General features: G+C 45.8%; 108 protein-coding genes, 3 tRNA genes, 3 rRNA genes and 2 pseudogenes (1 of these 116 only partly in view). 44 read left to right on the top strand and 72 right to left on the bottom strand.

From position 1 onward, the window contains the following. Window positions 1-1,613, bottom strand: partial view of a YgiQ family radical SAM protein gene (locus ACT6PV_RS00820; protein WP_445114641.1) — the 5' portion only. 799 nt of this gene lie to the left of the window's left edge; the window shows 1,613 of its 2,412 coding nt (coding positions 1-1,613); its start codon is at window positions 1,611-1,613; its stop codon lies beyond the left edge, outside the window. Window positions 1,614-1,946: 333 nt separating this feature from the next. Between ACT6PV_RS00820 and ACT6PV_RS00815 the strand changes: the two genes are divergently transcribed. Together ACT6PV_RS00815 and ACT6PV_RS00810 are read left to right on the top strand one after the other, a co-directional pair. Then, entirely contained in the window at window positions 1,947-3,116 is a 1,170-nt protein-coding gene (locus tag ACT6PV_RS00815; RefSeq protein WP_445114640.1) for a nucleotide sugar dehydrogenase, read from the top strand. A gap of 63 nt (window positions 3,117-3,179) precedes the next feature. Continuing rightward, on the top strand, window positions 3,180-4,187 hold the full coding sequence (locus tag ACT6PV_RS00810) for an NAD-dependent epimerase (protein WP_445114639.1): 1,008 nt from the start codon (window positions 3,180-3,182) through the stop codon (window positions 4,185-4,187). Window positions 4,188-4,212: 25 nt separating this feature from the next. Here ACT6PV_RS00810 and ACT6PV_RS00805 read toward each other — a convergent pair whose 3' ends face one another. After that, entirely contained in the window at window positions 4,213-5,172 is a 960-nt protein-coding gene (locus tag ACT6PV_RS00805; protein WP_445114638.1) for a lysylphosphatidylglycerol synthase domain-containing protein, read from the bottom strand. Between the two features lie 111 nt (window positions 5,173-5,283). Between ACT6PV_RS00805 and ACT6PV_RS00800 the strand changes: the two genes are divergently transcribed. From ACT6PV_RS00800 to ACT6PV_RS00790, 3 genes are read left to right on the top strand one after another with little or no spacing between them, the layout of a single operon-like run. Then, window positions 5,284-6,315, top strand: a complete 1,032-nt coding sequence (locus ACT6PV_RS00800) for a glycosyltransferase family 2 protein (RefSeq protein ID WP_445114637.1) — start codon at window positions 5,284-5,286, stop codon at window positions 6,313-6,315. Then, entirely contained in the window at window positions 6,312-7,937 is a 1,626-nt protein-coding gene (locus ACT6PV_RS00795) for an ArnT family glycosyltransferase (protein ID WP_445114636.1), read from the top strand. The genes ACT6PV_RS00800 and ACT6PV_RS00795 overlap by 4 nt, the downstream gene beginning before the upstream one ends. After that, on the top strand, window positions 7,937-8,791 hold the full coding sequence (locus ACT6PV_RS00790) for a phosphatase PAP2 family protein (RefSeq protein ID WP_445114635.1): 855 nt from the start codon (window positions 7,937-7,939) through the stop codon (window positions 8,789-8,791). Before ACT6PV_RS00795 ends, ACT6PV_RS00790 begins: the two co-directional genes overlap by 1 nt. Before the next feature lie 49 nt (window positions 8,792-8,840). Here ACT6PV_RS00790 and ACT6PV_RS00785 read toward each other — a convergent pair whose 3' ends face one another. The 14 genes from ACT6PV_RS00785 to def form a co-directional block, all read right to left on the bottom strand. Next, the gene (locus ACT6PV_RS00785; protein WP_445114634.1) at window positions 8,841-10,058 is read right to left on the bottom strand and encodes an MFS transporter; all 1,218 of its coding nucleotides are present in this window, start codon (window positions 10,056-10,058) and stop codon (window positions 8,841-8,843) included. A 100-nt stretch (window positions 10,059-10,158) separates the two neighbouring features. Beyond that, on the bottom strand, window positions 10,159-11,403 hold the full coding sequence (locus ACT6PV_RS00780) for an esterase-like activity of phytase family protein (protein WP_445114633.1): 1,245 nt from the start codon (window positions 11,401-11,403) through the stop codon (window positions 10,159-10,161). A gap of 195 nt (window positions 11,404-11,598) precedes the next feature. Further along, window positions 11,599-12,762 carry a PQQ-dependent sugar dehydrogenase gene (locus tag ACT6PV_RS00775; protein WP_445114632.1) on the bottom strand — a complete coding sequence of 388 codons (1,164 nt, stop codon included), beginning with the start codon at window positions 12,760-12,762 and terminating at the stop codon, window positions 11,599-11,601. Window positions 12,763-13,286: 524 nt separating this feature from the next. Next, a complete protein-coding gene (locus tag ACT6PV_RS00770) occupies window positions 13,287-13,793 on the bottom strand; it encodes an IS630 family transposase (protein WP_445116978.1) in 507 nt (168 codons plus the stop codon). 20 nt (window positions 13,794-13,813) lie between these two features. Continuing rightward, window positions 13,814-14,191 carry a helix-turn-helix domain-containing protein gene (locus ACT6PV_RS00765; RefSeq protein ID WP_445114631.1) on the bottom strand — a complete coding sequence of 126 codons (378 nt, stop codon included), beginning with the start codon at window positions 14,189-14,191 and terminating at the stop codon, window positions 13,814-13,816. 54 nt (window positions 14,192-14,245) lie between these two features. Beyond that, entirely contained in the window at window positions 14,246-15,499 is a 1,254-nt protein-coding gene (locus ACT6PV_RS00760; RefSeq protein ID WP_445114630.1) for a hypothetical protein, read from the bottom strand. Window positions 15,500-15,594: 95 nt separating this feature from the next. After that, window positions 15,595-15,709 (bottom strand): 5S ribosomal RNA (rrf, locus tag ACT6PV_RS00755). A gap of 176 nt (window positions 15,710-15,885) precedes the next feature. Beyond that, window positions 15,886-18,777, bottom strand: a 23S ribosomal RNA gene (locus tag ACT6PV_RS00750). A gap of 466 nt (window positions 18,778-19,243) precedes the next feature. Beyond that, window positions 19,244-19,319: transfer RNA gene (locus ACT6PV_RS00745), tRNA-Ala, on the bottom strand. A 48-nt stretch (window positions 19,320-19,367) separates the two neighbouring features. Next, window positions 19,368-19,444, bottom strand: a tRNA-Ile gene (locus ACT6PV_RS00740). Between the two features lie 61 nt (window positions 19,445-19,505). Then, window positions 19,506-21,044, bottom strand: a 16S ribosomal RNA gene (locus ACT6PV_RS00735). Together the 16S, 23S and 5S rRNA genes with 2 tRNA genes alongside form the textbook arrangement of a ribosomal RNA operon. A 655-nt stretch (window positions 21,045-21,699) precedes the next feature. Further along, window positions 21,700-23,766 carry a TonB-dependent copper receptor gene (locus tag ACT6PV_RS00730; protein ID WP_445114629.1) on the bottom strand — a complete coding sequence of 689 codons (2,067 nt, stop codon included), beginning with the start codon at window positions 23,764-23,766 and terminating at the stop codon, window positions 21,700-21,702. Window positions 23,767-23,837: 71 nt separating this feature from the next. Next, window positions 23,838-24,329 (bottom strand): DUF2946 domain-containing protein, encoded by a 492-nt coding sequence (locus ACT6PV_RS00725; protein ID WP_445114628.1) that lies wholly within the window; start codon window positions 24,327-24,329, stop codon window positions 23,838-23,840. A gap of 139 nt (window positions 24,330-24,468) precedes the next feature. Beyond that, window positions 24,469-24,999, bottom strand: coding sequence for a peptide deformylase (def, locus tag ACT6PV_RS00720; protein ID WP_445114627.1), 531 nt, complete (start codon window positions 24,997-24,999; stop codon window positions 24,469-24,471). A gap of 123 nt (window positions 25,000-25,122) precedes the next feature. Between def and ACT6PV_RS00715 the strand changes: the two genes are divergently transcribed. From ACT6PV_RS00715 to ACT6PV_RS00705, 3 genes are read left to right on the top strand one after another with little or no spacing between them, the layout of a single operon-like run. Beyond that, a complete protein-coding gene (locus ACT6PV_RS00715; RefSeq protein WP_445114626.1) occupies window positions 25,123-26,277 on the top strand; it encodes a LysM peptidoglycan-binding domain-containing protein in 1,155 nt (384 codons plus the stop codon). A 14-nt stretch (window positions 26,278-26,291) separates the two neighbouring features. Continuing rightward, window positions 26,292-27,431, top strand: coding sequence for a DNA-processing protein DprA (gene dprA / locus ACT6PV_RS00710; protein WP_445114625.1), 1,140 nt, complete (start codon window positions 26,292-26,294; stop codon window positions 27,429-27,431). A gap of 46 nt (window positions 27,432-27,477) precedes the next feature. Next, window positions 27,478-28,047 (top strand): L-threonylcarbamoyladenylate synthase, encoded by a 570-nt coding sequence (locus tag ACT6PV_RS00705; protein WP_445114624.1) that lies wholly within the window; start codon window positions 27,478-27,480, stop codon window positions 28,045-28,047. Window positions 28,048-28,458: 411 nt separating this feature from the next. Here ACT6PV_RS00705 and ACT6PV_RS00700 read toward each other — a convergent pair whose 3' ends face one another. Together ACT6PV_RS00700 and ACT6PV_RS00695 are read right to left on the bottom strand one after the other, a co-directional pair. Next, window positions 28,459-29,352: a DMT family transporter gene (locus tag ACT6PV_RS00700; RefSeq protein ID WP_445114623.1), complete on the bottom strand. Its 894-nt coding sequence runs from the start codon at window positions 29,350-29,352 to the stop codon at window positions 28,459-28,461. 131 nt (window positions 29,353-29,483) lie between these two features. Next, the gene (locus ACT6PV_RS00695) at window positions 29,484-30,137 is read right to left on the bottom strand and encodes a TetR/AcrR family transcriptional regulator (protein ID WP_445114622.1); all 654 of its coding nucleotides are present in this window, start codon (window positions 30,135-30,137) and stop codon (window positions 29,484-29,486) included. A 133-nt stretch (window positions 30,138-30,270) separates the two neighbouring features. Here ACT6PV_RS00695 and ACT6PV_RS00690 point away from each other — a divergent pair, with 133 nt between their 5' ends. From ACT6PV_RS00690 to ACT6PV_RS00665, 6 genes are all read left to right on the top strand, one after another. Next, window positions 30,271-31,509, top strand: coding sequence for an MFS transporter (locus tag ACT6PV_RS00690; RefSeq protein ID WP_445114621.1), 1,239 nt, complete (start codon window positions 30,271-30,273; stop codon window positions 31,507-31,509). 11 nt (window positions 31,510-31,520) lie between these two features. Next, window positions 31,521-32,282, top strand: coding sequence for an AraC family transcriptional regulator (locus ACT6PV_RS00685; protein ID WP_445114620.1), 762 nt, complete (start codon window positions 31,521-31,523; stop codon window positions 32,280-32,282). A 195-nt stretch (window positions 32,283-32,477) separates the two neighbouring features. After that, window positions 32,478-33,026, top strand: coding sequence for a hypothetical protein (locus tag ACT6PV_RS00680; RefSeq protein WP_445114619.1), 549 nt, complete (start codon window positions 32,478-32,480; stop codon window positions 33,024-33,026). 173 nt (window positions 33,027-33,199) lie between these two features. Continuing rightward, a complete protein-coding gene (locus ACT6PV_RS00675; RefSeq protein WP_445114618.1) occupies window positions 33,200-33,748 on the top strand; it encodes a glutathione peroxidase in 549 nt (182 codons plus the stop codon). A gap of 158 nt (window positions 33,749-33,906) precedes the next feature. Further along, window positions 33,907-34,518 (top strand): hypothetical protein, encoded by a 612-nt coding sequence (locus tag ACT6PV_RS00670; protein WP_445114617.1) that lies wholly within the window; start codon window positions 33,907-33,909, stop codon window positions 34,516-34,518. Between the two features lie 132 nt (window positions 34,519-34,650). After that, window positions 34,651-34,971 (top strand): hypothetical protein, encoded by a 321-nt coding sequence (locus ACT6PV_RS00665; RefSeq protein WP_445114616.1) that lies wholly within the window; start codon window positions 34,651-34,653, stop codon window positions 34,969-34,971. 106 nt (window positions 34,972-35,077) lie between these two features. Here the strand turns inward: ACT6PV_RS00665 and ACT6PV_RS00660 are convergent, their stop codons facing one another. The 10 genes from ACT6PV_RS00660 to ACT6PV_RS00615 all read right to left on the bottom strand — a co-directional run bounded on the left by ACT6PV_RS00660 (window position 35,078) and on the right by ACT6PV_RS00615 (window position 43,262). Beyond that, window positions 35,078-35,494 (bottom strand): F0F1 ATP synthase subunit epsilon, encoded by a 417-nt coding sequence (locus ACT6PV_RS00660; RefSeq protein ID WP_445114615.1) that lies wholly within the window; start codon window positions 35,492-35,494, stop codon window positions 35,078-35,080. Window positions 35,495-35,521: 27 nt separating this feature from the next. Continuing rightward, window positions 35,522-36,916, bottom strand: a complete 1,395-nt coding sequence (gene atpD / locus ACT6PV_RS00655; RefSeq protein WP_445114614.1) for a F0F1 ATP synthase subunit beta — start codon at window positions 36,914-36,916, stop codon at window positions 35,522-35,524. A 29-nt stretch (window positions 36,917-36,945) separates the two neighbouring features. Further along, the gene (gene atpG / locus ACT6PV_RS00650) at window positions 36,946-37,815 is read right to left on the bottom strand and encodes a F0F1 ATP synthase subunit gamma (RefSeq protein WP_445114613.1); all 870 of its coding nucleotides are present in this window, start codon (window positions 37,813-37,815) and stop codon (window positions 36,946-36,948) included. Between the two features lie 77 nt (window positions 37,816-37,892). Continuing rightward, window positions 37,893-39,437, bottom strand: a complete 1,545-nt coding sequence (gene atpA, locus ACT6PV_RS00645) for a F0F1 ATP synthase subunit alpha (RefSeq protein ID WP_445114612.1) — start codon at window positions 39,435-39,437, stop codon at window positions 37,893-37,895. A gap of 46 nt (window positions 39,438-39,483) precedes the next feature. Next, window positions 39,484-40,020, bottom strand: coding sequence for a F0F1 ATP synthase subunit delta (locus ACT6PV_RS00640; protein WP_445114611.1), 537 nt, complete (start codon window positions 40,018-40,020; stop codon window positions 39,484-39,486). Between the two features lie 12 nt (window positions 40,021-40,032). After that, window positions 40,033-40,503 carry a F0F1 ATP synthase subunit B gene (locus tag ACT6PV_RS00635; protein WP_445114610.1) on the bottom strand — a complete coding sequence of 157 codons (471 nt, stop codon included), beginning with the start codon at window positions 40,501-40,503 and terminating at the stop codon, window positions 40,033-40,035. A gap of 39 nt (window positions 40,504-40,542) precedes the next feature. Next, window positions 40,543-40,788 (bottom strand): F0F1 ATP synthase subunit C, encoded by a 246-nt coding sequence (gene atpE / locus ACT6PV_RS00630; protein WP_016654735.1) that lies wholly within the window; start codon window positions 40,786-40,788, stop codon window positions 40,543-40,545. 84 nt (window positions 40,789-40,872) lie between these two features. Continuing rightward, window positions 40,873-41,748 (bottom strand): F0F1 ATP synthase subunit A, encoded by an 876-nt coding sequence (gene atpB / locus ACT6PV_RS00625; protein WP_445114609.1) that lies wholly within the window; start codon window positions 41,746-41,748, stop codon window positions 40,873-40,875. A gap of 101 nt (window positions 41,749-41,849) precedes the next feature. Then, window positions 41,850-42,248 carry an ATP synthase subunit I gene (locus ACT6PV_RS00620; protein WP_445114608.1) on the bottom strand — a complete coding sequence of 133 codons (399 nt, stop codon included), beginning with the start codon at window positions 42,246-42,248 and terminating at the stop codon, window positions 41,850-41,852. Between the two features lie 171 nt (window positions 42,249-42,419). After that, window positions 42,420-43,262 (bottom strand): metal ABC transporter solute-binding protein, Zn/Mn family, encoded by an 843-nt coding sequence (locus ACT6PV_RS00615; RefSeq protein WP_445114607.1) that lies wholly within the window; start codon window positions 43,260-43,262, stop codon window positions 42,420-42,422. 131 nt (window positions 43,263-43,393) lie between these two features. Here ACT6PV_RS00615 and ACT6PV_RS00610 point away from each other — a divergent pair, with 131 nt between their 5' ends. The 3 genes from ACT6PV_RS00610 to znuB are packed head-to-tail and all read left to right on the top strand — an operon-like array spanning window position 43,394 to window position 45,462. Continuing rightward, a complete protein-coding gene (locus ACT6PV_RS00610; RefSeq protein ID WP_445114606.1) occupies window positions 43,394-43,891 on the top strand; it encodes a transcriptional repressor in 498 nt (165 codons plus the stop codon). Continuing rightward, complete coding sequence (znuC, locus tag ACT6PV_RS00605; protein ID WP_445114605.1) at window positions 43,864-44,652, top strand: zinc ABC transporter ATP-binding protein ZnuC; 789 nt, start codon at window positions 43,864-43,866, stop codon at window positions 44,650-44,652. Before ACT6PV_RS00610 ends, znuC begins: the two co-directional genes overlap by 28 nt. Before the next feature lie 3 nt (window positions 44,653-44,655). After that, window positions 44,656-45,462 (top strand): zinc ABC transporter permease subunit ZnuB, encoded by an 807-nt coding sequence (gene znuB, locus ACT6PV_RS00600; RefSeq protein WP_445114604.1) that lies wholly within the window; start codon window positions 44,656-44,658, stop codon window positions 45,460-45,462. A 186-nt stretch (window positions 45,463-45,648) separates the two neighbouring features. On the opposite strand, the gene ACT6PV_RS00595 is transcribed toward znuB, so the two are convergent. Then, window positions 45,649-47,346, bottom strand: coding sequence for an NAD-dependent malic enzyme (locus ACT6PV_RS00595; protein WP_445114603.1), 1,698 nt, complete (start codon window positions 47,344-47,346; stop codon window positions 45,649-45,651). Window positions 47,347-47,682: 336 nt separating this feature from the next. On the opposite strand from ACT6PV_RS00595, the gene ACT6PV_RS00590 reads away from it, so the two are divergent. The 3 genes from ACT6PV_RS00590 (at window position 47,683) to ACT6PV_RS00580 (ending at window position 50,867) form a co-directional block, all read left to right on the top strand. Further along, window positions 47,683-48,276, top strand: a complete 594-nt coding sequence (locus ACT6PV_RS00590) for a hypothetical protein (protein ID WP_445114602.1) — start codon at window positions 47,683-47,685, stop codon at window positions 48,274-48,276. A gap of 150 nt (window positions 48,277-48,426) precedes the next feature. Next, entirely contained in the window at window positions 48,427-50,229 is a 1,803-nt protein-coding gene (gene argS / locus ACT6PV_RS00585; RefSeq protein WP_445114601.1) for an arginine--tRNA ligase, read from the top strand. Between the two features lie 26 nt (window positions 50,230-50,255). Further along, window positions 50,256-50,867 (top strand): SPOR domain-containing protein, encoded by a 612-nt coding sequence (locus tag ACT6PV_RS00580; RefSeq protein ID WP_445114600.1) that lies wholly within the window; start codon window positions 50,256-50,258, stop codon window positions 50,865-50,867. A gap of 61 nt (window positions 50,868-50,928) precedes the next feature. On the opposite strand, the gene ACT6PV_RS00575 is transcribed toward ACT6PV_RS00580, so the two are convergent. Then, window positions 50,929-51,846 (bottom strand): DMT family transporter, encoded by a 918-nt coding sequence (locus tag ACT6PV_RS00575; RefSeq protein ID WP_445114599.1) that lies wholly within the window; start codon window positions 51,844-51,846, stop codon window positions 50,929-50,931. 173 nt (window positions 51,847-52,019) lie between these two features. Between ACT6PV_RS00575 and ACT6PV_RS00570 the strand changes: the two are divergent. Beyond that, window positions 52,020-52,888 (top strand): annotated as a pseudogene (locus ACT6PV_RS00570) (helix-turn-helix domain-containing protein). 104 nt (window positions 52,889-52,992) lie between these two features. Here the strand turns inward: ACT6PV_RS00570 and ACT6PV_RS00565 are convergent. The 5 genes from ACT6PV_RS00565 to ACT6PV_RS00545 form a co-directional block, all read right to left on the bottom strand. Then, the gene (locus ACT6PV_RS00565) at window positions 52,993-53,610 is read right to left on the bottom strand and encodes an alpha/beta fold hydrolase (protein ID WP_445114598.1); all 618 of its coding nucleotides are present in this window, start codon (window positions 53,608-53,610) and stop codon (window positions 52,993-52,995) included. 15 nt (window positions 53,611-53,625) lie between these two features. Continuing rightward, complete coding sequence (locus ACT6PV_RS00560; protein ID WP_445114597.1) at window positions 53,626-54,267, bottom strand: glutathione S-transferase family protein; 642 nt, start codon at window positions 54,265-54,267, stop codon at window positions 53,626-53,628. A gap of 114 nt (window positions 54,268-54,381) precedes the next feature. After that, the gene (locus ACT6PV_RS00555; protein ID WP_445114596.1) at window positions 54,382-54,780 is read right to left on the bottom strand and encodes an OsmC family protein; all 399 of its coding nucleotides are present in this window, start codon (window positions 54,778-54,780) and stop codon (window positions 54,382-54,384) included. Between the two features lie 33 nt (window positions 54,781-54,813). After that, window positions 54,814-55,761, bottom strand: coding sequence for a pirin family protein (locus tag ACT6PV_RS00550; protein ID WP_445114595.1), 948 nt, complete (start codon window positions 55,759-55,761; stop codon window positions 54,814-54,816). Window positions 55,762-55,842: 81 nt separating this feature from the next. Further along, the gene (locus tag ACT6PV_RS00545) at window positions 55,843-56,103 is read right to left on the bottom strand and encodes a hypothetical protein (RefSeq protein ID WP_445114594.1); all 261 of its coding nucleotides are present in this window, start codon (window positions 56,101-56,103) and stop codon (window positions 55,843-55,845) included. A 104-nt stretch (window positions 56,104-56,207) separates the two neighbouring features. Between ACT6PV_RS00545 and biuH the strand changes: the two genes are divergently transcribed. After that, window positions 56,208-56,918 (top strand): biuret amidohydrolase, encoded by a 711-nt coding sequence (gene biuH / locus ACT6PV_RS00540; RefSeq protein WP_445114593.1) that lies wholly within the window; start codon window positions 56,208-56,210, stop codon window positions 56,916-56,918. A 38-nt stretch (window positions 56,919-56,956) separates the two neighbouring features. Continuing rightward, window positions 56,957-58,252, top strand: coding sequence for a purine-cytosine permease family protein (locus ACT6PV_RS00535; protein ID WP_445114592.1), 1,296 nt, complete (start codon window positions 56,957-56,959; stop codon window positions 58,250-58,252). A 3-nt stretch (window positions 58,253-58,255) separates the two neighbouring features. Here ACT6PV_RS00535 and ACT6PV_RS00530 read toward each other — a convergent pair whose 3' ends face one another. Further along, the gene (locus tag ACT6PV_RS00530; protein ID WP_445114591.1) at window positions 58,256-58,726 is read right to left on the bottom strand and encodes a hemin receptor; all 471 of its coding nucleotides are present in this window, start codon (window positions 58,724-58,726) and stop codon (window positions 58,256-58,258) included. Between the two features lie 332 nt (window positions 58,727-59,058). On the opposite strand from ACT6PV_RS00530, the pseudogene ACT6PV_RS00525 reads away from it, so the two are divergent. Further along, window positions 59,059-59,303, top strand: a pseudogene (locus ACT6PV_RS00525) (transposase); the annotation flags it as partial. 48 nt (window positions 59,304-59,351) lie between these two features. Here the strand turns inward: ACT6PV_RS00525 and guaA are convergent. Together guaA and ACT6PV_RS00515 are read right to left on the bottom strand one after the other, a co-directional pair. Further along, entirely contained in the window at window positions 59,352-60,920 is a 1,569-nt protein-coding gene (gene guaA, locus ACT6PV_RS00520) for a glutamine-hydrolyzing GMP synthase (RefSeq protein WP_445114590.1), read from the bottom strand. Between the two features lie 151 nt (window positions 60,921-61,071). After that, window positions 61,072-61,488, bottom strand: a complete 417-nt coding sequence (locus ACT6PV_RS00515) for a DoxX family protein (RefSeq protein WP_445114589.1) — start codon at window positions 61,486-61,488, stop codon at window positions 61,072-61,074. A gap of 230 nt (window positions 61,489-61,718) precedes the next feature. Between ACT6PV_RS00515 and ACT6PV_RS00510 the strand changes: the two genes are divergently transcribed. After that, entirely contained in the window at window positions 61,719-62,372 is a 654-nt protein-coding gene (locus ACT6PV_RS00510) for a DedA family protein (protein ID WP_445114588.1), read from the top strand. 18 nt (window positions 62,373-62,390) lie between these two features. On the opposite strand, the gene ACT6PV_RS00505 is transcribed toward ACT6PV_RS00510, so the two are convergent. The 5 genes from ACT6PV_RS00505 to ACT6PV_RS00485 form a co-directional block, all read right to left on the bottom strand. Then, window positions 62,391-62,984 carry a LysE family translocator gene (locus tag ACT6PV_RS00505; protein ID WP_445114587.1) on the bottom strand — a complete coding sequence of 198 codons (594 nt, stop codon included), beginning with the start codon at window positions 62,982-62,984 and terminating at the stop codon, window positions 62,391-62,393. Between the two features lie 209 nt (window positions 62,985-63,193). Continuing rightward, a complete protein-coding gene (locus ACT6PV_RS00500) occupies window positions 63,194-63,592 on the bottom strand; it encodes a hypothetical protein (protein WP_445114586.1) in 399 nt (132 codons plus the stop codon). Between the two features lie 16 nt (window positions 63,593-63,608). Continuing rightward, complete coding sequence (locus ACT6PV_RS00495; RefSeq protein WP_445114585.1) at window positions 63,609-64,445, bottom strand: ParA family protein; 837 nt, start codon at window positions 64,443-64,445, stop codon at window positions 63,609-63,611. 81 nt (window positions 64,446-64,526) lie between these two features. Further along, window positions 64,527-64,919 (bottom strand): SirB2 family protein, encoded by a 393-nt coding sequence (locus tag ACT6PV_RS00490; RefSeq protein WP_445114584.1) that lies wholly within the window; start codon window positions 64,917-64,919, stop codon window positions 64,527-64,529. Window positions 64,920-64,952: 33 nt separating this feature from the next. After that, window positions 64,953-65,261, bottom strand: coding sequence for a BolA family protein (locus tag ACT6PV_RS00485; RefSeq protein ID WP_445114583.1), 309 nt, complete (start codon window positions 65,259-65,261; stop codon window positions 64,953-64,955). Between the two features lie 397 nt (window positions 65,262-65,658). Between ACT6PV_RS00485 and ACT6PV_RS00480 the strand changes: the two genes are divergently transcribed. Next, window positions 65,659-65,734: transfer RNA gene (locus ACT6PV_RS00480), tRNA-Gly, on the top strand. A gap of 458 nt (window positions 65,735-66,192) precedes the next feature. Here the strand turns inward: ACT6PV_RS00480 and ACT6PV_RS00475 are convergent. Genes ACT6PV_RS00475 through ACT6PV_RS00455 form a run of 5 tightly spaced genes read right to left on the bottom strand, consistent with a single transcriptional unit; the run spans window position 66,193 to window position 68,848 of the window. Continuing rightward, window positions 66,193-66,678 (bottom strand): MFS transporter, encoded by a 486-nt coding sequence (locus tag ACT6PV_RS00475; protein ID WP_445114582.1) that lies wholly within the window; start codon window positions 66,676-66,678, stop codon window positions 66,193-66,195. Further along, on the bottom strand, window positions 66,659-66,937 hold the full coding sequence (locus ACT6PV_RS00470; protein WP_445114581.1) for a hypothetical protein: 279 nt from the start codon (window positions 66,935-66,937) through the stop codon (window positions 66,659-66,661). Before ACT6PV_RS00470 ends, ACT6PV_RS00475 begins: the two co-directional genes overlap by 20 nt. Further along, window positions 66,937-67,374, bottom strand: coding sequence for an MFS transporter (locus ACT6PV_RS00465; protein ID WP_445114580.1), 438 nt, complete (start codon window positions 67,372-67,374; stop codon window positions 66,937-66,939). Before ACT6PV_RS00465 ends, ACT6PV_RS00470 begins: the two co-directional genes overlap by 1 nt. Next, on the bottom strand, window positions 67,371-68,249 hold the full coding sequence (locus ACT6PV_RS00460) for an NAD(P)-dependent oxidoreductase (protein WP_445114579.1): 879 nt from the start codon (window positions 68,247-68,249) through the stop codon (window positions 67,371-67,373). Before ACT6PV_RS00460 ends, ACT6PV_RS00465 begins: the two co-directional genes overlap by 4 nt. A gap of 53 nt (window positions 68,250-68,302) precedes the next feature. Continuing rightward, complete coding sequence (locus ACT6PV_RS00455; protein ID WP_445114578.1) at window positions 68,303-68,848, bottom strand: TetR/AcrR family transcriptional regulator; 546 nt, start codon at window positions 68,846-68,848, stop codon at window positions 68,303-68,305. 1,176 nt (window positions 68,849-70,024) lie between these two features. On the opposite strand from ACT6PV_RS00455, the gene ACT6PV_RS00450 reads away from it, so the two are divergent. Continuing rightward, window positions 70,025-71,395 carry a phosphomannomutase CpsG gene (locus ACT6PV_RS00450; protein ID WP_445114577.1) on the top strand — a complete coding sequence of 457 codons (1,371 nt, stop codon included), beginning with the start codon at window positions 70,025-70,027 and terminating at the stop codon, window positions 71,393-71,395. 140 nt (window positions 71,396-71,535) lie between these two features. Here ACT6PV_RS00450 and ACT6PV_RS00445 read toward each other — a convergent pair whose 3' ends face one another. The 18 genes from ACT6PV_RS00445 to tviB form a co-directional block, all read right to left on the bottom strand. After that, a complete protein-coding gene (locus tag ACT6PV_RS00445; RefSeq protein ID WP_445114576.1) occupies window positions 71,536-72,285 on the bottom strand; it encodes a tetratricopeptide repeat protein in 750 nt (249 codons plus the stop codon). An 8-nt stretch (window positions 72,286-72,293) separates the two neighbouring features. Next, on the bottom strand, window positions 72,294-74,339 hold the full coding sequence (locus ACT6PV_RS00440) for a bifunctional 2',3'-cyclic-nucleotide 2'-phosphodiesterase/3'-nucleotidase (RefSeq protein WP_445114575.1): 2,046 nt from the start codon (window positions 74,337-74,339) through the stop codon (window positions 72,294-72,296). A 174-nt stretch (window positions 74,340-74,513) separates the two neighbouring features. After that, window positions 74,514-75,533, bottom strand: a complete 1,020-nt coding sequence (gene galE, locus ACT6PV_RS00435; protein ID WP_445114574.1) for a UDP-glucose 4-epimerase GalE — start codon at window positions 75,531-75,533, stop codon at window positions 74,514-74,516. 4 nt (window positions 75,534-75,537) lie between these two features. Then, on the bottom strand, window positions 75,538-77,214 hold the full coding sequence (gene pgi / locus ACT6PV_RS00430; RefSeq protein WP_445114573.1) for a glucose-6-phosphate isomerase: 1,677 nt from the start codon (window positions 77,212-77,214) through the stop codon (window positions 75,538-75,540). Next, a complete protein-coding gene (locus tag ACT6PV_RS00425) occupies window positions 77,214-78,476 on the bottom strand; it encodes a UDP binding domain-containing protein (RefSeq protein WP_445114572.1) in 1,263 nt (420 codons plus the stop codon). The genes pgi and ACT6PV_RS00425 overlap by 1 nt, the downstream gene beginning before the upstream one ends. Window positions 78,477-78,495: 19 nt before the next feature. Then, on the bottom strand, window positions 78,496-79,371 hold the full coding sequence (galU, locus tag ACT6PV_RS00420) for a UTP--glucose-1-phosphate uridylyltransferase GalU (RefSeq protein ID WP_445114571.1): 876 nt from the start codon (window positions 79,369-79,371) through the stop codon (window positions 78,496-78,498). A gap of 27 nt (window positions 79,372-79,398) precedes the next feature. Then, on the bottom strand, window positions 79,399-80,022 hold the full coding sequence (locus tag ACT6PV_RS00415; RefSeq protein ID WP_445114570.1) for a sugar transferase: 624 nt from the start codon (window positions 80,020-80,022) through the stop codon (window positions 79,399-79,401). Window positions 80,023-80,055: 33 nt separating this feature from the next. Further along, window positions 80,056-80,859, bottom strand: a complete 804-nt coding sequence (locus ACT6PV_RS00410) for a glycosyltransferase (protein ID WP_445114569.1) — start codon at window positions 80,857-80,859, stop codon at window positions 80,056-80,058. Continuing rightward, window positions 80,859-81,764 (bottom strand): glycosyltransferase family 2 protein, encoded by a 906-nt coding sequence (locus tag ACT6PV_RS00405; protein ID WP_445114568.1) that lies wholly within the window; start codon window positions 81,762-81,764, stop codon window positions 80,859-80,861. Before ACT6PV_RS00405 ends, ACT6PV_RS00410 begins: the two co-directional genes overlap by 1 nt. Window positions 81,765-81,766: 2 nt before the next feature. Next, entirely contained in the window at window positions 81,767-82,831 is a 1,065-nt protein-coding gene (locus tag ACT6PV_RS00400; protein ID WP_445114567.1) for an EpsG family protein, read from the bottom strand. A 38-nt stretch (window positions 82,832-82,869) separates the two neighbouring features. Beyond that, the gene (locus tag ACT6PV_RS00395) at window positions 82,870-83,916 is read right to left on the bottom strand and encodes a glycosyl transferase family 1 (protein ID WP_445114566.1); all 1,047 of its coding nucleotides are present in this window, start codon (window positions 83,914-83,916) and stop codon (window positions 82,870-82,872) included. Between the two features lie 18 nt (window positions 83,917-83,934). Next, complete coding sequence (wecB, locus tag ACT6PV_RS00390) at window positions 83,935-85,071, bottom strand: non-hydrolyzing UDP-N-acetylglucosamine 2-epimerase (protein ID WP_445114565.1); 1,137 nt, start codon at window positions 85,069-85,071, stop codon at window positions 83,935-83,937. Then, a complete protein-coding gene (locus tag ACT6PV_RS00385; protein ID WP_445114564.1) occupies window positions 85,068-86,330 on the bottom strand; it encodes a flippase in 1,263 nt (420 codons plus the stop codon). Before ACT6PV_RS00385 ends, wecB begins: the two co-directional genes overlap by 4 nt. Window positions 86,331-86,406: 76 nt before the next feature. After that, complete coding sequence (rfbC, locus tag ACT6PV_RS00380; RefSeq protein WP_445114563.1) at window positions 86,407-86,973, bottom strand: dTDP-4-dehydrorhamnose 3,5-epimerase; 567 nt, start codon at window positions 86,971-86,973, stop codon at window positions 86,407-86,409. Between the two features lie 57 nt (window positions 86,974-87,030). After that, on the bottom strand, window positions 87,031-87,915 hold the full coding sequence (gene rfbA / locus ACT6PV_RS00375; protein ID WP_445114562.1) for a glucose-1-phosphate thymidylyltransferase RfbA: 885 nt from the start codon (window positions 87,913-87,915) through the stop codon (window positions 87,031-87,033). Further along, entirely contained in the window at window positions 87,912-88,817 is a 906-nt protein-coding gene (rfbD, locus tag ACT6PV_RS00370) for a dTDP-4-dehydrorhamnose reductase (protein ID WP_445114561.1), read from the bottom strand. Before rfbD ends, rfbA begins: the two co-directional genes overlap by 4 nt. A 14-nt stretch (window positions 88,818-88,831) precedes the next feature. Beyond that, window positions 88,832-89,902 (bottom strand): dTDP-glucose 4,6-dehydratase, encoded by a 1,071-nt coding sequence (gene rfbB, locus ACT6PV_RS00365; RefSeq protein WP_445114560.1) that lies wholly within the window; start codon window positions 89,900-89,902, stop codon window positions 88,832-88,834. A 27-nt stretch (window positions 89,903-89,929) separates the two neighbouring features. Continuing rightward, window positions 89,930-91,207 (bottom strand): Vi polysaccharide biosynthesis UDP-N-acetylglucosamine C-6 dehydrogenase TviB, encoded by a 1,278-nt coding sequence (gene tviB / locus ACT6PV_RS00360; RefSeq protein WP_445114559.1) that lies wholly within the window; start codon window positions 91,205-91,207, stop codon window positions 89,930-89,932. A 203-nt stretch (window positions 91,208-91,410) separates the two neighbouring features. Between tviB and ACT6PV_RS00355 the strand changes: the two genes are divergently transcribed. The 5 genes from ACT6PV_RS00355 (at window position 91,411) to ACT6PV_RS00335 (ending at window position 96,779) form a co-directional block, all read left to right on the top strand. After that, window positions 91,411-92,508: a polysaccharide biosynthesis/export family protein gene (locus ACT6PV_RS00355; RefSeq protein WP_445114558.1), complete on the top strand. Its 1,098-nt coding sequence runs from the start codon at window positions 91,411-91,413 to the stop codon at window positions 92,506-92,508. A 1-nt stretch (window position 92,509) separates the two neighbouring features. Continuing rightward, complete coding sequence (locus ACT6PV_RS00350) at window positions 92,510-92,938, top strand: low molecular weight protein-tyrosine-phosphatase (RefSeq protein WP_445114557.1); 429 nt, start codon at window positions 92,510-92,512, stop codon at window positions 92,936-92,938. A gap of 21 nt (window positions 92,939-92,959) precedes the next feature. Continuing rightward, window positions 92,960-95,161 carry a polysaccharide biosynthesis tyrosine autokinase gene (locus tag ACT6PV_RS00345; RefSeq protein ID WP_445114556.1) on the top strand — a complete coding sequence of 734 codons (2,202 nt, stop codon included), beginning with the start codon at window positions 92,960-92,962 and terminating at the stop codon, window positions 95,159-95,161. A gap of 182 nt (window positions 95,162-95,343) precedes the next feature. After that, window positions 95,344-96,045 (top strand): FKBP-type peptidyl-prolyl cis-trans isomerase, encoded by a 702-nt coding sequence (locus ACT6PV_RS00340; protein ID WP_445114555.1) that lies wholly within the window; start codon window positions 95,344-95,346, stop codon window positions 96,043-96,045. 44 nt (window positions 96,046-96,089) lie between these two features. After that, window positions 96,090-96,779 (top strand): FKBP-type peptidyl-prolyl cis-trans isomerase, encoded by a 690-nt coding sequence (locus tag ACT6PV_RS00335; protein WP_445114554.1) that lies wholly within the window; start codon window positions 96,090-96,092, stop codon window positions 96,777-96,779. 388 nt (window positions 96,780-97,167) lie between these two features. Here the strand turns inward: ACT6PV_RS00335 and murJ are convergent, their stop codons facing one another. Both murJ and ampD read right to left on the bottom strand, forming a co-directional pair. Further along, window positions 97,168-98,709, bottom strand: a complete 1,542-nt coding sequence (gene murJ / locus ACT6PV_RS00330) for a murein biosynthesis integral membrane protein MurJ (protein WP_445114553.1) — start codon at window positions 98,707-98,709, stop codon at window positions 97,168-97,170. Window positions 98,710-98,774: 65 nt separating this feature from the next. Then, window positions 98,775-99,356 carry a 1,6-anhydro-N-acetylmuramyl-L-alanine amidase AmpD gene (gene ampD / locus ACT6PV_RS00325; RefSeq protein ID WP_445114552.1) on the bottom strand — a complete coding sequence of 194 codons (582 nt, stop codon included), beginning with the start codon at window positions 99,354-99,356 and terminating at the stop codon, window positions 98,775-98,777. 155 nt (window positions 99,357-99,511) lie between these two features. On the opposite strand from ampD, the gene nadC reads away from it, so the two are divergent. Beyond that, window positions 99,512-100,360, top strand: a complete 849-nt coding sequence (gene nadC, locus ACT6PV_RS00320; protein ID WP_445114551.1) for a carboxylating nicotinate-nucleotide diphosphorylase — start codon at window positions 99,512-99,514, stop codon at window positions 100,358-100,360. Between the two features lie 28 nt (window positions 100,361-100,388). Here nadC and ACT6PV_RS00315 read toward each other — a convergent pair whose 3' ends face one another. The 3 genes from ACT6PV_RS00315 to rph form a co-directional block, all read right to left on the bottom strand. After that, window positions 100,389-100,550 (bottom strand): ABZJ_00068 family colistin stress protein, encoded by a 162-nt coding sequence (locus tag ACT6PV_RS00315; RefSeq protein ID WP_445114550.1) that lies wholly within the window; start codon window positions 100,548-100,550, stop codon window positions 100,389-100,391. A 189-nt stretch (window positions 100,551-100,739) separates the two neighbouring features. Next, the gene (locus tag ACT6PV_RS00310) at window positions 100,740-102,926 is read right to left on the bottom strand and encodes a phosphocholine-specific phospholipase C (protein WP_445114549.1); all 2,187 of its coding nucleotides are present in this window, start codon (window positions 102,924-102,926) and stop codon (window positions 100,740-100,742) included. Between the two features lie 310 nt (window positions 102,927-103,236). After that, window positions 103,237-103,953, bottom strand: coding sequence for a ribonuclease PH (gene rph, locus ACT6PV_RS00305; RefSeq protein WP_445114548.1), 717 nt, complete (start codon window positions 103,951-103,953; stop codon window positions 103,237-103,239). A gap of 228 nt (window positions 103,954-104,181) precedes the next feature. Between rph and ACT6PV_RS00300 the strand changes: the two genes are divergently transcribed. Next, the gene (locus ACT6PV_RS00300; RefSeq protein WP_445114547.1) at window positions 104,182-104,841 is read left to right on the top strand and encodes a TetR family transcriptional regulator; all 660 of its coding nucleotides are present in this window, start codon (window positions 104,182-104,184) and stop codon (window positions 104,839-104,841) included. Window positions 104,842-104,911: 70 nt separating this feature from the next. Here the strand turns inward: ACT6PV_RS00300 and ACT6PV_RS00295 are convergent, their stop codons facing one another. Beyond that, on the bottom strand, window positions 104,912-105,529 hold the full coding sequence (locus ACT6PV_RS00295) for a thiol:disulfide interchange protein DsbA/DsbL (protein ID WP_445114546.1): 618 nt from the start codon (window positions 105,527-105,529) through the stop codon (window positions 104,912-104,914). Window positions 105,530-105,713: 184 nt separating this feature from the next. Between ACT6PV_RS00295 and ubiG the strand changes: the two genes are divergently transcribed. The 10 genes from ubiG (at window position 105,714) to ACT6PV_RS00245 (ending at window position 114,804) form a co-directional block, all read left to right on the top strand. Continuing rightward, complete coding sequence (ubiG, locus tag ACT6PV_RS00290; protein ID WP_445114545.1) at window positions 105,714-106,430, top strand: bifunctional 2-polyprenyl-6-hydroxyphenol methylase/3-demethylubiquinol 3-O-methyltransferase UbiG; 717 nt, start codon at window positions 105,714-105,716, stop codon at window positions 106,428-106,430. Then, complete coding sequence (locus ACT6PV_RS00285; protein WP_445114544.1) at window positions 106,427-107,116, top strand: HAD family hydrolase; 690 nt, start codon at window positions 106,427-106,429, stop codon at window positions 107,114-107,116. The genes ubiG and ACT6PV_RS00285 overlap by 4 nt, the downstream gene beginning before the upstream one ends. Window positions 107,117-107,163: 47 nt before the next feature. After that, window positions 107,164-107,910 (top strand): YciK family oxidoreductase, encoded by a 747-nt coding sequence (locus ACT6PV_RS00280; protein WP_445114543.1) that lies wholly within the window; start codon window positions 107,164-107,166, stop codon window positions 107,908-107,910. A 365-nt stretch (window positions 107,911-108,275) separates the two neighbouring features. Beyond that, window positions 108,276-108,659, top strand: a complete 384-nt coding sequence (locus ACT6PV_RS00275) for an RcnB family protein (protein WP_445114542.1) — start codon at window positions 108,276-108,278, stop codon at window positions 108,657-108,659. Between the two features lie 199 nt (window positions 108,660-108,858). Then, window positions 108,859-109,224 carry an RcnB family protein gene (locus ACT6PV_RS00270; protein ID WP_445114541.1) on the top strand — a complete coding sequence of 122 codons (366 nt, stop codon included), beginning with the start codon at window positions 108,859-108,861 and terminating at the stop codon, window positions 109,222-109,224. A gap of 124 nt (window positions 109,225-109,348) precedes the next feature. Further along, the gene (gene argA, locus ACT6PV_RS00265) at window positions 109,349-110,701 is read left to right on the top strand and encodes an amino-acid N-acetyltransferase (protein ID WP_445114540.1); all 1,353 of its coding nucleotides are present in this window, start codon (window positions 109,349-109,351) and stop codon (window positions 110,699-110,701) included. Window positions 110,702-111,010: 309 nt separating this feature from the next. Further along, window positions 111,011-111,976, top strand: a complete 966-nt coding sequence (locus ACT6PV_RS00260) for a sulfonate ABC transporter substrate-binding protein (RefSeq protein WP_445114539.1) — start codon at window positions 111,011-111,013, stop codon at window positions 111,974-111,976. Window positions 111,977-112,015: 39 nt separating this feature from the next. Next, window positions 112,016-113,191: an FMNH2-dependent alkanesulfonate monooxygenase gene (ssuD, locus tag ACT6PV_RS00255; RefSeq protein WP_445114538.1), complete on the top strand. Its 1,176-nt coding sequence runs from the start codon at window positions 112,016-112,018 to the stop codon at window positions 113,189-113,191. Continuing rightward, the gene (gene ssuC, locus ACT6PV_RS00250; RefSeq protein ID WP_445114537.1) at window positions 113,188-114,006 is read left to right on the top strand and encodes an aliphatic sulfonate ABC transporter permease SsuC; all 819 of its coding nucleotides are present in this window, start codon (window positions 113,188-113,190) and stop codon (window positions 114,004-114,006) included. Before ssuD ends, ssuC begins: the two co-directional genes overlap by 4 nt. Window positions 114,007-114,009: 3 nt before the next feature. After that, a complete protein-coding gene (locus tag ACT6PV_RS00245) occupies window positions 114,010-114,804 on the top strand; it encodes an ATP-binding cassette domain-containing protein (RefSeq protein ID WP_445114536.1) in 795 nt (264 codons plus the stop codon). The last annotated feature ends 539 nt before the right edge of the window (window positions 114,805-115,343 follow it).

The raw sequence follows: 115,343 nt of genomic DNA, 5'->3' as shown, positions 1-115,343 counted from the left end.
GCCAGGTCATAGCGCAGACCGGAACCGATCAGAATTTTTTTAATGCCTTTCAGCGAACGTGCCTTACGATACAGCTGAGTCAGTGGTGCATGATCGGTATGCAGATTCTGGCAGACGCCCGGATAAACACAGGAGGGTTTACGACAGTTCTTTTCAATTTCCGGGTCCTTACACTGCAGACGGTACATATTGGCCGTCGGGCCACCCAAATCAGAAATAATGCCGGTAAAACCCGGTGCAGTATCGCGAATTTTTTCAACTTCACGCAGAATGGAATCTTCTGAACGGTTCTGAATAATCCGCCCTTCATGTTCGGTAATGGAACAGAAGGTACAGCCACCAAAACAGCCCCGCATGATATTGACAGAAAATTTAATCATATCAAAAGCCGGGAAACGTGCTGCGCCATAAGCAGGATGCGGTAAACGTGCATAAGGCAGATCAAACACATAGTCCATTTCTTCCGTGGTCAGTGGAATCGGTGGTGCATTCAACCATACATCCCGCTCACCATGTTTCTGTACCAGTGCACGGGCATTTCCCGGATTGGTTTCCAGATGCAGAATCCGATTGGCATGTGCATATAACACAGGATCTTCAGCCACTTCTTCAAAAGCAGGTAAACGAATTACAGCCAACTCACGGGGTGGTAATTTATGTTTAATCGCCTTTGAGGCTGGTTTTAAACGTACAATCTGGGTATTTTCATCCAGATGATCGCCTTCCCGGACAATCGGCCTAGCCACAGGTTCTTTCTGAAAATTCTGATATTTAGCGAGTGAATTGCCCTTATCCTGTTCAATTTCACAGCCATCCAGGTCTTCCGTCATGACATAAGGGTTAATGATTGGATCAACCCGACCAATGGCATCCACATCATTGGATGCAATTTCCACAAACCTGGCTTTAGATGGACGGTTTAATTTATTGACGATGAATGCCGTACCACGGACATCGGTAATTTCATGAATTTTCTCGCCTTTTGCCAGCCGATGCATGACTTCAACAACAGAACGCTCACCATTGCCATACATGAGCAGATCAGCTTTTGAATCCATCAGGACCGAACGGCGAACCTTGTCTGACCAGTAATCATAATGCGCAATACGACGTAGAGATGCTTCAATACCGCCCAGTAAAACCGGCACATCCGGAAAAGCTTCCCGACAGCGCTGGCAATAGACCGTCGCAGCACGATCAGGGCGCTTATTCGGTAGATTGTCTGGTGAATAGGCATCATCCGAGCGGATCTTACGATCTGCAGTATAACGGTTGATCATGGAATCCATATTGCCTGCCGTGACGCCCCAGGCAATGGCCGGTTTTCCCAGTACCCGGAATGCCTCAGGATCGGTCCAGTCCGGCTGTGCAATGATCCCGACACGAAAACCCTGAGCTTCCAGGGTCCGACCAATAATGCCCGAACAAAACGACGGATGGTCAATATAGGCATCACCACAGACTAAAATAAAGTCACAGGCATCCCAGCCGAGCAGATCCATCTCTTCGCGCGACATTGGCAAAAACGGTGCAGGTTCAAAGCACGATGCCCAGTATTTGTCATAATCAAACAGCGCTTTAGGCGCCGTCTGGGCAGTATAGGCGGTAGACATGGCTTGCGGATTCCCGGCTGGCAGAATAAAAAAGACATCTCTTTAAAGCTGGGGCGCTTCACAATAACCGAAGGACCGCCAGCTTATACATAGATGAAAGGCGCTCATTTTATCATGAATTTCATTCATTTTATTGATTATAAAACATGCAAAAACAATGATATATAAATTTAAGTGTTTAACTTTTAAACAGCTGCATCCCTGGTCTGAACTCTCCTGCAAATCAGTACTGCAATATGTCAGCCGCTGCAGCGGGATAATTAAAAATTGATTGTCATGAATTGGCAACACCAAAGCATTACCCTGGTTCTCAAAACTTCAGAATAGAAAATTGTGAAAATAGCGATTGCAGGTACCGGATATGTCGGGCTATCAAATGCCCTGTTGCTCGCCATGCATCATGACGTCATCGCACTGGATATTGATGCCGGACGAGTACAACAGCTGAATCAGCGGATTTCCCCGCTGGATGATGCAGAAATTAGAAGCTGGCTGACCGATAAAACACCCCGGTTCCGGGCCAGTCTGGATCAGCATGAGGCATATTCAGACGCTGACTTCGTGATTATTGCCACACCGACTGATTATGATCCACACAGTAATTTTTTTGACACCCGTTCCGTTGAAGCGGTGATCCAGGACGTCATACAGATCAATCCCCATGCGGTCATGGTGATTAAATCCACCGTTCCTGTCGGTTTTACTGAACGCATGAAAAACCAGTTCAATACGCAGAACCTGCTGTTCTCTCCTGAGTTTTTACGTGAGGGCAAAGCGCTTTATGACAATCTTTACCCGTCCCGTATTATTGTCGGTGAAAAATCAGAACGGGGACAGATATTTGCAGACTTATTGCAACAGGGCGCACTACAACACAATACGCCCACCCTGCTGACCGACAGTACCGAAGCCGAAGCCATTAAACTGTTCGCCAACACCTACCTGGCCATGCGTGTTGCCTATTTCAATGAACTGGATACCTACGCCTCCATCCATCAGCTGGACAGCCGGCAGATTATTGACGGGGTTTCACTGGATCCACGTATTGGTCCCCATTATAACAATCCATCCTTTGGCTATGGTGGCTATTGTCTGCCCAAGGACACCAGGCAACTGCTGGCAAATTATCATAATGTTCCACAGAATCTGATTCAGGCCATTGTCACGGCCAATCAGACCCGTAAGGATTTCATTGCGGATGACATTATTAGAAGAAAGCCACATACGGTCGGAATTTACCGGCTCATCATGAAAGCCGGTTCTGATAACTTCCGGGCATCCTCGGTCCAGGGTGTCATGAAAAGAATTAAAGCCAAAGGGATTCAGGTGGTCGTCTATGAACCGATTCTGGACGAAGAGCATTTTTTCCATTCTCCAGTCATCCGGGACCTGACCGCATTTAAACAACAGGCGGATGTGATTGTCGCAAACCGCCTGAGTGATGATCTGTCCGATGTGCTGCACAAAGTATATACACGGGATTTATTCGGTGGTGATATTTAGTTCTGCCATAAAACCCGGACATATGAACCCTCCAGATATTCCACACCTGATGGATCAGCGCTTATGAAAATATTGGTTACCGGTGTTGCAGGCTTTATCGGTTATCACGTTGCCCGGCAACTGCTTGCGCGGGGAGATGAAGTCATCGGCCTGGACCATTTGAATGATTATTATGATGTCACGCTCAAACAGGCCCGGCTGCACAACTTACAGCCCTATACCGCATTTACCTTCCTGCCGCTTGATCTGACGGACCGGGTCGGTCTGGCAGCACTGTTTCAGACGCATGACATACAACGCGTCGTTCATCTTGCAGCCCAGGCCGGAGTCCGTTATTCCCTGCAAAATCCTTATGCCTATGCAGACAGCAACCTGTCCGGTTTTTTAAATCTGCTGGAATGCTGCCGCCATCATCATGTTGAACACCTGGTCTATGCATCCAGCAGTTCTGTGTACGGGGCCAATCGTAAAATGCCCTATGCCGTCAGCGATCATACCGATCATCCCCTGTCATTATATGCTGCCAGTAAAAAAGCCAACGAACTGATGGCACATGCCTATAGTTATAATTTTAATCTGGCCACAACAGGACTACGCTTTTTTACCGTATATGGCCCCTGGGGTCGACCGGATATGTCGCCTTTTATTTTTACCCGTAAAATCCTGATGGGTGAAGCAATTGATGTTTTCAACTACGGTCATCACCGCCGTGATTTTACCTATATCGATGATATTGCAGATGGTGTCGTGCGCTGTCTGGACCAGATTGCCACGGTAAATTCCGAATGGCAGGCTGAACACCCTGACCCGGATACATCACTGGCGCCCTGGCGCATCTATAATATCGGCAACCACCAGCCAGTTGAACTTTTATATTACATTCAGCTGATTGAGCAATATACCGGTTGCCAGGCCAGGCTCAACCTCTTGCCCCGCCAGCCTGGCGATGTGCTGGATACCTATGCCGATATCGACAGTCTGAACCAGGCGACAGGTTTCAGACCGGTTACCACCATTGAACAGGGCATGCAGAAATTTGTGGCCTGGTATCGTGATTACTATCAGTTATGACGGTGATCAGCTGCCATAAGCCTGATCATCTTTCCACCTGCCGGGCCGGAATCAATAGAGCCACCACGCCTCCGAACAGCGTACTGACCAGCATCAGCAGATGTAACTGAATTCCGGCAAACAACAGTCCCTTCACCTGCATACCCAGCAATTTACCAGCCGCCAGCATACTCGCTTCATAGGTCCCCAGACCGGCCGGGGCATGAACAGGCAATACCGAACTCAACTCCCCACCTATGCTGACTCCCACCGCATTCCACCAGGCCAGTGGCATAAACCAACCCAGTACCACAGCAAAGACCATGATCTTGCTCACCCAGCAAATCCAGGTCAGTAACCAGCTGCGCGCCAGGCTGCCTGCATGGGCCGGCATGGCCATGACAAGCTGCTCCAGCAGCCATCTGATCCGGCCATGTTTCAGGCTTTTTGCATAGCTTTCAAGCCAGGGAGCCAGCCAGAGCAGCAATAACGGTGCAATGAACCATAAAATCAGTAAGCCCCACAACCACAGACTTGTACTATGCCAGACCAGTAATAACGCCAGATAGCCCAGTCCCAGCAGAACCTGTAAATCCAGTATTCTCAGCAGTAACAATCCGGCTGTGGCATAGCCTAAGCCTGTACCGAAATAACGTCGCATCAGCAGGGGAAAACTGATTTCCCCGGTCCGCATGGGCAATAAATTATTTAATAAATTATGACTGAGCATGATTTTGCAACAGGTCACCAGGCCGCCCCGTGTCACCGGCAGAAAGAAGTCATAAATTCGCCAGCCCCGGATCACATAAGTCAGAAACATCAGCATGAGCGCAACAACCGGATACCATAGCGGAATATTCTGCCAGGTGCTGAGCACATGTTTCCAGCCAAATAACCATTCAATTACAATACCATACAGAATAATGGCAAAAAGCAGCAACCACTGCGCCAGGTGGCCGGATCGCTGATTCAGCCGGCCTGTTGCATGAGGGGGATGATTTGACACATGACTTACCTTTTAAATTGTCATAAAAAATTCACAATACTGTCACTTTTGTATTTGCTTTCAACTCGCATGATTGGCTTCAGTAATTGACCATTGAACCATACATAACCTATGCACAAGGCATTTTTATTACAACCTGAAGAGCAGATTTATCAACTTCAATCTCCCTATTCAAGTCTTTTTTTCTCATTGGTCATCCCACTTTATAATGAAGAAGAAACGGTCATTGCCCTGATTGACACCATTCATGACGCGCTGGGTGCACAGACCCAGACATGGGAGTTGATTCTGGTGGATGATGGCAGCTCAGATACCACCGTTCAGACCATTCAGCAAAAACTGCTGCACAGCTCACTGAATGCCAAGTTGATCCAGCTGAGCCGTAACTACGGCCAGACCGCTGCCATGCAGGCGGGAATTGATGAAGCAAAGGGACAATATATTGTGACGATGGATGGCGATTTACAAAACGATCCCCATGACATTCCGACCATGCTGCAGCAACTGATTGATCAGGACCTCGACCTGCTGGTCGGCTGGCGAAAGAACCGCAAGGATGCCTTTTTACTGCGAAAAGTACCATCTCTACTGGCCAATCGGTTAATTGGCCGAATCTCAGGACTGCGCCTGCATGACTATGGTTGCAGCCTGAAAGTCTATCGCACCGAAATTATCAAACAAATCCGCCTGGTCGGTGAAATGCACCGCTTTATTCCACTGTGGGTGGTCAGTGTGGTACCGGCCTCCCGTATTGGAGAAGTTCCGGTACGTCATCATGCAAGACAATTCGGCCAGTCAAAATACGGTATTTCACGGACCATTCGTGTGCTGATTGACCTGCTGTCCGTGATGTTTTTTAAACGCTACCTGATGCGTCCCGGGCATCTTTTTGGCTCCATTGGCCTGTTTTTTGGCTTTATTGGCAGCCTGATGCTGGCTTATCTGGCAGTGGATAAATATATTTTTGACAATTCCATTGGCACACGGCCCATGTTGCTGATCGGCGTCATGTGTGTGCTCATGTCCTTACAATTTTTAATGACCGGTATCGTCGCTGAACTGATTTCCAGAACCTATCTGAACTCAGGCGACAATAAAAGCTATCTGATCCGTCGTATTTATCAGCATCAGGGTAAACAATGACGCAATATGTATCACCCCGTCCAGCCACCGGAATACTTCATCCTGTCCTGGAAACATTACAATCCCGCTGGTTAATCTTATTACTTGCCGCCAATTTTCTGATCGGCCTGAGCAATCTGCCCTTATTCGACCTGGATGAAGGTGCATTCAGCTCTGCCACCATGGAAATGCTGATCCGTGGAGATTATGTCACCACCTATATGGGCGGTGAATTACGCTTTGATAAACCGATTCTGATTTACTGGTTACAGGCAGCTTCAGTCTCACTATTCGGGCTCAATGAGTTTGCCCTGCGGCTCCCTTCAGCATTATGCGCCACACTGTGGTGCTGGACTGTCTATGAGTTTTGCAGGCAGTTTCTGGATATTTCCAGGGCAGCCACCGCCTGTATCCTGATGGCCAGCTCACTGATTATTTCCATTATTTCCAGGGCAGCCACGGCCGATGCACTGCTCAACCTGTGGATCTGCCTGGCATTATGTGATGCATACCGCCATTTTAACCAGCAGAATGTCCCGTCAGACCATTGGTCAAAATATGCCTTACGTGCCTACCTGTGGGTTGGTCTGGGGGTACTGACCAAAGGACCGATTGCCATTCTGATCCCGCTGGCGGTCATCAGCATTTATGCCTTATGGTCCAGGCAATTCAGGGCATGGTGGCATATCGCCCTGAATCTGCCCGGCTGGCTGATCTGTCTGGCCGTGTTTTTACCGTGGTATTTTGCCGAATACCTGGTACAGGGCCAGGCGTTCATTGATGGCTTTTTCCTCAAACACAATCTGTCCCGCTTTTCCAGCACCATGGAAGGTCATGGCGGCAGTCTGCTGTACTACCTGCCGGTCAGTCTGCTGGTCTTTATGCCGGTCACCGGGTTTTTCCTGCAATTACTGGCCCGTATCCGGCTGTTTTTACCCCGCTCCGCACAGCGCCCGGATGCACTGGACGCCTTCTGCTGGAGCTGGTTTATCTTTGTACTGGTTTTTTTCAGTTTTTCCAGCACCCAATTGCCGCATTACCTGCTTTATGGTGTCACGCCGGTTTTCATCCTGATGGCCAGATACCGTGACCAGCTGACTTCCCGCTGGCTGGTGATGGTTCCGGTCAGCCTCTTTATGTTATTGCTGATTTTCCTGCCGGAAATTGGCCGTTACATTATTGCAACCCAGCAAAAGGTTGAAGTGGTCGCCATGGTCAAAGATGGCCTGGTCCAGCTGGATCTGCACTATCGTCTTATGGTGATTTTCTCTTTTGCACTGATCCTAATCACCCTGTTTTTAGCCAGATGGCCACTATGGATTCGCCAGCTGGTGATCAGCATTATTTTTACCCTGACGGTTGTGCATGTAATTGTGCCGACCTATGCCGCCATCCAGCAGCAACCGGTCAGGCAAGCTGGCATCTTTGCCCGTAGTCTTTCAGAACCCATTGTCATGTGGAACCATGACATGCCGAGTTTCAGCATTTATTTACAAAAAGTTGTGCCCATACGTGAACCTAAAGCAGGTGAAATTGTATTTACCGGTCTGGATAAACTAAAAAACTTTCCTGATGCAGAGGTTCTGTTCAACAAAGGCGGAGTGGTACTGGTCCGACTCCCTGTTACGGAGAGAAACCACTGATGATTCTCCTGTTCCTTCTTGTACCCGTACTCTGCATCCTGGGCTGGGAATTGATCCATCATTACTATGAGATCAATACCCCGCTTTTTCTGCTGATCAACGGTATGCCACCACATAATGACTGGTTATGGCAGAACATCAGCTTTTTAGGTGATGGCCTGCCCGCCTATGTGCTACTCATTTTCTTCTGCCGTAAAAATGCCCATCTGCTCTGGCTGGGCATACTTGCTTTTCTGGTGACCGGACTGGCCGTACAGGGAATCAAGTATCTGATTGATGTTGTGCGTCCGATCAGCTATCTGGGGATTGAAAATGTTCATGTGATTGGCAAGGCCTTAAAGTTTAACAGCTTTCCATCAGGCCATGCGGCAACCGCATTTGTACTTGCCGGGGTTTTAAGCCGCTCCATGCGGCAGAATGCCTTTGCACATACCCGATTGATTTCCACAGGCCTGATTCTGTTTGCCACATTAATTGCATTGAGTCGCGTGGTTGTTGGTGTACACTGGCCACTCGATGTCATCATCGGCGCCATCTGGGGCTGGTATAGCGCTGCCATCCTTATGAGGCTCTCTGCCCGAACAGTCTCCATTGGGCGGACCCGCCGCAGTGCCAATATTCTATATATACTTGCAGCCATCAGCGCCGGATGCCTGTGGAATTTTGATGGCGGTTATCCTCTCGCTGCCGGATTGGCTAAATTGCTGTCTGCCTGCGCCATGACTTATGTGGCATTGTCGCTGGTGGAACTCAATCTCAGAGTCAGGTTAATCCTTGAAAAAGGCCTGCGGCTTCGCTTACGCCCCATCACAGCACAGCAACTGGATCATACCTTTTTTGAAAAAAGTAAATAAACGTGAGCAACAATACACTTGATCAGTCTGCTGTAGCACATCTGCCGGCCTATACATCAGCCACTGTATGCAGTTGTTTCAGACGCAGCGCCAGTAATAAACCGAGCAGCAGTGTCAGCGTGATTGCCAGAATCAGACCTGACCAGCCGTATTTTTCCCAGACCATCCCACTGCCACTGCCCAATACACTGGACCCCAGATAATAAGAGAACAAATACAGGGATGAGCCTGTGGCCCGATATTGCAGTGACTGCACCGAGACCCAGCTGCTGGCAGTGGAATGTGCCGCAAAAAATGAAAAGGTAAAAATCAGTAAGCCCAACAGGACCACCCACATGGAGGACGACAACATCAGCCATAAACCTGCCAGCATAACCACAAACATTGCCATCAGGACTTTGCCACGTCCAAAACGCTGGCTCCAGCCGGCAGCCCGTGGTGAGCTGTAAATCCCGGATAAATACACCACCGAGATTACACCAATCCAGGTCTGTGAAAGCTGAAATGGCCTATCCAGTAAATGGTAACTCATATAATTAAAGATGGTCACAAAACATCCCATCAGAATAAATCCTTCCAGGAAAAGTAACCGCAGCTTCGGATCTACAAAATTCTTTTTGAAAGATGTCTTAAAACGGGACCACTGGATGGGATAAGGTCTGAAATGTCTGGAAGCAGGCAGACTGATATAAAAAACAATGGCAATCACCAGATTTAACAGGCCAATGAGCAACGTTGCAGTCTGCCACGGAATATAATCCACCAGTACGCCTGCCATCAGGCGCCCACTCATGCCGCCGGCAGCTGTTCCTGAAATATAAAGCCCCATGGCCAGCCCGATATCCTGCGGCGCAATTTCTTCACCAATATAAGCCATCGTGACTGAGGCGACACCACTGATCGCCAGACCAATCATCATACGAGTGACTAAAAATATTTCCCAATACGGCAAAAAAGCACTGAGTGTCAATAAACCTGCTGTTAAAAACAATGAAATCGCCATGATCTTTTTACGACCAAAACGATCAGAAATCAGACCTGCAAAAAGTAGACCCAACGCCAGTGCAATGGTTGAAAAAGATAAGGGAAAACTACTGTGCGTTGCGGTAACCTGAAAAAACTTTGCCATAATCGGCATCATCGGTTGTACACAATACAGCGATGAAAATAAGGCGAAACCGGCCAGGAATAATGCCAGCAGAACAGCAGTAAACTGTTTACTCCCATAGGTGATATAGGGGGGTATGGGCACTGTTGATTCAGACATAATTACTCCTCATGCCTGATCAGTATACGCCTGTTTTGACCCGCAGATAAAAAAAGCCCCATCATGATGAGGCTTCTGGCAGAAATTTACGAGTCTGTATTCAGTACAATGCTTCAGGCAATTGAATCTGAATAATTTCATTGTCATCAGCAAGTTTTGCATTACGCCCGCTTGAACCCGGAAAATTATTATCATTCAACACCGTTAAGGTAGTGCCATTTTCAATAATGACATCCTCAATGGTTTCAAATGGAAAGCTGAAACTGGACCCTGTGCCCAGATCATCATTACGGGCAGTACCATACAATAGATTCGGATTATCAATTTTCATCAAATCCACCAGCGTTCTGCGCTCAATGGTTTTACCCGAATCTCCAAGTTTCACGTGGATCAGTTTCTTATAGCCATCCGGGTTATTCTGAGAAGCATCCCGTTCAATAATAATACCGGACTGATTGTCATATAGCTGAAAATCGCCGATATTGGTGGCTCCGGCCCCCAGCTCAAACAGATAATACTGTCCTGTATATGCTTTTTTCTTCACATCGAACTGTGAAATCAGCAACTGCCCTGAACTGTCGCCTTTCAGTGGCTTTTCCAGTAATGGATATAAATACTGACCATCCTGAGACAGGGCCATCCCTTCAAAACCACCACTCTGCTGAACCCGTGGCTCAACATAATTAATATTGGCTTTATTCAGCTGATTCTGAGGCGAACGTAACTGCAGGTCTGGCTGCAATGGATCCGGCAATGGAATCGGCGCATCCAGCAGCACACCATTCTGATCAAAATGTAATAAATACGGACCAAACTCATCACCAATCCAGTAGGTACCATCTTCTGTACGCTGCATGGATTCAGGGTCAAAATCTGCTCCAGTCAGTAAACGATCTGAAGTATCCTGATTGACGATATCAAAAGGAATTAATTTATTCGGATCACTGAGCTGAATAAAACGCGTCACCTGGACATCGCCGGTTCCACCTGATTTTGTGCGAAAATCCGCTTTAATCTGATAAATGCGTAACAGAAAATCAGACGAGTTATCCTGAGTCCCAAAGCCATTATCTGCCATCGCCATGTAAGTGCCATCAGAATTTTTCAGTGCAGCAGAAAAGCCCTGTACCGGCTGCCCTTTAAAAGGTGGGAATATGCCATTGGCACCTGTGACAAATGCTCCTGAATCCGGCCCTGTCGAATAGGTGGCAACATCCAGTTTTGCAAATGAAATCAGCGTCGGTACCTTCACCGAAGCCGGCGGATTAAAATCATTGCCATCATCATTACATGCAGTTAAACCCAATAAGCCTAACGCTAAAAGGGAGTAAGCAATTTTTTTCATAAAGGTCTTTTTATTGATTTAAATGAGCCTTATTTAAACCAGTCAGGATGACGCTTTTAAGTCACTTCAATGACAATACTGCGTCATTTACAATGTCTTTGATATAGTCTAATTGCTTCCGCATCTTTTCATCAGATAAGGTCGGTTTATCACCTATTTTCAGGATATAACAATATACTGAATTAACCAGGTTTTCTATTCAGGTAACAGTCTTAATAGCCCAGCATTTTTTCCATCTTCCAATACCCAGATCGACCCATCATGAGCTGAATCAATAGCTCGAATCCGTTGTTGCATGTTCAAACGCTGTACTTCGCGAACAGGCCTTGACTCAGTATCGACCACAATAATCGCTTCTGAAGATAATCCACCTATGAGCGCTTTATTCGTCCATTGAGGAAACAATTGTTTTTGATAAAACACCAGGCTCGATGGAGAAATTACGGGCGTCCAACTGATCTCAGGTGCTTTAAATTCAGGGCGAGTCACATGATCTGGAATCACTTCTCCTGAATAATGATCACCATTGGAAACAATGGGATAACCATAATTTTCACCTTTCTGAATCAGATTTAATTCATCACCGCCCTTGGGGCCCATTTCTACGACCCATAATTGATCTTTATGATCAAAAGCGATGCCTAAGGGATTACGATGTCCTAAAGACCAGACTTGTTTTGCGATCTCACCTTGTTGAGTGAATGGATTATCAGCAACAACAGTGCCATCATCATTCAGTCTGATGATTTTACCCAAATTCGAATTCATATCCTGTGCAGGATCAAATTTCTGACGCTCTCCTGAGCTGATCCAAAGTTTTCCATCTTTGCCAAACAACATTCGATGTGCATAATGCCCCTGCCCTGAGACCTTCGGAACTTGTTCCCATATTCTTTTTATATTACGAATTTGAGGATTTTTTTCTTGCAGGTTTAGTTCACCACGAACAACCACTGCCCCATAACCACCATTGCCTTTTTCAGCATAACTTAAATAAATTTGATGATTATTTTTATAGTCAGGATGCAAGGCAATATCACCTAATCCACCCTGTCCACCATAAGCCACTGGTGGAACACCTAAAATATCAATACTTTGCGATGTAGATGGATCAAAAAGTTTTAATTTCCCTCTTTTCTCTGTAATCAATAGTCGCCCATCCGCTAACTCTGCAATTGCCCAGGGTTCATCAAAATTAGCGACTTTTTGAACACGATAGTTCTGATGAATCATTGCAGTTGCACTTTCTGTAGACTGTTTTGCTTCAGATGATGAGTCGCTTTGAGCATTACAAGCGCTTAACAATGTACAGCTCATGAGTAGAGGTAAATAAAAGAATTTCTGTCGTAAAGCTTCCATTTTTCTGTTCCTCAATACTTTGATGATTTATTTATTCTAAAGAAAAGACTGTGTTGAACTATTTTATATTGTTAACAGCACTTTTTCTGATTGGATCAATGTAAGCATTTACCTACAAAGCCTGTCGAAATTAGCGAATATACGGCTTACCAAGATTCACCTATTCTATACTTATAGGGAACAGGAAGTTCCCCAGACAAAAAACAACAATAATTGGTCTGAGCATCAGGAACGTGAGATTCGACAGGAGTCAGATCTAACTTACCAATACGAAGAAAACCCCATCAGGATGATGGGGTTTTCTTTTTATATTTACATCGTTTTTTGAATTTATATGCGTTTTAGATAATTAATAATCGCTTTATTTTCAGCCATTTTTACAAATTCTAAAGCGCTAAATTAGCTTAAATAGTCTTACCTTATAAAGAAATATCTTAACTATTTATCGGAGAACTATATTATAAAAAACGACTCTTAGCTTAGTTTTTTATGAATTTCATCTATAGCCACATGCAAATTAAGGGCTACATTTCTTTAAATCCGATATCCAGAGCCTCACAGATGGAAATATTCTGTTGACTTACAATATTCCTGACTTTCCTTTTCAGTACAGACCATGCCTGTTCAATCGGATTCAAATCAGGGCTATATGCCGGAAGGTAGGCGATCCGTACATTATACGTTTCAGCAAGCTGTTCTATTTCCCGGCCTTTATGAATGGATGCATTGTCCAGGATCAAAAGATACCCTGACCCGGGTAAATTCCGAAATAAATAATCAAGCCACCCTGTAAATAAATGTCTGTCACATGAACCCTGAAAAACCAGCGGTGATAGAAAACTGCAGGGAGCACTCGACCTTACCGCACTGATCATACTCATTCTTTTTCCATGACCGCCTGACTTTAAATCCTGACAGCATTTCCCCTTAAATGACCAGCCATATTCTGCCGTGTCAGTTGTATTGATTCCTGATTCATCGATATACAGAATATTTTCCCTGCCATATTCCTGTTCCCACTGAGGAAGAATCCACTGAAATACGGTTCTGCTTATTTTGCAGGCCTGTCTGTAGAGGAAACTCTTTTTTTATGCGTCCATCCCAGTTTATGAAGCGTTGCCAATATGACATCATAGGAAACTGCATATCCGAACTGGTTTTTAAAGAGTGGAACCAGGTCTTTTGCCTGTGAGAACTTTGTATTTTCAACAAATACTTTGAAAGCAGGCAGATCCTTAATGGTTGAAGGTCTGCCCACATTGACAAGTTTAGGCTGAGCCAGCTGTCCTGTCTGCTGTTCAAGCAGAATCCAGTCATCCAATGTTGTGCGGGCGATATTGAACGTCGTGCAGGTATTCGATTTATGACCACTCTTTCGGTAGAATTCCATGACTTTCCGGCGTAAATCTTCTGAATATATCTTTGGCATATGGATAAGCAATTTAAAGGGGTTTGTCTATTGTAGCTCAAAAAGTGCATCTTGCTATAACCTCTTCGCCTGTTCAATTATTTCTTTGAGCTTTGTATAATTTAACAATACTTTCAATGCCAATACATTAATAATCAGCCAAGCAGACCAATTCGCCAAATTAACTACATCCACTTCATCTATCTCAGCCCAGTAAGCTCTATGTAAAGCTTTTGATCTTTTAGTATATAAATTTTTGATATGTTTTTTTAAAATTTTATATTCTTCAACACTATATATTTGAAAACCACCATATACCAATATTGATGCTAAACCTTTAGCATTTGATTCTGAAATAGACTCTTTACCAATAGAAAAAAAACATTCCACACATGACCAAAGTTTTATAAATTTCATTGTATTGTTATTATCTTTAGTTGCTTCAGAAAACCAATACACTGCTTTAATAACCGCTTCTTCTATTTCATTTTGTGAATCTTTCTGTAAAGCTTGAAAAAAGTTATTAAAAAATAAGTTATTATTAAAATAATTTATAATTTCTGATGTTAATTTAATTTCTCTAAAATTTATTGAATCATATAAGAAGGTACCCCCTTCTTTCTCATCTAGCCAACTTAAGCTTGGGCTAGATATTTTTTGACCAGAAAATGAATTTAAAACTTGGATTCTATAATCCAAAATTAATCGCTCATTAATTGTTTGTGTACAAACTCCTATAAATCCAGTAAGTATATTCGAAATATAATGAAACTTTTCGGCTGATTTCTTTTGACTTCCTATTTCTTTCCCTTGTATCCACAAATATTTATTCATTCTATTAAAAAAATTTACATCATCTTTCCCATAAGCTCTTCTAAAAATATCTTCATCACTTTGAATTACTCGATAGTTCCCACAGTCTAAGAAACCAACTTCTTCAAAGCTAATGCCTTCACAACATGCTATATAATTAAAATTTTTGATTTCTTTCTTTGCTTTACTGTGAATCTCTTCAATCATGTTTTTGTTATCTTCACTCAAGCTTAAGCGATTTTCATAGTGTCTTTTTACGACTGAATAAAGTTCTGAAAATGTAATAGCATCTTGTAATTCATAGTATATAAGTAACTTTTCTGTAACTTCTACCATTATTTTCCTTGTTGCCAATGTCATATACATACTCTTATTACTTGATAATTTTAATTCTTGTGAAATAATACATTCAAGATTTTTTATATCATCAAAAGTATTAATCTTAACAAAAGCCTTTGCTTGAAATATAGAATCCAACATTCGATTTATTATTCGATGTTCTTTAAGTTTATTCATAAGCTAACATCTCTATTTTTAATTTAATTTACCATATCAAAAATTCATGCAATAAAAAACACCCCGACCTTTTTGGCCGGGGTGTGGAAATAATGAGCTGGCGATGACTTACTCTCACATGGGTAACCCCACACTACCATCAGCGCTAAGAGGTTTCACTTCTGAGTTCGGGATGGGATCAGGTGGTTCACTCTCGCTATGGTCGCCAGCACAACTGTTGATGGATACTCACTGCGGTCTTATTTAAATGCCACAGCTTTCAGCCAAAAGAGTATTAACAGAATATCTGAGTTGAATATTGTATCCGGCTTTTTAACTGAATCAATTAACTTTGATCCTTTTCATGAAATCAATCAATGCCTCATAAACAACCGCTTGGGTGTTGTATGGTCAAGCCTCACGATCAATTAGTACTGGTCAGCTTCACACGTCACCGTGCTTCCACATCCAGCCTATCAACGTCCTGGTCTCGAACGGATCTTTAGTGAACATAAAGTTCAAGGGAAATCTTATCTTGAGGTGGGCTTCCCGCTTAGATGCTTTCAGCGGTTATCCCTTCCGAACATAGCTACCCGGCGATGCGACGGGCGTCACAACCGGTACACCAGGGGTTCGTCCACTCCGGTCCTCTCGTACTGAGAGCAGATCCTCTCAAATTTCCAGCGCCCACGGTAGATAGGGACCGAACTGTCTCACGACGTTCTAAACCCAGCTCGCGTACCTCTTTAAATGGCGAACAGCCATACCCTTGGGACCTGCTTCAGCCCCAGGATGAGATGAGCCGACATCGAGGTGCCAAACACCGCCGTCGATATGAACTCTTGGGCGGTATCAGCCTGTTATCCCCAGAGTACCTTTTATCCGTTGAGCGATGGCCCTTCCATTCAGAACCACCGGATCACTAAGACCTACTTTCGTACCTGCTCGACTTGTGGGTCTCGCAGTCAAGCGCGCTTTTGCCTTTATACTCTACGCGTGATTTCCGACCACGCTGAGCGCACCTTCGTACTCCTCCGTTACTCTTTAGGAGGAGACCGCCCCAGTCAAACTACCCACCAGACACGGTCCTCGTCCCGGATAACGGGACAGAGTTAGAACCTCAACATTACCAGGGTGGTATTTCAAGGATGGCTCCAGTCAGACTGGCGTCCAATCTTCATAGCCTCCCACCTATCCTGCACAGGTAAGGTCAAAGTTCAGTGTCAAGCTGCAGTAAAGGTTCACGGGGTCTTTCCGTCTAGCCGCGGGTACACTGCATCTTCACAGCGATTTCGATTTCACTGAGCCTCTGCTGGAGACAGCGCCGCCATCATTATGCCATTCGTGCAGGTCGGAACTTACCCGACAAGGAATTTCGCTACCTTAGGACCGTTATAGTTACGGCCGCCGTTTACTGGGGCTTCGATCAGGAGCTTCGCTTGCGCTGACCCCATCAATTAACCTTCCAGCACCGGGCAGGCATCACACCCTATACGTCCACTTTCGTGTTTGCAGAGTGCTATGTTTTTAATAAACAGTTGCAGCGGCCTGGTTTCTGTGGCTGCCAACAGCTCAGGGAGCAAGTCCCGTCACCGTCAGCAGCGTACCTTCTCCCGAAGTTACGGTACCATTTTGCCTAGTTCCTTCAGCAGAGTTCTCTCAAGCGCTTTGGTCTACTCGACCTGACCACCTGTGTCGGTTTCGGGTACGATTCCTGTGTAACTGAAGCTTAGAGACTTTTCCTGGAAGCAGGGTATCAGCCACTTCGTAAGTAAAACTTACTTGATGTCAGCTCTCAGCATAAAGCACCCCGGATTTGCCTGGGATACATGCCTACAACCTTTCACCTGGACTACCATCGCCAGGCTGACCTAACCTTCTCCGTCCTCTCATCGCATTACACAGAAGTACTGGAATATTCACCAGTTTCCCATCGACTACGCCTCTCGGCCTCGCCTTAGGGGTCGACTCACCCAGCCCCGATTAACGTTGGACTGGAACCCTTGGTCTTTCAGCGAACGGGTTTTTCACCCGTTTTATCGTTACTCACGTCAGCATTCGCACTTCTGATACCTCCAGCATGCTTCTCAACACACCTTCATCAGCTTACAGAACGCTCCCCTACCACTTGACCATAAGTCAAATCCGCAGCTTCGGCACATGGTTTTAGCCCCGTTACATCTTCCGCGCAGGCCGACTCGACCAGTGAGCTATTACGCTTTCTTTAAAGGATGGCTGCTTCTAAGCCAACCTCCTGGCTGTCTGTGCCTTCCCACATCGTTTCCCACTTAACCATGATTTTGGGGCCTTAGCTGGCGGTCTGGATTGTTGTCCTCTTGACTGCGGACGTTAGCACCCGCAGTCTGTCTCCCGGATAGTACTCACAGGTATTCGGAGTTTGCATCGGTTTGGTAAGTCGGGATGACCCCCTAGCCGAAACAGTGCTCTACCCCCTGTGGTATTCGTCCGAGGCGCTACCTAAATAGCTTTCGGGGAGAACCAGCTATCACCAGGCTTGATTAGCCTTTCACCCCTATCCACAAGTCATCCCCTGGCTTTTCAACGACAGTGGGTTCGGCCCTCCAGTCAGTGTTACCTGACCTTCAGCCTGCTCATGGATAGATCGCCTGGTTTCGGGTCTATACCCAGCAACTATGCGCCCTATTAAGACTCGGTTTCCCTACGGCTCCCCTAGACGGTTAACCTTGCTACTGAATATAAGTCGCTGACCCATTATACAAAAGGTACGCAGTCACCGAACAAGTCGGCTCCCACTGCTTGTATGCATGCGGTTTCAGGATCTGTTTCACTCCCCTCACAGGGGTTCTTTTCGCCTTTCCCTCACGGTACTGGTTCACTATCGGTCAGTCAGGAGTATTTAGCCTTGGAGGATGGTCCCCCCATGTTCAGACAGGGTTTCTCGTGCCCCGCCCTACTCGTCTTCATCATGCATGCCCTTTCGTGTACGGGACTATCACCCTCTGTGGTTGCTCTTCCCAGAGCATTCCGCTAGAACATGCATCACTTTATGGGCTGTTCCCCGTTCGCTCGCCGCTACTCAGGGAATCTCAATTGATTTCTTTTCCTGGGGGTACTGAGATGTTTCACTTCCCCCCGTTCGCCTCGCATGACTATGTATTCATCATGCGATACCTACCTTATGGTAAGTGGGTTTCCCCATTCAGATATCTCCGGATCAAAGGATATTTGCCGCCTCCCCGGAGCTTTTCGCAGGCTGTCACGTCTTTCTTCGCCTCTGACTGCCAAGGCATCCACCACATGCACTTAATTACTTGACCATACAACCCCAAACAGTCGTCAACACCTACAAGTGAGTGTTGTCCGTGCGATTATTCATCGCTACTATTTGTGGCCTGTGAATTCAATCACTGTACAGCTTCAATCAATTTCATATACCAAAACGCTTGATTCAGTTTGTTCGCTAGTGCTCATTCCATTCAGCATCAACAGTTCTCTGTTAAAACTTCATAAAATAAGCCAAACAATTATTTCAACTCAAATATATGCTGTTAATGATTCACTACCGCCTCGTCAGCAGGTAGGTATCCGTGATGAATCACAGAAGTTAATAAACTGAATGTTCATTAAATTCCATAATCAATCCTGTCTTTCAAATGGGTGCCTGCGCGAAGCACAGCTTCCTGCAATATTTTTCTTTCACTGTCATGTAAAATCAAATACTACGCGCAGCATAGCTGCTTGTCTTGCGTTTCGGCAAAGCGTTGCTTTGCTGATCCGAAACTCTGGTGGAGACTAGGAGAGTCGAACTCCTGACCTCCTGCGTGCAAAGCAGGCGCTCTACCAACTAAGCTAAGTCCCCGACTTATCAATAAGTCAATGTGTCTGATTTTCCGTACTGCGTCAGTAGTGGTGGGTCTGACAAGACTTGAACTTGTGACCCCACGCTTATCAAGCGTGTGCTCTAACCAACTGAGCTACAGACCCTCAGATACATCGTCATGAAGAACAACCTGTTGTGAATTCTCACCAATCGTCAATCTTTCGTTAAGGAGGTGATCCAGCCGCAGGTTCCCCTACGGCTACCTTGTTACGACTTCACCCCAGTCATCGGCCACACCGTGGTAACCGCCCTCTTTGCAGTTAGGCTAGCTACTTCTGGTGCAACAAACTCCCATGGTGTGACGGGCGGTGTGTACAAGGCCCGGGAACGTATTCACCGCGGCATTCTGATCCGCGATTACTAGCGATTCCGACTTCATGGAGTCGAGTTGCAGACTCCAATCCGGACTACGATCGGCTTTTTGAGATTGGCATCACATCGCTGTGTAGCAACCCTTTGTACCGACCATTGTAGCACGTGTGTAGCCCTGGCCGTAAGGGCCATGATGACTTGACGTCGTCCCCGCCTTCCTCCAGTTTGTCACTGGCAGTATCCTTAAAGTTCCCATCCGAAATGCTGGCAAGTAAGGAAAAGGGTTGCGCTCGTTGCGGGACTTAACCCAACATCTCACGACACGAGCTGACGACAGCCATGCAGCACCTGTATCTAAATTCCCGAAGGCACTCCCGTATCTCTACGGGATTCTTAGTATGTCAAGGCCAGGTAAGGTTCTTCGCGTTGCATCGAATTAAACCACATGCTCCACCGCTTGTGCGGGCCCCCGTCAATTCATTTGAGTTTTAGTCTTGCGACCGTACTCCCCAGGCGGTCTACTTATCGCGTTAGCTGCGCCACCAAAGCCTCAAAGGCCCCAACGGCTAGTAGACATCGTTTACGGCATGGACTACCAGGGTATCTAATCCTGTTTGCTCCCCATGCTTTCGTACCTCAGCGTCAGTATCAGGCCAGATGGCTGCCTTCGCCATCGGTATTCCTCCAGATCTCTACGCATTTCACCGCTACACCTGGAATTCTACCATCCTCTCCCATACTCAAGCCGACCAGTATCGTATGCAATTCCCAGGTTGAGCCCGGGGATTTCACATCCGACTTAATCAGCCGCCTACGTACGCTTTACGCCCAGTAAATCCGATTAACGCTCGCACCCTCTGTATTACCGCGGCTGCTGGCACAGAGTTAGCCGGTGCTTATTCTGCGGGTAACGTCCACTCTCATCAGCTATTAACCAATGCAGTCTCCTCCCCGCTTAAAGTGCTTTACAACCATAAGGCCTTCTTCACACACGCGGCATGGCTGGATCAGGGTTCCCCCCATTGTCCAATATTCCCCACTGCTGCCTCCCGTAGGAGTCTGGGCCGTGTCTCAGTCCCAGTGTGGCGGATCATCCTCTCAGACCCGCTACGGATCGTCGCCTTGGTAGGCCTTTACCCCACCAACCAGCTAATCCGGCTTAGGCTCATCTGTTAGCGAATGGTCACAAGTGATCCCATCCTTTCCCCCTTGGGGCGTATGCGGTATTAGCGTCCCTTTCGAAACGTTGTCCCCCACTAACAGGCAGATTCCTAAGTTGTACTCACCCGTCCGCCGCTGGGTCAGTTGCCGAAGCAACATCCCCCGCTCGACTTGCATGTGTTAAGCCTGCCGCCAGCGTTCAATCTGAGCCATGATCAAACTCTTCAGTTAAAATCATTTTGCACCTTAATTTAAAGACAAGGTGCCAATTCCGGCTCATCAATTACTGACAAATTCTCTCAAATAAACTTCGAGTAATTTAAACCAATCAATCAATGATAATATTTCGATCAATCAATCAGTGAAAATCCACACAAGTTGTTCTTCATAAGCTCTTAATGATCAACCCAATGCCTCAGCAGCATCAGGACAGGTCGGCTATATTACTCGCTATCTCTTAAATGTCAACAGGTATCTGTCAGGTTTTTAAGAAATACCCGCTCCGGATAAAAACTCAGCACTTAAGCCATATATCTGTTATTCAACAGATTTTTTATCAGGTCGCCGCCAATGGATGTGCATTATAGAGCATTTCAAATGCCTTGCAAGCGTTGTTTGATGCAAAATGGAATGTCTGTTCGGTTTTTAAACCAGAAAAATTTCAACATATTGTTTTTTATTTAAAATTTATTTTATATTTTCAATTTCTTCTTCAATTACCCATAAATCTATTCGCCCTGCCCGCATGGTATATGGTGGATTTATGCTGAAAGTGCCAGACAAAAATCGGGACTTCTGTTTTTTGGCCATATCCTATAAAAAACGGAAACCACTGTAGTCACAATGACTTCCGCATTGTTTTTGATATTTACCCCTTTAAGTCCGTTTAGAACTTCATACTGATCCGTGCCCAGTAATTCCGCCCGGCATTATTAAATTGTTCACGACTGGCAAAGCCAAAACCTGAACTGCCTGCCCGGTTCAAATGTTCGGTATAGGTTTTATCCAGCACATTATCGACACCCACGGCCAGATCAACATCCTTCATCAGATGATAGGAAGCATTCAGGGCAAGCGTGGTAAAACCTGCACTTTCTCCCATATCATAACCGACAATATTGCCCTGGTTCAGGCTGATCCGATCCTGTCTGGCAACGGCTCTCCACAACAGACCAAGGGTAAATTGATCCCGAACATAACGCAGATTAAAGCGTCCTTCCAAAGGTGCAATTTGCGGTAGTGCCTGATGATCCGTGGTATTTTCACCCCATGCATACATCGCACTGAGCTCTGCCTGCAATGCATCAGTCAGCTGGTAACCCACACCGGCTTCAGCACCTGCAATGGTTGCATCAACATTTTTTGCTCCGGCACTGAAACGGGAACCATGACTGTGCCCTCCCATACCGGCAACCGGGTGATCATGATAACTCATAAGAATATAGTCATTAATCAACCCGGCATAAGCAGAAACCCAGGAACTGAATGCACCATGCTGATGCTGATAACCCATATCCAGTTGCAGGGTTTTTTCTGTATCCAGGTCATTGAATGCCGGTTTTGACATGCCGCTGTTGCCATGTGCGGTACTGAAAAGTTCCCAGTAATCCGGCACACGCTCTACATAGCCCAGGCCAATATAGCTTTTGGCATCATGCCCGGGATGCTGGCCTTCCAGGCGGATAAACGCACTCGGCAAGGTTTCCGAACGATCATCATTCAGTTTAAGTGCGTCAATTTTGACCTGATCAATACGGGTCCCGGTAACAATTTTATGTTGTTCATTCAAAGGATAGCTCAGCTCACCAAAAGCACCATAGGACTGAAACTTCATGTCAGACTGAAATGGTATATTCATGGATGGCGAGGTCATGTCGCCACCATGCTTATTCTGCTGAGCATCAACGCCAGTCACCAGCTCAACACCACTCCAGTTCATGGTCATCGCCAGACGGCTGTTCAGAGTACGGCGAGTGACCCGCATTTCCGAAGGATTGGGCACCATCTGATCCGTGGCCATGTCATGCACCATCGGCGCTGTACGCAGCCTGAAATTATCCATGACATGATCGTTATAACTGTAATTGATCTGTCCTTCGACCTTTTTGATTACATCCGTCAGATTTTTCTTTTCAAAACGCAGTCCCAGACTTTCCCGGGCAAATTGTGAGCCATCCATCTCCCGGCCGGCATACAACGCCTCACCATCGGATTTTCCTCCACTCAGCTCCACCAGCGTGTTTTCATCCGGTGTCCAGCCCAGTGCAACATCAGCATTCCAGCGTTTCCATGCAGATGGAACTTTATTGCCGTCCCCATCTTCATAACTGTTTGATTCTGATCGTCCGGCATTGAATCGAAGGTATTTTGTTTCATCGCCCACAGCAGCTTCCACATTATGATCAATGCGGCCATAGGAACCCACTGTCACACTGGCCTGACCACGATAGGGCTGTTCAGCAGACAGCCGTTCCGGTTGCCGTTCAAAGATCACTGTTGCCGCCGAACCGGTATGTGGATATTGAACAGTTTGTGGACCTTTAATCACCGTAATCCGGTCATAACTTTCAGGCTGAATATAGGACGTCGGCGCATCCATACGATTCGGACATGCGCCCAGATTTTCAGTGCCATCCGTTAAAATTTTAATCCGTGAACCAAACATGCCCCGGAAGGTGACATCCCCATTGGTTCCACCGTTTTTAATGGCACTGAACCCCATAATACTTTGCAGATAATCTGCCCCATCTGTCGCCGGAATTGGTTGAATCGGCTGTTTTGGATCAGCATGGACAATTAAACCACCCGCATCACCGGCGCGCTGTGCAGTCACCACAATTGGCGCAAGATAACCGGTCGGACTGGGTTGTTCCTGTGCAGCAACACTGGCTGAATAGCATGCAATACAAATCGCAGCCGTCAAAGGCTGTAACAAAAATTCTGGCTGAGCCATTTTCATCTCACTATAAATCATCAATAAAGCAGGGACTGAGTCAATGCAGACCCTGATGTTAAACCACTGATTTATATTAAGACTGGTGGAGCCCGCCCCTGGGGAAGCAGAAAAAGACGCTGCAGAACAAAATAAACATGCAGGCATGCCTTCTGAAAGGCAATCAGACGCACCTGAATGCGATCCAGCACCGGCTTGATGCTCAATTCAGGTGGCAACACCAGATTGCCATATACGGTACAGTACTGACACTGATGGTCCACGTCATGGTGATGCGCGGAACCCAGGGCAGAATCATGTGCCCGATCAGATGCAGAGTCTGCTTGTGCAGTATGCCCCTGGAACAGCGCTGAATGCTGCATATGCTGAGTATGGGAATGATCATGGGAAGATGCATGCTGATGTACTGTCGGTTGAAGCTGTGTCAGTGCCTGAGAAATGGTTTCACAGACCGGTGCAATCTGGTATCGCTCCGGCAGCAAAGGCTGTAAAAATACAGCAATCTGTAAAAAAACTGCGCTAAACCCCAGCAGTAACCCAGTTCGAAACAACAAAACATTCATCTCAACATTTTTTTGAGCGCCGAGTATAACAAAGCCCGGTCGAAACCGGGCTGAATTAAAGACTGAATCTGCCAGACCAGGGCGTCATTCATGGTCGATTCACACACGTCGCGCTTTATACCGTCATGCCATTGCTTTATCAGCGTTTAGCAGTCACGTTTTCCTTCTGACGCTGACGTACCTCCTTTTCCACCTTTTCACGGGCACGCTGCCGTTTCAGTGGAGAAAGATAATCCAAAAATAATTTGCCATTTAAGTGATCCATTTCATGCTGAATACATACGGCAAGCAAACCTTCTGCTTCCATCTCGAAAGTCTGGCCTTCAAGATCCATTGCATCGATTTTTACACGTGACGGACGCTCAACTTTATCGTATATTTGAGGCACTGACAGACAGCCCTCTTCATAAGGCTGCGTTTCTTCAGTCAGCGGGGTAACTTTGGGGTTAATGAATACCATCGGCTGATCCTTATTTTCAGACAGATCCATAACAATCAACTGAATATGACGGTCAACCTGTGTTGCTGCCAGGCCAATGCCCGGTGCTGCATACATGGTTTCAAACATATCTGCTGTAAGTTGACGGATTTCATCCGTCACTTCTTCAAGAGGTTTGGCAATGGTACGTAAACGGGGATCAGGAAAACTTAAAACAGGTAATAAGGCCATATCTGTATCCTCACTGCTATGCCATTGATCTTAAAACCAAATGAAGAATATACTTCATTAAAAAACTATGTGTAATATGCACATTATAACGCATTTAGATACATAATTTCAGGGATTATGATAATGAAAAAGGTTTTCAATGGCATCGTCAATTTGCATGCCATGGGGTTTAAAAAACAGGTTGTTGCTCTGGCGCTCTGTCTGAGCAGCAGCATGATCTGTCTTGATCATGCCATTGCCGCCAGCCCCAACCAGACACCTCCTGCACTGAAAGCCAATGCACCTCATGTCTATGTGGTCAAACGTGGAGATACCCTGTGGGACATCTCGGGGAAGTTCTTAAGTAAACCCTGGCGCTGGCCGGAAATCTGGGCAAGTAACCGCCATATCAAAAATCCGCACTGGATTTATCCCGGAGACAAACTGCTGCTCTGTACCCTGGACGGGCGTCCACTGATTGGTGTTGACGAAGGTGACGGCTGTGAAGGGATTATCCGCCGCCATCAGGGCGGTGTGTCATTAAAACCGCAAATCCGTGTTGAGTCCCTGAATAATTCAATTCCAGTGATTCCACTGGCACATATCCAGCAATGGCTGGAACACACTATTATCGTTTCACCCGAATTTCTGACCAATATTCCCTATATCCTGGGTGCAGCAGATAACCGGGTGATCACCGCTGCCGGTCAGACCGTTTATGCACGTGGCAATGGCCTGGTCACCGGTCAGCGCTATGGCGTTTACCGCGAAACTGAACCCTATATGTTCGTGGATGCCAAAGGCAAAAAATACAATGCAGGTATGGAACTGATCGAAGTGGCATCTGCACTTGCGGTTGCAGCCAGCCATGATATTGCTACGCTTGAACTGACCAGAAGCTATAATGCAGAAGTCAGAAAAGGGGATTATGTCCTGCCCCAGTATGACAACAACCTCCCGAGCCTGTTTTATCCTGTGACCAGTCGGGAGGTCACCACAGGCGGTAAAATCATTCGTGTTCAGGGTTCAATTGCCACCGCGGCACAGCACAGCGTGGTAACCCTGGACCGGGGCAATCTGCATGGTGCCAGAGCGGGTCAGGTATTCAGCATTTATCAGCAGGGGGAAATAGTGCGGGACCCTAAAACCCGGGAAAGCATTCAATTGCCGAACCAATTGATCGGCACACTGATGATCTTTAAAACTTTCGATCAGCTGAGTTATGCCTATATCCTGGACAGCACCCTGCCCGTTAAGGTGGGTGCAGTAATTCAGCCCCCTGCCATCTCTGATCAATAATTCATGGAGGCGTGATGTTGAACGAAATATCTGAGCTGCAGCTTTACACCATCAGATTATGGTATCTGGTTCAACACTCCCTTTCGGTATTCCGCCAGCTGGAACAGTTTTTTGGCTCAGCTGAGCAGGCCACCCATCCACAGAACTTATCCCGCTGGGCTGAACTGAAAATTCATCAGAATCATATTCAGCGGGCACAGGACTTTCTGAGCGATAAAGGCCAGCAGGAATTTGAACAATGCCTGCACGATATCCGGACACATACTGACTTCATCATCACGGAAAGTGAAAGTTATTATCCACAGCAGTTGCTTCCCTACACGGACCGGCCTCCCATTCTGTTCGGCCGGGGTTCGCTGCAAAATTTAAGTCAGCCGCAGATTGCCATTGTCGGCAGTCGGAAACCAAGCCCTCATGGCAAACAGATGACCTATGATTTTGCCTGGTATTTAAGTGAAAAAGGCTTTTTCATTACCAGTGGACTGGCACAGGGTATTGATGAAGCTGCGCATACCGGTGCATTGAAAAATCACCGAACCATTGCGGTGGTCGGTACAGGACTGGATCGGGTCTATCCCTCCCAGAACCTGCAATTGCAGAATCAGATTCTTGAACAGGGCGGTACGGTGCTGAGTGAATTTCTGCCTGGCACCAAACCCCTGCAATATCATTTTCCACGGCGTAACCGCATTGTCAGTGGTTTAAGTCTCGGCGTACTGGTTGCCGAGGCTCAGATCGGCAGCGGCTCACTGATTACGGCAAAACTGGCAGCCGAACAGGGCAAAATCACCTTTGCCATTCCCGGGCATATCTACAGTGAGTTCCATCAGGGCTGCCACCAGCTGATCCGTGAAGGCGCCATCCTGGTGGATCATCCCGAGCAGATCATTGAAGACCTGGCCTTACCCACACAGTGGCACTGCAATCAGCAACAGACAGACACATCTCGTCCGGTCAGTCTGCAACCTGAAATCCCTGGCCATTTATTTTTGCTGTACCAGCAACTCGACTGGATTGGGCAGGACCTTGATACACTGGCTGCAAAACTGCAGCTGGATACTGCTGAACTGACCGGCGCTTTAATGGAACTGGAGCTTTCAGGCCTGTGCATTCAGCAATCCGGTCTGTACCTGCGTTGCCGTAACAGCCATTAACGGTCACAATAAGCTGTTTAACACACAGACCAAGGGAACCCCTTCAATGATTACAACCTCAGTCACAGAAGCTGCTGAGTTTCTGACTCAGGGCAAAGTGCTGGCCTACCCGACGGAAACCGTCTGGGGCCTGGGTTGCGACCCTTATAATGAACAGGCTTTTCAGGCCATTTTACAACTGAAGCAGCGGCCTGCTGAAAAAGGTGTGATTTTACTGGCCGGACAGATCAGTCAGATTGAGCACCTGCTGACACAAGTGGATGATGAAATCCGCTTGCAAATCATCAACAGCTGGACACAACGCACACCAGCTGAGCGTGCAACCACATGGTTGCTTCCTGCTGATGACAGTATTCCACAATGGATTAAAGGCCAGCATGCCGGCGTTGCAGTCCGGGTCAGTACACATCCCCTGTGTACAGCACTGTGTAATGCCTTTAATGGCTTTATTGTCTCCACCAGCGCCAACCCCAGTGGCATGCCGCCTGCACAGTCATTACAGCAGGCCCGTCAGTACTTTGGATCCAGATTGAACTATCTGAATGGTGACCCCGGCATGAACCATCAGTCCAGTAAAATTATTGATGCCATGACCGGAAAAGTCATTCGGGCTTAGGCCGGCAGCAGAAATAACAGACAAAAAAAACTCAGCAATATATAGAGTTTGCTGAGCATAGAAAAGGATGTAACTTAACCATACATCCAAAGGGTTATCCATTTGAAGCAGTAATGTACTGAAAACAGACTGCTGCTTACAGGCGCCATCATATGCCACAAATGATTTTTATACAAATCATTTTTTATTTATCCGATAAGACTTAAACGCTCAGTCAATCTTTATTTTATTCAAATTAAGATAATATTATTTTTAAAAATATTTTTAATTCATACAAAAACAATGGAAATCCAGAAGAATTTTACTGGATCCAGATGAGCCCATAAGACACAATACCGGTGATCACTTGTTCACTTTTTAACCCGATCTTCCGGTTTTTAGAAAGATCATCACAAATTACTGTCCTTCCTCTCAGCCTGTTCGCCGTTTTTGCTGGGCGAGTATAATTCCCACCAGAATCACCAGTCCACCCACGCTATGGTATATGGTCCAGCCCTCACCCAGCCAGAAACAGGCGATCACCGCGGTGATAATCGGCATTAAATTCATAAAAATACTGGTCCGATTCGGGCCGATAGACTGAACCGCCATCATCCACAGCAAAGGTGCAAGCAATGACGGGAAAATACCGGCATAAAATACACTGGCAGCATTCTGAGCATTAATGCTGTCCAGTCCGGCCCAGATGACAAAAGGCAAATGATAGATCAGGGTAAAACCAATCTGTATATATAAGCTGATCAGTAATGGCACCTGTAATTGCCACTTTTTAAGGAAAACCCCATAAAAGGCATAAAAGAACACTGCAATCAACATCAGAAAATCGCCCTGATGCCGTCCAAGCTCCAGTAAACTGCCAAAATTGCCCTGAGCCATGACATACAATAGACCGGCAAGAGACAGAATACTGCCTGTAACAGCAAAGCGGTTCGGTATGTCCTGCAGAACAGCCATAGAAACAAAAATAGTGAAGACCGGAATCAGTGCATTGACAATGCCCATATTGGTCGCTGTGGTATGGTGTGATGCCGTATAGGCCAGCCCCTGATACAGCACCATGCCGAATGCGCTCAGCACCGCAAACTGAAAAAAATGCCGTCTGATCAGGTGTCGCTGTTGCCACACTTTCACCAGCATGAATGGAGTCAGTACCATGAAGGCCAATAGCCAGCGGTAGAAACTGATGCTGACCGGAGAAATATAGTCCGCAACATAACGAGTCACTGCAATATTCATTGACCAGATCAGAACAGCCATGAGCGGCAGGACAAATGCCCACCCGTGATGTCGTGATTTCAGATTCATACCGCTTCAGCTTTCAGTGACAGATACAGGTTATTTTCAGCCAGGTCTGAAATAATAGATATATGGAATATCCGACATTAATAGGGAAATTACGACATTCCGACCAAAATTTCACCACGACCTATACCGCTCTATTTAATAAATACATCCCATGATTTCATGGCATGGCTGACCACCTGATCCAGCTGTGCCTTCGCCAGACCATCACGGGCCTGCATGGTCAGCCCCTGGATGACCGTACTGTAAAAATCAGTCATTTCCGCTATACGGCAATCTGGTGCCAGGTCACCATCTGCTACCCCCTTGGCCAGCCGCGCCAGGATTTTTTGCTTGGCACCCTGCCTTTTTTGCAATAATTCATGCTGAATCTGCTGATTTTGTTCCGAGCAGTTCATGGTCGCCACCACCAGCATACATCCGGTCGGCTTATGGTCCTGCACCAGTTTTTTTACGTTTTCATACAGATACAGTTCGATTGCGACCCTGGCGGTGCGTGCCTGCACAAAAATCCGGTCTGCCGAACAGGCCTCATGCTCCAGATAATAAGCCAGACAACGCTGAAACAGCTGTGCCTTGTCACCAAAACTGCTGTAAAGGCTGGGTGCTGTTATATTCAGCGCCTGCGTCAGGTCACTGATGGAAGTCGCCTCATAGCCATACTCCCAGAACAGCAGCATCGCCTTTTGCAGGGCATCCTGTTCATCAAAACATTTCGGACGTCCGCGCTTGCGCCGGGTTTCAGCTGCCGAAAGCGGTAATGCCACAGTATTTTTACGCTCTGTCATAAACTTCACATATTTTTTTATAACAATCACTATTAAATTAATTGACATTCGGTTTTCAATCAAATATTTTATTTTCATAACGATCATTATTTAATTATTCCATCCCCCAGATTCAGACCAGGGAATCATTACCATGGCTCAAACATCCACATCCTCCATTTCTGAAAAGATGGCGGAACCAGCCCCCCCGTTGTCTCAGGGAAACTGGTATGCTCTATTGACTGTTGCGGTAACCGCATTTGCACTGGTCACCAGTGAGTTTTTACCCATTGGCCTGTTAAACAGTATTGCAGCAGACCTGCATATCTCCAGTGGAACGGCCGGATTGGTAATTACCCTGCCCGGCATCATGGCAGCCCTGGCAGCCCCACTGCTGCCGGTATGGGTCAGACAACTTGATCGTCGCTATCTGCTGATTGGGCTGACTGCAATCATGGTTATTGCCAATCTGATCACCGCCATTTCCACCACCTTTGGCCTGTTATTATTCAGCCGTTTTATGCTGGGTATAGCCATTGGCGGTTTCTGGGCCACAGCCATTGCCCTGAGTGGCAGGCTTGCACCGAAACATTTACCCATTGCCAAAGCGACAGCTATTGTCATGGCAGGTGTTACCCTGGCGACGGTGCTGGGGGTTCCAATCGGGACATGGATCAGTGAATTTCTGGGATGGCGCAGTGCCTTTATGATTACCGCCGCGATCGGCGCCATCGTCCTGTTGCTGGAACTGTTATTTCTGCCGCAACTGAAACCGGGTTCAGCCATTCATCTGCGTGACCTACCGGCACTGCTGCGTGACCCCAAAGCCAGAAAAGGCCTGATCATTATCCTGCTGATTGGCCTGGCGCATTTTTCGTCCTTCAGCTACCTGGCGCCTTTCTTTAAAAATGTGGCTGGCTTTGACGGTGCAACCATCAGTTCACTGCTGTTGCTGTATGGCATTTCCGGAATTTTTGGCAATGCATTTGCAGGCTATAGCAGCAATTTAAATGTGCGTTACACCTTTGCGTTCATTGGTATCTGCTTTGCCGTTGTATTTTTCAGCTTCCCGGTATTTGCAGTGCACGAAGTGGGCGCATATGCCCTGACTGCATTGTGGGGTTTTGCATTCGGTGCCTTTCCAACCACAGCCAATATCTGGATGTTTGTACACGCACCGGATGCAGTTGAGAAAGGCATGCCCTTATTTGTTGGCTTCTTTCAGGTCATGATCGCGACCGGTTCATTGTTCGGCGGTTATATTGTCGATCACTTCAATGCAAATACTTTGCTGTATAGTGTACTCAGCTTCATTATCCTGGCCATTGTTTCAATTTTCACATGGTCACGCGGGTTAAATAACCCCAGACTTGAGTGTGAAACACCCACCTGAATACCGGACCCATGCAGATTTCAACAGCGCTGAAAGACCTGATCGAAATTGAAGAATTTCATTATCAAAAACATGATACTGTCACTCCCCATAGCAGTTTATGGGGAGATTTCAATTTCAGCCTGAATGGCCTGCTGGAATTCTGGATTCATCAGCAATTATTTTTATCTCCCCCAAGTTACGGTTTCTGGATTCCGCCACGGACTGAACACTGCTCTGTTGCCCTGGATGAGCATGTGACTCATTATATCTGTATCCGTATTCATCCCTCGTTATGTCACTATTTTGCATCTCGCTGCAAAACCCTGAGTATCACTCCTTTTCTGCGACATACGGTGGCAGAGTTGCTCCATCAGAAACAGGCAGGTTTTCCAGTGCCGGTCTATCAGCAGCATCTGCTGCAGATTTTGCTGGACCAGATACAGCTGGCGCCAGCCTATGATCAGTATTTACCTCAGAGTAATCACCCGGTACTACAGCCGATTCTGAAACAACTGGCAGATCCACAGCAATTTACCAGTAGTCTGCAGCAAATTATCGCTCCCTTTCATTTAAGTGAGCGGCATGTTTTACGGCTGAGCCAGCAACAATTACAGATTCCAATTTCAGAATGGCGCAATCGTGCAAAAATTATTTACGCTATCAGCCAGTTACGTCAGGGTTCCAGTATCAAGCACATCAGCTATGAACTGGGGTATCAGCACAGTTCCAGTTTCATTGAGTTCTTTAAGCGCCAGACCGGACAGACCCCGGCGCAGATGCGGGATGCCTGACAACACAATAATAATGATGGAGTCGCGCTGTAGTTTTTTCACAACTTATAAGCCCATCTACAAAACAATCATGGAATTCAGGCTGTTAACTGTGAGATTCTGCATATACACTTAACCCGGGACTGTGCTTTGTATCAGGTTTGAATGCATGGCATCAGATCACGGTCAATCACCTGAATCAACCAGGATGCAATAATGAAAAAATTATTCCCTGCTTCTCTCTGCAATATGACCTCTGTGGGTCTGCTGGCTTTTGCATTAACCGCCTGTGGCCAGCAACCTGACCATACTGCATCAGCCAGTTCTATATCATCGTCACAGACTGCTCAGCTCTCATTAAGCAGGGACAACGCAGCCGATATTAAAAGCGATTTAACTCAGCTCGAGACCCTGTCCAGTATCAAGGCACGGGAAGAATCCGTCTTCCGGGATGAAGTGACCCAGGCCGTACAGAAAAAAGATGATCCACACGCACTGAATACCATCGTGGCTAAAATGAAAAGCTACGTGGAAGGCTTTAATCAGGATCTGGATGCACTGACACTGAAAAGTACCGAAGCAAATGCTCTCAGGGACAAAATGAAACAATCCAACCACCTGGGACTTGAACTGTCAGAAGCTGGCATCGCCCGACCACTGGATATCAATAAAATTAATGCATTGCAACAGCAGGCAACTGAACTGGAACTGGACTTAATGGCAGACAAACAGACCCTGCAAATCAAAGCCGGTACGGCCAGATAATTCAGGGCATCATGGCATCTGCAAGATGACGGGCAGTTGAACGGCACAAACCGGTAATCTGCTTTTTTGTGACTTTTCAGCTGTGCCATGCAATAAATACTTGTCGCCCTGGCAAATAACCGCTACAACAACAGTACAGTCATTTCAAGCATACTGCATAAGGACAATCAGACATGGCATCTGTTTACGATATCCCTGTACACACCATCAAGGGCGATGAAATCACCCTGAACCACTATCAGGGCAAGGTTTTATTATTGGTCAATGTCGCATCAAAATGTGGTTTGACCCCACAATACGAAGGTCTGGAAAAACTTTATCAGGCAAAAAAAGAAGATGGTCTGGAAATTCTCGGTTTTCCGGCAAATAACTTCCTGGCTCAGGAACCGGGAAGCAATGAAGAAATCCAGCAGTTCTGTAGCTTAAACTACGATGTTCATTTTCCACTGTTTGCAAAAATATCTGTCGCAGGCGAAGACAAACATCCACTTTATCAGGCGCTCATTCATGCCATTCCTGAACGTATCGGTGAAGGACCATGGTGGAAAGACCTTGAGGATTATGGTTTGATTCCCAATCCAAAGCCGGAAGTGCTCTGGAATTTTGAGAAGTTCCTGGTCAATCGTCAGGGTGACGTGGTCGCCCGTTTTGCACCGGATATTACCGCAGATGATCCACGCATCGTCGATGCAATCAATGCCGAACTGGCGAGCAATCAATAGTCTGTAACACCAGGCACCGTGTTGGTACGAAAAGGCATATATCCTGTATGCCTTTTTATGGATTCGGCAATCCTCTGTTATTGCTTTGCAACAATTCGATATTTCTCCACATTTCAGCACTACATTGGCAGATATCACTACTTTTAATCTGTCCTGTCATGAAAATACCTCAACAGAACCTGCTGTTCCCATTGGTCCTGCTCAGTTCCGCGCTGTTACTGTCTGCCTGTGACCAACCGGCTCAATCCGGCCATCAGACTGAATCTGCCGAAAATATGGCTTTGGCAGAGGCTGCATCAGAAACGGAAAAACCGGCGCAAACCACGGCTGATCGACCCCCTGAACATCAGGCAGAATTAAAGCGTGGCAATATGTTCTCCATTGCACGGGATGTCGCCAGCATACAACTCAAAGCAGGTGATTTTCCAGACAAACTGCAGCAGGTCCAGACCGATTTACAGCAGGCGGTGACTACACAGAATCAGCAACAGCTGCAACAGAGCGCCCGGGAGCTGAACCAGCAATTACATGCCCTGAACAGCACACTGAATTCACTCAATCTAAAAAGCCAGGAAATCGATACCATCCGCCAGCATATGCTGCAAGCCAGTCAGCAAGTGCTGAATTCTCCATTTTTAAATGGTGATGTCGATTTAAGCAAAATTGATTTTAAGAAGATTGAGCAGCAGATGGGAACCATTCAGATGGAAATGATCAATCTCACAGCCATGCTGTTACCCACAGACAAAATGGCAGCGGCTGATCAATAAGGTCCGGAATGTGTTTTTCTTACAGTTCCCGGATAGACAGAAGTGCTTTTACTCCATAAATTAGGGGACATCTGCATTGTTTTGAAGTATGGCGATATAACCGCATATAGACTTCAATCAGAAGTCCCCAATATGTCTAATGCAATCATTTACTCCATCGCCCCCGTTGATACCCACCTTAATCTGAAGGATCCACTCCTGTTTACAGTCCACCACCATGACCGTTTCCTGAAAGGGAGTGCTGCACTTGCTTCTCAGACTACCCCGATCAATGTCGAATATGAAATGTATTTTGGTGAAATCGTACCTGGTTTCCCAGAACATCCACATACCGGTCTAAAGCGGGCTCACAGCAAACACAGATTCTGTGACTGGAAGGTGAACCCATTAAGGAATTCCCAGAATCCCCAGCCGAAAGCTGAGTCCAGGCAGGGACTGAGCCTGGTCAGCTGAGTCAACCGATTTTCAGCTGGCCATTGAATAATCTCTTTCCTGTTACATCCTGAACCTATAAAAAAGCCACCTGACGGTGGCTTTTTTATCTCAAATCATTGCCGATTTAAGCACGATTTTTGATTTTACGGATCGTTTCCAGCTGACCTGCAAGCTCTGAAAGTGAGGCAAGTGCAGCAGCAGAATCCAGATCGCTTTTCTGGTTTGCCAGCAAGGCTTCAGCATTTTTACGTGCTTCCAGAATTGCAGCTTCGTCCAGATTGTCGGCACGAATTGCAGTATCTGCAAGAATCGTCACCACATGTGGCTGAACTTCCAGTACGCCGCCGGATACATAGACAATTTCTTCTGTACCGTTTTCCAGCTGGACACGGATCGGGCCCGGTTGCAGCAAAGTTACAAGCGGTGCATGACCCGGCATAATACCCAGTTCACCACCTGCACCTTTGGCAATCAGCATGGTCACTGTGCCGGAGTAAATAGACTCTTTTACACTGACGACATCACATTGCATTGTTGCCATGAGAACCTCCTGAATCAGGGTTGCTAATTAAAGTTTCTCAGCTTTCGCAATAACTTCGTCAATACCACCCACCATATAGAACGCCTGTTCCGGGATGTGATCGTATTCACCTGCCAAAAGACCTTTAAAGCCACGAATGGTTTCCTTCAGCGGTACCAGTTTACCCGGTGCGCCAGTAAACACTTCGGCAACATGGAACGGTTGAGAGAAGAAACGCTGGATTTTACGTGCACGGTAAACCACCAGTTTATCTTCTTCGGCCAGTTCGTCCATCCCCAGAATCGCGATGATGTCCTTAAGCTCTTTATAACGCTGCAATACATTCTGTACAGAACGTGCAATTTCATAATGCTCAGCACCAACCACCAATGGATCCAGCTGACGTGAAGTTGAATCCAGTGGATCGATCGCCGGGTAAATACCGGAAGATGCGATGTCACGGCTCAGTACAACTGTTGCATCCAGATGAGCAAACGTTGTTGCAGGTGATGGATCCGTTAAGTCATCGGCAGGTACGTATACGGCCTGAATCGAGGTGATCGAACCGGATTTCGTTGAGGTAATACGCTCCTGAAGAACACCCATTTCCTCTGCAAGTGTCGGCTGATAACCCACCGCAGATGGCATACGGCCCAGCAATGCTGATACTTCAGTACCTGCAAGTGTATAACGGTAAATGTTGTCGACGAATAATAATACGTCACGACCTTTGCCATTTTCGTCTTTTTCATCACGGAAATATTCCGCCATGGTCAGACCTGTTAGCGCGACGCGTAAACGGTTACCCGGTGGCTCATTCATCTGACCGTAGACCATGGCTACTTTGTCAAGAACGTTGGAATCCTTCATTTCGTGATAGAAGTCGTTCCCTTCACGGGTACGCTCACCCACACCGGCAAACACAGATAAACCTGAGTGTGCTTTGGCGATGTTGTTGATCAGCTCCATCATGTTGACGGTTTTACCAACACCGGCACCACCGAACAGACCAACCTTACCACCTTTGGCAAACGGGCAAAGCAAGTCAATGACTTTAATCCCGGTTTCCAGCAGGTCGGTGGACGCAGCCTGATCTGCATAGGAAGGTGCCTGACGGTGAATCGGTAAACGTTCTTCCGTTGCAACCGGACCCGCTTCATCAATCGGACGACCCAGTACATCCATAATACGGCCCAGTGTCGCTGTACCGACAGGTACAGAAATCGGCGCGCCGGTATTGGATACATTAAGACCACGCTTAAGACCTTCGGTAGAACCCATTGCGATAGTACGAACCACACCGTCGCCCAGCTGCTGCTGAACTTCAAGCGTTGTTTCAGTTCCATCAACCTGGAGTGCGTCATAGATCTTAGGAACGCTGTTGCGCTCAAACTCGACGTCGATAACCGCGCCGATGATCTGAATGATATGACCGCTACTCATTGCTGTCTCCTCAATTCAAACAAATAATGTTAAACGGCAGCGGCACCACCAACGATCTCAGAAATTTCCTGAGTAATCGCGGCTTGACGCAGCTTGTTATAAATAAGTTGCAGGCTTTTGATCAGCTCACCTGCATTGTCGGTTGCAGCTTTCATTGCCACCATTCGTGCAGATTGCTCACATGCGATATTTTCAATCACACCCTGATATACCATGGACTCGATATAGCGAACCAGTAAACCATTTAAAAGCTCTTCAGCTTCAGGTTCATACAGATAGTCCCAGCCATAAGTCCGGTTGAGATTCTCTTCTTCAGCAGCCGCTGCCAACGGAACCAGTTGTTCTACTTTCTGGTTCTGAGTCATGGCATTGACAAAGCCGTTGGAGACCAGGTAAATACGATCCAGTTCGCCTTTATCAAAAGCGTCCAGCATCACCTGTACCGATCCGGACAACTGTTGCAGATCCGGTGTATCGCCCACATTTGTTGTCGCACCCAACACCTTACCGCCGTAGTTTTTAAAAAACGAAACCGCTTTCTGACCAATCAAAGCAAACTGAACTTCAATTGACTGCTCCTGTTGTTGCTGCACATGCTTAACAACTTTTTTGAACAGGTTAATGTTCAAACCGCCTGCCAGACCACGATCTGAGGAAACAATGATATAGCCAACCCGTTTTACCGGACGTTCAACCATATAACGATGTTTATATTCAGGATTCGCCTGGACCAGGTGAGCAATGACACGGTGCATATTTTCGGCATACGGACGGCCCTGAGCCATGCGCTCCTGCGCACGACGCATCTTGGAAGCAGCCACCATCTGCATTGCACGGGTAATCTTTTGCGTGCTTTTGATGCTGGCGACCTTGGCGCGAATTTCTTTTAAATTTGCCATACGCTTAACCCAATTTTCGAGAGTCCGACTGAACCCTCGAAGGTTGATCCGTGAATCAGACTTAACTAAGGCTTAACTTAGTAAGTCTGAGTCGCTTTAAAGCTTTCAATACCTGCTTTGATTACAGCTTCGATGTCTTTGTCGTAGTTACCGGTTTCATCGATATTCTGCATTAACGCAGCATGCTCTGAACGGAAGTAGGAAATCAATGCAGCATCGAAATCCACAATCTTCTTCACGTCAACATCAGCCATGTAACCTTCATTGGATGCATAAACCGAAACCGCCTGATCAGCAATTGAATAAGGCGCATATTGTTTCTGTTTCATCAACTCAGTCACACGCTGACCATGCTCAAGCTGCTTACGGGTTGCTTCATCAAGATCAGAAGCAAACTGAGCAAACGCTGCCAGTTCACGGTATTGTGCCAATGCGGTACGGATACCACCGGATAGCTTTTTAATAATCTTGGTCTGAGCAGAACCACCTACACGCGATACAGAGATACCGGCGTTCACAGCAGGACGGATCCCTGCGTTGAATAATGATGTTTCCAGGAAGATCTGACCATCAGTAATGGAAATCACGTTGGTCGGTACAAATGCAGATACGTCACCAGCCTGAGTTTCAATAATCGGCAGCGCCGTTAAGGAACCTGTCTGGCCTTTCACTTCACCATTGGTGAATTTTTCAACGTAGTCAGCAGATACACGGGACGCTCGTTCAAGTAAACGGCTGTGCAGATAGAATACGTCACCCGGATACGCTTCACGACCTGGCGGACGACGTAACAGCAGTGAAATCTGACGATACGCAACCGCTTGCTTGGACAGATCATCATAAATGATCAATGCGTCTTCACCACGGTCACGGAAATATTCACCCATTGTACAACCGGCGTACGGCGCCAGATACTGCATTGCTGCAGGATCAGCTGCCGCAGCTGCGACAACGGTGGTATACGCCATGGCACCGGTTTCTTCCAGCTTGCGCACCACGTTGGCAATGGTCGATTGTTTCTGACCAATGGCAACATATACACATTTAATGCCGGAATTTTTCTGTGCAATGATCGCATCAATCGCCATTGCTGTTTTACCCGTCTGACGGTCACCGATGATCAGCTCACGCTGGCCACGGCCGACAGGAATCATGGTATCCACTGATTTATAACCAGTCTGTACCGGCTGATCCACAGACTGACGCCAGATCACGCCTGGTGCTACTTTTTCAACAGCATCCGTCAGTTTTGCATCAATCGGGCCTTTGCCATCAATTGGATTCCCCAGGGCATCCACGACACGGCCAAGCAGTTCAGGGCCGACCGGAACTTCCAGTACACGACCTGTACAACGGGCTTTCTGGCCTTCCTGAAGGCTTAAGTAGTTACCTAAAACGACAGCACCCACTGAATCCTGTTCCAGGTTCAGTGCCATACCAAATAAGCCGCCGTCGAATTCGATCATTTCACCGTACATTGCATCAGCAAGGCCGTGAATGCGCACAATACCGTCGGATACCATAACAATGGTACCTTCGTTTTTAGCGGTTGCGCTGGTGTCCAGATCGCCGATACGCTGTTTAATGAGCGCACTGATCTCGGATGGATTCAGTTGTTGCATTGCGCTATACCTCAATCTTTTATTAGTTCAGTCTTCCCTTATGCCTTCAGGCAAGAAGACGGGTCCGCATTTTTTCAAGCTTGTTCAACGCAGAATCGTCAATGACCTGATCGCCTGCACGAATAACCACACCGGCAATGAGCGCCGGATTCACTTCCACAGTTATTTTCACAGAACTGTTCAAGCGCTTTTCCAGTGCATGAGCAAGTTTCTGTTCCTGCACTGAATCAAGTGGAAATGCAGATTCAATCACGACATCCACACTATTGTTATTCTGCGATTTAAGCTGTTCGTATTCTGCTTCAATTTCAGGCAATAACGTCAGACGGCCATTCTCTGCAAGAAGTGTCAGAAAGTTTGACACCGCGGCAGTCTGTTCATCACCCAGGACTTTCGCAAAAAGACCGACCTGCTCAACAGGTGTCAACTCAGGACGATTCAAATAAGCGGAAAATGCTTCGTCCTGCACCGCAGCACTGAGCACCTGCAATGCATTTGACCAGTTGTCAGCTGCATTCTGCTCAGATGCATAGGCAAATGCTGCTTTAGCGTACGGGCGTGCCAACGTCAGGAGTTCAGCCATATTTCGCCTCTCTTAAAGTTTAGCAGCCAGCTGATTCAGCATGGCATTATGAGCATCTGCATCAACCTGCTGGTTCAGAATTTTCTCTGCACCGGCAACTGCAAGTGCAGCAACCTGTTGACGTAATTCTTCACGGGCAGTATGGATATCCTGATCAACAGCTTCCTTAGCCTGCTGACGGATACGCTCACCTTCCGCAGCCGCCTGGACACGTGCTTCTTCGACCAGTTGTGCTGCACGACGGTTTGCCTGTTCAATCAACTGAGCCGCCTGTGCTTTGGCCGCATCAATTTCCTGCTTTACCTGCGCCTGCGCATCTGCAAGATCCGCTTTCGCCTTTTCAGCAGCATTCAAGCCATCAGCTATGCGACGCTGACGCTCACTAATCGCATTGATTAGTGGTGGCCATACAAACTTCATGCAGAATGCGACAAATATCGCAAATGCAATCGCCTGGCCAATCAATGTGAGGTTGATATTCATTGCAAATTCCTCAATGGTTTAATTTAGGAATTAAGCTGATTAACCTACAAATGGATTAGCGAAGATGAAGAACAAGCCAATACCAACACCGATCATAGGCACAGCATCAAGAAGACCTGCGATTAAGAACATACGGGTTTGAAGTTGTGGCGCCAGTTCAGGCTGACGGGCAACAGCTTCAAGAAAACGACCACCCAAAAGACCAAAACCGATCGCTGTACCCAAAGCACCAAAAGCGATCAAAATAGCAGCTGCAATCGCAACAAGACCAAGACCTAGTTCCATGATAATTCCTCAGAGGTTAGGTTTATACCAGATTAAGTTAAAAAAAATTCCTGACTATCATCCAGCGACAGTCAGGTAATACCATTAATGTTTTTCGCTTGCCATGCTCAGGTATACGATGGTCAGCATCATGAAAATAAATGCCTGCAACGTAATCACAAGAATATGGAAAATAGCCCACGGCACCGACAGCGCCCACTGAATCCAGAACGGTAGCAATGCTATCAGAATGAAGATTAACTCACCTGCATACATATTACCAAACAGTCGCAGCGCCAGTGAAACCGGCCGGGCAAGAAAGGTTACCAGTTCCAGCACGAGGTTGACGGGAATCAAGATCGCTTTCGCAATCGGATTAGCCGGATTAAACGGGTTCAGTGCCAATTCGCCGACAAAACCACCAATTCCCTTTTCACGGATACTGTAGAACAAAATCAGTGCAAATACAGACAGTGACATACCCAGGGTAATGTTTGGATCTGTAGATGGAACAATTTTGAAGTAAACATGGTGAGGGTCCATGCCAAATACGTTAGCACCAATAATTCCTGCAAGATGCGGAATCCAGTCCACCGGGATTAAATCCATCGCATTCATCAGGAAAATCCACACAAAAATGGTGAGGGCCAGCGGTGCAATCAAACGTGATTTGCCATGAAAGGTGTCGCGGACACTGGAGTCAACAAACTCAATAATCATTTCGATTGCGGACTGGAATTTTGTTGGCACACCTGCTTTTGCAGCTCTTGCAACACTCCAGAATAACAAACAGAAAAGAATACCAAGCCCAATTGACCAACCCATTGAATCCAGGTGAATTGCAGTGAACCCCATTTGCTGAGCTTCTTCACCACTTTCTGCCAATTTCCATGTTCCGTCCGGCATTTTGCCATAGGTCATATTGGTCAAGTGATGCTTGATATACTCTGTCGAAGTAAGGGCATGTTCTTCAGCAGCCATAAATCACACCTGGTCAAAGTCAAATACTAAAAAAGAAATGAAACGAATATCGCTCGCTGCTGATATTCCGTCCCACTCCAAAAATTATCCATTCTTGTTGTTTATACCCGTTTCTGCAGACGTGACACCCAGAACGGAGCAACCCACGACATAGTCTGAACGAGAATAAAACCACAAAACAATGCAACCGGGGATAACGGTCTGACATTGCTTAAAATTAAAATAAAACCAACGATCACAATCGCAAATTTGCCTGTCATACCCCGATACATGTTCGAAAGAACCTGCCTGGAGGCCCGCGCACCTGCGGTCCTGAATGATTGCCAGCAAAAATAGCAGCTGGCGAGCCAGCAGATCAATGCGCCCAATGCCGCACTTACCGCTGCAGTCAGGTCCTTCAGGACCCATGCAATCAGCGCTGCAACGGGAATCATGCATGCCTGTAACAGGACCAGAGCTTTCGCTAATCGTCGGTCAACCAGGCGACCAGTTCGGCTCATTTTTTATCCACTCACAGCACAAATGCCTGACAGGTTCAGCTGATGATCGTTTTTAATCGCAGGCATTATAGGGTTACACCCCTGAACATGCAATCTTTTCCCGACTTTTCATCGTGGATTTGCCAGTCATTATATTACTTTTTTTATTCTATTGGGCTGTTTATTTTTGCATCATTTCCGTGCAGATGACACACAGGCCTGTATTTCACCGGCCACCGTCTGCCATGCCACCACAAAATCCTGGTACTGAGACAGGGTTTCTCCGACAGGCTGAAAAACGATATCCCCCAGCTTGCGATACTGGGATGGACTTGCGCTGGACTCTGCCAGTAGACACATTTTTGCCGATGGACGTGAATCATGCAGATACTTAATCTGCGCCACAGTCGGTGCCACATGCGGGTCATCAGTCAATGCGCCACTGAATTTCAGATTCAGCGGTCTTTCCAGGTACTGGTAGGCATCATGGAATGCCCAGTAAGGCCGTGCACCACCTTTTCCAGCCACCTGCCGGGAAGCCTGGAGCATATCCTGTGCAAATCTGTGGGCATTTTCCCAGTACATGGCTTTATTTTCAGGATATTGCTGGGAACGCAGTGCAGCAATGAAAAAACCGATTCTGACGGCATTGTTGGGATCCAGCCAGATATGGGTATCGACCGTGTCCTTAATGGCCATGCCACGGGTCGTTCTCAGTGGCAAAGGCTGAATAATGCCTGAACCGAGGATTGAAACAGCCCGTGTATTGCCACCCAGGGCCTTTTCAAGCGGTGCTTCATGTTCTTTTCCCACCCAGATCACCAGTGAGGCATCCTGAATCATTTTCCGGTCAGCCGGCGTCAGCTGTACATCATGTCCACTCTGGTTTTTCAGAAGCAGCTCCGGTGTTTCCACACCCCGGGTGATTTCCGTGGCAATCAGATAAATCGGATGAATGGACACAGCCATAGGCGGCCTGGCCCAGGCCATACCTGCAGAAATGAAACATAAACAGAACGCAAGAAGACGACTCATGGAACAATGATACCAATGTATTTTATGTGTTATAATATAACATAATTTGGAAAAAACCTACGCTATTTCGTAAGATGACATGGCTTCATGTTAATATTTAAGGCTGTTTTCCCAGCTTCTGAGGATTGGCTATGACTGTATGTTCACACGGACATCATAATACCCTGCATGGGGTCCATGACCACCATGATGTAGAGCTGCGCCTCTCAGAAGCGGAACGTCTCTGTGCAGTCTCCGGTGCCCGCCTGACGCCGCTGCGCAAGGAAGTGTTGAAACTGATCCTGGATGCAAGCGGACCCATTGGTGCCTATGACCTGCTGGCAAAGCTCAAAGGTTCTTCCGAGCGGCTGGCCGCACCACCTACCGTCTATCGCTCACTGGATTTTTTGCTGAAAAAGGGACTGATTCACCGTCTCAGTTCAATCAATGCCTATATTCCCTGCTGTCATCCGCGTGAAGGGCACCAGGCTGCTTTTTTAATCTGTACGGAATGTCATGCAGTCAAGGAAGCTTCTGCACCGAAGCTGATTCAGCAACTCGATCAACTCGCAGCTTCTGATCAATTTAATGCGCATCAAAGTATTATTGAAATATCAGGAGTTTGTCAGCAGTGTATGAATCAGGTCTGAACTCAAGGCTGATCACCTTAAAAGACATTAATGTACACATTAATGGCCGGGACATTTTAAAACATGTTGACTTTTCATTACATGAAAAGGAAATCGTCACCCTGATCGGTCCAAACGGGGCAGGAAAATCCACCCTGATCAAAGTACTGTTGGGCATTACCGAGCCCAGTTCAGGTAAAGTCATTGCCAATAAAAAGCTGAAACTTGCCTACGTTCCACAAAAATTCAATCCCTCCCACAGTTTACCGCTGCGCGTCGGGGACCTGCTCAGTCTTGAAAAATGCAGTGCAGACATCAAAGAACAGATTATCCATGACACCGGCATTGCAAAACTGCATGACGCAACCGTGCAACAGCTTTCCGGAGGAGAGCGCCAGCGGGTCCTGCTTGCCAGGGCATTGTTACGGCAACCGGATATTCTGGTGCTGGATGAGCCGATGCAGGGACTGGACATTCAGTCCGAAGCTGAGCTGTACGACTATGTGCGCAGTCTGCCTGAACGCTATCATTGTGCCGTACTGATTGTTTCACATGATCTGCAATGGGTCATGCAGGGTACCCAGCGGGTGGTCTGTCTGAATAAGCACATCTGTTGCAGCGGTTTGCCCGAAAACATTCAGCAACACCCGGAATACATTGCATTATTCGGCACCCAGCGGGTATTTTATCAGCATCATCATGAACATTGTGCGCATGGCGACACTGCAACCACAGGCGAGCAGGATCCCCGCCCACACATTCACCCCGAACCGGAAGCTTAAACCATGATGGAATGGTTACAACTGCTGTTGCCAGCATGGATTATGGGCACATTACTGGTGTTTCTGACTGCCCCGCTGGGTTGTCTGATGCTGTGGCGGCGCATGTCTTTTTTTGCAGACACCATGGCGCATGGTACTTTGTTCGGGGTTGCCATTGCCGGTGCCTTAAGTCTGCCCTTATGGGCGGGTGTTGTCTTTGTTGCCATACTGCTGGTGGGCGTTCTCTGGGTTCTGCATGATCCGCGCCTTCCCAATGATGCCCTGCTGGCGCTGTGTTCAGCAACACTGCTTTGTGCTGGACTGATTCTGATTCAGCATCTGCCCAGCCTGCGCCCGGAACTGCTCAGCTATCTGTTTGGTGACTTACTGACCATTTCCTGGTCAGATTTACCCGTATTTGCCACTGTGATTGTGTTCGCTCTAATTATTTTATATCAGCACTGGCGAGCACAGATTCAGATCGCCATTGACCCGGACATTGCCGTCAGCGAAGGTATAAACGCCAGATGGCAGCGCCTGATTTTTATGTCACTGCTTGCACTGTTTACAGTATTGGCCTTACGTGCAGTGGGTTCATTGCTGATGGGGGCCTTACTGGTCATTCCTGCGCTGACGGCACGCCTGTTGGCACATTCTCCACGGCAGATGGTGATCTGGGCATTTGTTATTGCGCAAACCGGAATTTCTGTCGGACTATGGTCCAGTGCCGGCTTAAACACCGCCACCGGTCTGAGTATTGTACTCTGCATGTCTCTGTTGTTTATTGTAGTTTTCTGCTTCACCAGAATCAGAAAAATGGTCTGCAATTGAGCCCTGTTTTATTCAGCAATAGGTGGGCAAAGTATTACAGTACCCTATGTATGTGGGATATTTTAATGGCTTTATGCCGGAACTGATGTATTGGCAACAGGTCACTTTATTTACAGGCCATTCCCTGCAGAACAGCAGATCAGTACATTACTGATCTGCTACAGCCTTTTAAGACATTAGAAAACATCAGAAAGAAACCCGCTTATAGCTGCGGTATTCCGGTTGCCAGAGATTGGCTTCAATACTGTCCTGCAGCAATTCATCACTAATTGCAGGTGCAACACCATCTGCAATGGCCGCTTTTGCCACCTTAAAGGCAATAATTTTTGAGACCTGCTGTAATTCATTTAAATCCGGCAACAGATCAGCATCAATATCCTGCAGTTTCGGAGAGCAATCCGCCAGTGCTGCACTGGACGCCATCAGCATATTGTCCGTGACACGGGTGGCTTTAACCGCCACCACACCCAACCCGATGCCAGGAAAAATATAGGAATTGTTGCACTGGCAGATAGGATAGGTTTTGCCCTGATAGTTCACCGGTGGAAATGGACTGCCGGTTGCAATCAGCGCCTTGCCATCAGTCCACTGAATAATATCCGCTGGAACGGCTTCAACCCGCGAGGTTGGATTGGACAGCGGCAATACAATGGGGCGTTCACAGTTTTCATTCAGGGTTTTAATGATTTCTTCGGTAAACAGGCCAGGCTGACCTGAAACGCCAATCAACACCGTTGGTCTGGCATTCTTAACCACATCCAGCAGTGAAATGACATCCTCAGCATTGCCCCAGCTGGCGATTGCTTCGGGGTGTTGCGCCAGTTTCCGCTGGAAGTCGAGCAAGTTCGGCTGGTTCTCGGTAATCAGACCAAAACGGTCCACCATGAACACCCGTTGCCGTGCTTCTGCATCGGTCAGGCCTTCTGCAATCATCTGCGCAATAATCTGCTCGGCAATACCGCAGCCTGCTGAACCTGCGCCCAGGAAGGCGACTTTCTGGTCTTTCAGCTGTTTTCCGGCAGCACGACTTGCAGCCAGTAAACTGCCCACCGACACAGCTGCAGTTCCCTGAATATCATCATTGAAACAGCAAATCTGATCCCGGTATTTCTCCAGCAACGGCATGGCATTTTTCTGAGCAAAGTCTTCAAACTGGATCAGTGCTTCAGGCCAGCGGTGCCGAATGGCCTGAATGACATCATCCACAAATTCATAGTATTCGTCCCCACTGATCCGCGGCTGATTCCAGCCCAGATAAATCGGGTCATTCAGCAATTGCTGATTATTGGTGCCTGCATCAATGGTAATGGGTAAGGTATAGGCCGGACTGATCCCACCGCATGCGGTATACAGCGACAGTTTGCCAATGGGAATCCCCATGCCGCCAATGCCCTGATCCCCAAGCCCCAGAATGCGTTCACCATCGGTAATCACAATCACTTTGACATTTCTGCGGTTTACATTGTGCAGAATGTCATCAATATGCTTACGATCCGGGTAAGACACGAACACCCCGCGGTGACGACGGTAAATGTCGGAGAAACGCTGGCATGCCTCGCCCACCGTCGGCGTATAAATAATGGGCATCATTTCACTGAGATGGTTTTGCAGCAAATGATAAAACAGGGTTTCATTGGTGTCCTGAATATTGCGTAAATAAATATGCTTGTTAATTGCTTCCTTGAATGAACAGAATTGCTGATACGAACGCTGGCTCTGTTCCTCAATATTTTCAATCACATGTGGAATTAAACCGTGCAGATTAAATCTGGTGCGCTCTTCTTCTGTAAATGCAGAACCCTTGTTCAACAGGGGCAATTCCAGCAGCGTATTGCCGGCATATGCAATATATAACGGATATTTTTTCGGATTTTCGCTTGTCATTTCCTGTCTCATGTATATGGACCATGCTGCTATGACTCAGTTTATCCATTCATATGCAATGGTCATCTGATATAAGCTTAAGCCTGTTTTTCAGCAAATGGTTATTTAGATATTTGATAATAATACCGTAACTATTTTATCGGATTATACTTTTGTGGTTTTATATTGTATGGATCCAGCCTGTTTGATATTTACCTGTTGAACAGTTTTCAGATGAATCTGATCTTCGATGTGAATCATTTTCAGTATGACGCCCCACATTTGTTCCCTTATGCTGAGCGCTGCTGATTATTTTTAATCCTTTATATTTAACCATTGAATAAGAAAATCGCCATCATGAAAAGTACATTAAAAACCATCGTCATCTGTTGCCTGCCGGTCCTGATGGCCGGGTGTCAGAGCAGTTCAAAAGCATCCTCCGGCATAACGTCAAAAGTGGCCGGTTTGTTTGGTCTCTCCGGCAAGGATAAAGTCCCGGAGGTTGATACAAAAAGCATTGTGGACATCAGCAAAACCACACTGGAACAGCTGGAGAAAATGACCCTGAACATGCCCACCGGACAATGGGTCTATATTGAAAATAATCTGCAGGGCGTATATAGCCTGCAGAATAAATCTGCAGATGGCCATATGCTGTTTTTCCGGCTGAATTGTAAAATTCCTTCACAAAAACCGGGTTTCAGCATTCAGAATAAAGATGGTCAGGATATTTTAAAGGCTTATGATGAACAGGCCGGCCCAGTCCAGTTTCTGCTGGATAACAAAAACTATGGCAACCCTTTTGACGCTGTTAACCCGAAAAAACTGCAACCGTTTACAACAGCCTTAAAAACCGCCAGCACCCTGAAAATCTTTAATGCTTCCAGACTGTATACCTTCCAGAATGGCCATCCTGAACTACTGGACAAACCTGTCAGTTGCCGGGAATAAACCGTGAATCTGCTGTGCCTGACGCAATAAAAATCAGTAGGTGCCGACTATTTCAGTGAAATTGTCCGATTCGATGGAAAGCCTTCAGCAAAACCTGCCGAAATTTGCTATATTGAGCGTTTTTCTGCGACATTTATTTTCCGATAAATTATGAATACGGCCATACAAGCAGCTCTTGATCATGCAGTTCAATCCCTTCAATCTCAGGGGATTCTTCCATCCGACTGGAACAACAGCAGTACACTGACACGGACCAAAGACCGAAGTCACGGCGATTTCGCCTCAAATATTGCCATGACTGCATCCAGGGCTGCTGCGATGAAACCGCGTGATCTTGCAGAAAAAATTCTCGCCAGTCTGCCTGAAGTGGCTGAGATTTCAAAAGCCGAAATTGCCGGACCCGGTTTTATCAACTTTTTTCTGAATGCCGACCAGCGCTTTGCTGTACTGGATCAGATTCAGGCACAGAAAGACCAGTTTGGTCGCAGTCAGCTCAATGCTGCCAGGAAGATTCAGGTCGAATTTGTGTCTGCAAACCCGACCTCCAGTCTGCATGTCGGTCATGGCCGTGGTGCTGCCTATGGCATGACCGTCGCCAATTTACTTGAAGCCACTGGTGCCGCCGTTGACCGTGAATATTATGTCAATGATGCCGGCCGCCAGATGGACATTCTTGCGACATCGACTTATCTGCGTTATCTGGAGTTGACCGGCCAGCAACTGATATTCCCGAAAAATGCCTACCAGGGCGATTATGTCCGTGAGATTGCACAGGAAGTTATGGACAGGGATGGCCAGGCCCATGTGCAGCCTGTTGCAGCTGTTTACCGGGATGTGCCTGAAGATGTGCAATATGCCGATGAAATGGATGCAGATGGCAATAAGATTGTACTGTCCGGCGATAAGGAAAAACATATTGATGGCTTAATTCACAATGCCCAGCAATTGCTGGGTAACGGTTATGGTGTTTTTCATCAGGCAGCCCTGCACGCCATTCTGGATGACATCAGGGATGATCTGGGTGAGTTTGGCGTTACCTTTAACCAGTGGTTCAGTGAAGCAACATTGACCGAAAAAATTGATGAAGCCCTGCAAACGCTTGACCAGCGTGGTTATCTGTACGAAAAAGACGGAAATATCTGGTTCAGATCCACCGAATTCGGCGATGAAAAAGACCGTGTAGTAAAGCGTCGCAATGGCCAGACCACCTATTTTGCCTCGGATATTGCCTATCACCTGAATAAATTGCAGCGTGGCTATACCGACCTGATTGATATCTGGGGTTCAGACCATCATGGCTATATTGCCCGGGTCAAAGCTGCCATTGATGCCATGGGCTATGATTCATCAAAGCTGACCGTGATACTGGTGCAGTTTGTCAGCCTGTGGCGTGGCGGTGAAATGGTGCAGATGTCGTCCCGTTCCGGTCAGTTTGTCACGCTGCGTGACCTGCGCAAGGAAGTGGGGAATGACGCTGCGCGTTTTTATTACGTCATGCGTAAGTCTGAACAGCACATTGACTTTGACCTGGACCTTGCCGTGTCACAGAGCAAGGACAATGCGGTGTATTACATTCAATATGCCCATGCCCGTGTGAACCGTATGGTGAACCGTGCCGCAGAGAAAAATGTGCCCTTTGACCGCAACAATCTGAGTGACTGTGATGCATCATTGCTCAGTCTGGAAACAGAATCTGAAATTCTGGCCAAACTGGCCGCCTATCCAGAGATTGTGCTTCGTGCTGCAAACAGCCATGAACCACACCAGCTGGGCAATTACCTGAAGGAGCTGGCCGCACTGTTCCATGGCTGGTATAACCTGGACAATTTAAAAGTGCTGGATGATCAGCATATTGCATTATCCCAGGCGCGTTTGCTGCTATCAATAAACGTACAACAAGTCCTGAAAAATGGTTTAACATTGCTGGGTGTTTCTGCACCATCTGAAATGTAACAGAAAAAATAAAAGAGGAATTCCACGTGTTTGGAAAAACGCAACGCGGTGTATCTGAACGGCCCAATAAGCCGAAAAAGCCATTGATTCCCAAATGGCTGGGGACGCTTGTGGCCATTTTAATCGTGTTAAGCTGTGCCGTGGCCCTGATGCTGTGGAAACCGTGGGCACCCGTCCAGCCAAGAAATGAAATTCCCTCTGAGCATTATCAGGAAGACACCAATAAGGACTATCGGTTCTATGATCTGCTGCCACAACAACAGGTTACTCCCATCCCGCAGCAGGCAGTTCCTGAAACACCGGTACAGAGTCAGCCGGTGATTGTGGAAGCACCGGATACCAGCCAGCAAAATTCAACAGACGATGTCGATACCGGCGTGGACAGTTCTGAGCCTCCGGTACCGGCTCAGCCCTCCTACATTTTACAGATCAGAAGCTATGCAGATCCGGACAGTGCAGATGCACGCCGTGCCGAAATTATTCTGAATGGTCTGTCTGCCGATGTAATCAAAACCACGGAAAATGGCCAGACCTGGTATCGGGTTATTTCAGGTCCTTATGAATCCCAGAATGCCGCAGTCATTGCTCAGCAGACACTGCAACACAGTGGTATTGACTCCATTGTGGTCAAACGTTAATTGGCTTTTAGCTCCAGGCGGCCTGAAAGGTCGCTTTTTTTATGCCACTTAACGCCTGCATTCAGGGCAATAGCCGGCTCGGTCTGAACTTTAACAATATGCGATATAACCACTTTGGTCGGGTAAACAGTATAAAGTTCCCCAGTAAAATACTCAGCACACCCACCACAGCACTCAGGCTCCATTGATAATTTTCCCAGATGGTCGAAATGGTCAGCGCCACCAATGGAAATAGCAGGGTACTGTAGGCCGCCTGACCCGCACCAATTCGCCCCACCAGAATAAAATAAGCAGTAAAACCAATCACCGATCCAACAATGGATAAATACAGCAAAGCGATACCGGCCGTCAGAGAAAATGCCGGAAAAAAGTTTTCACCACGTATCCCGGCAAGCAGCGCCATGATCAGAGCCCCATACAGCATGGCCCAGGCATTGGTACTGAATACATCCAGTCCCCGCTGCTGATGCCGCAGACTGATCATATTCCCCAGCGAAAAACCATAACTGCCCAGCATGCATAGTGCAATTGCCATCAGGGTCTGCCAGTGCAGTTCGGTGCCGGCAAGGTCATGCCAGAATAACGCCAGCATCCCGCCAAAGCCCAATAGTGCCGCAGGGAAAAAATATGCAGACACAGGCTGTTTAAAAAACAGACGGCTGTTGAGCGTATTGAATAGTACCGCCATCGAAAAAATGACCGCTTCCAGTCCACTGTTGATATAGGCAATTGCAGAATAAAAGCAGATAAAATTAAAACCGAAAATACAGAATCCCTGTAAAACACAAAACCCGTGGTCCGCCAGGCTGAGTCGTTTTAAACGTCCGGACAGCAGCAGAATGGCAAACAGCAGTCCGGCAGCAAGGATAAACCGCCAGAAGACCGCAACAGCCGGGGTGAATTCACCATGCTGAGCGGCAATGGCAATCCATGTGGTTCCCCAGATCAGTACAACAGCAAAATACAGCCCGGCATTCATGTTAAGTCCACACCTGTTATTTCAGTCCTGTGCAGTGTGAATAGCTTTTAAGGGATCTGCTTATACAATACTGTGCTGACTTGCACAAACTTGCTTATTTTTAACCGAGGCTGATATTTTAAACCTGAAAAGTGGTTAAACTGATGATCTGACAGGAGCCTTTATTCGACGCGATGAAGTATCAGACCATAGATCAGTTACAACAGCACAATGCCCGCCTGCTGGACACAACTCAGCTGGGTTCAGGCATGCAGCTTGCCGCATGGACAAACAATCTTGACCGCGTCAATGTCTGCAGTAACCATCATACGCTGAGCCTGTATATCCGGGGTGGCTACGAGAGTTACCGTAAAACCTCATCCGGCTGGCGAAATGGTGGCGCACCGGACCGTTTTTGCCTGATGCCGGAAGGGCAGGAATCCACATGGGATATCCGCGGGGATCTGGCTTTTGTACATCTATACTATACCGATCAGCATCTGCGTGACATTGCCACCCGGATCTGGGACAAAGACCCGGCACGGATCTGCCTGGATGAACAGAATTTTGCAACAGATGAACAGGTCAGTCTGATATACCGGCACTTCCTGTTGAATTGTGACTGGCACGATACGGCAAACCGGCTGCAAATCAGCAGTGCAGCCACCTTATTACTCAATCATCTCCTGCACCACTACAGTAATGTCCAGTGGCAACTTCCCACAGTAAAGGGCGGACTGGCCCCGCATAGCCTGAAACGCGTGCTGGAATGGATTGAACAGCATCTGCATTTGCCACTGAGCATTGCAGAACTGGCACAACAGGTGGATCTGAGCGAATATCATTTTGCCCATATGTTTAGACAGTCCACCGGACTGCCACCACATCAGTATGTATTACAGCAGCGTTTACAGCGGGTACATGATCTGGTGCTGCATAGCCGGATCGAACTGACTGAAATTGCACTGTGCTGCGGTTTCAGCTCAGCCAGTCATTTCAGTACCGTTTTAAACAGCGTTATCAGCAGAGTCCTTCACAGCTGCGTAGAGGTCAGGGACGTTAACAAATCTGTCGGTTTTGTATTTGTATATATAACAGTCAAATACACATATACGCTGACAGCATCGCCATCTGCCCGGCAGATTGCCCCCGGGATGAAAACTCAGTTTATTGCAAAATATTGTCTTCAATAAATGCAGTGATGAATGCACTGACCTGATCGGTATGCACCTTTGCCAGATCATGCGCTCCATCTGCAATGATTTCCAGCCGGGAATGACTGATTTTTGATTCCAGATACTGACCCACAGCCACAGGGCTGATCGGGTCCCGATCACCCCATAATAACAGCACCGGACAATGAATACGATGCAACTGATCATCCAGGTATTCATGATGCTGCACAAACCAGTCCGGCACCTGCAGGGCCTGTTGATATTCATGACGCCAGTCTTTCAGCTCAAAAGCACTTAAATCGATACCACCTGAGGTGGCCACCAGGACCAGTCCCCTGATCAGCTGTGGTTTCTGTAATGCAGACTGCACCGCCAGAATTCCGCCCATGGACTGGGCAATGACAATGGCCGGCTCCTGAATCTGTGCAATAACCTTATGCTGTAAATCTGAAAAACCGCCCAGTTGCGGATCTGCCGTATGTCCACCAAATCCGGGATAGGCAATCACTGTCTTAAGAAATCGGGCCGGTAATGCCTGCATGACCGGTTGCCAGAACCGGGTACTGCCCGATGCACCCGGTAAAAAAATTAACTGTGGCAGTGCTTCCATCCCGCTTTCAATCCATCAGTCTGCACTTTTCGCCCTGGCCCGCTGAAACGCCGGGCGCTGCTGTATCCTGTCGGCGTAGGCCATCATTTGTGGGAATTTGCCCTTCATCCGTTCCTGCATGGCTGTAATCGGAAAACTCATCTGGATATCGGCAAAGGAAAAATTACCGGCAAAATATTCATGTGTTGCCAGATAGTCCTCCAGAAATAATGTGTGTTCTTTTAAACGCGGCTGAATAAATCCTCCCTTTACCCCCTCCACAATTTTTTTTGCAACGGGTTTAATCAGAAAGGGTACACGCCCGGGGACATTGTTCATGACCAGTGTCATCACCAGCAAAGGCATCAGTGAACCTTCTGCATAATGCATCCAGTAGGTATATTGCTGTAAATCCTGCGGACGGGTCGGTTTAAATTGATTTTCCGTGTCATAACGGGCCTGCAGGTACTCCAGGATAACTGCAGACTCAGCAATGGTCAGGTCTCCATCGGTCAGTACCGGTGATTTCCCCAATGGATGTACGGCTTTAAGCTCAGGAGGCGCAGCAAAAGTCGGTAAGCGTTTATAGTGTTTAATCTGATACTCCAGACCCAGTTCCTCCAGTGCCCAGATGATTCTGAAAGAGCGTGACTGCTCCAGATGATGCAAGGTAATCATAGTATCAATCCTGTTCTGCTTCTATCCTGTTTTAATCTTCTGACAATAACGCATGACCATAAAAAATGGCATTCTGTTTTACACAAAATGCCACTTCTTTAAACTGAATACAAGCTAAACAATGGTGGTATTAATTGCCACACTTCTGAGCAACGTTTTAGTCACCGGTGTTTTACTGCAAATATCCAGTACCTTCTGATTTAACGCATCAGACAGCGGACTGACAAACGACACACGACGGTCCATCCATTCCTCGCCTTCCTTATTGGCATTAAAATCAGCTTCCACTGTAAATTCACCCAGCTCCAGTCCCTTATGCTTTGCATACATCCGCAAGGTAATCATGGTGCAGGAAACCAGTCCGGCACAGATAAAATCATACGGTGCCGGACCTTTGTCCTGACCACCGAATGATTCAGGCTTATCGGTGATCAGCTGATGATGACCACTATGGATCTCGCCCGCCCACTGTTCAGTTAAGCTCTTTACTTTTGCATTTGCGATAATTGACATTCCTGTATCCTTTAAGCTTGTTTAAATTCAGTCCTATCTGGATGGGCGCATTTTTTCAGGGAATGCAGGTGCGACCAGCCGTGGACCATCATAGTCAGTAATTTCACCAAACCGCGGGTCATGATTTGCCCACTGCTCATTGGCAATTTTTAACTCCTCCTGGGTGCGTCCAATCAGGTTCCACCATAACAGAATAGGCGTTTCAAACGGTTCACCACCAATCATCAGTAAACGACTGCCCTTGTCCAGTTCGATGCTTACCTGAGTCACCCCTGGTTCAAATACCACCATATTTTCATTATTCAGCGCATGGCCATTGACCATTGCCGTACCGTCCAGGGCAATAAAGCCATATTCAAATTCGGGATTCAGCTGTAACTGGCTCCGGGTGGTTTCCTTTGCAATTAAATCCACACCCAGTAATTCGGTATGTACTTCCACGGGGGACCGGGTGCTCAGGTATTCACCCACCAGCACGGTAAATTCGATATGATCCCGCTCAACAACCGGCAGTTCAGGATAATGATCAAACTGCGGTTCCATATGACGTTTATGATCAGGCAGGGCAATCCATAACTGGGCAGAATGCATCTGTGTTTCTGTTTCCGGTGCAACTTCGGTATGTGAAATACCATAGCCGGCTGTCATCAGATTGACCTGCTTTGGACGGATCAGCTGTCTGGAACCAATACTGTCGGTATGCATGATGGTGCCTTCGATCATCCAGGTAAAAGTCTGTAATCCCATATGTGGGTGTGGTCCAACATCCAGTCCATCTCCCCGGGGGAATGTCACCGGTCCGGCATGGTCCAGAAAACACCAGGCGCCAATCATTCTTTTATAACGACTTGGCAGGGCCCGCTTAATGACCGTGCCTTTACCGATTTCTGCGGTACGGATTGGAAAATCCTGAATAAATTGATTGGCATATTTTTCACAATCATCTGAACTTGAAATTTCGTTATAGCTCGTATTGGTCATCTTTTATTGTCCTGAAAATTTACCCAGAGCGGAGTACTGCCCTGTTTACTGGCTGTGGTCATTCTGTCTATGCACTTCAGTTTAGCGACTCAATCTACCCGCCACTACAATGAAGTTAATACGCTGAATTTCAGTGATGAAACAATGCAGTTTTATAAGATTAGCACGATTGTCCAATCCATCGCTCCCCTTTCCAGGACATAAAGTCTGATGTGAGTTAAGCATCAGACTCTTGCCGGCATCTGTTGCAGCAGGAAACACAATGCTGGATTTTCCGCCCATACTTTCACTTTTAACCATTTCAGCCAGATGCCCCCATACTGGTCTGCAATTTGCATTCATTTACAGGAGCCATACTTTTATTCAGCAAAGTAACTTCCCCATGACCTTTTTGCAGCACTACCCTGAATAAAAAATCACCGCAATAAACCCAGTAAGGAGACAACATGCCTGAATCCCTTTCCCTGCACGCCCAGCCTTATCACTGGCCATTCGATGGCCAGGTGCCCTTGCAGAAACTTGCTTTTATCGTCATCGACATGCAAATCGATTTTTGTGGTCAGGGGGGCTATGTTGACCAGATGGGCTATGACTTATCGCTGACTCAGGCCCCGATTGAGCCGATTAAAAGCGTACTGACAGCACTGCGACAACATCCCGAAGTACTGATTATTCATACCCGTGAAGGCCACCGTCCTGAACTGGTGGATTTACCGGCCAATAAATACTGGCGCAGTCAGCAGATTGGCGCGCCCATAGGAGAAGCAGGCCCCTGTGGAAAAATTCTGGTCCGTGGTGAACCCGGCTGGGAAATTATTCCGGAACTGGCGCCAGTTGCCGGGGAGATCATCATAGACAAGCCCGGCAAAGGTTCTTTTTATGCAACCGACCTGGAGCATATTTTACGCACCTGTGGCCGGACACATTTGATTCTAACTGGCATCACCACGGATGTATGCGTACATACCACCATGCGGGAGGCCAATGACCGTGGTTTTGAATGCCTGGTACTCAGCGACTGTACTGCGGCCACAGAACTGAAACACAAGGAAGCTGCGCTCAGCATGATCAATATGCAGGGCGGCATTTTTGGTGCAAGCACAACTTCAGCAGAGTTGCTGCAAGCCTTATCTCACATGACACATGAAGTCGCCTGACCTGCGGATTCAGTTTTTTTATTGACGGGAGATTGTCTGTGAAACATACAACACCATCTCAGATTCATGAGTTTGAACATGAACCGGTTCCAGTGGAACAACGGCATTCCTTACTGGCAGTCACCCTGGTATGGCTGGGTTTCCCCCTGGTGGTGACCGGCGCTTTTTTAGGTGGGCAATTGACTCAGGCACTGGGCTTTAAGACAGCCATGCTCGCTATTTTACTGGGGAATCTGATTTTATTTGCCTATGTCGGTGCCCTGAGCCGCATTGCCGCCAGCACCGGACGTTCTTTTTCATTACTGTCTCATCAGGTTTTCGGAAAGAATTATGCCCGATGGATTTCGGTATTTTTGTCCACGCTGGTGGTTGGCTGGTTTGCTGTTCAGACCGGCCTGGCAGGTAAAGGACTGCATGACATGCTGGGCTGGTCAGCCCCCCTCACCAGCCTGATTGCCGGTTTAATTTTTATGGCACTCACGCTGATCGGGGTGCGGGCATTAAGCCTGGTCGGTGCAATCTCGGTGCCATTGTTTATTGTTGTCGGCACACTGGCCATCATTTTTACATTCAGTCACAGCAGCTGGCAAAGCATAGTGGACTATACCGGCAATCCATCTGCCGATTATCTGAGCCTGGGTATTGCCATCACATTGGTGATTTCCCTGTTTATTGACTCAGGGACACTGACTGCCGATTTTACCCGATGGGCAAAAAATCCAAAGCATGCCTTAATTGCCACTGCCAGTGCATTTCCACTGGCCAATGGAATTTCCATGACCCTGGGTGCCATTGTGGTTGCCGGCAGTGTCTCTGCCGATGGTAACTTCGCTGCTGTGGTTGCCGGACAGGCGCCCTGGCTGGTGATTCTTGCGGCATTATTTTTTGTGGTCAATTGTGCCTCCGTCACCATGCACTGTCTGTACAATGCAGCCACCGGCTGGAGTCATGTGGCCCGTCAGCGCTATTTCATCATGGTTTGTATTTTAGGTATCATCGGAACAGTCATTGCAAGTGCCGGGGTCTGGGATCATTTAATTCAATGGCTGAGCTTACTGGGAATTGTGGTTCCCGGCATTGGCGGTATCATGATTGCTCATTTCTGGCGTAATGGTCTGGACCTGCCGGCCAACCCACGGGCTGCACTGGGGGCATGGGTCATTGCCATTGTGATTGCCACTGCATTTAATGTCTGGGCACCACAATATTCCGTTGCCGTCATTGCCATACTCAGTGGAGCCATAATCTTCTGGATCATTGATGCGCTGACCCGACGCCAGGCAGACCCGCACAAAGAAAACCCCGGTAAATCCGCTTCGCAATTCAATACCTGACAGTTAAGGCCTGATACTTACTGGAGCCTGGAGGCCTGCTTTGTTGCACAAACCTTGTGCAACAAAGCCGTAAGGATAAAAAAAGTAATATTTTTTATTTTCTCTACGCCCCATTTTTTGATGAATAAAATGTTCTATATCTACTTCTTGATATCCAAGTAATCTCCCTATACTTCTTTCTATCTCTGGGTTAAATTCACTTTCTTCTATTGATCTTTTAATCAGATTAGAAAGTTTAAAGATATTTTCATCATTACCAATTTTAGATATTATAAAAAAATCGATAAATAGATTTTTAAATTTCGTTTGAAATTGAAATTTATTTAAAAAAAGCTCTTTATTTTCAATATATTTATGAAACTCATTAGGAATTTCATAATCAGAATAGAACAGTGCAAGATTTTTTTTACCATCTAACATTAACTTTAATTCAATTCCCTCATGAGGGCCTATGGATGGATTGGCTTGATTCATATTGAAAGCTTCATAAACGTGATATTAATTCCAGAAGAATAGAAGAAGTATCGATGCGATAGATATTTTTAAATTTAAGGTTTACCGTTAATTTTCACAAAACACCATTGGCAATAGAATGGAGGATACACTCCTCCGTGTCTACCACCACATTCCATACCTACAAATGGCCCAGTAACCCCACCTTTGGTATCAACTGGATTTCCAGTAGACATTACAGCTTTGTGGCATAGACCTATCTCTAAAGGCTTATTCAGTAATATAATTCTCAAATGAATAAACCTGCAGCTAAAATATATCGTACAACAAATTGATCTTCTTGCAATCAAGCTTTGATTAATCGTGGAAATATTACGATTTTGACGGAAATACCCAATGGTATGCCCCATCTAAAGGTAAGTAAGGTCGAAATCAAACCTACTCAGATACAGCTATTCAGTGTTGTTTAATGATCAAATCTTTATTTCGTTTAACTCTACGAATAGTCACAGGTTTTATTCAAAGTCTCATTCGTCTTTGCAGATTAGATTGGACAACATCGGATTACCCGACCATCTGTAGAAGACAAAAGCATATAGCAAAAAAGGACGCTATCGCGTCCTTTTTAAATCCCCCTGAGCAAGGATCACTCCCACTCAATCGTCGCCGGTGGTTTACTGGATACGTCATAGACTACACGAGACACGTCCTTAATTTCATTCATAATCCGGGTGGAAATTTTATCAACCAGTTCATAAGGCAGATGTGCAAACCGTGCTGTCATAAAGTCAACCGTTTCCACAGCACGCAAGGCAATGACCCATGCATAACGACGACCATCCCCCACCACACCGACGGATTTAACCGGTTGGAATACAGCAAATGCCTGGGCAGTCTTGTCATACCAGCCACTGGCACGCAGTTCCTGCATAAAGATATCATCGGCAAGACGCAGAATATCTGCATATTCCTTTTTCACTTCGCCCAGAATACGTACCCCCAGACCCGGACCCGGGAATGGATGACGATAGATCATGCTGTGTGGAAGCCCCAGTGTGGTTCCCAGTTTACGGACTTCATCCTTAAACAGATCGCGCAGGGGTTCAACCAGTTCAAACGCCAGATCTTCCGGTAAACCGCCGACATTGTGGTGTGATTTAATCACATGGGCCTTGCCCTGTTTGCTTGCAGCAGATTCGATGACATCCGGGTAAATTGTTCCCTGCGCCAGGAATTTCACCCCATCCAGTTTACGCGCTTCTTCCGCAAAGACTTCAATAAATTCACGACCAATGATTTTACGCTTTTTCTCAGGATCCACTTCACCGGCAAGTGCAGTCAGGAAACGATTTTCAGCATCTGCACGAATCACACGGATACCCATGTTCTCTGCAAACATCTGCATCACCTGGTCGCCTTCATTCAGACGAAGCAGACCGTTATCCACAAATACGCAGGTCAGCTGATCACCAATGGCCTTATGTAAAAGCGCGGCAACCACCGAAGAATCCACGCCCCCGGACAGGCCAAGCAGCACTTTTTCACTGCCAATCTGTTCACGTAACTGTTCTACGCGTAAGTCAATAATATGTTCAGGCGTCCACAGACCACCACAGCCACAAATCCGATGTACAAAATTGGAAAGCAGTTCTGCACCCTTTGCCGTATGTGTGACTTCCGGATGGAACTGCACGCCATAGAAACGGCGTGTTTCATCCGATGCCGCCGCATAGGGGCAACTTGCGGTACTTGCTGTCATGGTAAAACCTTCCGGCAGACGGCTGACTTTATCCCCATGGCTCATCCATACATGCAACTGATTTTCCCGGTCCTGTAAATGACCAATCAGCTGATCACGCGTGGCAATATCCACTTCAGCGTAACCAAATTCATGTACTGTACCCGCTTCGACTTTACCGCCCAGTTGTTCAGACATGGTCTGAAAACCATAGCAGATGCCCAGTACAGGAACCCCTAGCTGAAATACAATTTCAGGCGCACGTGGGCTGGTTGCTTCATGCACACTTTCCGGTCCCCCTGACAGGATAATACCGTCCGGACGAAATGCACGGATATCCTCTTCAGACATATCAAAGGCATACATTTCAGAATATACACCTGCTTCACGGACACGGCGGGCGATCAACTGGCTATATTGGGAACCGAAATCCAGAATCAGAATACGATCCTCGGTTATTTGAGTGTTAGTGCTCATGATCAAATACCATACAAAGCAAACGAATGAGGCGCAGCATAGTAGCATTTTTCACTCAATGAAGCACGTTATTTGACAAGATGGAAAATCAAAATCCAAATAAAAAGTGCTGAATTTCAGCACTTTTTCATCTCATTGAGAATGAGTATTTTTATTTTTCGATCGCGGCATCAAGGCTAATTTTACCTGCACCATGCAGCATTAAGAAAAATATACCCCCTGCCATAACCATATTTTTCATAAAACTAATATTGTCTTCAGCACTGCCATGAAAAAGAAACGCAGTAAGAAGACTAAAAATGCCTAAACCGAGTGCTGCGAAACGTGTTTGAAAACCGAATAATAATGCTAAGCCGCCCCCAAGCTCAATAAAAATGGTTAAAGGCAATAACGATCCAGGTACATGCATAGCTTCCATATACTGTACCGTCGCAGCATAGCCAGTCACTTTAGACCAACCTGCCACAATAAACACATAAGCCATGAGTATTCTTGCCAATAAAGCAATAATACCATTGACATTCGGCTGAGTTACAATATTTTTTACAACTACATTGGGATTGAACATAATTAAACACCTTTTTAAAATTTATCATTTCAATGTGGATGTGGACCATTCTAATTCAAATTATCTGGATAATAAACATGCAAAAATAAGATAATACAGCGTTGCAAAAATAAGATAATACAGCGTTGCAAAAATAAGATGATTATACCTGCTATTGTTACTTTTTAGTACTGACTTTCCACTAAGGCGCTGTTAGGATTCTAACACAATCTTATTTTGTTATCGCTTTCATGGAACTCATTGATTTTATTTTACACGTTGATCAGCACCTTCTCGAATTTATCACAAATTATGGCATCTGGATTTACGGCATTTTATTTCTGATCATCTTTGTGGAAACAGGGTTGGTGGTCATGCCTTTTCTGCCGGGTGACAGTCTGCTGTTCGCAGCCGGTATGCTGGCCGCTTCCACAGGTGCCATGGATCCCTGGTTGCTGTTTATTCTGCTGTCCATTGCGGCGATCCTGGGAGATACCCTGAATTACCATATCGGTAAATATATTGGCCCGCGTGTTTTTGAAATGGAATCCAGATTCATCAATCGACAGCATTTGATTAAAACTCAACAGTTTTTTGAGCGTCATGGCGGAAAAACCATCATTTTTGCGCGCTTTATTCCCTTTGCCCGCACCTTTGCGCCTTTCGTAGCCGGTGCCGGCAGTATGAATTATAAATTTTTCCTGACCTATAACGCAGTGGGTGCAATTTGCTGGATTGGTTCCTTTATTGCGGCCGGTTATTTATTTGGAAATGTGCAATTTATTAAAGACCATTTCACTCACTTTATCTTTGGCATCATTATTGTCAGTATTCTGCCTGGTGTCATCGGTTATATTCGGCATAAATTCTTCCGGAAGACCGACCGTTCCACCGAAGCTGAGTAATCGTCCGGAAAATATGGCCTAGAAAAACTGCAGGATCACCGGCAGCATGCATAGCATCAGCAGCATCGCCGAAGCCTTATACAGCTGATCGGTGCTCAGCTTCCTGCGCTTTCCTCCGGTCAGCACTGCCCGACCGGCATACATCCAGAGCAATGAACATGGAATCAGGCAGAGACAGAACACGCCAAGCACCAGCGCATAATTTTCAAATGAATCCCATGTTTCTGCAGGAAAAATACCGGCACTGAACAGAATCACCTTGGGATTTTTAAGTGTCGACAAAAACAGCTGTTGCGGATTCAGGCGCTGATGGCTCTGGCTGTGTTTTTCCAGGTCTGAGCTTTTCCATAAGTGAAAAGCCAGCCACAACACATAAACCGCACTAGCCACATGCAGAATATGCACCAGCGAAGGCCAGGCCGGCATGGTCAGATGAATCAGCAAGGCCAGAATACTGATCCCATAAACATAGCCCAGTAATTCTGCCGGAATCAGCCGCAGGGTTTTTAGGATTCCCTGATGATGGGCAGCACTGGCCAGCAATGCATTGGTCGGCCCCGGAATCAGGAGTACCGCAAACATTGCAAAAATAAATAGCCAGCTTTCAATCATCGTGTGTCCTGTTCATCTAAAACGCTGCACACCTTAAACGAAAATGACAAAAATTCACAAGTTGCTGATGTTCAGAAAAAGGCACGACTCGACTGAATTTTCAGGCTGAATTTAACTAAGAATATGATTGTTATTATTTTATCTTTGAAACATTTTGCTAAGAAATAGATGAACTTCTCATTTTATAAAACAGGAAGTCCATCACAGTTTTATGATTTTGCCGGGTTTCGCTTTGGAACAAAGGCGCAGTTTTTAAACTGGGATGCCTGGGAAATTGCGTCCTGCTGACCATACATTCTGGACAATTCAGTATTTTTGGTATCTGAAGACTGTCCCATATTGACGGAAATGGACGGGCCAAAACCCCATCCATAGCGGCCCCAACCACCGCCCAGCCCCAGGCCGACACCGACACCGACACCGGTACGTTTGGGTGTCTGTACACCATTGTTGATGTATTGCTGAATACGCTCAAACTCACTGGTCAACTGCCCACAGCTCAGCGCCTGATACTGTGTAGGCGAAACATAACTCGGTTTAACCGTTGTGGCACAGGCGGTCAGTAATAGCGTACTGAACGCAACCAGGCCCAGACTCATCATTTTCATTTGAGAACTTCCAGAATCATTGTTTTTCAATTTCATTGAACAACGATTGATAGGCCTGCGTCAATTTATGATCTGTAGCCAGGTGGATCAATGGCTTATTCTGGTGATGTGATTCCTTCATCAGTACTGAAGGCGGCAACATATTGTTTAATACTGGCAAACCCTCGTCCTTCAGCTGCTGGACCACTTCACGCGGCAGTCTGGCCTGCGCCTGAAACTGATTAACCACAATGCCTTCTATTTCCAGTCGTTCATTATGGTCATCCTGAGTTTCAATGACATTTTCAATTAAGGTCTGCAGGGCACGTTTTGAAAACACATCACAGTCAAATGGAATCAGCACACGATCTGCTGAAATCAGGGCAGACAGGGTAAAAAAGTTAAAAGCCGGCGGGGTGTCAATATAAATCCGGTCATACTGCCCATGCAGAGTCTGAATGGCATCCCGCAGTTTATAAATTTTATGCTTTGCTTCCAGTGCATGCTCAAGGCCACCCAGCGTCGGGCTTGCCGGTAAGACATCCAGACTTTTAAATGGCGAACGATGAATATAGCTGTCAAAACCCTTATTGCGGGATTTCAGGATGGAACCAATGGCATTTCCAATCAGGCCCTTTTGCTGATGGTTGCCCAGCACATCATCAAAGAAATTTTCAATATTGGGTTCCAGTGCTGTTTTATCGGCAGAGTAAGTCGCATCGTCGCCCAGTAAATACTGACTTGAATTGGCCTGTGGATCCAGATCAATCACCAGTGTTCTTAAACCATGCCAGGCACTGATGGCTGCCAGATTGACAGCAATGCTTGATTTCCCGACACCACCTTTCTGATTAAAGACAACACGTGTAAACATCGTTCCCTCATCCATTTTATTTTTCAGCATGACTGCAGTTTAACGCAGACCACATGCATCCAGGCAATTAATGTCTGACAATTAACCAAAAACAGGTTTGATGATCACCAGTGAAAGAATGGCGATGAATGCAATGCAACTCACGGCCAGTCCGGCACCACGCTGGACTAGCAGTATGCTGTCATCCTTTTTATAGGTTTTGATCAGCGATGAAAGCAGGACAGCAAACAAAATCATTTTGGCATAAAACCACGGCTGAACCTGAAAATGATTCATGATTAGCAGAATGACACCTGTGATCACCAATACGGTAAACGTCAGATGCTGAACCGCAACAAATAGCGTTCTGCCCGCAGGATTGGGCTGCCCCTGCTGTGTTCCTGCAAATAAAGTGACTGCACGCAGTACAAAAATAATGCAGGCAACTGCAACGCTTGACATATGAATGATTTTAATCAGCAGGTGTGTGTCCATATTGTTCTCTTATGAAGTAAACACTTTATATACTCAGGCTTTCGGTACATGCGCACATTCCGGACTGGACGGGGCTTCGCCCTGCCATTCACCCGGAACATAGGCATGAATCGCCAATGCATGAATTTTTCCCGGACTCAGCAGTTCCGCGGCCACCGCATATACTTTCTGATGCCGCTGCACTGGCCGCAATCCGGCAAAAACCTCACTGACAATGGTCACTTTAAAATGTGATTCCTTACCCGGGAAATAGCCGCCATGCCCTGCGGATTCATTGATCACCTCAAGATGTGCCGGGGCCAGATGGTTTAATCTTTCAATCAGTTGCTGTTCCAGGTTCATGCCACACTGTTCCAGAAAAATAGAATGGGCTCAGTATAACGTTTATCGGCATGCTGTGAAAATCCTTGTTCATGCGGACGGCATGGCTGCAATCAGTTGCATCCTATCGGAAAATGATCAGACACAGAAGCCGTAGCGACGAACAGGATCATTTTTTTCAAACCTGTAAAAACCGTGTTTTTCATTGTGCACCAGTTATTCCGCAGTGAAATACACCTCATGGCACATAAAGCTCCAGGCCCTGCGTAATTCCAGCAGGGCCTGACAGCCCGTTCAATATCCTGTCCTGCAAAACCTATTTTTTCACAGGGCAGGATGATTTTATTTTAGACAAATAGCAGATTGATTTGCAGAAAGTTGTTGACCCTATAGCAGCTTAATGTATTATACACCGCATGCGGGAATAGCTCAGTTGGTAGAGCATAACCTTGCCAAGGTTGGGGTCGGGAGTTCGAGTCTCCTTTCCCGCTCCAGATTCAAAAAATCCCTGATCATTGATCAGGGATTTTTTTTGGTCATGACATCGGCACCGGTTCATGAGAAACAGGCACACAGACTGGAAACAATAGGCAAAATTAATAAATCCGTTTGTGTCCGGATGCACTTCAGACTGTACGGTTATTTGCCGGTATTTAAACGATACACCGCCAATAATACGGGCTGAGCCATAAAAATCCTGCCTGGATTTATCGAAATAACTATAGTTGAGATATGTTTTAATATTTTTGATGTCTTTTCATGACTGATCAAATTTAAAGGTTGCGTTTGAGGCTCGGATCGCTGAAGCGGAATCCCTACGTCGTAGCAGCCTTCACGAAGCCCCTTAAGCAGATTGATGAAGTTGGCTTCGCGCAACCAACAGCGGACTTGATACTTTCAAGCATCGCAATTGTCGTCATCAACATACTCCATTCGTTGTGTCTTGCTTGAATCAGTGTATACGGTTTTCCGTCGTCCAATACACCAGGGCCGCCATTGGCAGCGCAGCACCAAAACCGGATGCCCATGCCCAGCCGCCGTAAGCATAGGCCCATGCGCCGAACGCGGAACCGAGCGCACCGCCCAGGAAGAAGGTGGCCATGTAGAGGCCATTGAGTCGGGCGCGAACATCCGCGCCCAAAGTGAAGATAGCGCGCTGCCCCAGCGTCAGATTGGCTGCCACTCCAAAGTCCAGAACGATCGCGGCCACAACTAAAAGGCCCAGCGACCAACCCGAACCCGGTTGCGCGATGTGCGTCAGTGGGAAGGCCAACGCCACTAACCCCATCGCCAGTGCAGTAGTCGCGCGACTATGCCCCTGGTCGGCAATGCGCCCTGCAAGCGGCGTGGCAACCGCCCCGGCCGCCCCAGCCAGGGAGAACAGCGCAATGCCGCCTTGCGACAACCCGAACGCCGGGCTAGCCAGCAACAGCGGCACCGTCGTCCAAAAGGCACTGAAGGCGGCGAACAGTGCGGCATGGTAGAGCGAGCGCCGGCGTATCGCGCACCAGCCGGCCCATCGAGATGAGCAGGTTGCCGTAGCTCAGACCGAGATCGGGTTGCCGAGCCGGCAGCGCATAGGCCAACACCGCGATCAGAGCTAACATGGCCACCGCCGACAGCAGAAATACGGCATGCCACGAGGCTAGTTCCGTGATGAACCCGGCGACCGGCCGCGCCAGCATGATGCCCAGCATCACAGCCCGCTCATCACGTTACCGACGGCCCTGCCACGTGACGCCGTAGGCGCCAGATGTGCAGCGTAAGGCACCAGCACTTGCACGGCAACGGTGCCTAAGCCGATGCCCAACGCCGCCGCCAGAAACGGCAGAGGCTGGCGGGCCAAGCCTGCGCCAAGCAACGCCACGGCAGCCAGTCCAAGCAGTCCGAGCGTCAAGCGGCGGTTTTCGATCCGGTCACCGAGCGGCACGAGCAGCAGCAGGCCCACCCCGTAGCCGAGTTGGGTCAGGGTCACCGTCAGGCCGGTAGCCCAGGTAGATAGGCCAAGATCCGCACCAACCGGCCCAACCAGCGGCTGAACATAGTAGAGATTGGCAGCGGTTAGGCCGCAGGTCACCGCCAACAGCAGCGTCAGCCCTACCGGTGCAGCTTGCGTATACGCATCACCCGTCATGCTTGCCCGGCCCGGCGCGCGGACGTGCGTGACAGGACCGCCCAGTCCAGATGCCCTTCGCCGTGCGCAAGGCTTTCGATGTGGGCATCACGCAATGCACTGGCCAGTGGCAGCGGCACATTGACCTGTTCCGCCGCTTCAAGCGCCAAGCGCACGTCCTTGAGACCGAGTACCAACTTGAACCCTGCAGGCTCAAAGCGCTCTTCGGCAATGACTTGTCCGTAGCCTTTGTAGACGGGCGCAGCGAACACCGTAGATGTGACCAGTTCCAGAAAACCGGCCTTGTCCACGCCATGCCCTTGTGCCAGTGCCACGGCTTCGCCCATCGTGCCAATGGCACTGGCGATCATGAAGTTCACGGCTAACTTGACAGCATTGGCCTGTTCGGGTCGTTCGCCCAGATGCCAGGTCTTCTGCCCAAGCACGTCCAACAGCGGTTGCACGATCGTCAGCGTCCTGGGGTCACCGGCTGCCAGGATGTTGAGTTGGCCTGCTTCAGCCACGTTCACCCGGCCGAGCACCGGCGCGGCAATATAGCCGATCTCTTGTTCCTGGTGCAGCGCTGCCAACTCCGTCGCCAAGGCAACCGATATCGTGGCCATATTAAGATGAATGGCTCCCGGCTTTAGCGCAGCCAACACCTGCGCATCCAAAATCGTAGCGCGCGTGGCGGCATCGTCGGCCAACATTGAAATCAACACATCCGCATGGGCGACCGCTTCGCGCGGTGTAGTTGCGCGTTGCGCGCCGAGCGCGGCCAGCTTCGCTGCCGACGCGGGTGAGCGGTTCCACACCTGCACGGGATAACCTGCCGCGAGCAGGTTAGAGGCCATCGGCAAGCCCATCGTACCGAGTCCGAGAAAAGCGATCTGCATAAACAAACTCCTTCTATTTTGGAAACGAAAATTTCCTAAATTGTCAAAAAAAATTAAATTACTGCCTTTAATGCCGAATCCACGACGGCCTGCATGGCTGCTCGACTGCAGCCAGCCTTACCAACTATGCGCATGCCTTGTGCTAAACAAAGCAGCATGCGGGCACTGGACTCACGGTTCATATGAGCCGGAATGGAACCATCTTCCTGGCCTTGTCGAAGTAGATCGGCTAACAAGGCTTCGTTGCGCTCCAGCGCAGAATGGATATGTCGAGAAACTTCTGCCGGGAATGTCGAAAGCTCGGCGATACTTCCGACCACCAGACATCCTTGTCGTCCCTGGGAACCTTGAGAGGACTCGGCATAGAAGGTCAATGCCCGTCGCAGACGTTCCAGGCCATTGCCATCGTCGCCGATGGCCTGCCGCATCTTCTCGGTGCGCTGCGCGCGATAGCGATCGAATGCAGCCAGGAAGATGGCCTGCTTGTCTTTGAATGCTTTGTAAAGGCTACCCTGTGCCAGATTGGTGGCCTGAATCAGATCATTAATAGATGTGCCGTGATAGCCCCGTTCGCTAAACACGCGCACAGCCTGATCCAAAGCGTCATCCAGGTCAAATTCGCGTGGCCGGCCTCGACCACGGGAGCGAGTGGATTCCGTTGATTCTGAATGTTTGATCATATACAAATATTTTGAAAACGATTGTTTCCTAATTTAATCCAAAAAATGGTGAACGTAAAGCAGTCAGGTAATTGATGCGTCCCTATACCCTACCACTCGATGTGCAGCCGCTCAGCGGTGCGGGTGAAGTGGAGTTCTTCGGCCACAGCCAGGAAACAGCCACGATGCCGCAGTTCCATCGTGCGTCCCCCTGTCAGTCCACCAACCTCTGCACTCTTGCCGGCATCAGCAACAGCACGCAGCCTAGCAAGGCTGCACCCAGGTTGTAGAGCATGCCAACCACAAAGGCTGAAGCCTATAGACTAGCCTGTGCGGCTACGCCTTCATCGGCAGACACCCGATTGCACAGCACGTCGCCCATCGTCGGGCATTCGATCTTGCACTGATGACGTAGCTCCTTCAACCGCATAGGATCAAGCGGGCCAAAGTACACGAAGGATCGACGCCGAATGGTCGTGATTCAGTAAAAGCACGGGGCGCCGGGCAAAATCCTCCGTGCCGAGAGCCCGGTCGTTGAACAAGTACGGGTAGGTGCGCGAAAACCCGGCATGATACAAAGTCAATAAATATTGATGCATGGCCTTCAACTCAAACGGATGAAAAAACCACATCAAACAGATCTCTTTGATCAATAGGGAAACAATCAATCCGGCATAACAGATGATCGTTAAAATTTCAGCACCTCAACCTGCATAGGCCCAGGAAATTCATTGCAATTACAGCAACTTCATCAGCCAACCAATTACACCAGTGCCAGTGACACAGCCATACTCAATTGTTTCAGCCGGACTGCTTTTTGATTCCGTGAATCTTTCATCCCCCCATTCTCTACACAATACAAATCATCATCATTTACATCAGCAGGACGGCATAAATGCCTGCTTCTTATTTCTATGACGAGTGAACAATCAAAAAGACGCAATTTTTCCTGGAATATTTATTCAATAGCGTTGCTGTTCCGATCACCAGTCATCAGCGCCTGATGACCGCATTTACCGGCCGGCAGAAACTTCATATCCAGATCACACATCAATTTCACATTTGTGCGATATAATTCTTTCCAACTTTGACTGACAACATCAGAATGACTGAATCATGACTAAATTGACGTGTTTTAAGGCCTATGACATCCGTGGCAAACTCGGCACAGAACTGAACCAGGACATTGCCTATAAAATTGGTCGTGCCTATGGGCAGATTTATCAGCCAGACACCGTTGTTATCGGCTGCGATATACGCTTATCCAGTGAAGCGCTGAAACAGGCCACCATCAAGGGCCTGAATGATGCCGGTGTCAATGTACTGGATCTGGGCATGACCGGTACTGAGGAAGTCTATTTCGGCGCCTTTCACCTGGATGTGCAGGGTGGGATTGAAATTACCGCCAGTCATAATCCAATGGATTATAACGGGATGAAACTGGTGCGTGAAAATGCCCGCCCGATCAGCGCAGATACTGGCCTGAAGGACATTCAGGCCCTGGCTGAATCTGAAGATTTTCAACAGGTCAACGTCCCGGGAACAACTCGGTCCTGTGACATTCTGCCGGCATTTACTGACCATCTGCTCAGCTATATCAACCCGGAAAAAATCCGCCCTTTAAAGCTGGTCATGAATGCCGGAAATGGTGCCGCCGGTCATGTGGTGGATGCCCTTGAAGAAAAGTTCAAACAGCTTAATGTGCCTGTGGAACTGATTAAAATTCATCATGAAGCCGACGGGACATTTCCCAATGGCATCCCCAATCCCATTCTGGTGGAAAACCGTGACAGCACCCGTCAGGCCGTGTTGCAGCATCAGGCAGATATGGGCATCGCATGGGATGGCGATTTTGACCGTTGCTTCCTGTTTGATGAAAAAGGCCAGTTCATTGAAGGCTATTACATCGTTGGTTTATTGGCACAAGCTTTCCTGATCAAACAATCAGGTGAGAAAATCGTGCATGACCCACGTTTAGTCTGGAATACTTTTGATATTGTCGATCAATATCAAGGCATTGCGGTGCAGTCAAAATCTGGACATGCCTTTATTAAAGATGTGATGCGTGAACACAATGCGGTGTACGGCGGCGAAATGAGTGCACACCACTATTTCCGTGATTTTGCTTATTGTGACAGTGGTATGATCCCGTGGTTACTGACCATCGCCTTACTTTCAGAAACAGGCCAATCACTTTCAAGCTTAGTTGAAAATATGATTGCTAAATTCCCATGTAGTGGTGAAATCAATTTTAAAGTGGCAGATACACAAGCAACGGTAAAAAAAATCTTTGATCATTATGCAGACCAGAATCCACAAGTGGACCGTACTGATGGTGTCAGCCTTGATTTTGGTGCATGGCGCTTCAATGTGCGTGCCTCCAATACCGAGCCTTTATTGCGCTTAAATATTGAAAGTCGGGCAGATCAAAATCCGCATCCAATGCAAGCTTATGTCGATGAATTAACCACTTTAATTCAGTCCTGATCTGCCTGAAACGAAACTGAAAAGACCGACTATTGCCGGTCTTTTTTACTGAGCATTGGCTGAGAAAACGGCAAACACATACAGACCAATCAGTTCACGGAAAACAAGTCCAATGGAAATCGAAAAACCGGACGGCTGATTTAAGGTGCAACGGCCGGATGCTTCAGACTATGACCGATTTCCATCAACTGATGCCGATAGGCGGTCTGATCTGCCTTGACCAGACTGTTTCCATACTGATAAACATGTGCCAGCTCCTGTACAGCTTCCGGCAATTCCAGCGCTGCCGCAGCCTGATACCAATGCAATGCCTTTGCGGGATCTGCACTGACCCCTTCACCATACTGGTAAGCATTGGCCAGCATGAACATGCCACTGGCAATCTGATGATCTGCAGCAATCTGAAAATTTTTGACGGCAGCAACCGGCTGCACCGCTGTACCATAACCATTTTTATACATCAGCCCCAGATAGTAGGCTGCAGCAGGATCATGCTGCCGCGAGGCCTGCTGAAACCACGTTAAAGCCTGCGCATAATTCCGATGAATCTGATGATCGCCGTAAAAATACAGTTTCCCCAGTGCTGTCGCCGCTTCACTGCTATTTTTCTGCTGTGCGGCCAGTTGCAGCCAGGGGATGGCACTGCCGGACTGCTGACGAAAAATATAGATTTTGGCCATCGCAATCTGCGCCTCAGACTGCCCATGTTCAGCAGCCTGCTCCAACTGCTGAAATGACGGTTTATCCTGCCCATAGGTGGCCTGCATCACCAACTGATCAATCTCGGCACGGGATAAATGACCGGGTGACCAGACCTTACAGAATACCAGTACCAACAGCAGTGCACCGATCAACAGTAAAACATACCCGGCGCCTGGCCTGTTTAACATTGACCGTTTCATAAGGCTTTCGACAGATCAATTTTATAAATCGATAAGCCTTTGCCGGAACCGTCATCTGCCTGATGAACCGAAATATGATTCAGGCCGGCGGCCTGGGCAAGCGCCAGTTTATTTTGTGCCGATGTGAAAATCACCGGGCCTGCGGTTGTCACCGGACTGAATGTCCAGCTACGATGACTGCCATTTGCCGCACGGGTAATGTTTTTGATCTGCCGAATATAGTTGATCAGCACATCACGGTTCGCATCCGGCGCAGCATAAATGGTTTTTGACCCATCCAGCCCCGGAAAATTCCCCCCGCCACTGGCACGGTAATTATTGGTGGCAACAATAAATTCCTGTGAACTGCTGATCGCCTTGCCCTGATATTTTAAATTTCGGATGCGACTATTGACCGGCTGGGTTACATCAATCTCATAACTCAGATCCGGACTGGTAAACATATCGAAGTTAAAACCGGGATAAGTACTGATTAAATTCTGCGCCGTAGTTTTATCCGGGTCAATCTGGTTAAAGCGTTGTGCAGCGGTTTCAAGCCAGTTTTTAATATCTGATCCGCTGACCCTGACCGCATAGATATTGTTGGGATACAGATATAAATCTGCAGCATTGTTAATTGCAACATTACCGGCTGCGACATCGGTATAATCCGCACTGCCGGCAAAACCACTCTTGAATGGCGCACTGACCGACAGCACCGGTAAATCTGCATATTGCGGTAAATTCTCTTTCACGTAATCTGCCACGTAGGCCGCCTGTGCCTGGTTGACAATTTCAATGGCACCCGGATCACCGACATCCGCAAAATAGCTGTTCATATTAAAATCGGTCTGGCCGATCGGAGTTTTGACATAATTGATGGTGGCCTGATGTTCATCCGCAATGGCCTGTGCAACGCTTGCATCCACATCAACATAGGACTGATCTGCCTTCTGAATGCTGCGTGCCTCAACCACGGTCTTATTTTTATCCACCACCCATTGCTTACCATCATGGGTCAGGTTCAGCTGAATCACACCCAGTACCTTGCCCCAGTAGCTGCTCATCACGGTCGGAATCCCATTTACAGTCCCCTTAACCTTATCCACCCCATCCAGATTAAATTGCGGCGAGCTGCTGTCCTTATTCGGAAAGGTATCATGTGAATGGCCAATCAGCATCGCATCAACATCCTTCACCATGGAGAGATAGTAGCTGCCATTTTCCATCACCGGAGAATAGGGACTATTGTCCAGGCCACCATGGGAAATCACCACAATCAGATCTGCACCTTCGGCCTTCATTTGCGGAATATATTGTTCTGCGGCTTCTTTGACCCCAATGGTATAAACCTTGCCTTCCAGCCAACGCTTATCCCAATTCAGAATCTGTGGCGGGGTAAACCCGATGATGCCCACCTTCAGCGTCGCTGCCACGGTTTTGCCATCCGGCGTGGTGGCTGTAATCTGCTTATCAATAATTTTGTAGGGCCTGAATAACGGCTGCCGAGTACTGGCGCTGTAGACATTGGCAAGTACCTGCGGAAATTCCGGACCGGCACAATCCGGCTGGGAAGCCGGCGCCGGAAGACCATCCACGGCAAATTTACTGTTGGTAACCTGATTTAAAAAGGGTAAACCGTAATTAAATTCATGGTTTCCAATCCCGCTGCCGTCAAACCGCAGCTGATTCATAATTTTATAAATCGCCAATGTCTGGTTGCAGGCAATGGGTTGTATGACCGCCTGAAAATCAGCCAATGCCGTTCCCTGGATGGTATCACCATTATCCAGCAACAGATTATTCGGAAATTGCCGGCGTGCTTCCGCAATTAAGGTCGCCGTCCGCTCCAGGCCGATGGTTTTGTCTTCTGCCAGTTTAAAATAATCATAACTCAGAATATTGGCATGTAAATCGGCTGTTTCCAGTAATGCAACCGTTGCCGTGCTTCCCTTGCTGACTGAATTCGGTGGTGGTTCAGCAACCGGGTCGTTATCGTCGCATCCCTGTACAGCCAATACGGCCGTGAGAATTACAGGCCAGATCATTGTTGTTTTCTTCATTTTCATCTCTGAACATTTTTCTTAAACTTCCCGGGGACAGTATAGTGAAGCCCTGTGAAAGAATCGTGACGAAAAAGTGGACTACTCATAAAAAAAGAGGAAATACATGATGTATTTCCTCTTTTTCGAATGTTATGTCTGGATATGGTCCGTGGATGAAAATCAGCGCTGCGATTATGACGTATAGCCCTTCGGATTCTGTTTCTGCCAGTTCCAGCTGTCTGCCAGCATATCTTCCAGATGATATTGCGGCTTCCATCCAAGCTCTGCCACTGCGCGGGCATTGTCTGCAAAGGAGGTGGCCACATCGCCTGCACGACGCGGTGAAAATTCAAAGGCCACCGACACGCCATTGACCTGTTCAAAGGTATTTTTGACTTCCAGTACAGAACAACCATTGCCGGTACCAATATTCCAGGCACGACAGCCGGTGGTCTGTAAGCGATTATTCAATGCGCACAAATGTGCATTGGCTAAATCCACCACATGAATATAATCGCGAACGCCGGTACCATCCACTGTGTCATAATCATTGCCATAAATGGATAACTTTTCACGGCGCCCGACTGCCACCTGGGTCACATAGGGCATCAGGTTATTGGGTATACCCTGCGGATCTTCCCCGATACGACCGCTCTTATGTGCACCGACCGGATTAAAATAGCGCAGTAACGCAATGGACCAGCGTTCATCGGCAATAGAGAGTTTTTCCAGTAACTGTTCGACAATCAGTTTGGTATAACCATAATTATTGCTCGGCATGCCGGTGGGCATATCTTCATTTAAAGGTGAAGTATTGGCTTCGTCATAAACCGTTGCCGAGGAGCTGAATACCAGCCTGAATACACCGGCACGTTCCATTGCCTGAACCAGGCTGATCGAACCGGCAATATTATTATCAAAATAAGTCAACGGAATCTGCTGACTTTCACCCACAGCTTTTAAACCGGCAAAATGAATAACCGCATCAATCTCATACAGACTGAACAACTGATCAAGCGCCTGTGCCTGACGGATATCGGCTTCAATGAAGGTCAGACTTTTTCCGGTCAATTGCTGGACCCGGTTCAGGGACTCTTCCGAACTGTTGGACAGGTTATCCAGTACAACCACCTCATGACCTGCATTTAACAGTTCCATGCAGGTGTGGGAACCAATGTAGCCGGCGCCACCGGTCACTAAAATATTCGCCATGTGCTCAACTCCCCTGTTGTTGTAACAGAATTCTGATCAGGCCCCGTGTGGACGCATCCAACCGGGAGAGATCCTGCTCAGTACCATTTAAAATAGGCAACAGCTGACTGGCAATTTCCTTGCCCTTTTCAACGCCCCACTGATCAAATGAATTAATGTTCCAGATCACGGATTGTACAAAGACCTTATGTTCGTACAGGGCAATCAGCATGCCCAGGCTATAGGGACTCAATTCCCGCAAAAGAATGGTGGTGCTGGGCTGGTTGCCTGAATATTGCTTATACACCGGTAAGGCTGACAATTCATCTGAACTCAGCGCCTGATTACCAAAAGCCAGTAAACGTGACTGTGCCAGACAGTTGGACAATGCCAGATGATGCTGCTCAATCAGCGCATCTGCATTTTCTGCATAAGTAAACTGATTGGCATTATAACGCTGTACCGGCGCAATAAAATCACAGTTCACCGAATGTGTCCCCTGATGCAGCAGCTGATAAAACGCATGCTGGGCATTGGGCCCGACCTCTCCCCAGACAATGGGGCAGGTATCCAGTTCCACCAGCTGCTCATCCCGCTGAACGGACTTACCATTGGACTCCATTTCCAGTTGCTGCAGATAGGCGGCAAAAGATTTCAGGCGTCCGTCATAGGGCAATACCGCATGGGTCTGGATATCCAGAAAATTGTTATTCCAAACCCCCAGCAATCCCATCAGCACCGGAATATTCTGCTCGAAAGGTGCCTGCTGAAAATGCTGATCCACAGCATGGCCGCCGGCCAGAAATTGTTTGAATCCCTCTACACCGATGGTCAATGCGATCGGCAAACCGATACAGGACCATAAAGAATAACGACCACCCACCCAATCCCACAGCAACAGCTGATTTTCAGCAGCAATGCCCCATTCCGTCATTTTTTCAGGTTTGGTCGACACGCCAATAAAATGACTGGTGAGCACACAACTTGCCGTACCCATTGATTTTTCCAGCCACTGCCGTACCGTCTGGGCATTGGACAGGGTGTCAATGGTACCGAATGATTTTGAGGAAATAATAAACAGCGTGGTTTCCGGACGCAACTGATGCAGCAACTCCGACAGCTGACTGCCATCAATGGTCGAGACAAAATGAACATTTAAGGGTTTGGCCGTATGCACCTGATAATCAGACAATGCATGACTCACCATCTGTGGTCCCAGGTCAGAGCCGCCCACCCCGATATTCACGACATCCTGAATCACCTCACCTGTTGCACCCCGATACTGCCCCGCATGGATTTTATCCACCAGTCTGAACATACGCTGCAACTGTTCATGGACCTGCTGGCTCAGCCCTGGAAACTGCTGGCTGTCTGCTTCCGGCAAACGCAAAGCCCAATGCATAACTGCACGCTGCTCAGTATAATTGATCCGTTCACCGGAGAATAATCGTTTAATCCAGTCAGCCAGTTGCCTGGACTCGGCAAAATCAAACAAGGAACGCATGACGGTATGCTGTACGCGCTGCTTACTGTAGTCAAAAACCAGCTGATCAAACTGGACGGAATATTTCTGAAACCGCTCAGCATCTTCAGCAAACAAATCATTCAGATGCATTTGCCGGTATTGTTCTGCACAGGCCTGCAACTGCCTGTAACACGCATTGTCCTGTAATAACTCGGCAGGTGCCGTATTTTTACTCATCAGCGTCCCACTCCCTGATAGACAAAGCCCAGCTGTTGCACATATTGCGGGTCAAACACATTCCGACCGTCCAGAATCAATGGATGAAGCATCTTGCGGTGCAGGGCTTTAAAATCAGGACTCAGGTATTGTTTCCAGGCCGTCATCAGACACAAGGCATGTGCATTTTCTGTGGCCTGATACTGATCCGTACATAACAACAGGTCTTTGCGCTGACCATACCTCTGAAGAATTTCATCCAGCGCCTGGGGATCATGCAACTGTACGATGACCCCCTGTGCCCATAATGCCGCCAGCATGATATGAATCGGGGCATTGTCAATACTGGAGGTATTTTCCTTAAATGAAGCGCCCCAGATGGCAATAACTTTGCCTTTCAGGTCACAACGATAATAATTCCATAATTTCCGGAATAAAATTTCTTTCTGTTGTTCATTAATTTCCCAGACCTGTTCCAGCAGCTGACTGCGGGCACCTGTGCCTGCAACCGTACTGGATAGAGTCAGAATATCACGGGAGAAATTTTCACCACCAAAACCGGCACCCGGTGATAAATACGCCGACCCAACCCGGCTATCGGCAGCCAGGCCCTGCTGTACATTGGCAATATCAACCCCCAGTTTTTCTGACACCAGGGCAAGATCATTCATATAACTGATACGGGTCGCCAGCATACCGGAAATACTGAGCTTGGTGAATTCGGCATCCAGAATCGGCATGAACAGATACTGATGTTTAAACTGAAAGAAAGGCCGCAGCAATTCTTTCATCAAATTTGCAGTCTGCGCATGATCCACCCCGACAATTACCCGTTTCAGCTGAGTAAAGCTGTTTAAGGCATTTCCTTCCTGAATGACATCCGGCAAATAAGCCCAGCCATCTAACGCAATTTTTTGTTTTAACTGTTCAGTCCCCTGCAGACCAAACGTGGAGCCATTGATCAGCAGCAATTCAGGACGGCTGTGAGGCAGTCCCCTAATTCTCTCAGCAAGCGTCAGTGCCCGGTCCAGCTCAGTGGCACTGAAGCTGAACAGCCATACTTCACTGTCCTGCGGTAATTGCTCAAAAATGGGCAGGCTTAAAAAACCACCAGCAATCTGTTTATGAATCAATTGATTGACTACATCATCCTGGTAATGAATATCTGAATGACTTAAATCACTGTCTTCATTGCGGCACCAGTAAACCTGATGACCATATTCAGCAAACAACCCTGCAAGAACTGCTGCCTGCAAGGTCGTGCCAAAAACATTAATTTTCATTTCACACCCGACATTACAATTACAGACTCAATTCCCTGATCATACGTTTAAACTCATCCCCGAGTATGGGGTGTTCAATGCCATAATGTAATACGGCTTTTAAATAACCCGATTTGCTGCCACAGTCAAAGGTTTGCCCCTTCATACGATAAGCTTCAACATTTTCTAATTTTTGTAATGCCGCAATTGCATCGGTGAGTTGGATTTCATTTCCTGCACCTTTAGGCGTTTGCTCTAATAATTGCATAATTTTAGCAGGAAGAACATAACGACCAACCACTGACAAATTAGAAGGTGCTTTATCTACAGCGGGTTTCTCTACAATGCCGCGCATAACCACACTTTTGCCCTCATTCGGTACCGTTTCCACATCAACAACACCATATTGATCCACAAGGTGATCAGGTACAGCCTCGACCATAATTTGTGCTGTTTTAGATGAATTAAAACGTTGAATCATCCGGGCGAGGTCATTTTCAGTACTATTTTCTTTTACCAATACATCTGGTAGGAGCACTGCAAAAGGCTCGTTACCAATTATATGTTTAGCACATAAAACAGCATGTCCCAAACCCAATGGTCTAGATTGCCGGACACTAACTATTGATACATTTGCCAGTATAACTTTTTTGACTTCTTCAAGTAAATCTAGTTTATTTTTATTTTCGAGCATAGTTTCTAATTCAAAATTATGGTCAAAATAATTTTCAATTGAATCTTTGGATGAATGTGTTATAAAAATAATTTGCTCTATACCTGCTTGCACTGCCTCATTAACAACATAGTCAATTACAGGACGGTCAACCACAGTCACCATTTCTTTAGGAATTGATTTACTTGCTGGCAAAAACCGTGTTCCCAAACCAGCAACAGGAAAAATAGCTTTCTTAATCATAATAACGTCATTACCATACTATATAAATTAATGGTGAGAAGATTTGGATTGTCGGGATTTTGAACCAGAAAATCGTTTAGCACCTACAGCTTGATCTGGAGAATCTATGCCTTCTTTTCTAAGCATCACTTCCACTGTCTTAAACATGATTCTAAAATCAAAAAGAATTGATTGTTTTTCAACATATTCCACATCTAAGTCAAATTTCTCTTCCCAAGATAAATTATTTCGACCACTCACTTGAGCAAGGCCAGTCATACCAGGTTTAACTTCATGACGACGCATCTGATGAGAAGTATAATATTCTACAAACTCAGGAAGTTGTGGTCGTGGTCCAACGATACTCATATCACCCTTAAGAACATTAACTAACTGGGGCATTTCATCTAAACTCGTTGAACGTAATTTTTGTCCAAAAGATGTAATACGCTGATCATCTGGCAAAGGATTACCACTCGCATCATTTGCATCCTTCATAGAGCGGAACTTAATCATTTTAAATAATTTTCCATTTAGTCCCGGTCTTTCTTGATAAAAGAAAATTGGAGAGCCTAAGTTCTTACGAACTTTATACGCAACTATCAGGAAAATAGGAGATAAAAGAAATAAAGCTAAAAATGCAATAGAAAAATCAATTATCCTTTTTAACATACTTGAATCTCATCGTTATTTGTTCATAAGTCACTACAAGCTTAAGCCGCGAATACACTTGTCGTTAAGAAGTTTACGGTTAGAATCATACAACCACCCCCATTTATTGAAATAGAGTATAGCACTTTGTATATGCGCTTTTAACAGTTTAATACTTTTATAGGACGCTTGCTCATGTGCATGTACCACAGAAAATTGTGGACAATAGAGTGTTCCAAATTGCTGGGCACAACGCCTTGAAATATCTATATCTTCCATATACATAAAGAAACGCTCATCAAAACCTTTTAATGTTTCTAGAGCTTCTGAGCGAAATAACATAAAACAACCCGAAAGATACGGAGCGAATATAGGCTTTTGAATTGTATAGTTTTTCAATAAATACTGTTGATCTAATCCAATAGCCAACTTTTTTGAAAATCTTCGAGCAAATAGATTTAATGGTGTTGGTAAAAGTCTTGCACCAAACTGATTTTCACCATTAGCGTAAACGATCTTTGGAAGAAATAAGCCCTCTTTACGATCCTTTACAAAATTAACTAATTGAGCAAACTCTGATTCTTCAAACATAATATCAGGATTACAGATCAAGAATAAATCACTATTTGAAACATATCTATTAATAGCAAAATTATGACCATACCCAAAGCCAAAATTGCCATCCGATTTCAAATAAACAACTTTTTCATGTTGAAATTTAAAAGCCCAATCGCTTTCATCATTATCAACTAAAATAACCTTACAAACAAAAGGGCTAGACAACAAACAAGCTAATGTTTTTTCAATTTCAAAATAACTATGCCTAAACAAAACAATAGAAACGATTACGCAAGTCATTACATACTGCCTTTATACATTTTTTTCTTTAAACCATCCCGAACAGCTAAAAAATATTTATTAATAATTTTCAACTTATTGGTAGAAGCCATTAAAATAGTAACCATATAAAAATTAGTTTTAAAAAATTGTATTATTTTCCAATTTAAAGGCAAATCTGAATAAAGCATCAAATAAATCGCATTTCTGACAATAAAGTACTTTCTAAAGTCCGAATGAATATTTATATACCTATCAGTCAATGGAATTCTTTTCGATAAATTGCCAATTGTATGATTCATAAAAACCTCGGTCGACATATATGATGTATATCCTAATTGCTTAGCACGCATCCCCCACTCGATATCTACAAAGTCAATAAATAATTTCTCATCCATCATTCCAATTTCTTTAAAAATAATTGTTTTAAATAATGAGCCTGACGAGATAATATAATCAGAGCTGATAGCATCTTTCGTATTATTAGAATATATTTTTTTTAGTCTTAATCCATCATATCTAATAGCATAAGATTTTTTATTTGTTTTTGTGTCAATAAATGTTGGCCCAATTGTAGCAACTTTATGATCCAATATAGATATTTTTTCATATGCAGAAATCATATTAGAAATAAAATTTACATCAATCGAAGAGTCTTGATCAAAAACTATCGAATACTCATACTTTAAATCAATAGCCCTTCCAATACCAAAATTCTGAGCTAAAGCAATACCAAAATTCTCATTCAATAGTATAATTTCTAAGTTGTCTAGGCTTTTAAATCTCTCAAAAACAATAGTGTTTTTTGATCCATTATCAACCAACACAACATCACATTTTTGTAAGAGTAGTTGGTCTATTAAATGGGCAAGATTCTCGATTTCTGGATTATAGCTAACAATAACAGCTAACTTATTATTATACATAATCACTCCATACCAATAGTTAATAATGAACTATAAAAAAATACCATACCAGCCACACTAATAAAGATAAAATAAAAATTAAAATATCTTTTATAAATAGATAATGACAAAGGAATTAAGAAAACCAAAATATCAATATAACCAAAAATTGCAGCAAATCTAAGACCAATAGCACTACTAAAAACAAAAATAGCTTGCAAACACATGGCATAAATATACGTTACCACAATTGCTTTATTATAAAAATCAAACTTAGCATAACCAAATGACAAAATAACCAAAACCAACATCTTCAACATAAAATAGAATTGAAAAACTGAGTATTTTACATTTTGCTCCTCTCCTTGAGATGAAAAATATAATGAAACCCTATCAATAAAAGTGAAATTTGATATTAAAACAGAGAAATATTTAGAGAAAAACACTCCCAACAAAATAGATAAAATAATTAACAAATATATTAGTAAAAAATTTTTTATTCTTATTGATTTCTTAGTAAGAAAAAACAAAGGGATTACGATTAACAATGAAATATGGAAAAGACAGGCTAGAAAATATAAAAATACTGTTTTCCCTTTGATTTTAAAATTGTCCTTATAATAAAAAAGAAGAGCTAAAGTACCAAGACCAATCGCAAAGCTAGCTCTTAATTGTGTCAAATCATGCAAAAAATAAAAACGACCAATTAATAAAAGCAAAAAAATAGGAACAACGTTCTTTGGTACGAACTTAAAGCATATAAAAAATTTTAAAATTAAACTAAAAAAAATTAAAAAAGTAAAAATAATAAAAACATCAGTTGAAAAAACTTCAATGATTTTTACAATATACAAAAATAAAGGGTCACTCCTAGAAATAATGCTGCCCCAAGAAGCTAAATCGACCATTTCAAATATCATGGCATAATTTTTAAAATCCAAACTTAGTGTTTCAATATTATTAGCACCGAAAAAAGTTAAAAAAAGCATTAAAGAAAAAACAAAAAACATTTGAATTTTTTTGAAAAAAACATTGATAAACAAGAAAGCCATATATATAAATATGGATAAAACAAGATAATTAATCATTTATCGATCCTGTGCATTCAACTCAATCTCAGAACTAGTCATTGGTAATATGAAATAGTTTTTTTTAAATCAAAATTATTGCAATCATAAATATTATCTACTACTAAAATATTCTTCTCACTTTTTCTGACACCTAAAAACTCATTAAGCTCATTTAAAAAAACATACTCATAACCATATTCCTCAAAATCCCCTATTTTTTCAGATAATACTATAGGAATAATTCCATAATTTAAATATTCTATAATTTTTGTCGGACAAGCAACTTGATTTACTATAATATCATCTCGTAATACGAATCCATAATGACTAGACTTATAGTATTTCTCCAACTCTTCCGGTTTCACTGATTTTATAGTGACTTGATTAATTCCGATTCTGTGCTCTTTCAATTTGGTATAAAAAGTCTCTGGTTCACCAGTTAAAATTGTATATCGAATTTTTTCTGAAAGATTACATTTTATCGCCTTTAACATTAAATCTACATTTTGCCATACCTGTGCATTACCACTATATATAATTTCAATTTTTTCTTCATTTTCAGTCGTTAATCCTATTTTATAGGATTTTAGATGGCTAGGTAAAATTGCATAAACAATATATTTTACCTTACTTTCAGAATATTTAGATTTAAAATAATTGACCATTCTATTTGTTACAGCAATACAAATATCTATTTTCTGAAATAACATTCGCTCCAATATAGAAAAAACAACTGCATATTTTTTCTTATTTTGCATCTCCAACTCTTCTGGCACAACACCATGTAAATCTAAAACATAAAATTTTTTAAAAAAAACAATAAAAAGAAATAGATTTAGAGCATTATAAATTGATTGGATATAAACTAATGAAGAAGATTTAAATAACTTAAAAATAGTGAAAAAATGAAAAAAAACATTGCATGTTATCTCTGTTCTTAATCCATTTTCAATCACATTTTTTCTTAAATTTTTAAAAAAACTTGCATTTAAATATACTCTTTCATCATCCAAATAAAATTGATCTATATTTTCAACACGCTGAAAGAAGCCATCCCTATATTGTTCAGGTGTTTGAGGATATTTACTTAAAAACAGTATCATTCAATTTCTCTTAGCGTATTATAAGTGATTTAAAACAGTATCAACGATTCGATGACATGCTTTTCCGTCCCCATAAGGGTTATGAGCACGCGACATTTTTTCATATTCGTTTCTATCATGAATTAGCTTTTCAGCACCTGCAACCAAAGCCTTTCTATCGCATCCGACTAACTTAACGGTCCCTGCAGCAACAGCCTCTGGTCTTTCGGTCGTATCACGCATTACAAGAACAGGCTTGCCTAATGAAGGTGCTTCTTCCTGAATACCACCACTATCCGTAATAATAAAATAAGATTGACTCATCAGATAAACAAACTCTTCATACTGAAGTGGATCTATCAAATACACGTTTTCAATATCAGAAAGAATTTCACTTACTGGTTTCTGTACATTTGGATTTAAATGTACAGGATAGACAATATCAACATTTGGATTCTTTTGAGCTATTTCTTTCAGACCTTCACAAATATTAATGAATCCTTGTCCAAAATTCTCACGTCTATGTCCAGTAACTAAAATAACCTTTCTTGTCTCATCTAACTTATATTGACTACTAATTTTAGATTTTATTTTTTCTTTTAATTCCGGCTGACTATCAATTCTTTGTAAAACATACACTAAGGCATCGATAACCGTATTCCCAGTTACATAGATATCACATTGATTTTTACCTTCTTGTAAGAGATTTTCTTCACTTTGTTGAGTAGGTGCAAAATGATAATTTGCTAAGACACCTGTCAGTTGGCGATTTCCTTCTTCAGGCCAAGGTGAGTAAATATCATAAGTTCTCAGACCTGCTTCAATATGACCAATTTTGATTTTAGAATAGAATGCCGCTAAACTTGCAGAGAATGTTGTTGATGTATCCCCATGTACAAATACAATATTAGGCTTAAAATCTGCCAATACATCTCTTATACCAACTAAAACATTAGCAGTAATATCATATAAATCTTGACCAGCCTTCATAATGTTTAAATCGTACTCTGGGGCGATATCAAATATTTCCAAAACTTGATCGAGCATTTGCCTATGTTGTGCTGTTACACAAACACGAGTTTCAAAGTTTTTACAGTCCTTTTTAAACTCTTTAACTAACGGAGCCATTTTAATAGCTTCTGGACGCGTACCAAAGACAATGAGTATTTTTTTCATAATTTAAACCTAAAAATTAGCGCTAACATACAAATAGATAGAAGTATTTCACCCGTAATCATTGAAATAAGTACGCCATTTATAAATAAATGTGGAATTAATACTAAATTTAAAATCACTGTAACCAAACTAGCCACAACGAAGGAAAAAGTATAAAATTTGTCTTTTCTTAATGCCGATAAATATTGTATGCCAATAATATTATTTATCACACTGAAGAACAGCCAAATCATCATAATAGCTAAAATATAACTGTACGATTGAAACGACATCCCATAAATCAAGGTAATAATTTTTTCAGAAAAGGTTGCAATAGATGCTCCAATAAGTAAAGCCGCCCCACCAATTACCATTGCCAATTTTTTAATATATGGTTTAGCACCACCTTCTTGGTTTACCTTTCTACAACTTATTGGATAGAGCGCCTGAGTGATTGGTGTAAATAAACCAACAATCGCTCTAAATAGCTTTTCCGCTGCGGAATAATATCCTACAACCGTATTTGTGGATGCAAAAGATAAAATTACCGTTCCAGAAGAGGTTAATAAATTACTTAAAATCGATGTAAAAAATAAATTAGAGCCCCTTTTTAAATAACTAGAAAGTACATTTATTTCCTGAAATTTAAATTTTATCTTAAAGTTTTTACGAATTAAAATTAATGAATAGACTCCAGCAAAGATCATACCTAATGAAGTCAGAAATGGAACCAACAAATAATCTGAACTATTTTTAACGACTATAAAGATAGTAATTGTAAAAAAAACTTTGGATATAATGTTTATAATTGTAATATATCGCATTTGCTCCACCCCCTGAAAAAACCACACAGGAAATAGAATTTGCCCAAGCACTGTCCCAAATGTTAAATAATAAAGCCAAGGGTCTACACTAAATTTTTGAAAAAAAACTATTAAAAGTGTTAACATGATAAATGAAATCAAAAACAATACAAACTTAATGATCATTACTGAGCTAAAAATCTCATTAAGTTTTTCTTCATTATTTCTATTTAAAGAAATTTCTCGAGTCGCAGTAAAATTAAATCCATAATCTGTTAAAACTATAAAATAGCCTACAATTGCTGTTGCAAAAGCTAATAAGCCAAATTTTTCAGCACCCAACACTCTTACAAGATAAGGTAATGTTAATAATGGTAAAATATAATTAAGACCCTGGAGTGTTGCTAGAGAAAAAAAGTTTGTAACAAATCTTTTTTTCTCTTCAGTATCTATAAGCTTACCAAATAGTGTGATCAAGGTATATAACTCATATTATTTTGATTATATCAAATCACTTATTTGCAACAAGTGATCGATTATAATCAAATACCACTTATTTAAATAACTCAGCGTCTTCAAGTTCTAAAGCAACCTTATCTTTATCACTCACAAGTACTTCTTCAATTTCTGACAAAGGCCATTCAATTGCAATTTTTGGATCATTCCATAATATTGCAACTTCACTCTCTTTATCATAATAATTGGTGGTTTTATATAAAAACTGAGTATTATCTTCAAGAGCCACAAAGCCATGAGCAAAACCTTCAGGAATCCAAAATTGCTTATGGTTTTCAGCCGAAAGTTCAACACCAACCCACTGCCCATATGTTTCTGAGTCTTTTCGAATATCAACAGCGACATCCCATGCACGCCCCTGAACAACACGTACTAATTTACCTTGTGCAAAAGGATCGAGTTGATAGTGCAATCCACGTAATACACCTTTTTGAGATAAAGAATGGTTGTCTTGGACAAATTGAGGAATATCTAAACTACGCTCTTGGAGTACAAGTTCGAAAGCTTTCTGATTAAAGCTTTCCATAAACCAACCACGGTCATCCCCAAACACTTTAGGTTCGAATATTAAAAGACCTTTAACTTTTGTTTCAATTACCTTCATTTTTACATCTCTTTTCAGGCTACTAAGCTTAATTAAAAATTATGCTTTTGATTTCTTTTACTGTTCTTGGTGCAATTTTAATAAATATTGACCGTAACCTGTCTTTTTAAAGAAATTTGCTCTATTTAATAATTGTCCCACATCAATCCAACCATTATTAAAGGCAATTTCCTCTAAACAAGCAACTTTTAAGCCTTGACGATGTTCAACCGTTTGAACAAATTGACTTGCCTCAAGCAATGAGTCATGCGTACCTGTATCCAGCCAAGCGAAGCCTCGGCCAAGCAACTCGACATTAAGTTCTTCCTGTTGCAAATACATATTATTGACATCTGTGATTTCCAGCTCACCACGGTGTGATGGTTTAATTTTTTTGGCAATATCAACAACTTTGTTATCATAGAAATAAAGCCCTGTGACTGCATAATTTGACTTAGGCTGTTCTGGTTTTTCTTCGATACTTAGCGCTTTACCTGTTGAGTCAAAATCCACCACACCAAAACGCTCAGGATCATTGACATAATAACCAAATACAGTTGCACCCATTTCTCTTTCTGAGGCACGTTTTAGTTGCTCACTAAAGTGCTGACCATAAAAGATATTATCTCCTAAAATCAAACAAGCATTATCATCACCAACAAAATCTTCACCCAAAATAAAAGCCTGGGCTAAACCATCTGGTGATGGTTGCACTTTATAAGAAAGTTTAATACCCAATTCTTCACCCGTACCTAAAAGCTTTTCAAAGTTAGGTAAATCTTCAGGTGTGGAAATAATTAGAATTTCATTAATTCCTGCAAGCATTAAAACTGACAAAGGATAATAAATCATTGGCTTATCATAAATTGGAAGCAGTTGTTTTGATGTTCCCATGGTAATTGGATACAGGCGTGTGCCAGAACCACCCGCTAAAATTATACCCTTTCTTTTTTTCAAACTCATTGATGAAGCTCCTTAATAACTTGTGCCACACCAAGCTCCCAATTCGGAAGATGCAACTTAAAACTTTGTTGCAACTTTAATGTGTTTAACCGAGAATTTAATGGCCTTTTTGCTGGAGTTGGGTAAGCAGACGTTGCTATTGGGCTAACCTTATTCAGAACAAAATCCTTCCCATAACCATTTGCCTGAGAAAAAATCAATTGCGCGTAATCATACCATGAGCACTCTCCAGCTGCTGCTAAATGGTAATGCCCATATAGATTGTTATGAGAGATTGTATTCAAATCCCAAAAACGAATCACTTGCGCTGTTACATCCGCAATCAGGGATGCTGCTGTTGGGGCACCAATTTGATCATCAACAACTCCTAACTCTTCTTTAATCTTTGCAAGTTTTAGCATGGTTTTTATAAAATTATTCCCATGTAAACCATAAACCCAACTCGTTCTAAAATTAAAGAACTTACAACCGCTTTGCTCTAACGCAATTTCACCATCACGTTTCGATTTTCCATATAAATTTACAGGGTTACAAACATCTTCTTCAGACCAAGCAGCACTACCAGTTCCATCAAAAACATAGTCTGTAGAGTAATGAATGAACAAAATATTTTTTTGTTCACAAATTTCTGCAAGGTGTTTAACAGCCAAATGATTGATCGAATCCGCCTGTTCAATTTCACTTTCAGCCTTATCTACTGCTGTATAGGCGGTGGCGTTAACCACAACATTAGGTTGAATTTGCTCAGTCGCATCAGATATTGCTTCAAAGTTTGTGATATCTCCACACAAACCATTAACGCCTATAGAACGATCAAGGCTAATTATTGAGCCCAGTGGTTGCAAAGCACGTTGCAACTCCCAACCAACTTGCCCATTCTTACCCAATAAAAGAATTTTCATCGATTTACTCAAAATTAGGCTTGTTTACTTTGGTATTGTTGCTGAATCCAATTTTGGTATTCGCCACTCTGAATATTCGCTACCCATTCTTGATTATTTAAATACCATTCAACAGTCTTCCGAATACCCGTTTCAAAGCTTTCTTCAGGTACCCAACCCAAATCCTGTTTAATTTTGCTGGCATCTATTGCATAACGTAAATCATGCCCAGGACGGTCTTTGACAAAAGCAATCAGTGACTCATACGGTTGTTGATCTATTTGAGGTCTTAATTCATCCAGAATTCTACAAATCGTTTTAACAACATCTATATTTTGCTTTTCATTATGGCCACCGATATTATAGGTTTCTCCCACAGTCCCCTCCGTCACGACTTTATATAAGGCACGTGCATGATCTTCGACATACAGCCAATCTCGAATTTGATCACCTTTGCCGTAAATAGGTAATGGTTTACCCTCTAATGCATTCAATATGACTAAAGGAATTAACTTTTCAGGGAAATGGTAAGGACCATAATTGTTGGAACAGTTTGTTATAATCGTCGGCAAACCATAGGTTCTTTGCCAGGCACGGACCAGATGATCAGAACTGGCTTTACTTGCCGAATAGGGCGAGCTTGGAGCATAGGATGTTGTTTCAGTAAATAAATTTGTTGTCCCCTCCAGATCGCCATAAACCTCATCTGTGGAAATATGGTGAAACCTGAACTTTACCTGTTGCTGAAGCTCCAGACTTTGCCAGTATTTCCGTGCGACTTCCAGTAATGTATAGGTTCCTACAATATTAGTGGCAATAAACGCAGCAGGACCATCAATGGAGCGATCCACATGAGATTCTGCTGCAAGATGCATCACCAGATCAGGCTTAAAATCATCAAAAGCCGCCGTCAATGCTTCAGCATCACAAATATCAATTTTCCGGAACTGATATGCCGGGTTCTGATCAACTTCTTTCAACGACTCCAGATTTCCTGCATACGTCAGCTTATCCAAATTCAAAACGTCATAATCAGTATGTTTTATAATGTGCCGCACAACCGCAGAACCGATAAAACCGGCTCCCCCAGTGATCAATATCTTCATAATTCACCCACGATATAAATATCTGTTCTACAAACGAATATTGCTTTGCTCTTTATCCACCACATATTTCAAATCATATAAAACATGATTCGGTTTGCCTAGCAGCTTAAAATCTGCTGAAGTCATCTGTTTAAACTGATCATGTGAAACAGCAATGACAATGGCATCATATACACCCTTTTCCAGACGCTGAACCGGTGCAAGCCCATATTCCTGCTTTACTTCATCCTCATCCACCCAGGGATCATATATATCCAGTGCCAGATCATATTCCTTTAATGCCTGTACCATATCAACTATTTTTGTGTTACGGATATCAGGACAGTTCTCCTTAAAACTCAAACCCAGCACCAAAACCCTTGCCCCCACCACCTGAATCTGCTGCTTGACCATTTCCTTAATCAGCTGAGTCGCAACGTATTCTCCCATACGGTCATTTAAACGACGGGCAGCAAGAATAATTTCAGGATGCAACCCGATCGATTCCGCTTTATGGGTTAAATAATAAGGATCCACACCAATACAATGCCCCCCCACCAGACCAGGTCTGAAATTTAAAAAATTCCATTTGGTACCTGCAGCCCTGAGCACTTCTTCCGTGTCAATTTCCAGTTTATTAAAAATCAGCGCCAATTCATTGATCAATGCAATATTGACATCCCGCTGAGTATTTTCAATGACTTTGGCGGCTTCTGCAACTTTAAGGCTTGGCGCTTTATAGGTTCCGGCCTCAATGATCAGTCGATACACCTGATCCACGTAATCGGCAACCTCCGGTGTGGAACCCGAGGTAATTTTTAAAATATTGGTCACACGGCGGCTTTTATCACCCGGGTTAATCCGTTCCGGGCTATAGCCCACAAAAAAATCCTGATTGAATTTTAAGCCGGATTCTTTTTCCAGGACCGGAATACAGACCTCCTCCGTGGCCCCGGGGTAAACGGTCGACTCATAAACCACCACATCCCCCGGTTTCAACACTTTTGCAATCGTCGTCGAAGCTTTGATCAGGGGGGTCAGGTCGGGCTGTTTAAAATCATCAATGGGTGTAGGTACCGTTACGATATAAAAATTACTTTGTTCAAGGGCATGCGGATCCGAGGCGTAATTTAAAAAAACGGCCTGTTTCAGCTCCTGTTCCGACACTTCCAGCGTATGATCCACCCCCTGTTTCAGTTCATCTATACGCTGTAAATTAATATCAAAACCCATGGCTGGAACATGCTTGCCAAATTCAGCTGCCAACGGTAAGCCAACATACCCCAGGCCAATAATTGCGATCTTTAGTTGTTCAAGTTGAAACATATTTTAACCCACGTCAGCACGCCTGACTTGCAAACGGTCAATATCAAAGTTAAGGGAATATAGCAGATTTTACAGAGCAATTGCCTGATTGATACAATAGGTAATATACATTAGGCATACTCAATGCTTAAATTATGGAATACAATTCAGAAAGCGAATTGATTTAAAGCGACAATCTACTACAAAATTTAAGGGCCTTGAATGTGAAGTATCAACGCACATCATTTTTTCTCGTAATATCACTCTTTTTTTCTGGCTGTGCTGCAACTTCAGGCCTTCAGACTTATGACTTACCCGATGAAGGACACTACAAAACCGACCAGGGTGCCGAACTTTCAGTGGTGCAACTGACTCAGAACAATATTCCTTCAACTGCATTTGGCACCACCCAGAACATGGATAGCACAATCGCGCTGTTTAAAAACCAACAGGATATTTATCGCCTGAGTGCCGGTGACGTGTTATCAATCCAGTTATGGGCATATCCGGAAATTACCCCGCCCATTCAGGATGCCACCAATATTAGAGCCGTCGGCTACCCACTGGATCCCAATGGCAATGTCCAGCTTCCATTGGTCGGGCAGGTGCATATTGCCGGCAAAACCCTGGCAGAAACCAACCGTTTTTTGCGTCAGCAATTTGCCAGATATCTGAAACATCCTGATGTGGTCGTCCGTGTTCTGTCTTATGAAGGCCGTCGTTATTTTGTAAATGGTCAGGTGATGCGCAGTGGTCAATACACCCTGAATGACCAGCCCATCAGTATTTATACTGCTTTAGGTCAGGCCGGTGGTATTAACTCAGAAACCGGTGACAATACCAATATTCAGCTGATCCGAAACGGGCAGACCTACAATCTGAATGTGATTGCACTGGAAAAACAGGGACTGTCTTTACATAATCTGCTGATCCAGCCGAATGATACGGTGTTTGTTAATACCCGGCAGGATCAGAAACTGTATGTCATGGGGGAGTCCAGTAGAAGTCAGGCCATTGCCTTACGTGACCAGGGGATGACCCTCAGTGACGTATTAGGCGAAAGCGAAGGCATTAATCCAAACTCTGCCAGTGCAGCCCGTATTTATGTGATGCGAACCAACTTACAGAGCCGTACATCCACCATTTATCATCTGAATCTGAGCAGTATTGGCAATCTGGCATTATCCAACCAGTTTCAGATGCAGAAAAATGACATCGTCTATATTGACGCAACCGGTTTAACCCGCTGGCAGCGTATCATGAATCAGATTGTTCCATTCTCAAGCGCACTCTATACCTTTGACCAGTTAGGCAGAAACTAAAATGCAGATTCAGAATGTCCTGGTGGTCTGTGTCGGAAATATCTGCCGAAGTCCCATGGCCGAATTTTTTTTAAAGCGCAATCACCCCGGCTTGCAGGTTGAATCCGCAGGTTTATCGGCCATGGTCGGTCATGCGGCAGATGACAAGGCCATTGCCTGTATGGAGAGCAAAAATATTAATATGCGTGCACATGTTGCAAGGCAAATTGATGAGAAGCTGATAAAAAAAGCAGATTTAATTCTTGTTATGAGCAATAATCAACAGCAGCATATTGAACAGAATTGGCCTTTTGCCAAAGGAAAAGTGTTCCGCTTAGGGCACTGGCAGGGACAAAGTGTTGCAGATCCATATCAACACGATCAGGCATTTTTCGATGAAACATGCCGGAATATTGAGGCTTATGTTGCTGACTGGCAATCACATTTTTAAAATTTATTCAGTTGTTAATCTATGAACCAGAATTCAAAAACCATTGATGATACTATTGACTTAAAAGAGTTATTTTTTTCCCTGATTGCTCAATGGAAAATCATTGCGCTGTGTATCATTTTAAGTCTGATTGCTGCACTGCTTTATTTGCGGATCACTCAGCCGGTCTATTCCACCGATGCCATGGTGCAGGTTGAAGACGGTAAAAGCGCTGCCTCAGCTGCACTACTTGGCGATTTAAGCGAACTGTCCAAAGTGACCGGTCAGAAATCACCGGCCGATGCAGAAATAGAGATTCTCAGATCCCGTATGGTATTGGGACAGGCAATTCAGGATTTGAATCTGAATATCCGTATTCAGGATGATCAGAATACCGCCTTGCACCGCATGTTCTCCAAAGATAAGAGTAAACTCAGCTATCGTACAGACTCTGTCTCGTTTGAAAAAAATCAGTCTTTCTTTGCAATTAAACAATTTGAAATTCCAGCCTATTATCTGGATAAACCCCTGACGCTTAATTTTATTGACAACAACCAATTCACGCTACGCGATGAAAATGATGAGGTCGTCTTTCAAGGCAATCTCAATTTAACCGGTCAGCACTCAAGCCCGACTGGATTCTGGAAAGTCAGGATCGACAGTAACCACCCCTTTGAACAAAGCTTTAGCCTGACTAAGCTAGCCTTGCCTTCTGCGATGAAACAGGTCATTGGGAACTATAATGTTGCTGAAAAAGGTAAAAATACCGGTGTGATTGGTATTGGTTATACTGGCAATGACAAACAGCATATTACCCAGGTGCTCAACCATATTTTAAGTGTTTATCATGCACAGAATATTGAACGTAAATCACTGGAGTCCAAACAAACCTTAAGCTTTCTCGACAAGCAATTACCAGAGCTTAAAAAGCAACTTGAAGATTCAGAGATTAAGTTCAACCAGTTCCGTGAACAGCACAATACTGTCAATGTGACGCTGGAATCTGAGTTAATGCTCAAACAGAGTGTTGAACTTGAAAAAATGAAAATTGAACTCAAGCAGAAGCAGGCAGAATATTCTGCAAAATATACTGCCGATCACCCGCTGATGACTGAAATTAATAGTCAACTGGCGGCACTGGATAAAAAATCCAGTGAATTGACCCAGTCCATTAAACGCCTGCCTGAAACACAGCGACTGTATTTACAGCTGTATCGGGATGTCCAGGTCAATACCAGCCTATATACCGCGCTGCTCAACAGTTATCAGCAATTAAAAATTGCCAAAGCCGGTGAAATCGGGAATGTCCGGATTATTGACACTGCGGTTGAACCGGTCAAACCAATTAAGCCGAGAAAACTGATTATTCTGATTTTATCGATTTTTGTCGGTGGTTTCATTGGGGTATTGATTGTCCTGACCCGTAACATGCTCAGAACCGGCATCAAGGACTCCAGTCAGATTGAAAATGAACTGGATTTACCGGTATATGCCACCGTTCCACGCTCTCCTATTCAGGAAAGCCGGATGCATATGCTGAAGAAAAAGAAATCCATTCCCATGCTTGCGATCAGGAACAGTGAAGATGTCGCTGTGGAAAGTTTACGCAGCATCCGGACCACCATTCACTTTGCGCTGGCCAATGCGAAAAACAATATCATTTCCATTTCAGGCCCGGCACCTGAAGTCGGTAAATCCTTTATCTCAGCGAACCTGGCCACCATCTTTGCGCAGAGTAATAAACGGGTGCTGCTGATTGATGCGGATTTACGCCGTGGCTATTTACATAAATATTTTAACCGTGATACTGCGCCGGGTCTGGCTGAGTTACTGAAAGGTCAGGTCAGTCTGCAACAAAGTATCCATAAGACCGATATTGCCAACCTTGATTTTATAGCACGCGGTAAAAACCCCGGTCATCCCTCTGAAATCCTGGCGTCGCAGCAGTTCAGTGAGTTGCTGGACACATTATCGCAGCAGTATGATCATATTATTATGGATACCCCGCCAATCCTGGCCGTCACCGATGGCATTATTATTTCCCAGTATGCGGGTGTCAATTTGATCGTTGTCCGTTATGGCAAAACTCAGATCAGGGAACTGGAACTGACGGTTAATCGTTTTGAACAGGCCGGCAGTAAAGCCAATGGTATTATTCTGAATGATATTCAGCGCTCTTCGAGTGGCAGTTATGGTTATAACTATGCATATGCCTATAATTCCCGTAAGGATGGTAGTGAATAACTTTTCTACCGCAAGCCAGTCCCTGTTGCTGGCTTTTACAGAAATAGCTGTATATCTTTCGCAGTTTCCGCGAAAAAATAATAGCGTTTCTTATACAGAGTATACAGACGTTACATACTTCACTGATTCAGCTATGATGATAGAATCAGCCCTTGTTGAAATATTAAAAATTGGGAAAACCTATGAGTAAAGCCTTACCCATCGCTGTCGCAGTTATTTTAGGCGGTGCTGCACTTGTTCCTGTTTATTATGCAAGTCAGCACCCTGCTGATGTCAGCAAAATGTCCAAAGATGCGAAACCGGTTGAAAAAATCAGCTATGCACTGGGTTACGAAGTGGCAAGCCAGACCCCACCTGAAGTCGATGTCAACACTTTCATTACCGGTGTACGTGATGGCCATGCGCATAAAACCCGGGCATATACCGATGAAGAACTGCAGGCAGCTTATACGGAATTCCAGAAAGAAATGCAGCAAAAACAGCTCACCCAGGGCAAGGAAACAGAATCTGCCAATAATGCCTTCCTGACCAGTAATGCCAAAAAAGCCGGTGTTGTTACCACGGCATCCGGACTGCAATATAAAATCCTGAAGCAGGGAACCGGCAAACAACCTTCAGCTGACTCAACTGTGACGGTTCACTATAAAGGTCAGTTACTGGATGGCAAAGTATTTGACAATTCCTATGACCGTGGTCAGCCAATTGAATTTCCACTGAATCAGGTCATTCCGGGCTGGACCGAAGGTCTGCAGCTGATGAAGGAAGGCGGGAAAGCCACGCTGTATATTCCTGCAAAACTGGCCTATGGTGAACAGGGTGTCCCTGGAACCATTCCACCCAACAGTGCTTTGATTTTTGATGTTGAACTGATTAAAGTGAAATAAAACCCGAAGGAGAGCAAATGCTCTCCTTTTCTGGATATAGAATCATGAAAAAAGTCTTCCTTTGCGCACCACTGCTGATTTTATCCTCAGCAGGCTTTGCCGTATCAGTCAGCAATAAAAGCCCCATACAGGACCAACTTGGTTACAGTTATGGCTATATCATGGGTCGCGGCAACGCCGAAACACTTCAGGATATCAACCTGGATACCTTTATACAGGGTATTAAGGAAGGATCAACCGGCCAGAAATCTGCGTTGACAGATCAGGAGATGGCTAAAGCACTTACACAATATAAACAACAGAGCGATGAAAAACTCCTGGCAGATTTTCAGAAAACAGCGACTGAAAATGCACAGCAGGGTAAAACTTTTCTTAGTGAAAATGCAAAAAAACCAAGCGTCACCACTACAAAATCAGGCCTACAATACCAAATTTTACAGGCAGGCAACGGTAAGAGCCCCAAAGCCAGTTCAAAAGTAAAAGTCAGTTATGAGGGGCGTCTGTTGAATGGGACTGTATTTGACAGTTCCATTGCCCGGAATCAGCCGGTTGAATTCCAGGTCAGTCAGGTTATTCCCGGCTGGACTGAAGGCCTGCAGCTGATGCAGGAAGGTGCAAAATACCGTTTCTTTATTCCGGCCAGCCTGGCTTATGGTGAAATTGGTTCAGGCGATGCCATTGAGCCCAACAGTACCCTGATCTTTGATGTGGAGCTATTGCAGGTTCTCCCTTAAAGCCAATACATAATCTATAACTCATACACATGGATATAATTTCTCTTGATTCATATTTTTAATTAAATCAATTGCATGAGAAAATGAGTTGTTTGATTATAAAAAAAGCTTTCATTGCCACTTTTTGCTTTGAAAGTTTGAATCAGTTTGCGTAGGCGATATCCATGTCGCCCCACGGTAGGACAACCATCCATGATTCAAAAGTACAAAAAACCAATTGATAACCCATAGTTTCTAAAAGCTCATACAAAAATATAAATTTCACTTATAATCAATAACTTAAATTAAGTCACGTGTGAATAATTAGGTAGTTTGACTATACATATCAATATAAAAAACATCGCACAAGTGCAATGTTTTTTATTTGGTGTTCCCGCGCAATATCTGATCAGTGTCTGAGCTGATGTGGTCGGAAACCGATCAGCAATAAACCCGCCACATAGGCAATCACGCCAGCAATGCACAATGCACCCACTTCGGCAACACGAATCCACTGTGAAGCTGAACCATCATACCAGCTCAGGCCATAGTACAGCGCCGCAATCATCACTGTATTTGCAACCGCAAACTGCATAAACAGTTTTTTCCAGTGTGCACCAAAACGGAAAATATTGCGCTTATGCAAATAGTAATACAGCATCCCGGCATTGACCAGCGCAGAACCGGATGATGCAATCGCCAGGGCCATATGCTCAGCATGCCAGTCAATCAGTTTAAAGAAGCCGATGATCACCACATTTAAAATCGCATTGGCTGCAACCGCCATTAATCCAACCCGTACCGGCGTTCTGGTATCCTGAATGGCATAAAACCCGGGTGCAAAAACTTTAATCAACATAAAGGCCAGTACTCCTGCACTCATGCATTGCAAGGCCAGTGCCGTCATTCGGGTATCGTTTAAATCAAATGCACCATGCTGAAAAAGTGCCTGAATAATAGGCGTCGATAACATAAATAATGCAATACTTGCCGGTACACCGACCAGTACAATCACCCGGGCGGCCCAGTCAAGCATAGCCCTGAATTTTGCCTGATCCTGCTCTGCCTGTCGTACCGAAAGCGAGGGTAAAATGACTGTACCAATCGCCACACCAATTAAACCCAGTGGTAATTCAGTCATACGCTCCGCACTGTACAGCCAGGACACGGAACCATCCTGCATGAATGAGGCCCATATGGTATTCAGCAACAGATTAATCTGAGTGACCGATACACCGAACAGGGCCGGTAACATCAATTTTAAAATACGATCCACACCTTCATGTTTAAAATCAATTTTCGGTGGAATCAATAATTTTTTCTGCCACAATTCTGGAATCTGAATTGCCAATTGCAGAATGCCGGCTGCAACAACTGCCCAACCCAGTGCCATGATCGGCTGTGCCATATGCGGCGCAAGCCACCACGCTGCTGCAATCATGGTGATATTCAGCAACACCGGGGCAAAGGCCGGTGTGGAAAAAGAACCATAGCTGTTGAGAATACTGCTAGCGAAGGCTGTCAGGGACATGAACAACAGATAGGGAATGGTCAGGCGAAACATATCGGCAGCCAATGCAAACTTGGCAGGATCATGATGAAACCCCGGGGCATAGATATATAAAATCACCGGTGCTGCGATCATGGCAAATAGGGTAAGCAGCGACATCACCATCAGCAGGCAGCCAAATACACGACTGATCAGAATCTGCACTTCGGCATGTAAACGGGTGGTTTTATATTCGGTCAGTACTGGAATAAAGGCCTGCGAGAATGCACCTTCAGCAAACAATCGCCTGAAAAAATTGGGGATCCGAAAGGCAACCACAAAAGTATCGAAATCCTTTCCGGCACCAAAGACATTCAGTAAAACCATATCACGGACCAATCCCAGTATCCGTGACAGCATGGTCATCGCACTGACAATAAAGGTGGATCGCCACAATGCCATCGTGTTTGCCCAATTAAAATAAAGTTGTTATTGTAATGAAACTCAAAAAAAAAATCGTTGTTAAATCATAAATGCCGTGCTGCTTTCTGTCGGACCAGCAAATCCCTGAACCTGCTCCATTTAAAATGTGGACCCGGGTCGGTTTTGCGCCCAACGGCAATATCAGAATGCCCGGCCACGTGCTGCTGAATGTGTGGATAAGCCTGTTGCAGCGTGACCACCACATCCGCCAGTACCTGATACTGAATCTCTTCAAAATCAGTATCATCACTGCCCTCAAGCTCTATACCAATGGAATAATCATTGCATTCCTTCCTGGCCAGATAACAGGAACGGCCGGCATGCCAGGCACGATCACTGAAATTGACAAACTGCAGGACTTCACCCGTTCTCAGGATCAATAAATGGGTGGACACCTTCATGCCTTCAATGCTCTGAAAATATGGATGCACGGACCAGTCCAGCTGATTCTGAAAAAACTGCTCAATATAACCTCCGCCAAACTGTGACGGTGGCAGGCTGATATTATGAATCACAATCAATTGAATATCCGCATTTGCAGGGCGCTGGTTATAATTGGGCGATACAATCTGTCTTGCCCCGGTCAGCTGACCATTCACAACCTGAAATACCGGTACTTGCTGCATAAATGTTTCCTGCTGTTCTTATCTTTTCAAAGGCGGATACGGCAATGTGAGCCACAGTGTACTCTGATCTGCCTGTAAATAAAAACTTCTCACAACATTCACCGGCAATGCTAATATAACGCTCAATTTTAAGGGTGACACCATAGGGATATCCAATGAGCATACCTGAGTCCTTGCTTGAACAGTCCATTCAGATCAACATTCAACAGGCTTTACAGGAAGATGTCGGCGACGCTGATATCACGGCCTTACTGACACCTGAGCATGAACAGGCCACTGCAACCGTGATCAGTCGGGAAGATATGGTGCTTGCAGGCCAGCCCTGGGTTAATGCATTGATTCAGGCGTATGATCCATCCGTTGAAATCAACTGGCTCTGTAATGACGGCGATTCTGTTCAGGCCAACCAGGTCTTCTTAAAGCTGAGTGGCACTGCCCGCAGTCTGCTGACGGTTGAACGTGCTGCCCTGAATTTTATCCAGACCCTGTCTGCTGTGGCCACCCGCACTGCTGAATATGTCAGACAGCTGGATGGATTGCACACCAGACTGCTGGATACCCGCAAGACCTTGCCAGGCCTGCGTATTGCACAAAAATATGCTGTCACTGTGGGCGGCGGGCAAAACCATAGGCTGGGACTGTTTGATGCCTTCCTGATCAAAGAAAATCATATTATGGCAGCAGGCGGCATTGCTGAGGCGATCGCCAGGGCCCGTAAAATTGCACCCGGCAAACCCGTGGAAGTGGAAGTGGAAAACTGGGACGAACTGGATCAGGCGATTGAAGCCCATGCAGATATTGTGATGCTGGATAATTTCAGCCAACAGCAGATGACTGATGCTGTCAGACATGTCGCCGGTCGCTGCAAACTTGAAGCATCCGGTAATATTACCCTGAATAATTTACGTGATGTTGCTACCACAGGCGTGGATTATATTTCAATGGGGGTTTTAACCAAGGATGTCAAAGCCATTGATTTATCCATGCGTTTTAATACGCCATAACATCTGTGCAGTACCGTTTTTATACAGATTACAAAAGCTGATCAGATGAATCACTGTTTTTCCCGTGATCTGAGCTCACAAGCGTTTTTCCCCAGGCGGACTGCTGTGTATTCACGTGCTGACTGCGGGGATCATTTGTCATCAGCACAAAGGTAATCACGGTAAAAAGAACAATCAGTAGTACATTCATTGTCGTTATTCCATCAAAACTGCGAATGGATTCATACTACACAGCAGCAATCGATATTATCTGAAGTCTCTGTACAGTTCAGACACCGGCTTTGATGATATTCGGTATCTGATGTCGCTCGGCTGTAAAGCAAAAAAGCAGGAGGCTGTCCTCCTGCTTTTTTCAACAATTCAGGTCAGTGCAATGACTTTAAGACGACGTCAGGCCCATCCAGGGGTCAGAGAATGTATCCTTACCCGTTTCCACCCGACCGGCAAAACGTCGTGAAAAGCCCGCATCATCCTGCATGGTCACAGTAAAGTCGTACCAGCCGCCAAACTCGGACATATCCCACTCCAGCTCAGCTTCCGTACTGACTGTTTCAATCTCCCATTGCTTAGATTCCCATTGTTCATTCAACAGATAAGCATTGGCCCGGACCACCAGTTTGACCGTCTTAGCAGCATCATTACGGACCTTAAGATAAATTTTAGGGTCACAATCTTCAACACAGATCCGCACTTCCGGCAATGATTCAAGCTGTGCGGCTTTGCTCAGATCACCAGTAAAGCTGCGGTGGAATCCGTTTGGTCCCAGCACCCATAAATCATATTTACCTTCTGCCGTATCCCATAAATCATCCAGCTGCTTCCCGGCTTCAACCATATATCTTTTTGGAATGCTGTCCAGATCCAGCTTGTTATAAACATGAAAAACTGCCGCCTGCGTACCAGTATTTGAAAACAGCAACTGAACCTTTTTAGCAACAGCATCAACTTTTGCACTGGTATGCAGAATATAGGGCAAAGCACGTGAAGGACGGACACCCATAGCCTGTTCAGGAAATTGCTGACTGGATGGTCGGGCAACCTGTGCCTCTGCTTCCTGGTCCTTACGGATTTTATCCGCTTCATCTCTGGTTTTTTTACCACTCATTTCAGGCAGTGGCTGCAGATTCGGTGTTTTAAAATTAAAAGCTGAGGTCAAATCACCACTGATTGCACGGCGGTATGCACTGATATTCGGTTCCCTGATATCAAATCGCTGTTCCAGAAAACGAATCACGGAAGTATGATCAAAAACCTGTGAGTTGACCCAGCCACCACGGCTCCACGGTGAAATCACATACATCGGCACCCGGATTCCCGGACCATAGACACGTCCATCAGGTCCAGGCTGTGATCTGGTCGTAGGCGGCGCTTTGTGATCAAAATATTCAGAGGACATTTCGTCATCAGACAACGTGGTTTTGCCATGGAAGTTTCCTTCCTTGTCACGGGACGGGGCACTCGGCGAAGGCACATGATCAAAAAAACCATCGTTTTCATCAAAATTGATCAACAGTACGGTCTGGCTCCAGACATCAGGATTCGCTGTCAGTGCATCCAGTACTTCCTGAATATACCAGCCGCCCTGAACCGGACTGGATGGTCCAGGATGCTCACTGTAGGTTGCAGGCGCTACAATCCAGCTGACTTCAGGCAGTTTGCCCTGTTCAATTTCTTCCCGGAATTTACCCAGCAGACCGCCATCGCCCGGCATGGTATTGCCAATTCCTTTATACAACGGCTGAGTTTCATTAATTTTTTCGTCATAGACAGGACTGACCTGATCGTCTTTGTTTACCGGCTGCCCCGAACGCTCATTGGCAAGACGGTACTGCTTAAAACCGGCCAATGGGTTATCGCCAAAGTTATCCGGCATATTCTGATAAACCTTCCAGCTGACACCCGCCTGCTCTAAACGTTCCGGATAGGTCGTCCACTCATAGCCTTCTGACGAAGGCCCGATATAGTCAAACTCATTGACAACCTGGGCAACATTTGCCGCTGTCGGCCCATTGGTACCGGTCCAGATAAAATGACGGTTGGGGTTGGTACCTGCATGCATGGCACAGTGGTAGGCATCACAGATGGTAAAAGCATTGGCCAGGGCAAACTGGAACTGAACTTCCTGTTCTTTATAATAACCAACCGACTGAGGCCTTTTAAACTTAACCCAGCTGTCCATACGGCCATTATCCCAGGCATCCTGGCAATCTGACCATGAATGCGGTGTGCCATTCACCCGCTGGGCATTCCCTGTGCTGCTGTCCAGGTGGTAAGGCAGAATCTTATTTTTATCACCATCGTACTGTTCCCACACGCGACGACCATTACTGAGCGGAATGGTAAAACGGTCACCAAAACCACGTACGCCTTTCAGGGTTCCAAAATAGCTGTTAAATGAACGGTTTTCCTGGGTCAGAATGACGATATGTTTGACGTCCTTAATAGTTCCTGTGTCCACTTTAGCGTCAATCGCCAGCGCTTTCTGGATACTCAGGGGAAAACTGGCCAATGCAGCTGTACCAAACAGGGTTTTACTTGAATTCAATAAAAACTCACGGCGGTTCATGTCATATCCTTTTTTTTAATTTAATTCTTATGGGGCACAATGAACTGTGCAGTTCGATGCAGGAGGAGTGGTGGTATTACTGCCATCGTTATCATCATTGCAGGCACTGAGTAACAGGCTGGCACTGACAGCAAAGATCAGAAAAAAATTTCGCATTACACTATCCGTAGAATGAAAGATGCAGATAGTCAATACAAACAAAATGACAGTTCAGTGATGTTTTAATGGCAATTTCATGATCTTGTTCTTCTAATTAAAAAGCGCATCATCAGATGCGCTTTAAAACCTCAGTAACAGCAAGCCTGTTCAGTTACCAGCCCAGCGCATGCTGCTGTTTTTTCACCAGTTCCTGAATACCTTTTTCAGCAAGTTCAAGCATGGCATTGCACTGTTCCCGGGTAAATGGCTTATCTTCGGCCGTTCCCTGAATTTCAATAAACTCTCCAGCCTGTGTCATCACCACATTCAGATCGGTCTGACAGTTGGAGTCTTCTTCATAACACAAATCCAGTAATACTTCATCCTGATACATCCCCACAGATACAGCAGCCACCAGACCCTTTAATGGATCCTGCTTAATTTTCTTTTTCTCAAGCAATACATTCATGGCGTCAATCAGCGCAACCGCAGCCCCGGTAATTGCTGCGGTCCGGGTACCGCCATCGGCCTGAATCACATCACAGTCAATGGTGATCGTATTTTCACCGAGTTTTTTCAGATCCACCATGGCACGCAGACTACGGCCAATCAAACGCTGAATTTCCTGTGTCCGGCCACTTTGTTTACCACGGGCCGCTTCACGGTCACTGCGGGTATGTGTCGAACGCGGCAGCATGCCATATTCCGCCGTGACCCAGCCCTGCCCCTGGCCTTTCAGAAACCGGGGCACGGAATTGTCAATACTGGCAGTACACAGGACTTTCGTATGACCAAATTCAACCAATACGGAACCTTCCGCATAGCGGGTATAATTCCGGGTAATTTTTACCTCACGTAACTGGTCTAATGTACGCTGGTCAATACGCATAACTCGTCCTTAACTTTTTAGCTGAAATAAATTAGACACGAGTATAACAGATGCAAAGAGGATGGTTTTGTTACAGACCGGCGGTTTTTTTAAATTCAATGCTGCTTTAAGGCCAGACATAACACTGAATCAGATACCGTCATTTATTCTGACATGCGGATATAACCCATTTAGTTTTCAACCGTTTTTGGTAGACTCTTCACAGTGTCGCTTAATCCAGGTACAGCCATGTCAATCCGTCAGGAACAAAAACAGCACAGCCGACAGGCTTTACTGGATGCAGCCCTGCATTTAAGCACCTCAGGCCCTTCCTTTGCGGGCATCAGCCTGCGGGAAGTCACCCGGACTGCCGGGCTGGTCCCGGCTGCTTTTTATCGTCATTTTCAGAATATGGATGCACTGGGTCAGGAACTGGTTGATCAGGTGGCCCTGCATCTGAAAACCATTCTGCATCAGCTGGAACAAGCTTGGCTGCAGCACCCGGAAACCACCACCGAACTCGGTCTGGAATTGTTTTTTACCGCAGTTGACCAGCATCCCCGGCCATGGATTTTTATCATTGCCGAACGCTGGGGCGGCACAGCATCAGTCAGCGTCGCAATTGCCAGGGAAATTGATTTTCTGAATCAGGAACTGGCCAATGATCTGATCCGACTGACCAATGTCCAGCAGTTTCATAACGCCGATGACCTGAAAGCGCTGTCCAGTCTGCTGATCAACCAGGCTTTCAGCTGGGCCATGTCCTGGATCAACCTGCTACAAAAAACCACAGCGACTGAAATGGAATCAGAACCGGAGCTGGAAAAAATGCTGTTGAAACAACAAGCCACTGCCCAGCTTCAGCTGATTCTCCGGGGAATGATCAACCAGGGAAAACCCGACACCTGAAACGGACATTATCACTGAGCTAAAAAACCCGCTGTTTAAAAAGCGGGTTTAATATTCCGTCAATGCAGGCTTATTTACCCTGACGTTCCTTATTAATCAGATAATCCACCACCTGAGTCACTTTACCGTCTTCGCCCTGAACCACGTACTTGCCATTGACCACAACAGCGGGTACACCAGTCAGCTGATATTGCTGTGCCAGTTTATTGGATTCAGCCACTTTTGCAGTAATTGCAAAGGAATTATACAAACTGTTGAACTTCGCTTCAGGCACACCATATCCGGCAAAGAATTTTGCCTGGGACGCCTGATCAAAAATCTGCTGATTCCCTTCCTGTACGGCATGGAATAGTGGAATATGTGTTTTTTTCCGCACACCCAATGCTTCAGAAACATAATAACCCCGGGCATTCTGTTCCCACAGTTTATTCATTGCTGCCGGTGTCCGGACAAAGCGCACATCACTGGGAATTTTCTTTAACCAGGTCTGCATATACGGTTCAAGCTTAAAGCAATGAGGGCAGCCATACCAGAAAAACTCACGCACCTCAATTTTACCGGGAACTTCAACCTTACCAGGATTCTGTACAAGGGTATAATCTTTACCCGCAACAAAATCTGCCGCCATCGTGTTTGCGGAAAAGGCCATGATCATTGCTGTCATGCCACCTAAAATCAATTTTTTCATCAGGTTTACATCCTCTGCGTTATTTCATATAGCATAGGCACTCACTATAAAACAAATATGAGAAAATGGTTTTGATTCTGTGAACTTTTTTACACGACTCATCGCTTTTTTCAGAATTAACGCTACACTAGCATAACTTGACCTTATATTTTGATTAGAAACATATTACTCAGAGGTGGCTGTTATGTCGCAACCCAACGTCGACCCACAGGAAATTGCTAAATTTGAAGCACTTGCAGCACTATGGTGGGATCAGCATTCTGAGTTCCGCCCATTGCATCAGATTAATCCACTACGGTTAAACTGGGTAGACCAGCATGCCGGCGGTTTAAGCGGCAAAAAAATCCTCGATGTCGGCTGTGGCGGTGGTATTCTCTCGGAAAGTATGGCACGCCGTGGTGCAGAGGTATTGGGCATTGATATGGGCGCAGCCCCGCTGAATGTCGGCCGTCTGCATGCAGAACAGGAAAATGTCCGTAATATTGAATATCGTCAGATTCCGGTTGAACAACTGGCTGAAGAACAGGCAGGACAATACGATGTCGTCACCTGCATGGAAATGCTTGAACACGTCCCGGATCCTGCATCCATTATCCAGGCCTGCCAGAAACTAGCCAGACCGGGAGGCCATGTCTTCTTTTCCACCATCAACCGTAATCCGAAAGCCTATTTATTTGCCATTATTGGCGCAGAATATGTACTGTCCCTGCTGAAAAGAGGCACTCATGACTACCATAAATTCATTAAGCCCTCGGAACTTGCGCATGACATCCGCAATGCCGGACTGACCCTGAAGGACATGACCGGTCTGCATTATAATCCGCTGACAAAACACTATTGGCTGGCGCCCAATGTTGATGTGAACTATATGGTTTACACCATCAATGGGGATGCTTCATGAAAGCGGTATTATTTGATCTGGATGGTACGCTGATTGACACCGCAGCAGACTTCATTCGCATCATTCAGGACATGTGCCGGGCTGAAGGCCGGGAAGTTGTGGCCGCTGATCTGATTCGCAGTCAGGTTTCAGAAGGTGCCCGCGCCATGGTCAGTCTGGTGTACCCTGAACTGAATATCGATGACCCGGTATTCCTGACACATCGCCAGCATTTCCTGGACTTATATGGTGCTGATATTGCGGTGGATACAGATCTGTTTGAAGGCATGAATCCGTTGCTGGAAGCACTGGAAGCACATGACATTCCCTGGGGCATTGTCACCAATAAACCCCGTGAATTAAGCAGGTCGCTGCTCAGTGCACTGAATCTGACAGAACGCTGTGCCGTACTGGTCTGCCCGGAAGACGTCAGCCGGACCAAACCGGATCCCGAACCCATGCACCTGGCGGCCCGTCAGTTAAACATTCCGGCAGAACAGATCATTTACGCAGGCGATCATCCCCGTGATATCGACGCTGGCCGCAACGCGGATATGTATACCATTCTTGCTGCTTACGGTTATTTACCATTGCAGCACAAAGATGACTTAGATGCCTGGCAGGCAGACTGTATAGTCAATAATGTAGCAGAACTATATCAGGTCATTCAGCAATTGACCGGTTTTGCACAGCCAGCCACTGCATAGCTTCAGTCCAGGTGATCCATGCATCATGAAACCACAGGAGGTCTCTTATGAAATATTCAGAATACCAGCCTCGTCCTGATTTACTGAAAGATAAAATTATCCTGATCACCGGTGCAGGAGACGGCATTGGACGTGCAGCTGCCATCAGCTTTGCCCTGCATGGTGCAACCGTGGTACTGCATGGCCGTACGCTGAATAAGCTCGAAGTCATTTATGACGAAATTGAGAGTCTGGGTGCACCCCAGCCTGCAATTTTGCCTTTACAGCTGTCCACGGCGTCACCCCGGGATTATGAGCTGTTATATACCACCCTTGAACAACAGTTTGGCCGCCTGGATGGCATTCTGCATAATGCCGGAACGCTGGGTGAACGAGTCGAACTGGCGCACTATCCGGTAGAAACCTGGGACGATGTCATGGCCGTCAATCTGCGCGCACCGTTTGTCCTCACCCAGGAGTTGCTGCCTTTACTGCAGAAATCTGAACATGCCTCAGTGGTCTTTGCCAGTTCCGGCGTGGGTCGTGAAGCCAGGGCCAGATGGGGTGCTTATTCTATTTCCAAAATTGCCATAGAAGCTGTCAGCAAGATTTTTGCTTCAGAAGGTGTCTATCCGAATATCCGTTTTAACTGCATTAATCCCGGCGGTACACGCACTGCCATGCGGGCAAAGGCCTATCCGGAAGAAGACCCCAAAACCCTGCCGACACCAGAGTCGATTCTGCCGGCCTATCTTTATTTGATGGGCGAAGACAGTCTGCACATGAATGGTGAAAGTATTGACGCTCAGGATTAGTATTCGCTGATTCGATCCTGTGCCGCATCATATTCAGTACAGATTACCAACTGGTAAGCCCTGTTCTCATCCATCCACATGAAAACGTTTCCAGACGCATCAGGCAGATGCTTTTTCAGACAGTTCCTGTCAATTTTAAAAACATTTACAATTTTGTCTGAATTTTAGCCGCACTGGATCAGAAGCCCTGAATGTTTGCCAAATCGGGGCTTTGACGCTACCCTTAAGAGACTGCAGGACGATATATTCTTATTATCTCTGTATTTTTAAATGAATTGCTGGATTTTCTTCACAGTTTCTCTGCAATTTAGCAGTACATTAATAGTGTGAAAAGTAACAAATACCAGCATCAACGGGGGCTAAACATGAAAAAGATAGCTGCAATCCTGGCCATTTCTTTCAGTGCACTGATGGCAAGTCATCTTGCCCATGCCGGTCCTCATCATGGTCAGGGGCCCGGTCAGCGCGGGTTCGACAAAAAAAATTACCGTGATTTTCAGCCGAATGATGACGGGATCAGAGAACAGCGCCGGGAGCGGGAAGAACGCGGTGTCCGCCGTTTGCAACAGCACAGATGGCAGACCGGTTATGTGATGCCACAGCATTATCGTGGAGACCGCTATAAAGTGGACTATAAGGACAGTAACCTGCCCAGACCTTCCCGTAACCAGCAATGGTATAAAATCAACAATGACTATATTCTGATTGATTCAGAGAGTAACAATATCGTCGGCATTCAGGGAATGTAAAACCATTCCCGGATAGAGCAGCACCGACCAACCCGGATACGATGTCCGGGTTTTTGCAATTTTTCAGGCCACTGCCAGCACCTTCATGAAATCTTCACGAAGTTCACAAATGACTGTCATGCCTTCACTGTTTATCTCAAATTTTTATGTAATCTGGTTTCATCGGAAAAAATATCAGTTCAACGTTCAGGTGAATCAAATGAAACAGCTTCTTACAGCAATCACATTATCGCTCAGTGCCCTGATGGCAAGCTCAGTCATGGCAGCACCCTACGCCTCCCACCACCAGCATGAATCCCGTTATGCCCAGCAGCAACGAGAACGTACATACAGCAACAGTCACCGTTATAATCAATATGACCGCTATAAACGGGTGAACCCAGGCCGTGAGTGGCGTTCAGGGCAGTATTTGCCAAACCAGTTCACGTCTTCACGTTATGTGGTGAATTATCGTCATTATCAACATTTACCCAGACCGGGTCGCAACCAGCAATGGCTGAAAATCAATGGGGACTATGTGCTGGTCAATGCACGCAATCATCGTATTATCCGGATCATTGGCTGAACCTGATTTGCACATAACAACCGGACACCCGCATAAACTGCGGGTGTTTTTTCAGTGACACTGTTCCATCCATGCTGTTTTTGTTTAGAATCAGGGAATATCAATCATTGATTCTGAGACAGGCATGCAAGCGGATTCACTGGACACAACACAAAGTACAGCACAGCACTATGTACACTGGTTTCGCCATTCTGCTCCGTATATCAATGCGCACCGCAATAAAACATTTGTACTGATGTTTGATGGTGAAGCGGTCCGCCATGAAAATTTTAAGCATATCATTCATGATATTGCCCTGCTACACTCGCTGGGTATCCGCCTGATTCTGGTACACGGCGCCCGCCCACAGATTAATGACAATCTGCATGAAAAAAACCTGCATAGTCCTTTTCATCACAACCGCCGGGTGACCACCCGTGAGTCACTGGGCTGTGTCATGAATGCCGTGGGCTCAATCCGACTGGAAATTGAAGCATTACTGTCCATGGGACTGGCCAACTCTCCCATGTATGGTGCACGCATGGATGTGGTGTCCGGTAACTTTGTGACCGCAAAACCCTACGGAATCCGGGATGGGGTGGATTTTCAGCTGACCGGTGAAGTCCGCAGTATTGATACTGAAGCCATTCAGAGACACCTGGCCAGTCATAACCTTGTGCTGCTGGGACCAACCGGTTATTCCACCACCGGAGAAGTCTTTAACCTGCTTGCCGAAGAGGTCGCCACCACCACGGCCATCCATTTAAAAGCCGATAAATTGATCTTTCTGGGCAATCAGCAGGGACTGCTGAATGAACATGGTCATCTGCTGCGCGAAATCAGTCCTCATCAACTGGATCAGCATATTGTCAAATATCAGGACTCCAATTTTGACATTGCACTGCATCTGCATAATGCCAGGACGGCGTCACTGAATGGGGTCAATCGGGTCCACCTGCTTTCATATACCTATGATGGCGCGCTGATTGAAGAGCTGTTTACCCGGGATGGTATTGGGACCATGATTACCGACGCCCATTATGAAGAAGTCCGCATGGCCGGTATTGCCGATGTCGGCGGACTGATGAATTTATTGCGCCCTCTTGAGGAGGAAGGCATTCTGGTTTACCGCTCCCGGGAACTGCTGGAAAATGAAATTGACCGATTTGCCGTGATCGAACGGGATGGCACCGTGCTGGCCTGTGCTGCACTCTATCCTGTACCGGAAGCTGACAGTGATCTGAAATCTGCTGAAATCGCCTGTGTGGCCGTACACCCGGGTTACCGCAAATCCAACCGGGGCAGCCAGATTCTGTCTTTCCTGGAAGACAAGGCCCGCCAGATGGGCTTTCAGCAATTATTTGTGCTGACCACACGTACAGCCCACTGGTTCCTGGAACATGGCTTTACTGCTGCCAGTGTGGATGATCTGCCGGAAACGCGTCAGGCCCTCTACAATTATCAGCGTAATTCACTGGTCTTTAAGAAATCCATCTAAGCTGCTTTCAGTTTTTTATCTGAATTTGTGCTATGCATATTTAAAAACCACGCAGTGCCAGACCTGTACAGCCATGCAGGTCTGAGCCGGATGGCTCCGTTTAATGCATTTTTAATATAAATATCAAAACCATGTACCTCAAAAAATAAACAGCCCATCTCTTCTGGTCATGCATATTTTCAGCTAAGCATTGCATTTTTTACTTTATCTTTTTTATTCACTAATAAATCCTGAAAACTTATTTTTTATGCAATCAAAAGCCGATTAGCGTATCTGTTCATTCATCCATTCTGCATCAGGCCCTTCATTATGAAACAACATCTTTTTCCCGCTTCCCTGACTAAATTTGCATTACTCAGTCTCAGCGTTGCCGGTGTCATGATGTTGAATGGATGTGCAAAACAAAAGGAACAGACCACACTGAAGATCGGTTATCAAAAGTATGGTCTGTTACCCCTCATTAAGGCACAGGGCCATCTTGATCAGGTCCTGAAAAACAAGGGCGTGCAGATCAGATGGGTGGAATTCCCGGCTGGCCCGCAGCTGCTGGAAGGTCTGAATGTCGGCAGTGTTTCCTTTGGTGAAGCCGGTGAAGCTCCCCCGATTTTTGCACAGGCTGCAAATTCCAGTCTTGTGTATGTGGCCAGTCAGCCAGCGGCGCCACAGGCAGAGGCACTGATTGTTCCGGCAAATTCAGACATTCAGACCATACAGGACCTGAAAGGAAAACGTGTTGTCCTGAACAAAGGCTCAAATGTCCATTATCTGCTGCTGAAACTGCTGCAAGCCAGTCAGCTGAAACTGAGCGATGTTCAGGTGGTCTATCTGCCACCGGCAGATGCACGTGCAGCCTTTGAAAAAGGTGTTGTGGATGCATGGGTGATCTGGGACCCATTCCTTGCAGCAGCGGAACAGCAACTCGGTGCAAAAGTCATTGCCACAGGACAAAACCTGGTCAGTAACCATCAGTTCTATCTGGCAGACCGTCAATTTGCAGAACAGCATCCTGACATTTTAAAAACGGTGGTCAATGAATTAAACACCACCACACAGTGGGTATCGCAGCACCAGGCCGATGCCGCAAAATTGCTTGAAAAACCGACAGGACTGCCGCTGAGTGTACTGAATACCTCCATCTCACGTATGAGCTTTGGCGTTCAACCCATTTCAGCAGCCGTGGCCAGAGAACAGCAATTTGTGGCCGATGCCTTTTATCAGCAAAAGCTGATTCCCCACAAAATTGACATTCAACAGGCCATATGGGCGGACAAATAGTTGTGGCTACATTTTCACGGATGCTCAAAGGAAAACGTTATGAAAATTTTCTGGTTTATACCCACTCACGGCGACAGTCGCTATTTAGGCACCAGCAAGGGCGCTCGTCAGGTTGATCATGCCTATATGAAACAGATTGCAGTAACCGTGGATCATCTGGGCTATGAAGGTGTACTGATTCCCACCGGGCGTTCCTGTGAAGATCCGTGGATCACCGCAGCCAGCCTGATTGATGCGACCCGTCATCTAAAGTTCCTGGTTGCACTGCGTCCCGGGGTCACCACGCCTGCACTTGCTGCCCGCATGGCCGCAAGCTTTGACCGTTTATCCAATGGTCGTGTGCTGCTGAATCTGGTGACCGGTGGAGATGAACAGGAATTAAAAGGAGACGGCGTCTATGAAGACCATGCCACCCGTTATCAGACAGCGACCGAATATGTAAAAATCTGGCGTGAAATTTTAACCCGCTCGCATAGTGGTGAATCCTTTACATTTCATGGTGATCGTTTGCAGGTGGATGATGCAAAACTGTTGTATCCGCCAGTTCAGCAGCCCTATCCGCCACTGTGGTTTGGCGGATCATCTGATGATGCAATTGAACTTGCGGCAGATCAGGTGGACACCTATCTGACCTGGGGAGAACCACCCGCTGCCGTCAGGGAAAAGATCGCCCATGTGAAAGCAAAGGCTGCGGCCAAAGGCCGTCAGCTGAACTATGGGATCCGCCTGCATGTCATTGTCCGCGAAACCAATACAGAAGCCTGGCAGGCTGCCGATGAGCTGATTCAGTATGTCGATGATGCCACCATTGCTGCCGCACAGCAGAAATTCAGGCAGATGGATTCCGTCGGTCAGCGCCGTATGGCCGACCTGCATCAGGGTGACCGTACCCGACTGGAAGTCTCACCCAACTTATGGGCAGGTGTTGGCCTGGTCCGTGGTGGAGCAGGCACCGCACTGGTGGGAGATCCACAGACCGTGGCAAATCGCATCCAGGAATATGCTGAACTGGGCATTGATACCTTTATTTTCTCGGGTTATCCACATCTGGAAGAATCCATTCGCTTCGCCGAACTGGTATTTCCCCTGTTGCCGCTGGCCACCCGCCAGAGACTGGTGCAGCCCAGTCTGACCGGACCATTCGGTGAAATCGTAGCCAACAACTATGTGCCGGATGCAAATCAGAACAATCAATCACTGCAGGAACCGGCATGAATATCCTGAATCAGCAAACCACTCAAAGCCGGGTTTCACGTGGAACCCGGCAAATATGGCAACGCCTGCTGCCCTGGCTTGTTCCTGTTCTATTGATTATCATCTGGCAAATTGCTTCAAAAAGCGGCTTGTTGCAAAGTCGCATTTTACCGGCACCCACTGCAGTGGTCTCTGCCTTCTGGGGCCTGCTGCTCAGTGGGGAGTTGTGGCAGCATGTCCGAATCAGTGCCGGACGTGCCCTGCTTGGCCTGCTGACTGGCGGTGGCCTGGGCTTACTGCTGGGTCTGCTCAATGGTTCCTCCCGAATCGCATCCACCCTGCTGGACACCACCCTGCAAATGATTCGGAACATCCCGGCACTGGCACTTATTCCGCTGGTGATTTTATGGTTCGGAATTGATGAATCAGCCAAATTATTCCTGGTGGCAATCGGTGTTTTTTTCCCTATGTATATCAATACCTATCATGGGATTCGCGCTGTCGATCCCCAGCTGATTGAAATGGGGAAAAGTTACGGTCTGAGCCGCTGGCAACTCTACCGGGACATTATCCTGCCCGGTGCCATGCCTTCCATACTGGTGGGGCTGCGTTTCTCCCTTGGACTGGTCTGGGTCCTGCTGATTGTCGCTGAAACCATTTCCGCACAATCCGGTATTGGTTATATGACCATGAATGCCCGGGAATTTTTACAGACCGATATCGTTCTTGTCGGCATTCTTCTATATGCCCTGCTGGGTAAATTAGCCGATGTATTTGCCCGCTTGCTTGAGCAATATTTACTGCGCTGGCACACAGCTTACCAGCCTCAGGAGTAACCCATGACCGATTTAAGCATCAGCCAGTATGCCCGTGAGGTGGTTCCCAGTAAAGACCAGCCAACAGAACAACAGCGTATGGGTGCTGAAATTTACATCGAACAACTGCATAAGTTCTACGGCCACGTCAAAGTGCTTGAAGATCTGGATTTACAGATTGAAGCTGGTGAATTTGTCGCCATTGTCGGCCGCAGTGGTTGCGGTAAAAGTACTTTGCTGCGCCTGATTGCAGCGCTGGAACACCCCAGTTATGGCGAGATTAAATTTAAATCATTGCGGAACTTCCGTGAAGGCATTACCGCAGATGATATCCGAGTCATGTTTCAGGATCCAAGATTATTGCCCTGGAAAAATATTCTGAACAATGTTCAGCTGGGCCTGGCAAAGGACCAGCATGGCAAAGCGGTACAATTACTTGAAAAAACCGGACTCAGTGAAAAGGCACAGCTATGGCCATCACAGTTGTCCGGTGGACAGCGCCAGCGGACCGCACTGGTCCGCGCGCTGGCGCATACTCCCCGGGTATTACTGCTGGATGAACCTTTGGGTGCATTGGATGCACTGACCCGTCTTGAAATGCAGAATCTGATTGAAAGGTTATGGCAGGAACAGGGCTTTACCGCCCTGCTGGTGACTCACGATGTCAGTGAAGCCATACAACTGGCGGATCGGATTATTTTACTGGATCAAGGCCGCATCACCCGGCAATTCAGCGTTGAGCTGCCCAGACCACGCCACAGGGATGCAGCTTTTGCAGCACTTGAACAACAGGTATTACAGGCCATTCTCTGTACCTGAAACTCAACACTTTGCAGCAGTTAAGGCTGCCAGGCCAACTGCTGTATCAGTGAATATACAGACAAAGATCATTTCATCTCCAATGATGAATTCCGGCATTTCAACAACCTGATCAAACCACAGACCAACCCCGGTTACTGCATCCAGAGCACCAGTCCGTTTACTGTCAGATTTTTATGCTCAGATTGAAACAGCCATCTGCCCCACATCGGCCGGGCATGTTTTATTGATCACAACAGTATCATCCGCTGACTCGCGTTGTACTTTCAGGCTGCTGTAATCGCTTAGACAGGCTGCAAAATACAGCAATTGGACATGCTTTTGTCACATGGTTTAAAACAGCAAGACTATTTTTGTTACATAAAACCCGTGGTTTTCTTTGCTTTCCAGCCTGATTAATGTCAGCCAATTCGTTAAGATAATTACAAAATGTTTAAGTCACAATCACCCCCATATTGGCAAGTCAGTCCACTATGTTTTTAGAAATCACATGATTGCATCTACAAAAGATATGAAGAAAAAGAGGAGAATGCTTACAA

This window comes from Acinetobacter sp. WZC-1 (assembly GCF_052544965.1).
This window is presented reverse-complemented; position numbering and strand designations above follow the sequence as displayed.

Coding starts and splice junctions, on each gene's coding strand:
- ACT6PV_RS00575 (WP_445114599.1), bottom strand. CDS start 51,846: ATGAATGCCGGGCTGTATTTTGCTGTTGTACTGATCTGGGGAACCACA.
- ACT6PV_RS00530 (WP_445114591.1), bottom strand. CDS start 58,726: ATGAATCAAGCCAATCCATCCATAGGCCCTCATGAGGGAATTGAATTA.
- ACT6PV_RS00465 (WP_445114580.1), bottom strand. CDS start 67,374: ATGACGGGTGATGCGTATACGCAAGCTGCACCGGTAGGGCTGACGCTG.
- znuB (WP_445114604.1), top strand. CDS start 44,656: ATGATGGAATGGTTACAACTGCTGTTGCCAGCATGGATTATGGGCACA.
- ACT6PV_RS00295 (WP_445114546.1), bottom strand. CDS start 105,529: ATGAAAAAATTGATTTTAGGTGGCATGACAGCAATGATCATGGCCTTT.
- ACT6PV_RS00285 (WP_445114544.1), top strand. CDS start 106,427: ATGAAAGCGGTATTATTTGATCTGGATGGTACGCTGATTGACACCGCA.
- ACT6PV_RS00310 (WP_445114549.1), bottom strand. CDS start 102,926: ATGAACCGCCGTGAGTTTTTATTGAATTCAAGTAAAACCCTGTTTGGT.
- atpD (WP_445114614.1), bottom strand. CDS start 36,916: ATGAGTAGCGGTCATATCATTCAGATCATCGGCGCGGTTATCGACGTC.
- ACT6PV_RS00760 (WP_445114630.1), bottom strand. CDS start 15,499: ATGAATAAACTTAAAGAACATCGAATAATAAATCGAATGTTGGATTCT.
- rfbC (WP_445114563.1), bottom strand. CDS start 86,973: ATGAAGGTAATTGAAACAAAAGTTAAAGGTCTTTTAATATTCGAACCT.
- ACT6PV_RS00460 (WP_445114579.1), bottom strand. CDS start 68,249: ATGCAGATCGCTTTTCTCGGACTCGGTACGATGGGCTTGCCGATGGCC.
- argA (WP_445114540.1), top strand. CDS start 109,349: ATGCAAGCGGATTCACTGGACACAACACAAAGTACAGCACAGCACTAT.
- ACT6PV_RS00405 (WP_445114568.1), bottom strand. CDS start 81,764: ATGTATAATAATAAGTTAGCTGTTATTGTTAGCTATAATCCAGAAATC.
- ACT6PV_RS00415 (WP_445114570.1), bottom strand. CDS start 80,022: ATGTTAAAAAGGATAATTGATTTTTCTATTGCATTTTTAGCTTTATTT.
- ubiG (WP_445114545.1), top strand. CDS start 105,714: ATGTCGCAACCCAACGTCGACCCACAGGAAATTGCTAAATTTGAAGCA.
- ACT6PV_RS00300 (WP_445114547.1), top strand. CDS start 104,182: ATGTCAATCCGTCAGGAACAAAAACAGCACAGCCGACAGGCTTTACTG.
- ACT6PV_RS00620 (WP_445114608.1), bottom strand. CDS start 42,248: ATGAGCCGAACTGGTCGCCTGGTTGACCGACGATTAGCGAAAGCTCTG.
- ACT6PV_RS00780 (WP_445114633.1), bottom strand. CDS start 11,403: ATGAAAAAAATTGCTTACTCCCTTTTAGCGTTAGGCTTATTGGGTTTA.
- ACT6PV_RS00550 (WP_445114595.1), bottom strand. CDS start 55,761: ATGACCAATACGAGCTATAACGAAATTTCAAGTTCAGATGATTGTGAA.
- ACT6PV_RS00270 (WP_445114541.1), top strand. CDS start 108,859: ATGAAACAGCTTCTTACAGCAATCACATTATCGCTCAGTGCCCTGATG.
- ACT6PV_RS00490 (WP_445114584.1), bottom strand. CDS start 64,919: ATGGACACACACCTGCTGATTAAAATCATTCATATGTCAAGCGTTGCA.
- galE (WP_445114574.1), bottom strand. CDS start 75,533: ATGGCGAATATTTTAGTGACCGGTGGCGCCGGCTACATTGGTTCCCAC.
- ACT6PV_RS00635 (WP_445114610.1), bottom strand. CDS start 40,503: ATGAATATCAACCTCACATTGATTGGCCAGGCGATTGCATTTGCGATA.
- ACT6PV_RS00795 (WP_445114636.1), top strand. CDS start 6,312: ATGACGCAATATGTATCACCCCGTCCAGCCACCGGAATACTTCATCCT.
- ACT6PV_RS00660 (WP_445114615.1), bottom strand. CDS start 35,494: ATGGCAACAATGCAATGTGATGTCGTCAGTGTAAAAGAGTCTATTTAC.
- ACT6PV_RS00515 (WP_445114589.1), bottom strand. CDS start 61,488: ATGTTCAATCCCAATGTAGTTGTAAAAAATATTGTAACTCAGCCGAAT.
- pgi (WP_445114573.1), bottom strand. CDS start 77,214: ATGAGTAAAAATACGGCACCTGCCGAGTTATTACAGGACAATGCGTGT.
- tviB (WP_445114559.1), bottom strand. CDS start 91,207: ATGTTTCAACTTGAACAACTAAAGATCGCAATTATTGGCCTGGGGTAT.
- atpE (WP_016654735.1), bottom strand. CDS start 40,788: ATGGAACTAGGTCTTGGTCTTGTTGCGATTGCAGCTGCTATTTTGATC.
- ACT6PV_RS00510 (WP_445114588.1), top strand. CDS start 61,719: ATGGAACTCATTGATTTTATTTTACACGTTGATCAGCACCTTCTCGAA.
- rph (WP_445114548.1), bottom strand. CDS start 103,953: ATGCGTATTGACCAGCGTACATTAGACCAGTTACGTGAGGTAAAAATT.
- ACT6PV_RS00495 (WP_445114585.1), bottom strand. CDS start 64,445: ATGTTTACACGTGTTGTCTTTAATCAGAAAGGTGGTGTCGGGAAATCA.
- ACT6PV_RS00440 (WP_445114575.1), bottom strand. CDS start 74,339: ATGAAGAAAACAACAATGATCTGGCCTGTAATTCTCACGGCCGTATTG.
- ACT6PV_RS00695 (WP_445114622.1), bottom strand. CDS start 30,137: ATGACAGAGCGTAAAAATACTGTGGCATTACCGCTTTCGGCAGCTGAA.
- ssuC (WP_445114537.1), top strand. CDS start 113,188: ATGAATATCCTGAATCAGCAAACCACTCAAAGCCGGGTTTCACGTGGA.
- ACT6PV_RS00555 (WP_445114596.1), bottom strand. CDS start 54,780: ATGTCAATTATCGCAAATGCAAAAGTAAAGAGCTTAACTGAACAGTGG.
- ACT6PV_RS00785 (WP_445114634.1), bottom strand. CDS start 10,058: ATGTCTGAATCAACAGTGCCCATACCCCCCTATATCACCTATGGGAGT.
- ACT6PV_RS00410 (WP_445114569.1), bottom strand. CDS start 80,859: ATGACTTGCGTAATCGTTTCTATTGTTTTGTTTAGGCATAGTTATTTT.
- ACT6PV_RS00485 (WP_445114583.1), bottom strand. CDS start 65,261: ATGAACCTGGAACAGCAACTGATTGAAAGATTAAACCATCTGGCCCCG.
- ACT6PV_RS00470 (WP_445114581.1), bottom strand. CDS start 66,937: ATGCTGGGCATCATGCTGGCGCGGCCGGTCGCCGGGTTCATCACGGAA.
- ACT6PV_RS00715 (WP_445114626.1), top strand. CDS start 25,123: ATGAAAAAGGTTTTCAATGGCATCGTCAATTTGCATGCCATGGGGTTT.
- ACT6PV_RS00610 (WP_445114606.1), top strand. CDS start 43,394: ATGACTGTATGTTCACACGGACATCATAATACCCTGCATGGGGTCCAT.
- ACT6PV_RS00450 (WP_445114577.1), top strand. CDS start 70,025: ATGACTAAATTGACGTGTTTTAAGGCCTATGACATCCGTGGCAAACTC.
- wecB (WP_445114565.1), bottom strand. CDS start 85,071: ATGAAAAAAATACTCATTGTCTTTGGTACGCGTCCAGAAGCTATTAAA.
- ACT6PV_RS00560 (WP_445114597.1), bottom strand. CDS start 54,267: ATGATTACCTTGCATCATCTGGAGCAGTCACGCTCTTTCAGAATCATC.
- ACT6PV_RS00690 (WP_445114621.1), top strand. CDS start 30,271: ATGGCTCAAACATCCACATCCTCCATTTCTGAAAAGATGGCGGAACCA.
- ACT6PV_RS00505 (WP_445114587.1), bottom strand. CDS start 62,984: ATGATTGAAAGCTGGCTATTTATTTTTGCAATGTTTGCGGTACTCCTG.
- guaA (WP_445114590.1), bottom strand. CDS start 60,920: ATGAGCACTAACACTCAAATAACCGAGGATCGTATTCTGATTCTGGAT.
- ACT6PV_RS00705 (WP_445114624.1), top strand. CDS start 27,478: ATGATTACAACCTCAGTCACAGAAGCTGCTGAGTTTCTGACTCAGGGC.
- ACT6PV_RS00800 (WP_445114637.1), top strand. CDS start 5,284: ATGCACAAGGCATTTTTATTACAACCTGAAGAGCAGATTTATCAACTT.
- rfbA (WP_445114562.1), bottom strand. CDS start 87,915: ATGAGTTTGAAAAAAAGAAAGGGTATAATTTTAGCGGGTGGTTCTGGC.
- ssuD (WP_445114538.1), top strand. CDS start 112,016: ATGAAAATTTTCTGGTTTATACCCACTCACGGCGACAGTCGCTATTTA.
- ACT6PV_RS00685 (WP_445114620.1), top strand. CDS start 31,521: ATGCAGATTTCAACAGCGCTGAAAGACCTGATCGAAATTGAAGAATTT.
- atpB (WP_445114609.1), bottom strand. CDS start 41,748: ATGGCTGCTGAAGAACATGCCCTTACTTCGACAGAGTATATCAAGCAT.
- atpA (WP_445114612.1), bottom strand. CDS start 39,437: ATGCAACAACTGAATCCATCCGAGATCAGTGCGCTCATTAAACAGCGT.
- ACT6PV_RS00335 (WP_445114554.1), top strand. CDS start 96,090: ATGAAAAAAGTCTTCCTTTGCGCACCACTGCTGATTTTATCCTCAGCA.
- murJ (WP_445114553.1), bottom strand. CDS start 98,709: ATGGCATTGTGGCGATCCACCTTTATTGTCAGTGCGATGACCATGCTG.
- ACT6PV_RS00340 (WP_445114555.1), top strand. CDS start 95,344: ATGAGTAAAGCCTTACCCATCGCTGTCGCAGTTATTTTAGGCGGTGCT.
- ACT6PV_RS00500 (WP_445114586.1), bottom strand. CDS start 63,592: ATGAAAATGATGAGTCTGGGCCTGGTTGCGTTCAGTACGCTATTACTG.
- ACT6PV_RS00810 (WP_445114639.1), top strand. CDS start 3,180: ATGAAAATATTGGTTACCGGTGTTGCAGGCTTTATCGGTTATCACGTT.
- ACT6PV_RS00615 (WP_445114607.1), bottom strand. CDS start 43,262: ATGAGTCGTCTTCTTGCGTTCTGTTTATGTTTCATTTCTGCAGGTATG.
- ACT6PV_RS00425 (WP_445114572.1), bottom strand. CDS start 78,476: ATGAAAATTAATGTTTTTGGCACGACCTTGCAGGCAGCAGTTCTTGCA.
- ACT6PV_RS00670 (WP_445114617.1), top strand. CDS start 33,907: ATGAAAATACCTCAACAGAACCTGCTGTTCCCATTGGTCCTGCTCAGT.
- ACT6PV_RS00445 (WP_445114576.1), bottom strand. CDS start 72,285: ATGTTAAACAGGCCAGGCGCCGGGTATGTTTTACTGTTGATCGGTGCA.
- ACT6PV_RS00640 (WP_445114611.1), bottom strand. CDS start 40,020: ATGGCTGAACTCCTGACGTTGGCACGCCCGTACGCTAAAGCAGCATTT.
- ACT6PV_RS00275 (WP_445114542.1), top strand. CDS start 108,276: ATGAAAAAGATAGCTGCAATCCTGGCCATTTCTTTCAGTGCACTGATG.
- ACT6PV_RS00675 (WP_445114618.1), top strand. CDS start 33,200: ATGGCATCTGTTTACGATATCCCTGTACACACCATCAAGGGCGATGAA.
- ACT6PV_RS00700 (WP_445114623.1), bottom strand. CDS start 29,352: ATGAATCTGAAATCACGACATCACGGGTGGGCATTTGTCCTGCCGCTC.
- nadC (WP_445114551.1), top strand. CDS start 99,512: ATGAGCATACCTGAGTCCTTGCTTGAACAGTCCATTCAGATCAACATT.
- ACT6PV_RS00545 (WP_445114594.1), bottom strand. CDS start 56,103: ATGAATGCAAATTGCAGACCAGTATGGGGGCATCTGGCTGAAATGGTT.
- ACT6PV_RS00595 (WP_445114603.1), bottom strand. CDS start 47,346: ATGACAAGCGAAAATCCGAAAAAATATCCGTTATATATTGCATATGCC.
- atpG (WP_445114613.1), bottom strand. CDS start 37,815: ATGGCAAATTTAAAAGAAATTCGCGCCAAGGTCGCCAGCATCAAAAGC.
- ampD (WP_445114552.1), bottom strand. CDS start 99,356: ATGCAGCAAGTACCGGTATTTCAGGTTGTGAATGGTCAGCTGACCGGG.
- ACT6PV_RS00725 (WP_445114628.1), bottom strand. CDS start 24,329: ATGAATGTTTTGTTGTTTCGAACTGGGTTACTGCTGGGGTTTAGCGCA.
- ACT6PV_RS00280 (WP_445114543.1), top strand. CDS start 107,164: ATGAAATATTCAGAATACCAGCCTCGTCCTGATTTACTGAAAGATAAA.
- ACT6PV_RS00665 (WP_445114616.1), top strand. CDS start 34,651: ATGTCTAATGCAATCATTTACTCCATCGCCCCCGTTGATACCCACCTT.
- ACT6PV_RS00345 (WP_445114556.1), top strand. CDS start 92,960: ATGAACCAGAATTCAAAAACCATTGATGATACTATTGACTTAAAAGAG.
- rfbD (WP_445114561.1), bottom strand. CDS start 88,817: ATGAAAATTCTTTTATTGGGTAAGAATGGGCAAGTTGGTTGGGAGTTG.
- argS (WP_445114601.1), top strand. CDS start 48,427: ATGAATACGGCCATACAAGCAGCTCTTGATCATGCAGTTCAATCCCTT.
- ACT6PV_RS00315 (WP_445114550.1), bottom strand. CDS start 100,550: ATGAATGTACTACTGATTGTTCTTTTTACCGTGATTACCTTTGTGCTG.
- galU (WP_445114571.1), bottom strand. CDS start 79,371: ATGATTAAGAAAGCTATTTTTCCTGTTGCTGGTTTGGGAACACGGTTT.
- ACT6PV_RS00400 (WP_445114567.1), bottom strand. CDS start 82,831: ATGATTAATTATCTTGTTTTATCCATATTTATATATATGGCTTTCTTG.
- ACT6PV_RS00350 (WP_445114557.1), top strand. CDS start 92,510: ATGCAGATTCAGAATGTCCTGGTGGTCTGTGTCGGAAATATCTGCCGA.
- ACT6PV_RS00260 (WP_445114539.1), top strand. CDS start 111,011: ATGAAACAACATCTTTTTCCCGCTTCCCTGACTAAATTTGCATTACTC.
- ACT6PV_RS00730 (WP_445114629.1), bottom strand. CDS start 23,766: ATGGCTCAGCCAGAATTTTTGTTACAGCCTTTGACGGCTGCGATTTGT.
- ACT6PV_RS00245 (WP_445114536.1), top strand. CDS start 114,010: ATGACCGATTTAAGCATCAGCCAGTATGCCCGTGAGGTGGTTCCCAGT.
- ACT6PV_RS00590 (WP_445114602.1), top strand. CDS start 47,683: ATGAAAAGTACATTAAAAACCATCGTCATCTGTTGCCTGCCGGTCCTG.
- rfbB (WP_445114560.1), bottom strand. CDS start 89,902: ATGAAGATATTGATCACTGGGGGAGCCGGTTTTATCGGTTCTGCGGTT.
- ACT6PV_RS00790 (WP_445114635.1), top strand. CDS start 7,937: ATGATTCTCCTGTTCCTTCTTGTACCCGTACTCTGCATCCTGGGCTGG.
- biuH (WP_445114593.1), top strand. CDS start 56,208: ATGCCTGAATCCCTTTCCCTGCACGCCCAGCCTTATCACTGGCCATTC.
- ACT6PV_RS00765 (WP_445114631.1), bottom strand. CDS start 14,191: ATGCCAAAGATATATTCAGAAGATTTACGCCGGAAAGTCATGGAATTC.
- ACT6PV_RS00565 (WP_445114598.1), bottom strand. CDS start 53,610: ATGGAAGCACTGCCACAGTTAATTTTTTTACCGGGTGCATCGGGCAGT.
- dprA (WP_445114625.1), top strand. CDS start 26,292: ATGTTGAACGAAATATCTGAGCTGCAGCTTTACACCATCAGATTATGG.
- ACT6PV_RS00680 (WP_445114619.1), top strand. CDS start 32,478: ATGAAAAAATTATTCCCTGCTTCTCTCTGCAATATGACCTCTGTGGGT.
- def (WP_445114627.1), bottom strand. CDS start 24,999: ATGGCCTTATTACCTGTTTTAAGTTTTCCTGATCCCCGTTTACGTACC.
- ACT6PV_RS00775 (WP_445114632.1), bottom strand. CDS start 12,762: ATGGAAGCTTTACGACAGAAATTCTTTTATTTACCTCTACTCATGAGC.
- ACT6PV_RS00395 (WP_445114566.1), bottom strand. CDS start 83,916: ATGATACTGTTTTTAAGTAAATATCCTCAAACACCTGAACAATATAGG.